The sequence below is a fragment of the Kosakonia sp. SOY2 genome, from assembly GCF_027109175.1.
GTDB lineage: Bacteria > Pseudomonadota > Gammaproteobacteria > Enterobacterales > Enterobacteriaceae > Kosakonia.
In genome coordinates this window covers 1-86159 of the sequence record NZ_JAPVXH010000008.1, presented here as the reverse complement: position 1 = coordinate 86159, position 86159 = coordinate 1, and the positions used below count along the sequence as shown (strand labels likewise).

80 protein-coding genes and 5 tRNA genes are annotated in these 86159 nt (G+C 54.6%); 21 read left to right on the top strand and 64 right to left on the bottom strand.

Going from position 1 to position 86159, the window contains the following annotated elements:
- Window positions 1-52: 52 nt before the first annotated feature.
- From hemG to pepQ, 4 genes are read right to left on the bottom strand one after another with little or no spacing between them, the layout of a single operon-like run.
- Window positions 53-595 (bottom strand): menaquinone-dependent protoporphyrinogen IX dehydrogenase, encoded by a 543-nt coding sequence (hemG, locus tag O3S68_RS23265; RefSeq protein ID WP_020456051.1) that lies wholly within the window; start codon window positions 593-595, stop codon window positions 53-55.
- An 11-nt stretch (window positions 596-606) separates the two neighbouring features.
- Entirely contained in the window at window positions 607-2058 is a 1452-nt protein-coding gene (gene trkH, locus O3S68_RS23260) for a Trk system potassium transporter TrkH (protein WP_020456050.1), read from the bottom strand.
- A 41-nt stretch (window positions 2059-2099) separates the two neighbouring features.
- A complete protein-coding gene (locus O3S68_RS23255; protein ID WP_020456049.1) occupies window positions 2100-2714 on the bottom strand; it encodes an IMPACT family protein in 615 nt (204 codons plus the stop codon).
- Window positions 2714-4045 (bottom strand): Xaa-Pro dipeptidase, encoded by a 1332-nt coding sequence (gene pepQ / locus O3S68_RS23250; RefSeq protein ID WP_160271381.1) that lies wholly within the window; start codon window positions 4043-4045, stop codon window positions 2714-2716. The genes O3S68_RS23255 and pepQ overlap by 1 nt, the downstream gene beginning before the upstream one ends.
- A 189-nt stretch (window positions 4046-4234) precedes the next feature.
- Here pepQ and fadB point away from each other — a divergent pair, with 189 nt between their 5' ends.
- Both fadB and fadA read left to right on the top strand, forming a co-directional pair.
- Window positions 4235-6424: a fatty acid oxidation complex subunit alpha FadB gene (gene fadB / locus O3S68_RS23245; protein ID WP_269232628.1), complete on the top strand. Its 2190-nt coding sequence runs from the start codon at window positions 4235-4237 to the stop codon at window positions 6422-6424.
- 9 nt (window positions 6425-6433) lie between these two features.
- Window positions 6434-7597, top strand: coding sequence for an acetyl-CoA C-acyltransferase FadA (fadA, locus tag O3S68_RS23240; RefSeq protein ID WP_020456046.1), 1164 nt, complete (start codon window positions 6434-6436; stop codon window positions 7595-7597).
- A 474-nt stretch (window positions 7598-8071) separates the two neighbouring features.
- On the opposite strand, the gene fre is transcribed toward fadA, so the two are convergent.
- Together fre and ubiD are read right to left on the bottom strand one after the other, a co-directional pair.
- Complete coding sequence (gene fre / locus O3S68_RS23235) at window positions 8072-8773, bottom strand: NAD(P)H-flavin reductase (protein ID WP_017459763.1); 702 nt, start codon at window positions 8771-8773, stop codon at window positions 8072-8074.
- Complete coding sequence (gene ubiD, locus O3S68_RS23230; RefSeq protein ID WP_170956385.1) at window positions 8770-10278, bottom strand: 4-hydroxy-3-polyprenylbenzoate decarboxylase; 1509 nt, start codon at window positions 10276-10278, stop codon at window positions 8770-8772. The genes fre and ubiD overlap by 4 nt, the downstream gene beginning before the upstream one ends.
- A 170-nt stretch (window positions 10279-10448) precedes the next feature.
- Between ubiD and rfaH the strand changes: the two genes are divergently transcribed.
- Window positions 10449-10937: a transcription/translation regulatory transformer protein RfaH gene (gene rfaH / locus O3S68_RS23225; RefSeq protein ID WP_017459761.1), complete on the top strand. Its 489-nt coding sequence runs from the start codon at window positions 10449-10451 to the stop codon at window positions 10935-10937.
- A gap of 8 nt (window positions 10938-10945) precedes the next feature.
- On the opposite strand, the gene tatD is transcribed toward rfaH, so the two are convergent.
- The 9 genes from tatD to udp form a co-directional block, all read right to left on the bottom strand.
- Complete coding sequence (gene tatD / locus O3S68_RS23220; RefSeq protein WP_269232627.1) at window positions 10946-11728, bottom strand: 3'-5' ssDNA/RNA exonuclease TatD; 783 nt, start codon at window positions 11726-11728, stop codon at window positions 10946-10948.
- Window positions 11729-11770: 42 nt separating this feature from the next.
- Window positions 11771-12535: a Sec-independent protein translocase subunit TatC gene (gene tatC / locus O3S68_RS23215; protein WP_020456043.1), complete on the bottom strand. Its 765-nt coding sequence runs from the start codon at window positions 12533-12535 to the stop codon at window positions 11771-11773.
- A 2-nt stretch (window positions 12536-12537) separates the two neighbouring features.
- Complete coding sequence (gene tatB, locus O3S68_RS23210) at window positions 12538-13062, bottom strand: Sec-independent protein translocase protein TatB (protein ID WP_045512964.1); 525 nt, start codon at window positions 13060-13062, stop codon at window positions 12538-12540.
- Between the two features lie 3 nt (window positions 13063-13065).
- Window positions 13066-13329 carry a Sec-independent protein translocase subunit TatA gene (tatA, locus tag O3S68_RS23205; RefSeq protein WP_020456041.1) on the bottom strand — a complete coding sequence of 88 codons (264 nt, stop codon included), beginning with the start codon at window positions 13327-13329 and terminating at the stop codon, window positions 13066-13068.
- 116 nt (window positions 13330-13445) lie between these two features.
- Complete coding sequence (ubiB, locus tag O3S68_RS23200) at window positions 13446-15086, bottom strand: ubiquinone biosynthesis regulatory protein kinase UbiB (protein ID WP_020456040.1); 1641 nt, start codon at window positions 15084-15086, stop codon at window positions 13446-13448.
- Window positions 15083-15688 (bottom strand): ubiquinone biosynthesis protein UbiJ, encoded by a 606-nt coding sequence (ubiJ, locus tag O3S68_RS23195; protein WP_020456039.1) that lies wholly within the window; start codon window positions 15686-15688, stop codon window positions 15083-15085. Before ubiJ ends, ubiB begins: the two co-directional genes overlap by 4 nt.
- Window positions 15689-15699: 11 nt before the next feature.
- Complete coding sequence (gene ubiE, locus O3S68_RS23190) at window positions 15700-16455, bottom strand: bifunctional demethylmenaquinone methyltransferase/2-methoxy-6-polyprenyl-1,4-benzoquinol methylase UbiE (RefSeq protein WP_020456038.1); 756 nt, start codon at window positions 16453-16455, stop codon at window positions 15700-15702.
- Window positions 16456-16521: 66 nt separating this feature from the next.
- Window positions 16522-17979, bottom strand: coding sequence for a DNA recombination protein RmuC (gene rmuC, locus O3S68_RS23185; RefSeq protein WP_044489543.1), 1458 nt, complete (start codon window positions 17977-17979; stop codon window positions 16522-16524).
- Between the two features lie 135 nt (window positions 17980-18114).
- The gene (gene udp, locus O3S68_RS23180; protein ID WP_020456036.1) at window positions 18115-18876 is read right to left on the bottom strand and encodes a uridine phosphorylase; all 762 of its coding nucleotides are present in this window, start codon (window positions 18874-18876) and stop codon (window positions 18115-18117) included.
- Window positions 18877-19135: 259 nt separating this feature from the next.
- Between udp and O3S68_RS23175 the strand changes: the two genes are divergently transcribed.
- Window positions 19136-19942 (top strand): dienelactone hydrolase family protein, encoded by an 807-nt coding sequence (locus tag O3S68_RS23175; RefSeq protein ID WP_020456035.1) that lies wholly within the window; start codon window positions 19136-19138, stop codon window positions 19940-19942.
- 32 nt (window positions 19943-19974) lie between these two features.
- Here the strand turns inward: O3S68_RS23175 and O3S68_RS23170 are convergent, their stop codons facing one another.
- The 4 genes from O3S68_RS23170 to metE all read right to left on the bottom strand — a co-directional run bounded on the left by O3S68_RS23170 (window position 19975) and on the right by metE (window position 26077).
- Window positions 19975-21003, bottom strand: coding sequence for an ABC transporter ATP-binding protein (locus tag O3S68_RS23170; RefSeq protein WP_269232626.1), 1029 nt, complete (start codon window positions 21001-21003; stop codon window positions 19975-19977).
- On the bottom strand, window positions 20991-22703 hold the full coding sequence (locus O3S68_RS23165; protein WP_269232625.1) for an ABC transporter permease: 1713 nt from the start codon (window positions 22701-22703) through the stop codon (window positions 20991-20993). The genes O3S68_RS23170 and O3S68_RS23165 overlap by 13 nt, the downstream gene beginning before the upstream one ends.
- A 3-nt stretch (window positions 22704-22706) precedes the next feature.
- A complete protein-coding gene (locus O3S68_RS23160; protein WP_269232624.1) occupies window positions 22707-23684 on the bottom strand; it encodes an ABC transporter substrate-binding protein in 978 nt (325 codons plus the stop codon).
- Window positions 23685-23815: 131 nt separating this feature from the next.
- Window positions 23816-26077 (bottom strand): 5-methyltetrahydropteroyltriglutamate--homocysteine S-methyltransferase, encoded by a 2262-nt coding sequence (metE, locus tag O3S68_RS23155; protein WP_269232623.1) that lies wholly within the window; start codon window positions 26075-26077, stop codon window positions 23816-23818.
- A 235-nt stretch (window positions 26078-26312) separates the two neighbouring features.
- Here metE and metR point away from each other — a divergent pair, with 235 nt between their 5' ends.
- Entirely contained in the window at window positions 26313-27266 is a 954-nt protein-coding gene (gene metR, locus O3S68_RS23150; RefSeq protein ID WP_020456030.1) for an HTH-type transcriptional regulator MetR, read from the top strand.
- On the opposite strand, the gene O3S68_RS23145 is transcribed toward metR, so the two are convergent.
- From O3S68_RS23145 to pldB, 3 genes are all read right to left on the bottom strand, one after another.
- A complete protein-coding gene (locus tag O3S68_RS23145; RefSeq protein WP_269232622.1) occupies window positions 27154-28053 on the bottom strand; it encodes a carboxylate/amino acid/amine transporter in 900 nt (299 codons plus the stop codon). The two genes, metR and O3S68_RS23145, sit on opposite strands and share 113 nt — an antisense overlap.
- 104 nt (window positions 28054-28157) lie before the next feature.
- Complete coding sequence (yigL, locus tag O3S68_RS23140) at window positions 28158-28958, bottom strand: sugar/pyridoxal phosphate phosphatase YigL (protein WP_269232621.1); 801 nt, start codon at window positions 28956-28958, stop codon at window positions 28158-28160.
- Between the two features lie 25 nt (window positions 28959-28983).
- Window positions 28984-29976 carry a lysophospholipase L2 gene (pldB, locus tag O3S68_RS23135; RefSeq protein ID WP_020456027.1) on the bottom strand — a complete coding sequence of 331 codons (993 nt, stop codon included), beginning with the start codon at window positions 29974-29976 and terminating at the stop codon, window positions 28984-28986.
- 109 nt (window positions 29977-30085) lie between these two features.
- On the opposite strand from pldB, the gene rhtB reads away from it, so the two are divergent.
- Complete coding sequence (gene rhtB, locus O3S68_RS23130) at window positions 30086-30706, top strand: homoserine/homoserine lactone efflux protein (RefSeq protein WP_020456026.1); 621 nt, start codon at window positions 30086-30088, stop codon at window positions 30704-30706.
- Between the two features lie 37 nt (window positions 30707-30743).
- On the opposite strand, the gene rhtC is transcribed toward rhtB, so the two are convergent.
- The 3 genes from rhtC to pldA form a co-directional block, all read right to left on the bottom strand.
- Window positions 30744-31364 carry a threonine export protein RhtC gene (gene rhtC, locus O3S68_RS23125; RefSeq protein ID WP_020456025.1) on the bottom strand — a complete coding sequence of 207 codons (621 nt, stop codon included), beginning with the start codon at window positions 31362-31364 and terminating at the stop codon, window positions 30744-30746.
- Between the two features lie 61 nt (window positions 31365-31425).
- Entirely contained in the window at window positions 31426-33252 is a 1827-nt protein-coding gene (gene recQ / locus O3S68_RS23120) for an ATP-dependent DNA helicase RecQ (RefSeq protein ID WP_045512953.1), read from the bottom strand.
- A 67-nt stretch (window positions 33253-33319) separates the two neighbouring features.
- A complete protein-coding gene (pldA, locus tag O3S68_RS23115; protein ID WP_269232620.1) occupies window positions 33320-34189 on the bottom strand; it encodes a phospholipase A in 870 nt (289 codons plus the stop codon).
- A gap of 159 nt (window positions 34190-34348) precedes the next feature.
- Here pldA and yigI point away from each other — a divergent pair, with 159 nt between their 5' ends.
- From yigI to O3S68_RS23095, 4 genes are read left to right on the top strand one after another with little or no spacing between them, the layout of a single operon-like run.
- Window positions 34349-34816, top strand: coding sequence for an acyl-CoA thioesterase YigI (yigI, locus tag O3S68_RS23110; RefSeq protein WP_020456022.1), 468 nt, complete (start codon window positions 34349-34351; stop codon window positions 34814-34816).
- A 55-nt stretch (window positions 34817-34871) separates the two neighbouring features.
- The gene (gene rarD / locus O3S68_RS23105; protein ID WP_020456021.1) at window positions 34872-35768 is read left to right on the top strand and encodes an EamA family transporter RarD; all 897 of its coding nucleotides are present in this window, start codon (window positions 34872-34874) and stop codon (window positions 35766-35768) included.
- 8 nt (window positions 35769-35776) lie between these two features.
- On the top strand, window positions 35777-36328 hold the full coding sequence (locus O3S68_RS23100) for a hypothetical protein (protein ID WP_233500434.1): 552 nt from the start codon (window positions 35777-35779) through the stop codon (window positions 36326-36328).
- Complete coding sequence (locus tag O3S68_RS23095; protein WP_020456020.1) at window positions 36321-36713, top strand: DUF2628 domain-containing protein; 393 nt, start codon at window positions 36321-36323, stop codon at window positions 36711-36713. The genes O3S68_RS23100 and O3S68_RS23095 overlap by 8 nt, the downstream gene beginning before the upstream one ends.
- Window positions 36714-36749: 36 nt before the next feature.
- On the opposite strand, the gene corA is transcribed toward O3S68_RS23095, so the two are convergent.
- The 8 genes from corA to lptM all read right to left on the bottom strand — a co-directional run bounded on the left by corA (window position 36750) and on the right by lptM (window position 43655).
- Entirely contained in the window at window positions 36750-37700 is a 951-nt protein-coding gene (gene corA, locus O3S68_RS23090) for a magnesium/cobalt transporter CorA (protein ID WP_017459737.1), read from the bottom strand.
- 154 nt (window positions 37701-37854) lie between these two features.
- A complete protein-coding gene (gene ysgD, locus O3S68_RS24365) occupies window positions 37855-37911 on the bottom strand; it encodes a YsgD/CorL family protein (protein WP_353609977.1) in 57 nt (18 codons plus the stop codon).
- 148 nt (window positions 37912-38059) lie between these two features.
- Window positions 38060-40222: a DNA helicase II gene (gene uvrD, locus O3S68_RS23085; protein ID WP_269232619.1), complete on the bottom strand. Its 2163-nt coding sequence runs from the start codon at window positions 40220-40222 to the stop codon at window positions 38060-38062.
- Between the two features lie 49 nt (window positions 40223-40271).
- Complete coding sequence (yigB, locus tag O3S68_RS23080) at window positions 40272-40988, bottom strand: 5-amino-6-(5-phospho-D-ribitylamino)uracil phosphatase YigB (RefSeq protein WP_097407602.1); 717 nt, start codon at window positions 40986-40988, stop codon at window positions 40272-40274.
- Window positions 40988-41890, bottom strand: a complete 903-nt coding sequence (gene xerC, locus O3S68_RS23075; RefSeq protein WP_020456017.1) for a tyrosine recombinase XerC — start codon at window positions 41888-41890, stop codon at window positions 40988-40990. The genes yigB and xerC overlap by 1 nt, the downstream gene beginning before the upstream one ends.
- Entirely contained in the window at window positions 41887-42594 is a 708-nt protein-coding gene (locus O3S68_RS23070) for a DUF484 domain-containing protein (RefSeq protein ID WP_020456016.1), read from the bottom strand. The genes xerC and O3S68_RS23070 overlap by 4 nt, the downstream gene beginning before the upstream one ends.
- Window positions 42591-43415: a diaminopimelate epimerase gene (gene dapF, locus O3S68_RS23065; protein WP_020456015.1), complete on the bottom strand. Its 825-nt coding sequence runs from the start codon at window positions 43413-43415 to the stop codon at window positions 42591-42593. The genes O3S68_RS23070 and dapF overlap by 4 nt, the downstream gene beginning before the upstream one ends.
- 36 nt (window positions 43416-43451) lie before the next feature.
- On the bottom strand, window positions 43452-43655 hold the full coding sequence (gene lptM, locus O3S68_RS23060) for an LPS translocon maturation chaperone LptM (RefSeq protein ID WP_020456014.1): 204 nt from the start codon (window positions 43653-43655) through the stop codon (window positions 43452-43454).
- A 137-nt stretch (window positions 43656-43792) separates the two neighbouring features.
- Here lptM and cyaY point away from each other — a divergent pair, with 137 nt between their 5' ends.
- Entirely contained in the window at window positions 43793-44113 is a 321-nt protein-coding gene (gene cyaY / locus O3S68_RS23055; RefSeq protein ID WP_017459730.1) for an iron donor protein CyaY, read from the top strand.
- Window positions 44114-44147: 34 nt separating this feature from the next.
- On the opposite strand, the gene cyaA is transcribed toward cyaY, so the two are convergent.
- Window positions 44148-46691 carry a class I adenylate cyclase gene (gene cyaA, locus O3S68_RS23050; protein ID WP_269232618.1) on the bottom strand — a complete coding sequence of 848 codons (2544 nt, stop codon included), beginning with the start codon at window positions 46689-46691 and terminating at the stop codon, window positions 44148-44150.
- Window positions 46692-47003: 312 nt separating this feature from the next.
- Between cyaA and hemC the strand changes: the two genes are divergently transcribed.
- From hemC to hemY, 4 genes are read left to right on the top strand one after another with little or no spacing between them, the layout of a single operon-like run.
- Window positions 47004-47945, top strand: a complete 942-nt coding sequence (gene hemC / locus O3S68_RS23045) for a hydroxymethylbilane synthase (protein ID WP_020456012.1) — start codon at window positions 47004-47006, stop codon at window positions 47943-47945.
- Window positions 47942-48682, top strand: coding sequence for a uroporphyrinogen-III synthase (gene hemD / locus O3S68_RS23040; protein WP_045512940.1), 741 nt, complete (start codon window positions 47942-47944; stop codon window positions 48680-48682). Before hemC ends, hemD begins: the two co-directional genes overlap by 4 nt.
- A gap of 21 nt (window positions 48683-48703) precedes the next feature.
- Window positions 48704-49882: a uroporphyrinogen-III C-methyltransferase gene (gene hemX, locus O3S68_RS23035; RefSeq protein WP_020456010.1), complete on the top strand. Its 1179-nt coding sequence runs from the start codon at window positions 48704-48706 to the stop codon at window positions 49880-49882.
- 2 nt (window positions 49883-49884) lie between these two features.
- Complete coding sequence (hemY, locus tag O3S68_RS23030) at window positions 49885-51081, top strand: protoheme IX biogenesis protein HemY (RefSeq protein WP_097407606.1); 1197 nt, start codon at window positions 49885-49887, stop codon at window positions 51079-51081.
- 599 nt (window positions 51082-51680) lie between these two features.
- On the opposite strand, the gene O3S68_RS23025 is transcribed toward hemY, so the two are convergent.
- The 17 genes from O3S68_RS23025 to trxA all read right to left on the bottom strand — a co-directional run bounded on the left by O3S68_RS23025 (window position 51681) and on the right by trxA (window position 66932).
- Window positions 51681-51757 (bottom strand) — tRNA-Pro (locus tag O3S68_RS23025).
- Window positions 51758-51795: 38 nt separating this feature from the next.
- Window positions 51796-51881: transfer RNA gene (locus O3S68_RS23020), tRNA-Leu, on the bottom strand.
- A 28-nt stretch (window positions 51882-51909) separates the two neighbouring features.
- Window positions 51910-51985, bottom strand: a tRNA-His gene (locus O3S68_RS23015).
- 69 nt (window positions 51986-52054) lie between these two features.
- Window positions 52055-52131: transfer RNA gene (locus O3S68_RS23010), tRNA-Arg, on the bottom strand.
- A 103-nt stretch (window positions 52132-52234) separates the two neighbouring features.
- On the bottom strand, window positions 52235-53620 hold the full coding sequence (gene thrP, locus O3S68_RS23005) for a bifunctional threonine/serine APC transporter ThrP (protein WP_269232617.1): 1386 nt from the start codon (window positions 53618-53620) through the stop codon (window positions 52235-52237).
- 258 nt (window positions 53621-53878) lie between these two features.
- Window positions 53879-54619 carry a lipopolysaccharide N-acetylmannosaminouronosyltransferase gene (wecG, locus tag O3S68_RS23000; RefSeq protein WP_269232616.1) on the bottom strand — a complete coding sequence of 247 codons (741 nt, stop codon included), beginning with the start codon at window positions 54617-54619 and terminating at the stop codon, window positions 53879-53881.
- 12 nt (window positions 54620-54631) lie between these two features.
- Complete coding sequence (gene wzyE, locus O3S68_RS22995) at window positions 54632-55984, bottom strand: ECA oligosaccharide polymerase (protein ID WP_020456006.1); 1353 nt, start codon at window positions 55982-55984, stop codon at window positions 54632-54634.
- Window positions 55981-57060, bottom strand: a complete 1080-nt coding sequence (locus O3S68_RS22990) for a TDP-N-acetylfucosamine:lipid II N-acetylfucosaminyltransferase (RefSeq protein ID WP_269232615.1) — start codon at window positions 57058-57060, stop codon at window positions 55981-55983. The genes wzyE and O3S68_RS22990 overlap by 4 nt, the downstream gene beginning before the upstream one ends.
- Window positions 57057-58307, bottom strand: a complete 1251-nt coding sequence (gene wzxE / locus O3S68_RS22985) for a lipid III flippase WzxE (protein WP_269232614.1) — start codon at window positions 58305-58307, stop codon at window positions 57057-57059. Before wzxE ends, O3S68_RS22990 begins: the two co-directional genes overlap by 4 nt.
- A gap of 1 nt (window position 58308) precedes the next feature.
- A complete protein-coding gene (gene rffA / locus O3S68_RS22980; RefSeq protein WP_044489541.1) occupies window positions 58309-59439 on the bottom strand; it encodes a dTDP-4-amino-4,6-dideoxygalactose transaminase in 1131 nt (376 codons plus the stop codon).
- Between the two features lie 4 nt (window positions 59440-59443).
- Window positions 59444-60121, bottom strand: a complete 678-nt coding sequence (gene rffC, locus O3S68_RS22975) for a dTDP-4-amino-4,6-dideoxy-D-galactose acyltransferase (RefSeq protein ID WP_269232613.1) — start codon at window positions 60119-60121, stop codon at window positions 59444-59446.
- 24 nt (window positions 60122-60145) lie between these two features.
- Complete coding sequence (gene wecC / locus O3S68_RS22970; protein WP_269232612.1) at window positions 60146-61408, bottom strand: UDP-N-acetyl-D-mannosamine dehydrogenase; 1263 nt, start codon at window positions 61406-61408, stop codon at window positions 60146-60148.
- On the bottom strand, window positions 61405-62535 hold the full coding sequence (gene wecB, locus O3S68_RS22965; protein ID WP_269232611.1) for a non-hydrolyzing UDP-N-acetylglucosamine 2-epimerase: 1131 nt from the start codon (window positions 62533-62535) through the stop codon (window positions 61405-61407). Before wecB ends, wecC begins: the two co-directional genes overlap by 4 nt.
- Before the next feature lie 55 nt (window positions 62536-62590).
- Complete coding sequence (gene wzzE, locus O3S68_RS22960; RefSeq protein ID WP_020455999.1) at window positions 62591-63637, bottom strand: ECA polysaccharide chain length modulation protein; 1047 nt, start codon at window positions 63635-63637, stop codon at window positions 62591-62593.
- Window positions 63638-63650: 13 nt separating this feature from the next.
- Window positions 63651-64754, bottom strand: a complete 1104-nt coding sequence (gene wecA / locus O3S68_RS22955) for a UDP-N-acetylglucosamine--undecaprenyl-phosphate N-acetylglucosaminephosphotransferase (RefSeq protein WP_020455998.1) — start codon at window positions 64752-64754, stop codon at window positions 63651-63653.
- Between the two features lie 244 nt (window positions 64755-64998).
- Window positions 64999-66258, bottom strand: a complete 1260-nt coding sequence (gene rho, locus O3S68_RS22950; RefSeq protein ID WP_004386383.1) for a transcription termination factor Rho — start codon at window positions 66256-66258, stop codon at window positions 64999-65001.
- Window positions 66259-66602: 344 nt separating this feature from the next.
- Window positions 66603-66932: a thioredoxin TrxA gene (gene trxA, locus O3S68_RS22945; protein ID WP_017459713.1), complete on the bottom strand. Its 330-nt coding sequence runs from the start codon at window positions 66930-66932 to the stop codon at window positions 66603-66605.
- Between the two features lie 144 nt (window positions 66933-67076).
- Here trxA and rhlB point away from each other — a divergent pair, with 144 nt between their 5' ends.
- Entirely contained in the window at window positions 67077-68345 is a 1269-nt protein-coding gene (rhlB, locus tag O3S68_RS22940; RefSeq protein ID WP_020455997.1) for an ATP-dependent RNA helicase RhlB, read from the top strand.
- Between the two features lie 4 nt (window positions 68346-68349).
- Window positions 68350-69834: a guanosine-5'-triphosphate,3'-diphosphate diphosphatase gene (gene gppA, locus O3S68_RS22935; RefSeq protein WP_269232610.1), complete on the top strand. Its 1485-nt coding sequence runs from the start codon at window positions 68350-68352 to the stop codon at window positions 69832-69834.
- A 173-nt stretch (window positions 69835-70007) separates the two neighbouring features.
- Here gppA and rep read toward each other — a convergent pair whose 3' ends face one another.
- Window positions 70008-72029 carry a DNA helicase Rep gene (gene rep, locus O3S68_RS22930; protein WP_269232609.1) on the bottom strand — a complete coding sequence of 674 codons (2022 nt, stop codon included), beginning with the start codon at window positions 72027-72029 and terminating at the stop codon, window positions 70008-70010.
- A 268-nt stretch (window positions 72030-72297) separates the two neighbouring features.
- Here rep and ppiC point away from each other — a divergent pair, with 268 nt between their 5' ends.
- Window positions 72298-72579, top strand: a complete 282-nt coding sequence (ppiC, locus tag O3S68_RS22925; RefSeq protein WP_269232608.1) for a peptidylprolyl isomerase PpiC — start codon at window positions 72298-72300, stop codon at window positions 72577-72579.
- A gap of 34 nt (window positions 72580-72613) precedes the next feature.
- Here the strand turns inward: ppiC and O3S68_RS22920 are convergent, their stop codons facing one another.
- The 3 genes from O3S68_RS22920 to ilvC all read right to left on the bottom strand — a co-directional run bounded on the left by O3S68_RS22920 (window position 72614) and on the right by ilvC (window position 75049).
- A complete protein-coding gene (locus O3S68_RS22920; protein ID WP_045512912.1) occupies window positions 72614-72979 on the bottom strand; it encodes a hypothetical protein in 366 nt (121 codons plus the stop codon).
- Window positions 72979-73416 (bottom strand): RrF2 family transcriptional regulator, encoded by a 438-nt coding sequence (locus tag O3S68_RS22915; RefSeq protein WP_020455993.1) that lies wholly within the window; start codon window positions 73414-73416, stop codon window positions 72979-72981. Before O3S68_RS22915 ends, O3S68_RS22920 begins: the two co-directional genes overlap by 1 nt.
- A 157-nt stretch (window positions 73417-73573) precedes the next feature.
- Complete coding sequence (gene ilvC / locus O3S68_RS22910; RefSeq protein WP_160271408.1) at window positions 73574-75049, bottom strand: ketol-acid reductoisomerase; 1476 nt, start codon at window positions 75047-75049, stop codon at window positions 73574-73576.
- A gap of 217 nt (window positions 75050-75266) precedes the next feature.
- Between ilvC and ilvY the strand changes: the two genes are divergently transcribed.
- Complete coding sequence (ilvY, locus tag O3S68_RS22905; RefSeq protein WP_020455991.1) at window positions 75267-76157, top strand: HTH-type transcriptional activator IlvY; 891 nt, start codon at window positions 75267-75269, stop codon at window positions 76155-76157.
- Here the strand turns inward: ilvY and ilvA are convergent.
- From ilvA to ilvL, 7 genes are all read right to left on the bottom strand, one after another.
- Window positions 76154-77698 carry a threonine ammonia-lyase, biosynthetic gene (ilvA, locus tag O3S68_RS22900; protein ID WP_097407625.1) on the bottom strand — a complete coding sequence of 515 codons (1545 nt, stop codon included), beginning with the start codon at window positions 77696-77698 and terminating at the stop codon, window positions 76154-76156. The two genes, ilvY and ilvA, sit on opposite strands and share 4 nt — an antisense overlap.
- A 2-nt stretch (window positions 77699-77700) precedes the next feature.
- On the bottom strand, window positions 77701-79551 hold the full coding sequence (ilvD, locus tag O3S68_RS22895) for a dihydroxy-acid dehydratase (protein ID WP_020455989.1): 1851 nt from the start codon (window positions 79549-79551) through the stop codon (window positions 77701-77703).
- Window positions 79552-79738: 187 nt separating this feature from the next.
- The gene (locus tag O3S68_RS22890) at window positions 79739-80668 is read right to left on the bottom strand and encodes a branched-chain amino acid transaminase (protein ID WP_020455988.1); all 930 of its coding nucleotides are present in this window, start codon (window positions 80666-80668) and stop codon (window positions 79739-79741) included.
- 17 nt (window positions 80669-80685) lie between these two features.
- Window positions 80686-80955, bottom strand: coding sequence for an acetolactate synthase 2 small subunit (gene ilvM, locus O3S68_RS22885; RefSeq protein ID WP_017459702.1), 270 nt, complete (start codon window positions 80953-80955; stop codon window positions 80686-80688).
- Window positions 80952-82598, bottom strand: a complete 1647-nt coding sequence (gene ilvG, locus O3S68_RS22880) for an acetolactate synthase 2 catalytic subunit (protein WP_020455987.1) — start codon at window positions 82596-82598, stop codon at window positions 80952-80954. The genes ilvM and ilvG overlap by 4 nt, the downstream gene beginning before the upstream one ends.
- A gap of 2 nt (window positions 82599-82600) precedes the next feature.
- A complete protein-coding gene (ilvX, locus tag O3S68_RS24360; RefSeq protein ID WP_202819293.1) occupies window positions 82601-82651 on the bottom strand; it encodes a peptide IlvX in 51 nt (16 codons plus the stop codon).
- A gap of 86 nt (window positions 82652-82737) precedes the next feature.
- The gene (ilvL, locus tag O3S68_RS22875) at window positions 82738-82836 is read right to left on the bottom strand and encodes an ilv operon leader peptide (RefSeq protein ID WP_015966468.1); all 99 of its coding nucleotides are present in this window, start codon (window positions 82834-82836) and stop codon (window positions 82738-82740) included.
- Between the two features lie 318 nt (window positions 82837-83154).
- Between ilvL and O3S68_RS22870 the strand changes: the two genes are divergently transcribed.
- Window positions 83155-84675, top strand: a complete 1521-nt coding sequence (locus O3S68_RS22870) for a YifB family Mg chelatase-like AAA ATPase (RefSeq protein WP_020455986.1) — start codon at window positions 83155-83157, stop codon at window positions 84673-84675.
- 25 nt (window positions 84676-84700) lie between these two features.
- Here O3S68_RS22870 and O3S68_RS22865 read toward each other — a convergent pair whose 3' ends face one another.
- A complete protein-coding gene (locus O3S68_RS22865; protein ID WP_017459699.1) occupies window positions 84701-85039 on the bottom strand; it encodes a DUF413 domain-containing protein in 339 nt (112 codons plus the stop codon).
- Between the two features lie 106 nt (window positions 85040-85145).
- On the opposite strand from O3S68_RS22865, the gene hdfR reads away from it, so the two are divergent.
- Window positions 85146-85979 carry an HTH-type transcriptional regulator HdfR gene (gene hdfR, locus O3S68_RS22860; protein ID WP_110093632.1) on the top strand — a complete coding sequence of 278 codons (834 nt, stop codon included), beginning with the start codon at window positions 85146-85148 and terminating at the stop codon, window positions 85977-85979.
- A 97-nt stretch (window positions 85980-86076) separates the two neighbouring features.
- Here hdfR and O3S68_RS22855 read toward each other — a convergent pair.
- Window positions 86077-86152, bottom strand: a tRNA-Trp gene (locus O3S68_RS22855).
- Window positions 86153-86159 lie beyond the last annotated feature (7 nt).

Sequence of the window (86159 nt, the reverse complement as noted above, 5' to 3'; positions counted from 1 at the left end):
GCATAAATTTAAAAAAAGTTTTCGTTCGCTTAATTTTCAGTCGTAACGGCCGCTAATCGGTCGATTTGCATTTTAATTGAGCGATTTCGCGGGCAAAACTCGCCACATGCTGCCAGTTGGTATAGACAACTTCCTTGGTGGGATCCGTTTCGCCACCGGTCATCTTCATAATCAGTTGAATCATCAAGCGGTCATACCAACGATAATGTGGATAACGCAACGCACCGGCAAATACCGCGCACTGATCTGGCTGCCACGGTGAAGAGAGCAAAAATTTACGGGTATAGTTATTGGTTTGCGGAGAGCTTTTCTCAGGCTTACGCGCAACAAGGTTAACGGAGTAGAACGCACTTGGTAGCGCATTCAGCTGCTGCAGGTGCTTTTTCACGAAGCTCGCCAGCGCCGGGTGGAAATGGCCGTAACGGATAGATGCACCAATCACCACGCGCTCGTAGTTATCCCATTCAATATCTGGCGTACGGTTCAGGTTCACCACATCAGCATAGACACCAAGCTCTTTCAGCTCGGACGCCAGATAAGAGGCGATTTCCCGCGTTTGCCCATCCCGGGTCGAAAATAGAATCAATGTTTTCACGTCACACTCCCTTATTCACGCCAGAAAGTTGGGGTAAACAGTACCAACAATGTGAAGACTTCAAGGCGACCAAACAGCATATTCGCGATGAGGATCCACTTCGCCACCGGGTTCATGCTCGCGAAATTATCAGCAACTACGCCCAGCCCTGGCCCCAGGTTATTCAGCGTGGCGACAACGGAAGCAAAAGCAGAAAAGTCATCCACGCCTGTGGCGATAATCGCCAGCATGCTGACAATAAACACCAGCGCATAAGCAGAGAAGAATCCCCACACTGCTTCAAGAATACGTTCCGGCAAAGCGCGATTCCCCAGCTTAATGCTGTAAACCGCATTCGGGTGGACCAGACGTTTCAGCTCGCGGTTACCCTGTTTGAACAGCAGCAATATACGGATCACTTTCAAACCACCACCGGTAGAACCCGCACAGCCACCAATAAACGCCGAACACAGTAGCAGCACCGGCAAGAACAGCGGCCAACGCGCAATACTGTCAGTAGTAAACCCGGCAGTGGTTGCCATCGACACCACCTGAAAGAAAGCCTGATTCACCGTCGTTACCGCAGAGCTGTAAACATCGTGGAACCACAGCACCACGGTGCAGATCACCACCAGCGTCAGTTGCACGCCGATAAACATTCTGAATTCAGGATCGCGCCAGTAAACTTTCAGGCTGCGCCCGCTCAGCAAAGAGAAGTGCAGGCCGTAATTACAGCCGGAGATCAATAAGAAGATAGCAATGATGGTGTTAATGGTGGGGCTATTGAAATAACCCACGCTGGCATCATGTGTCGAGAAGCCGCCAATGGCGATGGTCGCGAAGCTATGGCCGATGGCGTCAAAAGCGGGCATCCCGGCAAACCACAGCGCCAGCGCGCACGCTACGGTCAGCAACACATAAATAAGCCACAGCGTTTTTGCCGTTTCGGCAATACGCGGACGCATTTTGTTATCTTTCAGTGGCCCTGGCATCTCCGCGCGGTAAAGCTGCATCCCCCCCACGCCCAGAATCGGCAGTATCGCGACCGCCAGGACAATGATCCCCATACCACCAAACCATTGCAGCATCTGGCGGTAGAAGAGGATGGCATGCGGCAACGAATCCAGACCCACCAGCGTGGTGGCTCCGGTTGTCGTCAGACCAGAGAAGGATTCAAAAAAGGCGTCGGTCACCGTCAGGTTCGGGCTTTCCGAGAAAATAAACGGCAGCGCACCCACACTCCCCAGCACGGTCCAGAACAGCACGACGATCAAAAAGCCTTCGCGGGATTTCAGTTCCTTTTTCTCCCGACGGTTTGGCCACCACAGGATGGAGCCAATTACCAACGCAGCGAAAAAGGTCTGGGTAAATGCACGACCCGCACCATCGCGGTAAATAAGGGCTACCAGTCCGGGTAAGATCATCGTTCCGGAAAAGAGGATAACCAGCAGTCCAACGATTCGGGTTATGGCGCGAAATTGCATCTCTGCCGCTTCCTTAGGTGTTCAGAAAATCAGGTGGGGGATTATTCTTCAGTTTTTAACAATTGCAATGCGCCACGACTAAAATCCGCAAGCCTTGCTGAAAATGCGTCCAGTCTGCTGTGAGGAAGCGCCACTCGCAGATGCACGGAGGCCTGATACTCGCTTGCGACAATTTTCCCCTCAAATTGCCCAAGCAGCGTTTCAACTCCGGCGAGCTGTGCGTAATCGCACCACAAAGTATATTCGGTTAATGGCATTTTGCGGACGGTGGTTAACAGGCTTAACGCCTGCTGCACCCCGCCGCCATAAGCTTTCACCAGCCCACCGGTTCCCAGCAGCACGCCGCCATAATATCGCACAACTACGGCGGTAATTTCGCCGATACCGCTGCCCATTAACTGCGAGAGTATCGGTTTACCCGCCGTGCCTGCCGGTTCGCCATCGTCAGAAAAGCCTAACTGCTGCGAATCATCCGGCGCGCCAGCGACCCACGCTACACAGTGATGACGCGCGTCCGGATGTTCCGCCCGAACCGCGTCAACAAACGCTTTTGCTGCGTCAACACCGTCCGTATGCGCCAGCAGCGTAATAAAGCGGCTCTTTTTGATCTCCTCGCTAAAGGTGACCGGTGCCGCCGGGATCAGCCAGCTCTCCATTACGCCAGCTTCTGGTCCCGCGTCATGTTTTCAATACCGTTTTCGTGGATAACCACGTTATCTTCAATACGAATGCCGCCAAACGGTTTCAGCGCATCAATCTTCTGCCAGTTAAAGTGCTTGCTGAGCGGGCCATCGCGCCACGGCGCTAACAGCGACTCAATAAAGTAAATACCCGGCTCGATGGTCAGCACCATGCGCGGTTCCATCACACGCGTGCAGCGCAGATACGGGTATTTCGATGGCGCAGCCAGATGCGTACCGCTGTCGTCTTGCATAAAACCAGCGACATCATGCACTTGCAAGCCAAGCGGGTGACCAATACCGTGCGGCATAAACGGCCCGGTAATGTCCTCCTCAACCATGGCTTCTTCACTGATATCGGTGATGATTTGGTGGCGACGCAGCAACTTCGCGATGCGCTGATGGAACTGCACATGGTACTCCACGTAATTGACACCCGCTTTCATGGTGGCAATCAGCGCCAGTTGTTCATCATTAACGTCTTTCACCAGTTGCGCGTAATCGGTGTCGCTGTTCGCCGCCCAGGTACGGGTCAGGTCAGCGGCATAGCCGTTGTACTCCGCGCCAGCGTCCAGCAAGAAACTGCGCATTTCCGCCGGTGCGCGATGGTCGAGCCTGGTGTAATGCAGTACAGCAGCGTGTTCGTTCAGCGCCACAATGTTGCCATAAGGCACGTCAGTATCGCGATGGCCGGTGGCGGTCAGATAGGCGAGATTGATGTCGAACTCACTCATGCCAGACTGGAACGCTTCATGCGCGGCGCGATGACCAATCACCGCCGTCTTCTGCGCTTCACGCATGCACGCCAGTTCATAATCGGTTTTATAAGCGCGGTAATAGTGCAGATAATCGATCACCCCTTTCGGGTTGATATTGCTTGCCGCGATATCAAGGCTCAACGCGCGTTCCGCAACAGGTCCAATATAAGCGATGTTGCCACGTGCGGCTGGCAGTTGGTTGCCAATACCGTCCGCTTTTGGCAACGCAATAACGTCAATCTCTTCGGTCCAGAAACTGGTCGGCAGCGGCTCTACGTTGTGCCAGTAGTCCACCGGCAAGTAGAACCACAGCTTCGGTTTATTCACGCCATCAACCAGCAGCCAGCAGTTCGGCACCTGCGTTACCGGCACCCAGGCTTTAAATTGCGGGTTCACTTTAAACGGATAAGGGTGGTCATCAAGAAAGACGTTAAACAACTCGCCGGAGTGAATAAGTAATGCGTCGAGTTTAAACCGCGCCAGCACATCACGGGTGCGTTCCTGTAAAGTAACAATATGATTTTTATAAAGTTCAGCCAGTGAGTCCATCGTTTTTCCTTCTGTTTCTTGTGACCTCAAGTTTTCGCATCTTAGCACACCTGCCTGCAACTGAGTGATTTCCGCCGAGCGTGATCGGCGCTGCATTTTTTTAATGAGTTGTTTGCATTTTATTAACATAAAAACCACACTCCGCTTCATCTGGTACGACCAGATCACCGCTGGATTCAGGAGACTGACATGCTCTACAAAGGCAATAACCTGTACCTCGACTGGCTGGAAGACGGCATCGCCGAACTGGTGTTCGATGCGCCTGGCTCAGTTAACAAGCTTGATACCGCTACCGTCGCCAGCCTTGGCGAAGCGGTAGGCGTGCTGGAAAAGCAATCAGATTTAAAAGGGCTGCTGCTACGCTCGGAAAAAGCGGCCTTTATTGTCGGTGCCGATATCACCGAGTTCCTCTCCCTGTTCCTGGTTCCGGAAGAACAGTTGAGCCAATGGCTACACTTCGCCAACAGCGTCTTTAACCGTCTGGAAGATCTGCCCGTTCCGACGATCTCCGCCGTAAATGGCTATGCCCTCGGTGGCGGCTGCGAATGTGTGCTGGCGACAGACTACCGCTTAGCCACGCCGGATCTGCGCATTGGCCTGCCGGAAACCAAACTCGGCATTATGCCGGGCTTTGGCGGATCGGTGCGTATGCCACGTTTGCTGGGTGCCGATAGCGCACTGGAGATCATCGCCGCCGGGAAAGATGTCGGCGCGGAACAAGCGCTGAAAATCGGCCTGGTCGATGGCATCGTCAAACCGGAGAAATTGCGCGATGGCGCGGTGGCGATCCTGCGTCAGGCGATTAATGGCGATCTCGACTGGAAAGCCAAACGCCAGCCGAAACTGGAGCCGTTGAAGCTGAGTAAAATCGAAGCCGCCATGAGCTTTACCATCGCCAAAGGCATGGTGATGCAAACCGCCGGAAAACATTACCCGGCGCCGATCACTGCGGTTAAAACCATTGAAGCCGCCGCCAGATTTGGCCGCGAAGAAGCGCTGAAGCTGGAAAACCAGAGTTTTGTTCCGCTCGCACATACCAACGAAGCCCGCGCGCTGGTCGGCATTTTCCTCAATGACCAGTATGTAAAAGGCAAAGCGAAGAAACTCACCAAAGATACTGAAACGCCAAAACATGCTGCTGTGCTGGGTGCTGGCATTATGGGCGGCGGTATCGCTTACCAGTCGGCCTGGAAAGGCGTGCCGGTATTAATGAAAGATATCAATGAGAAATCCCTCGCGCTTGGCATTAATGAAGCGGGTAAGTTGCTGAATAAGGAGCTTGAACGCGGCAAGATCGATGGCCTGAAGCTGGCGAACGTGATTGCCACTATTCAGCCAACGCTGGAATACGCTGGTTTTGAGCGTGTCGATGTGGTGGTTGAAGCGGTGGTAGAAAACCCGAAAGTGAAAAAAGCGGTGCTGGCGGAAACAGAAGACAAGGTTCGCCCGGATACCGTTTTGGCCTCCAACACCTCCACCATTCCCATCAGCGAACTGGCAAGTGTGCTGAAGCGGCCGGAAAATTTCTGCGGCATGCACTTCTTCAACCCGGTGCACCGTATGCCGCTGGTTGAGGTCATTCGCGGCGAGAAAACCTCTGACAACACCATCGCGAAAGTGGTGGCCTGGGCGAGCAAAATGAGCAAAACGCCGATTGTGGTCAACGACTGCCCCGGCTTCTTTGTGAACCGCGTGCTGTTCCCCTACTTTGCCGGTTTCAGCCAGTTGCTGCGCGACGGCGCGGATTTCCGCAAAGTCGACAAAGTGATGGAAAAACAGTTCGGCTGGCCGATGGGCCCGGCTTATCTGCTGGATGTCGTCGGCATTGACACCGCACATCACGCACAGGCAGTGATGGCGGCTGGATTCCCGCAGCGAATGCAGAAAGATTATCGCGATGCGATTGACGCGCTATTCGACGCTAACCGCTTTGGACAGAAAAATGGCCTCGGTTTCTGGCGCTATAAAGAAGACAGCAAAGGCAAACCGAAGAAAGAAGAAGACAGCGCCGTGGACGGTATGCTGGCGGAAATCAGCAAAGGCAAACAGGATTTCAGCGAGGACGACATTATCGCGCGCATGATGATCCCGATGGTCAACGAAGTGGTGCGTTGCCTTGAAGAAGGCATTATCGCCAGCCCCGCAGAAGCAGATATGGCGCTGGTTTACGGCCTGGGCTTCCCTCCGTTCCACGGCGGTGCGTTCCGCTGGCTGGATACGCTCGGCAGCGCGAAATACCTCGATATGGCGCAGCATTATCAGCACCTTGGCCCGCTGTATGAAGTGCCGGCCGGGCTGCGTGAAAAAGCACGCCACAACGAACCTTACTATCCTGCGGTTGAACCTGCGCGCCCGGTGGGCGATTTGAAAACGGCTTAAGGAGTCACAATGGAACACGTTGTCATTGTCGATGCGATTCGCACCCCGATGGGCCGTTCAAAAGGCGGCGCATTTCGCAATGTGCGGGCGGAAGATCTTTCCGCTCACCTGATGCGTAGCCTGCTGGCGCGTAACCCGGCGCTGGACGCCACCGCCATCGACGACATTTACTGGGGTTGTGTGCAGCAGACGCTGGAACAGGGCTTCAACATTGCCCGTAACGCCGCGCTGCTGGCTGAGATCCCACATTCTGTACCCGCCGTAACGGTTAACCGTCTTTGCGGCTCCTCAATGCAGGCGTTGCACGATGCCGCGCGTATGATCATGACCGGCGATGCGCAGGTTTGTATGGTCGGCGGCGTGGAACATATGGGCCATGTACCGATGAGTCACGGCGTTGATTTTCATCCGGGCATGAGCCGTAACGTCGCGAAAGCGGCTGGAATGATGGGGCTTACCGCGGAAATGTTATCGCGCATGCACGGCATCAGCCGTGAAATGCAGGATGCCTTTGCCGCTCGCTCCCATGCCCGCGCCTGGGCCGCGACGCAATCCGGTGCGTTTAAAAATGAGTTAATCCCTACCGGCGGCCACGATGCGGACGGCGTACTGAAACAGTTTACCTATGACGAAGTGATCCGCCCGGAAACCACGGTCGAAGCACTGTCAACGCTGCGCCCGGCCTTTGATCCGGTAAGCGGCACCGTTACCGCTGGCACCTCTTCCGCGTTGTCAGACGGTGCATCAGCCATGCTGGTGATGAGCGAGAGCCGCGCCCGTGAGCTAGGTCTGAAGCCGCGCGCGCGCATTCGTTCGATGGCGGTGGTTGGCTGCGATCCGTCGATCATGGGCTATGGCCCGGTTCCGGCTTCTCAACTGGCGCTGAAAAAAGCCGGATTGACCGCCAGCGATATCGACCTGTTTGAGATGAATGAAGCGTTTGCCGCGCAGATCCTGCCGTGTATTAAAGATCTGGGCCTTATGGAGCAGATCGATGAGAAGATCAACCTCAACGGCGGCGCGATTGCGCTTGGTCACCCGCTGGGCTGCTCCGGAACACGTATCAGCACCACGCTGCTGAACCTGATGGAACGTAAAGACGCACAATTTGGTCTGGCGACCATGTGCATCGGGTTAGGTCAGGGGATCGCTACGGTGTTTGAACGCGTTTAGCGCTTCAGGCAGGAAAAGTGCTATCTCAATACCATGAACGCCAGAGCAAGGCAGCAACAGAGCGGATCCCCGGCACGCAGCCGGGGTGAGCAAAAGCAGCCAGCAGTGCGGATGGCGATTAGGGCAAAGAGAAAAGGTCTGTCAAGCCATTGGTGCCAGAGCAAGACGGCAACTGAGTGAATACCCGGCAGCATAGTGGTATGTAACCGGGGTGAGCGAAAGTAGCCAACACGCGATGGCGTCAAGGGTAAAGAGAAGGTTTAGTTGCCGTTCTTCCCGCCTGTCAGGGGCGGGTTTTTTATTTCTGTTATCCGGCAGGCAACCACCGCATAGAGTAAAGAGGAAAGGCGATATCAAAGCTGCTGGCGGCAGATCAGGGCAGGAATAAATCATTCCCCGGCAGCATAGTGAACTATGTGACCGGGGAAAGCGAAGGCAGCCAGCGCGGCCAGAGTGACAAAGGTGAAGACAGGCTTAGATAAACGCAAACGCATCGCCAAACAGGCGATCTTCACGCGCACCGCGCTCATTACAGAACAGATCGCGGGCAATTTTCGCCATCTCGAAACGGCCTGCAATATAGATATCGTGCTCGGCCAGCGAACCGAAATCCTGCAATACCGCAGCCAGCACGGTGCCAGAGCGGCCGCGCCAGCCCGCTTCCGGCTGCTCAACGACGGGCACAACACGCAGATTCGGATGATCTACCGACAACGCTTCCAGCTCGCTTAAATCGTAGAGATGTTTCTCTTCGCGACCACCCCAGTAAATGGTGATGTCACGATTCGGGTTTTGCGCCAGAGAAGTCAGCAAAATAGAGCGGACATAGGAGAAGCCGGTACCACCGGCAATCAGCACCATCGGACGCTCTTCATCGTCACGCAGCCAGGCCTCGCCGTGCGGAATATCGATAACGATTTCCCGATCTTTCAGAATGCGATCCATCACCGCCATCGCGTAGAGATTCAGCTCAGACGCGCCAATATGCAGTTCGATAAAATCATGCTGATCCGGCGTCGAGGCCATAGAGAACGGGCGCTTGTCTCGCTCATCCATCACCACCATCAGATACTGGCCCGCGCGGAACGAAAAAGCCGCCTCCGGCACTAAACGGACACGATATACGGTATCAGTGATGGCCTCTACCGAGGTCACTTTACAGCTTAAGGTTGTCATGCGCTCTCTCTGTCGGGTCTATTTTCGTCGTTCAGTATGGCCAGTTCATCCCAGATGGCGTCGATTCTTGCCGTAACTTCCGGGTCTTTCTTGATGGGGCGGCCCCATTCACGCTGGGTCTCGCCCGGCCATTTATTGGTGGCATCCAGTCCCATTTTGGAGCCCAGTCCGGAAACCGGCGAGGCAAAATCCAGATAATCAATCGGCGTGTTTTCCACCAGAACCGTATCCCTCGCAGGATCCATTCGGGTGGTAATCGCCCAAATAACGTCATTCCAGTCGCGGGCGTTCACATCGTCATCGCACACGATCACAAATTTGGTGTACATAAACTGACGCAGGAAAGACCAGACGCCCATCATCACGCGCTTGGCGTGACCGGGGTACTGTTTCTTCATGGTGACTACCGCCAGGCGATAGGAGCACCCTTCCGGCGGCAGGTAAAAATCAACGATTTCCGGGAACTGCTTTTGCAGGATCGGCACGAACACTTCGTTTAGTGCCACGCCCAGCACTGCCGGCTCATCTGGCGGACGGCCAGTATAAGTGGAGTGGTAAATCGCATCTTCGCGCTGCGTAATATGGGTAACCGTAAACACCGGGAAATTATCAACTTCGTTGTAATAACCGGTGTGATCGCCATACGGCCCTTCCGGCGCCATCTCACCCGGCTCAATATAGCCTTCCAGCACGATTTCTGCACTGGCGGGAACTTCAAGATCGCTGGATACGCACTTCACCACTTCGGTTTTTGTGCCGCGCAGAAGCCCGGCGAAAGCATATTCAGAAAGCGTATCCGGCACCGGCGTTACCGCACCAAGAATGGTTGCCGGATCGGCGCCCAGCGCCACAGCAACCGGGAAACGTTCGCCAGGATGCGCTGCCTGCCACTCCTGGAAATCGAGCGCACCGCCGCGATGGGAAAGCCAGCGCATGATTAATTTGTTTTTACCGATCAGCTGTTGGCGATAAATACCCAGGTTCTGCCGCTCTTTGTGCGGGCCACGCGTCACGGTCAACCCCCAGGTGATCAGCGGCGCGGCGTCTTCGGGCCAGCACTGCATAATCGGGATGTTGCGCAGATCCACGTCATCACCCTGCACTACTTTTTGCTGGCAAGGAGCACCGCGCAGACGCTTTGTCGGCATGTTCAGCACTTGCTTAAACTGCGGCAGTTTATCAAAGAGATCGCGAAAACCTTTTGGCGGCTCCGGTTCTTTGAGAAACGCCAGCAGTTTGCCCACGTCCCGCAACGCGCTGACATCCTCTTGCCCCATGCCCAGCGCTACGCGGCGCGGCGTGCCAAATAAATTGCACAGCACCGGCATGGTGTAACCTTTGGGATTTTCAAATAACAACGCCGGGCCACCCGCACGTAGCGTGCGATCGGCTATTTCCGTCATTTCCAGATAAGGGTCAACCGGAAGAGTGATGCGTTTCAGCTCGCCCTGCTGCTCAAGCAGGGTCAGGAAGTCGCGTAGGTCGTTGTATTTCATGCGGTCTATTATCGCCTCCAGGTAAGGGGCATATTATACGGTGTTCGCCCGGCGGTTGCTGTATTTTTGTTAAATCTGCGTGAATTACAACGACATCTTTTGGCGCAGGTTATAATCAACTTAGCCATCATGCTGCGGTTTTGATATTCTTGCGCCCGAACTTACGGAAAAGAGTCATTATGCGATCCTGGTATCTACTTTACTGCAAACGTGGCCAGCTCCAGCGCGCCCAGGAACACTTAGAACGCCAGGCGGTCAGCTGTCTGACGCCTATGATTGCACTGGAAAAAATGGTGCGCGGCAAACGCACAACAGTGAACGAACCTCTTTTCCCGAACTATTTGTTTGTGGAGTTTGATCCTGAGGTGATTCATACCACCACGATCAACGCCACGCGCGGCGTCAGCCATTTCGTCCGCTTTGGTATGCATCCGGCAACCGTTCCGCAATCCGTTATTCAGCAACTTTCGCTCTATCAGCCAGAAGGGATTACCGACCCTGACACGCCTTATCCAGGCGATGATGTGGTGATCACCGAGGGCGCACTCGAAGGTTTACAGGCAATCTTTAAAGAGCCGGACGGCGAGGCGCGCTCCATGCTCTTACTCCACCTGCTTAACAAGCAGGTACTGCAAAGCGTCAAGAACACCGATTTTCGCAAGGCGTGAGCGTCGCGTTAAAAATCCACGCCGAATAACCGCCGCACGTTCTGATCCGTTACTGAACCCAGCCACTGAGCCTCTTCCCCACGAAGCCCGGCAACTGTGGCAAGAATATGCCCTAACAGGGCCGGTTCATTACGCCGCGACGCAGGCTTTGGTTTGAGATCGCGCGGCAACAAGTAGGGCGCATCGGTTTCAATCAATAGCTGCCCGGCGGGGATCAGCGGAACCACTTCACGTAATTCCAACCCGCGACGTTCATCGCACACCCAGCCGGTAATGCCTAAGTAAATACCGCGATCGAGACACTCTCGTGCTTCCTGCGCCGAACCGGTGAAACAGTGCAGCACCGCACCGGGCAACTTATCCAGCCACGGATCCAGCAGCGCCAGGAACCGTTCATGCGCATCGCGGCAGTGCAGAAACACCGGCATGTTTAGCTCAGCGGCCAGCGACAGCTGCGCACCGAAAGCGTACTCCTGCTCCTGCGGCGTCGAAAAATTACGGTTGAAATCCAGCCCACATTCACCCACGGCAACGACTTCCTCGGTAGCTGCCAGCGTGCGGATCGTCTCTGCGGTTTCATCGGTCCAGCCACTACTATCATGCGGATGCACACCGGCAGTGGACCAGCAATGACGATAGCGTTGAGCAAGTTGCTGTGCCTGATGGCTTTCATGCAGGTTAGTTCCGGTAATGAGCATACCCGTCACACCCGCCGCTTGCGCCCGTGCCACGATCTCATCCCGGTCTTTTGCAAACTGGCTGCTGGTTAAATTCACACCGATATCAAACATGTTTTTTCCCATACAACAACCGCCCTGACGGGCGGCTGGTAATTACTCTTCGCTGGTTTCTGTTTCGTTCTCTTCATCCGGAATGCGGCGCTTGCCGACGTAGAAGCGAGCAAAAAAGACGCCGACTTCGAACAGGCAATACATCGGTATTGCCAGTAAGGTCTGCGAGAAGACATCCGGTGGCGTTAGCAACATACCAATAACGAACGCGCCAACCAAAACGTACGGACGTTTTTGCCGCAAGTCCGCAGGCGTGGTCACGCCCATCCAGCACAGCAGCACGATAGCAACCGGCACTTCAAACGAGACGCCGAAAGCCATAAACAGCGCCATCACGAAGCTAAGATAACTGGCGATATCGGTAGAAACCTGCACGCCTTCCGGCGCGGTGTGTGTCAGGAAACCGAAGGCCAGCGGGAACACTACGAAATAGGCGAATGCCATGCCGATGTAAAACAGCAACGAACTGGAAACCAGCAGTGGCACCACCAGACGACGTTCATGCTTGTATAACGCCGGAGCGACAAACGCCCAGACCTGATACAAAATGACCGGCGCGGAAAGGATCAGCGACACCATAAAGGTCAGTTTGATCGGCGTAAAAAACGGCGAGGCTACGTCGGTGGCGATCATCGTCGCGCCCAATGGCATCTGCTTGATGAGCGGTGCGGAAACCAGTTGATAGATATCATTCGCGAAGTAAACCAGCGCGAGGAAAATCACGATAACGGCGATAATGCAGTTCAGCAGACGCTTACGCAGCTCAATAAGGTGTGCGATCAGCGGTTGGGTATCGTCTACAGCCATGTTCAGGATTTATCACTTGAAGAAGGTGTGGAGTCGGAAACCGGCGAGGCCGTTTGCACCGTGGTAGTCACCTGCGGCGCTTTTTTCGTTTCTGCAGCATCGGGGACTTGCTGTGGCGAACTGGCCTGATTTTCAGCGGCGGCAGGCGTAACGCCTTCATGCTGCGCTTCGTTATCTTTCACCACCGGGTTATGGATGGTATGAGCTTCATCACTGGCTTTTTCGGCATCGTTAGCGCTATAGGAGCGCTTCATTGATTCCGCCGCCTGGCGCAGCTCATCCATCGACTGCTTTAACTCTGGCGTCAGGTTTTCCAGGCTCGCTTTTTCCACCTTTTTCAGGCTGTCCTGGAACTCCTGCAGCTTCAGTTCCTGCGTTAGTTCATTCTGCACCGTCGTTGCCAGCGAGCGCAGCGCGCGGACCCAGCCCGCTACAGTGCGCACAGCCACGGGTAGCCGTTGCGGCCCTAATACCACGAGGCCAATGATGAAAACGAGTAACAGTTCGCCAAAACCTATATCGAACACGAATTACACCTGCTCTTTGTCGTGACGTTTTTCGTCTTTTTTAGCGTCGTCGGATGTCTTGCTGTCGGAAAGAGATGTTGCCGTAAAATCCGCATCTTGTGCCGATTTATCCTGCTTTTCCTCTTTATCGTCATCACCCATAGCCTTTTTGAAGCCTTTGATGGATGCGCCAAGGTCTGAACCTATAGAACCGAGCTTTTTGGTGCCAAAGAGCAGCACCACGATGACCGCAATAATCAACAACTGCCAAATGCTGATACCACCCATACATAGTCCTCTGTAACAGATGATGTTAAAAACAGGCCCCAGTATACACTTTATCCATTAAGCTGCCTCTTTGTTGACAGCTTCTGTGCACCAGGCCCACCCGGGCGGCGTTTCGCTTAACGTGTTTTATACCAACCCACAAACCAGGCCAGAACGCCACCTACCATTAGCCATGCAGGCGTTAAACCCCACTCTGGTCGATTAATCAGTAACAGCGTACCGCTCAGTAAGAGCGTCGCGCCAATACCAAACAGATAGCGTGATTGCCCCTGGCGCACATGATTTGCCTGTAATTCACTGGCAATCTTATCCACGCTTTGCTGCAAATGCTTGCCTTGCTGCAACCCGTTGTAGATCAGTTCAGGAATTTCCGGCATTTTCTCGATCCAGAATGGGCCTTTCTCTTTCAACGCTCTGACCAGCGCCGGAATACCCACCTGATCTTTGATCCACGTTTCAAGGAAAGGTTTCGCGGTTTTCCATAAATCCAGTTGCGGATAGAGCTGACGGCCGACACCTTCGATATAGAGCAATGTTTTCTGCAACAGGACCAGTTGCGGCTGCACTTCCATATTAAAGCGACGTGCCGTATTGAAGAGGTTGAGCAGCACATGCCCAAAGGAGATTTCCGCCAGCGGCTTTTCAAAGATCGGCTCACACACGGTGCGAATGGCAAACTCGAACTCTTCTACATTGGTATCCGGCGGAACCCAGCCTGAATCCACATGCAGCTCCGCCACTTTGCGATAGTCGCGGTTAAAGAAGGCAATAAAGTTTTCCGCCAGGTAGCGCTTATCTTCTTTGTTCAGCGAACCGACAATACCGCAGTCAATACCGATATATTGCGGATCTTCCGGGTGATCGTAGCTGACGAAAATATTGCCAGGGTGCATGTCGGCATGGAAAAAGCTGTCGCGGAAAACCTGGGTGAAAAAGACCTGCACACCGCGTTCGGCCAGCAATTTTAAATTGGTGCCGTTTTTCTCCAGCGCCGCCACATCGGAAACCGGAATGCCATAAATACGCTCCATTACCAGCATATTTTGGCTGCAATAATCCGAGTAGATTTCCGGCACGTACAGCATTGGGCTGTTTTCAAAGTTGCGGCGCAACTGGATCGCGTTAGCGGCTTCGCGCAGCAGATCCAGCTCATCTATCAGCGTCTTCTCATACTCGCGCACCACTTCACGCGGGCGCAGGCGACGACCATCCGGTAACAGGCGTGGAACCCAGCCCGCCAGGCGGTAAATCAGTTTCAAATCCGCTTTGATCACCGGCAGAATGTCCGGGCGGATGACCTTAATCACCACCTCTTTTCCACTCTCTTTCAACCGCGCTGTATGCACCTGCGCAATGGACGCAGATGCCAACGGTTCGATGGCGAAGTCATCAAACCAGGTTTCCACCGGCAGATCACCCATCGCTTTTTCAATCTGCTTTTTAGCGAGATGACCATCGAAAGGCGCAACGCGGTCCTGCAACATTGCCAGTTGATCGGCAATCAGCGGCGGGAATAGATCACGGCGAGTAGACAACATTTGCCCGAACTTAATCCACACCGGCCCCAGTTCCTGCAAGGCAAGACGCAGGCGTTCCCCAAGCAATTTTTCTTTGTGCCGGTTTGGCATCCAGAACAGCGTCCGCCGCCATAACCGCAGCGGCAGAGTGATACGCATTTTGGGAATGAGCTCATCAAGCCCGTAACTTAAAAAGGTTTGGATGATGAAATAGAGGCGCCGTAATTCTCCAGGCGTCATTTGCCCTCCAGTTTATCCAGGCGTTTGGCTAAGGCATCCGCAGCCCTTTCCACAGCAGCCGTTTCTTCAGCAAACCAGGCAACTTCCAGTGCGCCCGGCGCAAGGCGCCACTCTTCCGTCAGCACTTCAGCGACATAGCGTTGCTGGCGTTGAAAACCGTGTTGCAGAAAGCGTGCCCCGCCGCGCAGGAATTTACTGATCCCCTCAGCGGCGATATCGCCTGTCCATGGTGCGAGGATCTCGGCAGGATCGAATTCCGCCAAATCCATCAGCGAAACCAGGTTTTGCACCACCTGGATATCGCCCTGCACTTCCAGCTCGCCGCTGCGAATAAGCGCAGTCAGCTGCTGGCGGTCACGCAGCTTCGGCAGTACCCGCAGTTGCGTAATCACGGAACAGTCAGCCTCACCTTCCCACTCGCCTAATACATCAATCTGGCGCTCACTGAACACCAGCACAAAGGGGGAAGAGAACTCTTGCAGCACTACGCGCAACACCTTGCCATGCAAACGCTGGCGCGCGGGTTTCAGCGCGCCTTCACGGTATAAAAACGTATTCAATACACGTTCAATTCCGGCGGCAACCATCGGCTTAAAAGGCATACGCACTCCTGTCAGAATTTGTAGCCACGGTGCAGAGCAACGATACCGGCCGTCATGTTGTAGTAATCGACGTTTTCGAAACCGGCGTCCTGCATCATCGCTTTCAGGGTGTCCTGATCGGGGTGCATACGGATGGATTCAGCAAGATAGCGATAGCTTTCCGCGTCGTTTGCTACCAGTTGACCAATACGCGGCAGGACGTGGAAAGAGTAAGCGTCATAGGCTTTGCTCAGCGGTTCAATAATTGGCTTGGAAAATTCGAGCACCAGCAGGCGACCGCCCGGTTTCAAAACGCGGAACATGGAGCGCAGCGCTTTCTCTTTTTCCGTCACGTTACGCAGACCAAACGAGATGGTGATGCAGTCGAAAGTATTGTCCGGGAACGGCAAGGCTTCAGCATTTGCCTGCACATACTCTACGTTACCAATCACGCCGAGGTTGCGCAGTTTCTCGCGCCCCATTTTCAGCATCGAGTCGTTGATATCTGCCAGCACAACCTGGCCGGTTTCACCCACCAGGCGGGAGAACTTCGCCGTCAGATCGCCCGTACCACCGGCCAGATCGAGAACTTTCTGCCCGCGACGCACGCCGCTGCAATCAATGGTAAAGCGCTTCCATAAACGGTGAATGCCCATCGACATCAGATCGTTCATGACGTCATATTTTGACGCGACCGAATGGAAGACATGCGCCACCATGTCGGCTTTGTTTTCTTTGGCGACGGTCTGAAAACCAAAGTGTGTTGTCTCTTTTGAATCTTCCGCCATCTTAGTGCCTGCTATTCAAGAAATTGTTTGTGAAGTGTATCAGATTGGAGGCGATTGCCCTACGATTCAACCACCCGAAGAAGCCTTCGATTCGGGCTCCTCGTCCGCGGCCATGCTCTCTAATGCATTGTCTTCAAAGCAATCGAGGGAATCGTTTTGCCCGGAACGCAAACGAAACTCTTCGTCCTGATCCTGTGCTTGCGCCGCCAATTCCGGATTAATCTCGCGTTTGATTTCGACACCGAGCCCGCGAAACGCCTCGGCCTGGGCCAGCAGATTGCCGCGCCCGGAACTCAGTTTTTTCATCGCCTGACGGTAATTGTCCTGCGCTTTATCCAGACTCTGGCCAATGGATGACATGTCGTCAACGAACAGGCGCATTTTGTCATACAGGCGGCTCGCCCGCTCCGCGATCTGCTGCGCATTGCGGCTTTGGTGTTCATACCGCCACAGGTTGGCGATGGTGCGTAGCGCCACCAGCAGTGTCGTTGGGCTGACCAGCATAATGTTATTTTTCAGCGCTTCGGTGATCAGTTCGGGCTGCCTGTCGAGCGCAATCAAAAAGGCCGGCTCCACCGGGATAAACATCAACACATAATCCAGGCTGCGCAGCCCCGGCAGTTGCTGATAATCCTTACGACCAAGCAGACGAATATGGTTGCGTACCGAGGCGATATGTTCCTGTAACGCGCCTTCGCGCGTAAAGTCGTCGTCGGCATTGAAGTAACGTTCGTAGGCGACCAGCGTCATTTTGGCGTCGATTACCACGTCTTTGCCCTGCGGCAGACGCACGATCACATCCGGCTGCATTCGCGCGCGATGGTCATTTTCAATACTGACCTGGGTTTCGTATTCATAACCTTCACGTAAACCAGAGGCTTCCAGTACGCGGGTCAGCACCACTTCCCCCCAGTTACCCTGGGTTTTGTTATCGCCTTTCAGCGCGCGCGTAAGGTTAATCGCTTCCTGCGCCATCTGGGCATTGAGCTGTTGCAGGTTGCGAATTTCATGCGCCAGCGTATGCCGTTCACGCGCTTCCTGACCAAAACTCTCCTGCACCTGGCGACGAAAGCCATCAAGCTGCTCGCGCAGCGGCGTTAGCAGACCGTTCAGACTTTGTCGGTTTTGTTCATCGACGCGGCGATTGCTCTGCTCAAAGATGCGGTTAGCGAGATTTTCGAACTGCTCGCTCAAGCGCTGCTCGCTGCTGTGCATCTGGCGCAGCTTCTCTTCGGCATGTAACTGGGTAGCTTCCAGTCGGGTAGTCACTTCGCGCAAATCAGCTTCCAGCGAGCTATTGATATGTTGCAGGCTGCGCAGCTCGTTATTGAGCAGCTCGCACTCTTCGCGCCAGTGTTCGTTTTGGGTTATCTGCTGCCGGGCGGCGCTCAGTTCGCTAAAGACATCTCGCTGCTCCGCGAGCAGATCCGCCTGCTGCTGCGCCCCGCGCCAGCTTGCTGCCAACCAGCCGACCAGTAAACCCGCCAGCGCAACGGCTGCCATGACGATGATTGAAGTGTCCACCACGTCCCCTTAGTGATAACGCATATAGCGGAGGATTGTGCTGTATAAACGTCCAGTTTGGAAGGGGTTTTCCTGCGAAGCAGTACGCAAAAAGAAAAGGCCGAACGTGTCGGCCTTAGCAAACGGGAAGGTGAATTACAGAAGACGACGCGCCGCTTCCACCACGATTTTCACCGCGTGGCTTTCGGTCTGCTTCATGGTTTCCGCATTCGGGATCTCTTGCTGGGTGCGGTTTACAATCACACCGGCAACCATACCGGCACGCAGCCCCTGGCTTGCGCACATGGTCAGCAGCGTGGCGGATTCCATTTCATAGTTCATCACGCCCATGGATTGCCACTCTTCCATGGAACCTTTAAAGCGGCTCACCACGCGGCCAGAGAAGGTGTCGTAACGCTCCTGGCCTGGGTAGAAGGTGTCAGAAGAGGCAGTCACGCCGATATGTTTCGTTGCGCCAATCGCATCCGCTGCCGCAACCAGCGCGGTAGTGCACTCAAAATCCGCCACCGCCGGGTACTCCATCGGCGCAAAGTGCAGGCTCGCGCCGTCAAGGCGCACGGACGCGGTGGTGATCAGCACGTCGCCAACATTGATGTGCGGCTGAATCGCACCGGTGGTGCCCACACGCAGGAAAGTGCGGATGCCAAGCTGCGCCAGTTCTTCTACGGCGATAGAGGTTGACGGGCCGCCGATGCCGGTGGAACAAACGATAACCGGTTTGCCATCCAGCTCTGCGCGCCAGCTGGTGAATTCGCGGTGGGATGCCAGTTTGACCGGCTTATCCATCAGCGCGGCGATCTTTTCCACACGCTCCGGATCGCCAGGGACGATGGCCAGCGTAGCCCCTTGTAAATCGTTTTTGGTGAGGCCGAGATGAAAAACATCAGACTTGGACATAACAGACTCCTCTGTGGTCGGTTTTATCAGTAGAGGCAAAAAGATACTTTACAGAAGGCACGGACATAATTTCGTGACTGATATCACCATGAATGAAACTGATTGCAGTTCATTTCCATAAATTAGTGATTTACATCACATTAACACGACACATCCCACAACTCAGCAGCAAAGATAGTCTACGGCACGGTGATTTGCGCGCGCGGCAGGCCTTCCCGTCTATAGTTATTGAAGCGCTAAAAAAGGTATGGAGAATGCCATGACAACCAACAACACACCAGGCTTTGCACCTGCGGCTTCACCCCTTGCTTCAACCGTTGTTCATACGTCGGAAGACGCCTTAATCGCAGGCGAAACGTCTATTCCGACACAGGGCGAAAATATGCCCGCTTTTCACGCCCGGCCGAAAAATGCCGAAGGTCCCTTGCCGATTGTCATTGTGGTACAGGAAATTTTCGGCGTGCATGAGCATATTCGCGATCTGTGCCGCCGTCTGGCGCTGGAGGGCTATCTCGCCATCGCGCCGGAGCTCTACTTCCGTCAGGGCGATCCGAATGATTTTGCCGATATTCAAACCCTGCTGAGCGGCCTGGTAAGCAAAGTACCGGACGCGCAAGTGCTTGCCGATTTGGATCACGTCGCCAGCTGGGCGGCGCGTAACGGCGGGAACGCTCACCAACTCTTAGTGACCGGTTTTTGCTGGGGCGGGCGTATCGCCTGGCTGTATGCCGCGCACAATCCGCAGTTGAAAGCCGCCGTCGCCTGGTATGGCAAGCTGGTGGGGGAAAAATCACTTAATTCTCCGCGCCATCCGGTGGATATTGCCACTGAACTTACCGCGCCAGTGCTCGGTTTATATGGCGCGCAGGATACCGGCATTCCGCTGGAGAGCGTGGAAACCATGCGCCAGGCGCTGAGAGCCGCGAACGCCAAAGCGGAAATCATCGTCTACCCCGAAGCGGGCCACGCGTTTAATGCGGACTATCGTCCGAGCTATCACGCAGAATCCGCCGCTGATGGCTGGCAGCGGATGCTGGCATGGTTTGCGCAGTACAGTAAAAAGTGACGGTTTGCGCCGGAGTAGATGCCCGGCGCACCTCATGCTGTTTCGAGACGCCAGCCCTGGGTCAAACGTACCGCCACGACCTGTTTGCATTGCAGCGGTGCATGATGAAAGGCACTCAGCGTTTGCCCATCGCGCAGGCGTAAATCAAGCAAATAGCGCTCGCCCTGATAAATGCAGCTTTGTACCTCAGCGCTCAGTCCCTCACTCGTTACCTGCACATGCTCGGGGCGAACCAGCACCGGCTGGTGAAGATTCGCGCCAGTATGCGCCAACCCAGCATGCATCTGCGCGCCATCCAGTTGCTGTACCCCGGCGGGCGTCGCCAGCATCAGCACACTCCCCTTACCAATAAAACGCGCCACCCAACCATTCTGCGGCTGCTGATACAGCGCCTGCGGTGCGCCCCATTGCATCAGTTCTCCCTGGTGCATCACCGCGATATGGCTGGCGAGCGCCATCGCTTCCGCCTGATCATGGGTGACATAGACAAACGTTGCGCCAGTACGGCGATGAAAATCACGGAAAGTCTGTTCCATGGTGGCACGCAGATGGCGATCGAGGTTTGCCAGCGGTTCATCAAGCAACACCACTTGTGGCTCCGCGACCAGGCAGCGCGCCAGCGCCACGCGTTGACGCTGACCACCGCTTAACTCTTGCGGCGAACGTGCGGCGTAAGCACCCAGTTCAACCACCTCCAGCGCGTCCATCACCTGCTTGTGACGCGCAGCGCCGTTCACATTGCGCAGCTTTAGCGGGTAGCCCACGTTCCCGGCAACCGTCATATGCGGCCACAGCGCATAAGACTGAAAGACCATCCCCATATCGCGCTGCTCCGGCGGAGTGTGCAGCGTTTTATCTGCCAGCAGACGATCGCCCAGCCATAAGCGCCCTTCGCTCAAGGTCTCAAGCCCCGCAAGAATACGCAGCGTAGTGGTTTTGCCGCAGCCACTTGGCCCCAACAGGGCGGTAAACGCCCCCTGCGGAATGGTCAGATTGATATCCCGCACCACGGTCTGGCCGGCAAATGCTTTGCTGAGATGTTCCAGTCTCAGCTCTGCCAAGGGATCACTCCTTTTGGTAAATAGCGGCCAAGCGCGCTGAGCAACAGCATCACCAGCGCCACCAGAATGACAACCAGCACGGAAAGCGCCGATGCCAGCACCTTATCGCCGCTCTCATCAAGGTTAAAAATCACCACGCCCAGCGTCTCTTTCCCGGCGCTCCACAGCAGCGCCGAGACGGTGAGTTCATTCACCGCTGTGAGGAATACCAGCAACGCCCCGGCAAACGCCGCCGGTGCCAGCAACGGCAGGACGATATGGCGCAGTCGCCGGGAGAAGTTCGCCCCAGCCAGGCTGGCCGCTTCTTCCATTGCGGGATCCAGTTGCAGCATGCTGCTGTGCACTGGCTTCAGGCAAACCGTGAGGAAACGTGCGAGGTAGGCGAAAAAGATAATACCCAGCGTGCCGCTAAGGCTGATATCGATCAGCGGCAATGGGCCAGCAAACAGCAGAATACAGGCAATCGCCAGCACCACGCCGGGCAAGGTATAGGGGATGTCGATAATTAAATACAACCAGCGCAACGGCCGGTTCGGGTAGCGCACCAACAGCCACGCCAGCGGCAGGCTGAGCAACATCAACACCACAGCCGCCGAGATCGATAAAAACAGGCTGTTGCTGAGCGCGCGTAACGTGGCGCTTTGCGCATCAAAGATCCCTCGCCAGGCGGCAAAGGTAAGCGTTTCACTATTCAGCGCGACGCCAAGCGTCGGCACCAGCGAGGTGGTAATCAGCGCCACTAGCGGCGCGAGCAGGATGGCACACAGCACTGCCGCCAATAATAACTCGACCGCCAGCCGCCATTTGCCGAGGGTGAAACCCAGCGCGCGCCCCGCCATGCCAATCAGCGGCAGCGCATAACGCCGCTGCATGTGGCCTTGCAGCGTGACAATGCCAATTGCCAGCATCCCCATCAGCACCGACAGCGCCGCCACGTCGTTCAGCATCGCCGGGCCAAAGCTGGAAAGCGTCTGATAGATATACACAGGCAGTACAAAGTAGGAAATCGGGATGCCCAGCATCGCCGGAATACCAAAATTACCGAGCGCCGAAACAAACGCGATCGCCGCCCCGGCCCACAATGCAGTACGGCACAGCGGCAACACAATGTCGAAGAACACCCGCCACAACGATGCGCCATGAAGGCGCGCGGCTTCAATATGCTCTTTTGGCAAACACTGTAGCTGGGTGCGCAGCGCCAGAAACACCAGCGGCGCATGCTGAATACCGAGCAGCAATGCGATGCCTTCTGCCGAATAGAGTGGGTTGCTGCTGCCAAACCCCGGCGCAAGACCAATGCTATTGAGCAAGATGCTGCCCGGCCCCAAAAGTTGCAGCCAGCTTAACGCGGTGACCTGCGGCGGGATCATCATCGGCAGCATAAACAGAAATACCCACACCTGTTTGAGGCGGATATTGGTCAGCGCCAGGCAAAAAGCGAACAGGCTACCCAGCAGCAGTGACAGCAGCATGCCCAGCCCACTGGTATACAGGCTGTGCCACAGCGCAAGCCAGGTGGAAGGGTTGCTCATCACACGCCACAAACTGCTGTCGCTGCCGTGGCGCCCGTCAACCAGCGCAGAGACCAGCAACCGCAGGCTGGGCAGCAGGCTCAGTAGCGCAACAAGAAACAATAACAGCCAGAGCAGCCCTTTTGCCGGGCCGCCGCTGGCGTGCTGGCGCAGCGTCATACTGGTCATCAATTAGCGGTTTCCGAACAGGTCGGCAAAGCGTTTTTTATTGGCTTCCGTCTCGGCCAACGCTTTTGCTGCATCAAACGGCATCAGCTTGATGCTGTCGCGCGGCGGGAACCCGGCCGGAACCGGCAAGGTGGCGTCGGCGGGCAGATAGCCCTGCTGGAGCACCAGTTTTTGCCCCTCATCCGAGAGCACAAAGTCGATAAACGCTTTCGCCGCCTGCGGGTTTTTCGCGTTTTTCATCATCGCTACCGGCTCGGTAACAATGCTGACGCCCTCTTTCGGGAAGACGAACTCAATCGGTGCGCCTTTGGCTTTTTCGCGGATCGCCATGTAATCCACCAGCACGCCATAGGCTTTGCTGCCGGACGCAATCGCGCTCATCACCGCGCCGTTACCGCTTTGCGGCATCGCACCGTTCTCTTTTAGTTTCTCGTAGTATTGCCAGCCGAGCGCCGGATCGTTCATCAGCGTCGCCTGGTGGATTTGCGCCGCGCCGGAATAGAGCGGGCTTGGCAGGGTGGTCATGTTTTTCAGCTCCGGTTTGAGCAGATCCTGCCAGGAGCTTGGCTTAACCGGGGCTTTGCTGTGATAAGCAATACCGGTGGTGATCAGTTTGGTGCCGTAGTAGTAGCCCTCTTTGTCATACAACTGCGCATCAAAACGCGTCGCTTGCGGTGATTTATACGCCGCCAGCAGGTTTTGCTGTTTCAGGGATTCCATGGTCACGCTGTCTGCAATCAGCAGTACGTCCGGGGCGGCGCCACCGGCGGCTAACTCTGCCTGCAAACGCGCGGTCAGCTTGGTAGTTCCGTCGCGGATCCATTTCACTTCAATGTCCGGGTGCGCTTTTTCAAAGGCGCTGACGGTCATTTGCGCATCTTCATTGGGCTGGCTGGTATAGAGCGTCAGAGTGGATTTGGCGAAAGCTGACGTACTGATGATGGCCAGCAGTACCGCTGCCAGCACTCTTTTTTTATTCATGGTTCAGTCCCCTGTGTTTTCGTTGCGACGATTTAAACAAGGGAGTTTGACAAAAATGTTACCGAAGCGATGTTGGTTTGTTACAGAGGAATGACGCGCCGCCGGTTTCACACCGGGCGGCGCGGTAAGACTTACTGCTGACGCAGGTTCTGCGCGGCTTTCACCATGTTCGCCAGCGCGCTACGGGTTTCCGGCCAGCCGCGGGTTTTCAGGCCGCAGTCCGGGTTCACCCACAAACGTTGTGCCGGGATACGCTGCGCGGCTTTTTGCAGCAGTGCTTCGATCCACTCGACACTCGGTACGTTCGGCGAGTGAATATCGTACACACCCGGGCCGATTTCGTTCGGGTACTCAAACTCTTCGAACGACTCCAGCAATTCCATATCCGAGCGCGAGGTTTCAATGGTGATCACATCGGCATCCAGCGCGGCGATGGAATCCATGATGTCGTTAAACTCGCAGTAACACATATGGGTATGGATCTGCGTGTCATCTTTCGCCACCGCCGCGTTGATGCGAAAAGCCTCCACGCCCCAGGCCAGATAGGCATCCCAGTCGCTGCGACGCAGCGGCAAACCTTCGCGCAGTGCCGGTTCATCAATCTGGATAATGCCAATCCCTGCCGCTTCCAGATCCGCCACTTCATCACGCAGTGCCAGCGCAATCTGTTTGGCGATGGTTTCGCGGCTCACGTCTTCACGTGGGAACGACCAGCAAAGAATGGTCACCGGGCCGGTCAGCATCCCTTTCACCGGTTTATCGGTCAGCGACTGCGCATACTTCGCCCACTCGACGGTAATCGCTTCCGGGCGGCTGACGTCGCCGATAACCACTGGTGGTTTTACGCAGCGGGAGCCGTAGCTCTGCACCCAGCCGTTTTGTGTAAAGACGAAGCCATCCAGGTTTTCACCGAAGTACTCCACCATGTCATTACGCTCGGCTTCGCCATGCACCAGCACGTCTAAGCCCAGACGCTCCTGCTCGACAATCGCCTGTTTGATATGTTCGGCGATACCAGTGCGGTAATTACCCGCGTCGAGATTGCCTTTTTTGAAATCCAGCCGCAGGCCGCGAATCTCGGTAGTCTGCGGGAAAGAGCCGATAGTGGTGGTCGGCCAGGCAGGCAGCTTAAAGCGCTCGCGCTGGGCTTTCGCGCGCTCGGCGTACGGGCTGTTACGCTGGCTGTCCTGCGCGGTGATCGCCGCCAGACGCTGCGCTACTGCCGTGTTGTGAACGCGCGTAGAGTGGCGACGCGCCTGAATCGGGGCGCTCCATTCCACCAGTTTTTCCGTATTACCGCTGTTCAGCGCATCGCGCAGCAGCGCCAGTTCCTGGCATTTTTGCAGGGCGAAGGCGAACCAGCTTTTCACTTCCGCATCCAGACGCGTTTCAACACTCAGATCGATCGGGCTGTGTAGCAAAGAACACGAAGAGGCAACCCACAGCGGACGTTTACCGGCCACTTCGTTGATTTGCGCATATTTCTCGGTGAGATCGGCGCGCCAGACGTTACGACCATTCACCAGACCGGCAGAGAGCAGCCAGTCAGCAGGCAGACGCGAGTGCAGCTCGGCCACGTTGTCCTTGCCGTGTACTAAATCAACGTGCAGCCCTTGCACCGGCAGCGCGGTGATCACATCAAGGTTCGGCGTGACGCCTTCAAAATAGGTGGTCAGCAGCAGCTTCAGCTGGCCGGAAAGCGCGTCGTAAGCTGGTTTAAACGCATCCAGCCAGGCTTGTGGCAACTCCAGCACCAGCGCCGGTTCGTCGATTTGTACCCACTCAATACCGCGTTTTGCCAGCTCGCCGAGCACCTGTTTGTAGACCGGCAGAATGTCGTTCAGCAGGCTTAAACGATCAAACTGTTCGCCTTTCACTTTGCCCAGCCACAGGTAAGTGACCGGGCCCAGCAGCACAGGTTTCACCTTGTGGCCGAGCGCCAGCGCTTCGTCTACTTCGTCCAGCAGTTGCGTCCAGGTCAGTTTGAACTGCTGGCCTTTGCTGAACTCCGGCACCATGTAGTGGTAGTTGGTGTTGAACCATTTGGTCATTTCCGCCGCTGCCGCCGGTTCGCCGGTTGGCGCGCGGCCACGACCAATGCGGAACAGGGTGTCGATATCGACGGAACCGTCGTTGTTCTGATGACGAGCCGGCACATTGCCCAGCAGCAAGCTGGTGGTCAGAACATGGTCGTACCAGGCGAAATCGCCCACCGGCAGCATATCGATACCGGCCTCTTTTTGCTGCTCCCAGTGGCGGGCTCGCAACTCGCGCCCTACCGCCAGCAGCTCTTCACGGGTGGAGTTACCCGCCCAGTAGCTCTCTTGCGCTTTTTTCAGCTCGCGGCGCAGGCCAACGCGAGGGAAACCGAGGGTGTGATTAAGAATTGTCATTTTTAGCCTCTTCAATTGGGTTAATCCAAAGGATTTCGGATTAAGGGAAGGCGGCAAGTTCATGAATCCCCAGGAGCTTACTGAAGTAAGTGACTGGGGTGAAAGAGCGCAGCCAACGCACCATTAATTCGAAAGACACAGGATTTTTAGACGTCCAGATGTTTACACATCCATATTGTGTAGGTACTGTATATTCCTCAAGCGCAAAATGTTCATGCCGGAGTGAAGGACTTTCATGATCGAAATTAAACACCTGAAAACGCTACAGGCGTTACGAAACAGCGGGTCGCTGGCGGCAGCGGCGGCAACGCTGCATCAAACGCAGTCCGCGCTTTCCCACCAGTTCAGCGATCTGGAACAGCGCCTTGGCTTTCGTCTGTTTGTGCGGAAAAGCCAGCCGCTGCGCTTTACGCCGCAGGGTGAAATTCTGCTGCAACTGGCGAATCAGGTGCTGCCGCAGATTAGCCGCGCGCTGCAGGCCTGCAATGAGCCGCAGCAAGCCACGCTGCGCATCGCTATTGAGTGCCATAGCTGTATTCAGTGGCTGACACCTGCGCTTGAGAACTTTCGCCAGAACTGGCCGCAAGTGGAGATGGATTTCAAATCCGGCGTCACGTTTGATCCGCAACCTGCGCTGCAACAGGGCGAGCTGGATCTGGTCATGACCTCCGACATTCTGCCGCGCAGCGGTCTGCACTATTCGCCGATGTTTGATTTTGAAGTGCGTCTGGTGCTCGCCCCCGATCATCCGCTGGCGGCGAAAGCGCGCATCACGCCGGACGATATCGCCAGCGAAACGCTGCTGATCTACCCGGTACAGCGCAGCCGCCTGGATATCTGGCGTCACTTCCTGCAACCGGCGGGTGTGAGCCCGTCGCTGAAAAGTGTTGATAATACGCTGCTGCTGATTCAGATGGTTGCCGCGCGGATGGGCATTGCGGCGCTGCCGCACTGGGTGGTGGAGAGTTTTGAGCGCCAGGGTCTGATAGTGACCAAAACCCTGGGCGAAGGATTGTGGAGCCGGCTGTACGCCGCCGTGCGCGACGGCGAGCAGCGTCAGCCGGTAACGGAAGCGTTTATTCGTTCAGCGCGGAACCACGCTTGCGACCATCTGCCGTTTGTGCGGAGCGCGGAGCGACCCAACGGCGATGCACCCACAGCGAGGCCATTATCACCGCACCACCAATAATAAAGCTCGGCCAGTGCGGTTGTTCCTGCCAGATCGCGAGGTTAACCAGTAACCCGGCGGGAACATGCACATTGTTCATGATGCCGAGCGTCCCGGCATCCACCTGCGTGGCGCCGTAGTTCCACATAAAATAACCCAACCCGGATGCCACCACGCCAAGCCACACCAGCACGCTCCATTGCAGCGTCGTGGTCGGCAATTTCTGCGGATTACCCATCACAAACCACGCCACAACGGCGACCACGAATGCGCCAAGATAAAACCAGGCGAACGCGTTGTGTTGCGGCATCGGGCGCGTCTCCATCAGGCGTTTGTAGCCGACCATACCAATGGCAAAGCTGATATTCGCCAATTGCACCAGAATCAGACCAATCCAGAAGTGATCGCTCACTTTGTCGTAGCGAATAATCGCCGCGCCAATTACCGCCAGCCCGGCGCTCAGCGCGTAGCTCCAGCGCAGCCCGCGCTTACTGAGCAGATCGTAAATCAGGGTGACATACAGCGGTGTGAAAACGGTAAACAACAGGAATTCAGACACCGTCAGGTAGAGATACGCCTGGAAGCTGAACAGGTACATAATGCCCAGCTGCAACGCGCCCACCAGCATGTACAGGCCAATGGTCTTGAGGTTATGCCCACGCGCACGCAGAAACGGTAAAAAGACCAGCGCCGCCAGCCCCACACGCATCAGCACGGAGAAGTAGCTGTCGACATGGCCCGCAAGGTATTCGCCAATCAGGCTAAAAGAGAAAGCCCACAAAATAGTGGTGATGATGAGTAACGCCACAATGAATGTCTCTTCGATGAGTGGACAGGCATTGTAGCGAACTCAGTTGCGCAAAGTTTGAGTATTTAGTTGACGAGTGGTTAATTTAAAACCACTCGTCAATCTTATTCGAGGAACAGCTTACGCAGGTAATGCGGTACGGCGTTATCGGCGTTGGTGCCAATCACTTCCAGCTCCGGGTGCAGTTCTTTCAGGCGCTGGTGAGCGTTACCCATAATGCAACCTTTGCCCGCCATCGACAGCATTTCCGCGTCGTTCATGCCGTCACCAAAGGCGATACACTCTTTCAGGCTATAACCCAGCGCGCTTGCGACCGCTTCCAGCGCATGGCCTTTCGACACGCCGCCCGCCATCACTTCCAGGCAGGTTAAGGTAGAGAAACTGACGTTCACGCGATCGCCCCAGCGGGCGTTGATGGCCTGCTCCAGCGGCAGCAGTTTTTCATGGCTTTCACATGTGAAGAAGACTTTGCTGATCCCTTCCGGCTCCAGCAAACCCGGCTCATACAGCGAATACTGGAACACCGCTTCTTTAAAGAAACGCATCTCATCCGGGCGGTGGCGGTTCATGAACCACTCATCGTTGCGGTAGACATTGGTAATGATATCCGGCTCGTTATGCACCACGCCGAACAGATCGGTGGCGATGTCGCGATCCAGGTTATGGGTGAACACCAGATTGCCATCGGTGTCGTGTACCCGCGCACCGTTGGAGGTGATCATATAGGCTTTAATGCCCAGATTGTCGCGGATTTGCCCGACATCCACATGGTGGCGGCCGGTGGCGAAGACGAAGTTGACGCCGCGCGCGGTAAGCAGTTTTAACGTTTCTTTGGCAAAGGGCGACAGTGTGTGGTCGGGGGAGAGCAATGTGCCATCTAAATCAGATGCAACAACCTGGTACATAAGAAAATTTAACCTCAATAATTCATCAGTTATGCCGGTCGAAGAATTCGACGATGGCGTTGAGCGCGACCGAGCGCATGGCGTCCTTTTCAAAAAGGATCTCATGGTACGCGCCTTGTATGACCAGCGGTTTCCCCCCTTCACAAGGGTGACCCGCTGCGGCGCGTCGTTCACAGAAGCGTTGATGCATGCGGTTATCCACCACGTGCTCCTCTTCTGCCTGAATAATCAATGTCGGCGTGGCGTCTTTTTCCGCCCCCGCCAGCGCGTGTTCACCGGCGAGGATCCCTTCGCGTACCCAGTGCCAGGTGGGCCCACCAACGCGAAGCTGCGGTTCATCGGCATAAAAACGCAAATTACGGCGATAGCGCTCGCGGCTGTGGGTTAACACGTTTATCGCGAACGGCAACGGGCGCCAGCTCCCGGTGCCAATGGCGTAACCCTCACGAAGACTCGGGTAGCTTTCAGCCCAGTCCAGCAACGGGCGCACCATCCATTCAGGCAGGCGAATGATAATGCCGAACATGGGCGCGCACAGGGCAATCGCATCGCAGGCTTGCGGATAGCGCTGCAAAAACAGGGTGGAAATGGCACCACCCATCGAATGGGCAAGAATATAGCGTTTGCGCCACGGCCCGCTGGCCACTTCCTGATCCCAGAACGCCGCCAGATCGTCGACATAATCGCTGAATTTCACCACATGGCCACGATGCGTGTCCGGCAACATTCGCCCGGAACGCCCCTGGCCGCGATGATCGATAATCAACACGTCATAACCGAGGTGGAACAGGTCATACGCCAGCTCTGCGTATTTTACGTAGCTTTCGATGCGGCCGGGACAAATCACAATAACGCGGTCGTTACTTTGCGCGCGAAAACGGACAAAACTGACCGGCACATCGTCCACGCCGGTAAAGACCGCTTCTTCCCGCGAACGCCAGAAATCCATCAGCGGTCCCATGGTAAAAGCCGCGAACGCTTTTTCTCTGGTTTCCCATGTCGATTTGTGCCGAAACATTGGGATTTCGCCCCTTTTAGCCATGTAAAATCGTTTTTTTGTGACCAATAGCAAATTCCGCTGCCAATAGCGTATTGTGGCATAAAAACCGATATCCAGGGAGTTTCTCATGACCTTCGAATGGTGGTTCGCCTACCTGCTGACATCCTTAATCCTGAGCCTGTCCCCCGGCTCCGGCGCGATTAACACCATGTCCACGTCCATCAGCCACGGTTATCGCGGCGCGGCGGCCTCGATTGCCGGGCTACAAACCGGTTTAGCCATTCACATCGTGCTTGTCGGTGTCGGTTTAGGCACATTATTTTCACGCTCGGTGCTGGCCTTTGAAGTGCTGAAATGGGCGGGCGCGGCTTATCTGATTTGGCTTGGCATCCAGCAGTGGCGCGCTGCGGGCGCTATCGATCTCAATACGCTGGCAAAAACCCAAACGCGCGGGCGTTTGTTTAAACGCGCCGTATTCGTCAATCTGACCAATCCGAAGAGCATTGTTTTTCTCGCCGCACTGTTCCCGCAGTTTATCGTCCCGCATCAACCGCAAGTGATGCAGTACGTGGTGCTCGGCGTCACCACCATCGTGGTGGATATCATTGTGATGATTGGCTACGCCACGCTGGCGCAGCGCATTGCGGCATGGATCAAAGGCCCGCATCAGATGAAAGCGTTGAACAAAGTGTTTGGTTCGTTGTTTATGCTGGTCGGCGCGCTGCTGGCATCGGCAAGACACGCCTGAAAAGAGAGCCGGATAGCGGCTATCCGGCGTTTATCGCTTAGCGGGAAATAATCAGGTGGATACCAAAACCGGCGAACAGTGCGCCAGCAAAACCATCAATCCACTTCGCCAGACGCTGATAACCCCGACGAATTTGCGGTAAGGCGAACAGGCTGGCGACCACGGTAAACCAGGCAAAAGTTTCCACCGCAATCAGCATAAAAATACCCCAGCGCGCGCCAGCGCCCACGCTATCGCCAACAAACAGTGAAAACACTGAGCCAAAGTAAATGATCGCTTTCGGGTTAGCGAGATTGGTCAGTAACCCTTTGATAAAGCTGCGTCCGCTGGCGGCCAGCTCAACCTGCGGCGCATCGCTGCTTTGCGGCCCTTTCTTCAGCGCGCCGCGCAACATCTGGTAGCCCATCCAGCATAAATACAGGCCGCCGCCGACCATAATGATGTTATGCAGCCACGCCATTTTTGCGAGGATCAGGTTCAGGCCGAGCAGTGCCACGCCGGCCCAAATCATGACGCCGGTGGTGATACCGAGCACGCCCATCATCGCTTCTTTGCGCGAGCGGCTGACGGCGGTTTGTGAAACGAAGAAGAAATCGGGGCCGGGGCTCATCAGTGCGACGATATGCACCAGCGCCACGGTGAGAAATAACATCAACATAGATAACTCGCGGGAAAATAGTTCAGGGGGAAACCATCCTCCCATTTTTTTCGCAGGCTGACTACTCTTCTTCGCCGTCGACATGCGCGCGGATCAACGCCATGAACTCCTGGCCGAAGCGTTCAAGTTTGCGCGTCCCCACCCCGTTGACACTGAGCATCTCACCGGGAGAGAGCGGCATCTGTTCGGCCATTTCAATCAGCGTGGCGTCGTTAAAGACCACGTACGGCGGAATATTCTCTTCATCGGCGATCGCTTTACGCAACTTGCGCAGCTTGGCGAACAGCTTGCGGTCGTAATTGCCGACCGCCGCTTTCTGCATCACTTTCGGTTTCAGCGCCACCATACGCGGCACCGCCAGCATCAACGGGACTTCACCGCGCAGCAGCGGACGCGCCGCTTCGGTGAGTTGCAATGCCGAGTGCTGAGCAATGTTTTGTGTGGCGAAGCCTAAGTGAATCAGTTGGCGGATCACGCTCACCCAATGTTCGTGGCTCTGCTCGCGACCAATTCCATACACCGGTAATTTGTCGTGACCAAACTCGCGGATGCGCTGATTGTTCGCCCCGCGCAGTACTTCCACTACATAGCCCATACCGAAACGCTGATTCACGCGGTAAATAGCCGACAGCGCTTTTTGCGCGTCCTGCAACCCGTCGTACTGGCGCGGCGGATCGAGGCAAATATCGCAGTTACCGCAGGGCTCCTGGCGACCTTCGCCAAAGTAGTTCAGCAGCACCAGACGGCGGCAGGTTTGCGCTTCGGCAAAGGCGCCCATCGCATTGAGCTTGTGTCGTTCGATATCCTGCAGCGGCCCGGCGGGCTTCTCTTCCAGGCAGCGGCGCAGCCACGCCATATCCGCCGGATCGTAAAACAGCATCGCTTCCGCAGGCAGGCCATCACGCCCGGCGCGACCGGTTTCCTGATAATAGGATTCGATATTGCGCGGAATGTCGAAATGCACCACGAAGCGCACGTTGGGCTTATTGATGCCCATACCAAACGCCACCGTCGCCACGACAATTTGCAGGTCGTCGCGCTGGAACTGTTCCTGTACGCGCGCCCGCACCTCGTTTTCCAGCCCGGCATGGTAAGCCGCCGCGCTAAAACCACGGCTTTGCAAACGGGCGGCGGTGTCTTCCACTTTCGCCCGGCTGTTGCAATACACGATGCCGCACTTGCCGCGCTGCTCCTGCACATAACGCAGTAGCTGATCGAGCGGCTTAAATTTTTCCATCAGCATGTAACGAATGTTCGGGCGGTCGAAGCTGCTGACCTGAATCAGCGGATCGTGAAGCCCCAACAAACGTTCAATGTCGCGACGGGTTGTGTCATCGGCGGTGGCGGTAAGCGCCATAAACGGCACGGAAGGCAGCATCTGGCGTAACTGGCCCAGCGCGGCGTATTCCGGGCGGAAATCATGGCCCCACTGGGAAATACAGTGCGCTTCGTCCACGGCCAACAGCACCGGATTCCACTGGCGCAGCTGATCGAGGAAGTTGTCGAGCATCAGGCGCTCGGGAGCGATATAAAGCAGGCGAATCTGGCCGTTGCGACAGCCGTTGATCACCTCAAACTGCTGTTCGCGGCTCTGGGTAGAGTTCAGGCATGCTGCTGCAACACCATTTGCCAGTAGCTGATCGACCTGATCTTTCATCAGCGAGATGAGCGGTGAAACCACCACCGTCAGGCCATCTAATACCAGCGCCGGAATTTGGTAACACAGGGATTTCCCGCCGCCGGTCGGCATCACCACCAGGCAGTCGCGGCCGCTGAGTACGGTGTCGATAATATCCTGCTGGCCCGGGCGGAATTGCTGGTAGCCGAAGGTCTCTTGCAGAACCTGTTTCGCCAGCGATTCCTGATTCAATACTTCCGCCTGTGCCACTCTGACCCCATTTGCCTGAAATAAAAACAGGCGCTATTTTCAGCGCCTGAGAGAGAAACTGCAACGCTTAAAACAGATCGTTAAGCATCACGCCCACGCCGACACGTGTCTGATTGAAATTGTAGTCAATCAACGATTCGCCGTACCCGCTGTAGACCTGCGTATAAAGACGTACGTGTTTAGTCACTGGGTAGCTTAGACCGAGTTCCGCGCCGCCGTAACCGGTATTCCAGTTATATTGTCCTTTTGCGCTGAGGATCGCATCGCCCATCTGGTAGCCAATTTTCAGCTGGTAATAACCCATATATTTGGTGATATCCGGGTTGTCATCAACCGATCCCACCACATACCAGGGTTTGACTTCCACCAGCCAGTTGCCGCTTTGCGCCATCAAGCGCGTATAGGCGCGGTTCCAGCTGCGTGAAGTCGGGTCGGAACGTCCGTTCGAATCGTGGTTAAAGCCAAATTCCACGTCGCGCAGCGTCCAGCCAGCAAATTCGTAATCGGTGGCGAAACCAAGGAACAGTTGCGGTTCGTAGTTGGTTTCACGGAATGGAGAAGACTCTCCGCTGTTTGACAACTGCCACCAGGATTTTTGCGTGTAGGAACCACCGAACACCGAGTTTGGCCCCAGAATCCCGCGCCAGAGAGGGAACGCCAGGCTGAGCTGGAACTTCACTTCATCTTTGCGCGCATTATCCGCCCAGTTATAGGAGCGAATCGCTTCTTTGTTCAGATCGCTGGTATCGGTGTAGATAACGTAGTTGGATTCATAAGGGTAGAGCGTGAACGGATTGTCGTGCTCCTGCAATAAATTGGCGATGATGCTGCCGCGCACGGCAGGTGCATCATGAACTTCTTTTACCGTCGCTTCTTGTGCGTAAGCCATAAACGGCAGTGCAAGCACTGCGAAAAACCAACCCAGAGAGGTCCGCATCGGTTTGCTGCTCCAAATCATATTGTTGAATTGACGAATTTCCCCGCAAGTATTCTACATATTTATTGAGTCACTGCTCATGTATCGGTTCCGAAAGTGGAAATCAACAATCGATAAGCATAAAATCAACATTTCATTAACTCATCGGATCAGATAGCCATGTCAGTTGTTCTCACAGCGGAAGAAGTCCTGAAAACGGTCGGCGAGATATTCGTGTACCACATGCCGTTTAATCGTGCGTTAGGGCTGGAGCTGGAGCGCTATGAAAAAGAGTACGCGCAGCTGAGTTTCACTAACCAGCCTATGATGGTCGGCAACTGGGCGCAAAGCATTTTACACGGCGGCGTGATTGCCTCCGCGCTGGATGTCGCCGCGGGTCTGGTTTGCGTGGGCAGCACGTTAACCCGCCATGAAACCATTAGCGAAGAGGAGCTGCGCCAGCGTTTAGCACGGATGGGCACGATCGATTTACGCGTCGATTACCTACGACCGGGCCGCGGTACGCGCTTTACCGCCAGTAGCAGCTTGCTGCGCGCGGGTAATAAAGTTGCCGTCGCGCGCGTAGAGCTGCACAACGAAGAACAGCTCTACATCGCCAGCGCGACCGCCACCTATATGGTGGGGTGAGCCGGTCAGAAAAATCGGGTACCATGAGGATTCATTTCAGCTACGAGCTTTCCCGATGGATGCAAAACAGACGCGGCTGGGCGTGCTTCTTGCCCTGGCCGCATATTTTATTTGGGGCGTTGCCCCGGCTTACTTCAAAACGATCTGGTTCGTTCCGGCCGACGAAATTCTTACACATCGCGTGATCTGGTCCTTCTTCTTTATGCTGGCGTTGATTAGCGTTAGCCGCCAGTGGAGCAGCGTGAAAGCCCTGCTGCAAACGCCGAAGAAGATCCTGCTGCTGGCGCTCTCTGCGGTACTGGTAGGGGGAAACTGGTTGTTGTTTATCTGGGCGGTAAACCATAACCATATGCTGGAAGCGAGCCTGGGCTACTTTATTAACCCGCTGGTGAATATTCTGCTGGGGATGCTGTTTTTGGGCGAACGTTTTCGCCGCATGCAGTGGCTGGCGGTGCTGCTGGCGGCGATCGGTGTGCTGGTACAACTGTGGACATTTGGTTCGCTGCCGATAATCGCGCTTGGCCTGGCCTTCAGCTTTGCTTTTTACGGCCTGCTGCGCAAAAAGATTGCGGTGGAGGCACAAACCGGCATGTTGATAGAAACGCTGTGGCTGCTGCCGGTAGCGGCGATTTGGTTGTTCGGCATTACCGACAGCCCGACCAGCCATATGGGGCAAAACAGTCTGTCGCTTAATCTGCTTTTAATGGCCGCAGGTGTCGTAACCACGGTGCCGCTGCTCTGTTTTACCGGTGCGGCAACGCGTCTGCGCCTGTCGACGCTCGGCTTCTTCCAGTACATTGGACCGACATTGATGTTCGTGCTGGCGGTGCTTTTTTACGGCGAACATCCCGGCGCGGATAAAATGGTGACCTTCGGCTTTATCTGGGTTGCGCTGGCTATCTTTGTCCTCGACGCGGTTTATACGCAGCGCGGGTTACGCAAAAAAGCCTGATTAAATACATGGGCGGAATAGCCGCCCAATACCTACAAAAATTTAGAGGTAAGGATTTACCCAATCGCGTAATGCGTAATGGAATGCTATGTTTGCCCCTTCGTCATTACGTTATTCAGGATGAATCAGCGATGATCCGCAGGATTTTTTTGCCATCGGGCAAAACGTGCCTCGCGCGTGGGCCGTATATCCTTATATTTTTACTTCTGCATATTCTCTTTTTAGTTGTCGCCTTTAATGTGGCCGAACTGCCTGTTCTGCCACTGGTGTGCTTTCTGCTTTACACCTATTTAAAGCTAAATATTAACGCGCAACGCTGCAGAGATAGCGGTGCCAAAGGCCGCTATGTGGTCATTTTTTCATTGCTGGTCTACCTGGCCTCGCTGGCGGTTGCCGCCACTGGTGTTGTCAGCGATGTAGAGTGCGTGAGCTTAGGTATCAGAATCTATTTCGGTTACGACGTGCTGGTATTTTTCGTCTTTATGCTCGCACCGACGCAGTTAAAGCAACAAATTAATTCGACGGACCACGTGTCTATTTCAGGAGGGGAAAATGAGTAACATCAACACTTATGATTATAAAAGCGACCATTCATTAAGCGACAAATGGAAGTATCGTTTCGCATTCTATGAGAAGAATGGCTACCCCTCTTTTTGGGGGATGAGCCCGGCATGGAAAAACGCCTATAAAGAAATGACTTTCGGGCAGAAGATAAAAGTCTCTTTCAATTTCTTCGCCTGGTTTTTTTCTATTATCTATTTGCTGATCCTTGGTTTGTGGAAGAAAGCCCTGTTAGTTTTAGTTATCAACATAGTCGTTATCGTGGTTGCGGTTATTTTTAACATTGGCTTCCTGGGTTATATGGTCAACGCCATTATCGCCTGTCGGGCCAACATCTGGTATTACGATTTAAAAGTGAAGGGCAAACAGGACTGGAGCCTGTAATAAAAAAGGTTCAGCGTGATGCTGAACCTTTTTGTTTTATAGCCAGTTACGGCGCTTGAAGTAGAGATAAGGCGCGAGCCCCGCGAGGATCATAAAGATGATTGCGCCAGGGTAGCCAAAGCTCCAGTGCAGTTCGGGCATAAATTCAAAGTTCATGCCGTAACTGGAAGCCACCAGCGTCGGCGGCAGGAACACGACCGATACCACCGAGAAGATCTTGATGATGCGGTTCTGCTCGATATTGATAAAGCCCATCGCCGCCTGCATCAGGAAGTTCACTTTCTGGAACAACGATTCGTTGTGCGGCAGCAGGGATTCGATATCGCGCAGGATCTCGCGCGCCTGCTCAAGCTGACCGGCCGGTAAACGCGCCTTACGCACCAGGAAGTTCAACGCGCGCTGGGTATCCATCAGACACAGGCGCACCTTCCAGCCGATATCTTCCTGTTCCGCCAGCGTCGAGAGCGCGTCGTCATACTCGTCGCCCTGCTGGCCTTCCATAATGACGCGGCTCAGCTTTTCCAGATCGCTGTAAATGTTTTCGATTTCATCCGCCAGTTGCTCAATTTTGGTTTCGAACAGATCCAGCAGCAGTTCATAAGCGTTACCATCGACCATCTCCTGGCTGCGAGCGCGCATACGGTACAGGCGAAACGCAGGCAGCTCGCGCTCACGCAGGGTGAACAGGCGACCTTCGCGGATGGTAAATGCTACGGTTGAGTTGCCTGCGTGATCTTCAGCATCTTCAAAAAAGAAGAAGGAGTGGATGTGCAGGCCGTCTTCGTCTTCAAAAAAACGCGCCGACGCCTCAATGTCTTCCAGTTCAGGCCGGGTGGCCAGGTTCTGGCCCAATTCCGTTTGCACGCGGGTACGTTCTTCATCGTCCGGCTCGACCAAATCAACCCAAACAGAGCTGGCGAGATGTTTGATTTCGTCAGCCTCAAGGCGGGTTAAACGATTGTTTTCCAGTTGAAATGCGCTCAGCATAGCCGGGACTCCCAATGCAAAAAATATCGGACAGTTCGGTGGGCACACAGAGAAACAAATTGGGTTTCAGACCATTAAACAGCCTGACTCAGCGCGACGGGGAATACAGCGGGTCGCTGACAACCTCTAAGGCCATCAGCATGAGGAGATAGCCTTAGGAGTTGTTCCTGAAAACCAGGAAATTGAGCCAGTATCTACTGGGTGTGTCCAAGGCGAATGTCCTCTTAGCGTGATCGTGCGCGCATGTTACGCCAGCACTCAGAAGGCGTCAACACGCAACGAAACGCTAAAGAGCAATATTTGCCCTTCAGCGTATAAGGCTAGCAGAATATTACAAAATAATGATATTTTTCTGAAAGTTACACGGTTTCGAGCTTGGCGTAAGCCGCCACCAACCATTTGATACCCTGCCCCTGGAAAGCCACCTGCAAACGGCTGTGCTCACCGCTGCCTTCCATGTTCACCACCGTGCCTTCGCCAAATTTGGCATGGCGCACGCGCTGGCCAAGTTTATAGCCGGTATCGCTTTGCGCCACCGGCGTACCCATGCGTTGATGGCTAACCGGGCGGCTGATGCTGGCGCGCAAACGCACCTCTTCAACACACTCTTCAGGCAACTCGCCAATAAAGCGCGACGGGCGGTGATACACCTCTTTACCGTACAACCGACGTGTTTCCGCATAGGTTAAGGTCAGTTTTTGCATCGCGCGCGTCACGCCGACATACGCCAGACGGCGCTCCTCTTCCAGGCGGCCGCCTTCATCCAGCGACATCTGGCTGGGGAACATGCCCTCTTCCATGCCAACGATAAACACCTGCGGGAACTCCAGCCCTTTCGCCGAGTGCAGCGTCATTAACTGCACCGCATCCTGCCAGGTATCCGCCTGCCCTTCGCCCGCTTCCAGTGCGGCGTGGGAGAGAAATGCCTGCAGCGGCATTAAATCTTCGTCTTCTTCGTTGTAGCTGAACTGGCGCGTCGCGGTGACCAGTTCCTCTAAGTTCTCGATACGCGTCTGGCCTTTTTCGCCTTTTTCCTGCTCGTACATCATGCGCAGGCCGGAATCGCTGATCACCCGGTCGGTTTGCACATGCAACGGCATATCCGCCGTTTCCTGTGCCAGCGCGTCAATCAGTTCCAGGAAACGTTGCAGCGCGCTCGCCGCGCGGCCCGCCAGCGCTTTTTCCTGTAACAACTCGCGCGTCGCCTGCCATAACGTCAACTGGCGATCGCGCGAGGTTTGGCGCACCACGTCCAGCGTACGGTCACCGATGCCGCGCGTTGGCGTATTCACCACGCGCTCAAAAGCGGCATCATCGTTGCGGTTGGCGATCAGGCGCAGGTAGGAGAGCGCATCTTTAATTTCCTGACGTTCGAAGAATCGCATACCGCCATAAATCCGGTACGGCATGCTGGCTTGCAGCAGCGCCTCTTCCAGCACGCGCGACTGGGCGTTGCTGCGATAGAGAATGGCGCACTGCGAAAGCTGGCCGCCGTTATCCTGCCAGGCTTTGATACGGTTGACGACATAACGCGCTTCATCCAGTTCGTTAAAGGCGCAGTAGAGTGAAATCAGCTCGCCATCGACGCCATCGGTCCACAGCTTTTTACCCAGGCGCCCGTTGTTGTTCTCAATCAGGGCGTTCGCCGCGCTGAGAATATTGCTGGTCGAACGGTAGTTTTGCTCCAGGCGGATCGTCTGCGCGCCGGGGAAATCTTTCAGGAAGCGCTGGATGTTTTCCACCTGCGCACCGCGCCAGCCGTAAATGGACTGATCATCGTCGCCGACGATCATCACTTTGCCGGTATCGCCCGCCAGCAGGCGGATCCACGCGTATTGAATGTTGTTGGTATCCTGGAATTCGTCCACCAGGATATTGGTAAAGCGTTCGCGGTAGTGCTGCAAAATATGCGGCTTGTTGAGCCACAACTCATGGGCGCGCAGCAGCAGCTCGGCGAAATCGACCAGCCCGGCGCGATCGCAGGCTTCCTGGTAGGCCTGGTAAACTTTCTGCCAGGTCTGTTCCACCGGGTTACCAAAACTTTGAATATGGTGCGGACGAATGCCTTCGTCTTTCTGGCCGTTGATGTACCACATCGCCTGGCGCGGCGGCCATTGCTTCTCGTCGAGGTTCATCGCTTTGATCAGACGCTTGAGCAAACGCAGCTGATCTTCGCTGTCGAGGATCTGGAAATCCTGCGGCAGGTTGGCGTCCATATGGTGCGCGCGCAGCAAACGGTGCGCGAGGCCGTGGAATGTGCCAACCCACATACCGCCCTGCGAAGTGCCCATCAACTGGCCGATACGGTGGCGCATTTCCGCCGCCGCTTTGTTGGTGAAAGTCACCGCCATAATGGAGTATGGCGAGCAGTTTTCCACGATCATCAGCCAGGCGATACGGTGTACCAGTACGCGCGTCTTACCGCTCCCCGCCCCTGCCAGCACCAGCATATTGCTGCGCTCGGCAGCTACGGCGTCGCGCTGTTTGTCATTGAGGCTGTCGAGCAGATAAGAAACGTCCATTGGCACCGCCGCGAAATATTACTGGGAATTTATACAGAACAGCTGGTGATTATATCAGCGTAGTGAGGGATGCCAACCGCGAAATTTCCACATGCGGCAGTAACCGGCTGTCGCTGGCTTGCAGCAGATCTGCGCCTTCAGGCTTGATCCAACAAGCCTGCATGCCGCAGCGCACCGCACCGGCAACGTCGGTGGTCAGATCATCACCCACATGCAGGATATCGCCAATCGCCACACCGAGACGCTCAGCCGCCAGATGATACATATCGCTAAAGGGTTTTGCGCGACCGTCCGGTCCGGCGCGCAACACGAATTCAAAGTAGTCGCCCAGGCCGAACAACTCCGGTTGCGCGTTACCGTTGGTGATCGCCACCAGCGGCCACTTTTTGCCGAGCTTCGTCAATGTGTCGTGGGTTGCCTCTGGCACATCAATGCGGCTGCGCCATTTGGCAAAATTGACCATCGAGGCATTTGCACCGGCGGCGGCTTCTTCCGCGGTCAGACCGGCATCCAGCATCGCGCGTTCAACGGCACGCCGGCGCCACTCGGTGACATCGTGGTAAATATCCGGTTCAGTTTCCCGCAGCGACTGGCGCAGACGATGGAATTCACTGTTTTCCAGATTGCTTAACGCCGGATGATAACGCTGCACAAACGCCAGCGCTTCCTGTTCTGTGCGCTGGATAACCAACCGGTTGTCGTAAAGGGTGTCGTCCAGGTCGAAGGTGATCGCAGAGATCTGACCTAATGGGCGGTAAAAACGCATTATTTCCCCCGTTTGGCGCGCGGGTGCGCCGCATCGTATACCGAAGCAAGGTGTTGAAAATCAAGATGAGTATATATCTGAGTGGTGGACAGATTAGCGTGACCGAGCAGCTCCTGCACACCGCGCAGATCGCCGCTCGATTCGAGCATATGGGTGGCGAAAGAGTGGCGCAGCTTATGAGGATGCACGTGGCTGTTCAACCCTTGCTTAATGCCCCACTCAGCGAAGCGCTTTTGCACATTACGCGCGGAAATACGTTTGCCAAGCTTCGACAGAAACAGCGCATCGTCTTGTGCGCCGAACAGACCGCGTAAATCAAGCCAGTGCTCAATCCAGACGACCGCGTTGCGGCCAATCGGCAAACGACGTTCTTTACTGCCTTTGCCCAGCACCCACACTTCGCCGCTTTCCAGATCCAGATGTTTAATATCCAGATTCACCAGTTCAGACAAACGCAGACCCGCGCCATACATTACTTCAAGCATCGCGCGATCGCGCACGGCGAGCGGATCATTCAGATCGATATCCAGCAGCCGGTTAACATCATCAACGTCGATGTTTTTCGGCAAATGGCGCGGCGCTTTTGGCGCGGAAATGCCTTTTGCCGGGTTTGCGGGTAACTCGCCCTGGCTGACCATCCAGTCAAAGAAACTGCGCAGTGCCGAAAGTCGCAGCGCCAGGCTCGCGGCCCCCAGCCCTTTGCGTCGGCTGCGCACGGCAATGGCGCGCACCATCGCAGCATCACATTGTTGCCAGCTTTTCAGACCCGTTTCTTCGGTCAAAGCAATAATGGCATCAAGCTGACGCTGATAATTTAAAAGCGTGACAGGACTGAGCTGGCGTTCAACGCCCAGGTAGCGCAGAAAACGGGTGACGAATGAAAACAGCGGAGAATCGGTCATACGCGCTCAATCCAGCGCTCCAGCAGATCCGGCAGCATCTGCGCGATCTCTTCCAGCAACTGCGTGCCTTGTCCCTGTTGATAATGGTGAACGTCGCGACTGCTGAACAACACAACGCCCAGCGCGCCATCCTGCCCCATCAGCGACATCGCGACGGAGCCAATCGCTTTCGCTTCCGGCAACAGCAGCAGTAACTCCGGCCCGTTTAGCGGCCCAAGATAGTGATGCTGCTGGCCAAGGCGCTGGATACGCAGCGGTTCAAAAGCCTGTCGGGAGAGCGCAAGATGGGTAAATTTCGACGGCGCGCCAAGACGCCAGCGATCGGGAAACAGGCGGATAGTGGCGCCAGCCAGCCCTAAATCACGCGCCCAGCGATGGAAACGGTTGAGCATTTCGTCAAGGCTCGGCGCAGATGCCAGCCGTCCCTGTAAACGCAGCAGGCGATAGAACAGACCTTCGTTAGCGCTGGCCTGCTCCATCAACAGCGTCATGTTCTCTTCCAGCGCATTGATGTGATTGCGCGAACGCGCCATGTGCCACTCCACCAGTGAAACGGTGTCGCGCACCGCATGCGGTACGCGCATCTGTTCCACCAGCCGTGCATTGCGGATAAAGAAATCAGGGTTACGCAGCAGATAATCAACGACATCGCTGTCATCCAGCTGTGTAAAGGTGTCCTGTAGTTCTTCCCCTGGCTGCTTCATAACTGAATAAACCCGTCGTAGACATGTGCCGCCGGGCCAGTCATATACAGTGGTTGGCCCGGGCCTTTCCATGCGATATCAAGTCGACCGCCTGGTAATTCCACGCGAACATTTTCCGCCAGCAACCCCTGCGAGATACCGACAGCAACCGCTGCGCAAGCACCGCTGCCGCAGGCCTGGGTTTCCCCGGCGCCGCGCTCATAAACACGCAGGCGAATGGTGTCCGGTTTAACGACTTGCATAAAGCCGATGTTCGCACGCTCAGGAAAACGTTCGTGGCTTTCCAGAACCGGCCCCAGCGTTTCAACGGGGGCAGTGTTGACGTCGTCCACCTGAATCACGCAGTGCGGGTTGCCCATTGAGACAACGCCGCACAATACTGTTTGCTCTGCCGCGCGCATAATATAGGTCTTTTCCGCTTTGTTGGCGCGAAATGGCACCTGCGACGGTTCAAAGTTCGGCTCACCCATATTCACGCGAACCAGCTCATCTTCCGTTACGCTCAATACCATACGACCGTTTGCCGTACTGACGCGGATATCACGTTTATTGGTCAACCCTTTCAGGCGAACAAAACGGGCGAAGCAGCGCGCGCCGTTGCCGCACTGCGACACTTCGCTGCCATCGGCATTAAAGATCCGATAGTGAAAATCAAGTTCAGGATCGTAGGGAGGCTCAACCACCAGCAACTGGTCGAACCCTACGCCAAGATGGCGATCCGCCAGACGACGGATCAGCTCCGGGGAAAAAAAGACATTCTGCGTTACCGCGTCGACGACCATAAAATCGTTGCCAAGGCCATGCATTTTTGAGAACTGCATCATCTACTCCATTTGCGCGGATACAGAACGGTAACGTCAGTAATTCACCTGCGTCGGCGAGCCGTCATCACCACGATCGTTTTTATCCGGCGTGGCCGGCTGAATCGTGCTGGTTTGCGTTTTGGTTGGCGGCGGCGCGTTTTTATCTGCGGGCGGGAAGTAGAGTGGGCCTTTCAGACCACAGCCCGTGAGGCTAAACAGAGTCAGCAGTACGGCCAGCGTGCGAAACACATCTTTCATTATAAGTTGCCTGTAAGTTCGTTCTTTCTGCTTTCTATCATCGCAGGAGAAGACACAAAAGCAAGAGTTTGCGCGTTTAGGGCATCGGGAAATGTTTCGCGTTATACTGCTGCCATCATAAAAAACGGGATAAGAGAATGAACGACAGTGAATTTCATCGCCTCGCAGACGGCCTGTGGCTGACCATCGAAGAACGCCTGGATGACTGGGACGGCGACAGTGATATCGACTGCGAGATCAACGGCGGCGTGCTGACCATCAGCTTTGAAAACGGCAGCAAAATCATTATTAACCGCCAGGAACCACTACACCAGGTCTGGCTGGCAACCAAACAGGGCGGCTACCATTTTGACCTGAAAGGCGACGAATGGGTGTGCGACCGCAGCGGTGAGACGTTCTGGGATCTGCTGGAACAAGCGGCGAGCCAACAGGCGGGAGAAACCGTCAGCTTCCGCTGACATTCATTGCCCGGTAACATGCCGGGCAAATCGCTTAAGAGAAATACTGCTGCAACAACGGCGCATCGTTATCCTGGTTTGCCGGCGTCGCGGTGCTAATCGCCTGATTACGGAACGGAATCACCTGCGCGCGACCTTCAACATTCACAATCTGATAGAACTGCGGCAAGTTGAAGTTGATAAAGCTCGAACCGTAAGTAAAGCGATCGTGAGATGAAGAATAGAAACGGCTGACATCGCGTACCAGCTCTTCTTTGCTGCCTTCGCAGTGGTGATAGACTTCCGCGCGGTTGCTCTCATCCAGAATATAGATGTTAAAGCCCTCTTCGCCGGTCTCTTCAAAGAAGAATTGAATAATCCCTTCGCTGGCAAAACCATCCACTACTGCAGGTAGCTCAACGTGATTAGTTTCCACCTGCACCGAAAGGCCATGCAACTTGTTGTGAGAAATCGCGCCATAAAACTCAATCGCGTTTTCCAGTTTCTGCACCGAGACATTGAGACGTTCAAAGAACAGCCCCCAGGTTTGCCCGGCAACACGCAACGCTTTGAAACGCCCGGTTTCCTGGCGCGTGCTGGAGAGGCGCAGCTCAACGCATTCTGACACCAGTTGCTGTACACGGGTGCGAATAAGACCACGTAAATGCTGGCTGTAGCAGAACACTTCAACGCTATCCGGCGGCGCAGCGTCCTGATGCATTTTACCCAGAATGGTTTTCAGCGCTTCGATCATCGCCTGCTCGCCGTTGAAATGCAGGGTTCGCACTTCATTCCACGAGTTGCGATAGAGCAAATCTACGCTGCCAACGAGGCAATTTTGCTGCTCGCCGAAGCTGAACACATCAAGTTTGCGAAAATCAAAATGCACCACCTGGTTACGGAACGCCGCGGTTGGGTCGTACTCCAGGTTAACAATGATCGCCAGGTGACGGATTTCACAAGGGCTGTAGAGCGCTTTTGGCGTCGGGGCAGGCAGCCGCAACGGGAAGTGGTGGGAAACATCCGCCACCATCTCCTGCAACTTCGGCAGATCAACAATGCCGTTGCCTTTAATAAACAGGTGCGTACGTGAAGTCAGCAGACCGTTAAACCACGCCCAGGCGACCAGCTTATTAAGATAGCGGTTATATTCCAGCGGCTGATGGCTGACGATCGAATCCATATTTGGCGCGCGGTTGTAAAGATACCAACCCGTACGGTTGGCACGGCCCGGCGGCACATGAATAAAGGTTAAATTCGGTTCGGAGAGATCCGGTGAAATTTGCGGGTTCACTAGCGTTACTTTACCCGGCAGCGCTTCAAATGCCGCGTACAGTTTACGGGTTAATACGCCGATATCCTGCGGGCTGGCGGAAACGCTCAGATTGTTGCGACGCGCAAAGCGAATCAGGTTGCGGTAACTCTGCATCATCGCGTCGAGCAGTTCGTTGTGCGCTTCGCGTACCTGATCGATTTTCCAGTTTGCGCGGTTATCCAGCATCGCTACACGCGCGTCATCCCAGCCCCACTCTTTTACCAGCTGCGAAATCACTTCGCGACGCCAGCCAACGCAGGCGCGCTCGCGGCTCAGTTTCTCGCAGACTTTTAAATAGAAACATCGGCGAGCAAGATCGAGGCGTGCGGTGTCTTCAATCGCGATCAGGTATTCCGTCACGCGCTCCAGCATCATGCAGTAGTGATCGAGACCAAACGAGACAATCTCGCCATCATGCAAACGCTGTTTGATATCTTTCGCCAACAGACGCGTGTTGGGGTATTCCCAGGAATAAGCTTCCAGCAGCAGCGTTTTCAACACCGCTTTGTACGGTGAATCAATACTTTTATAGAGCTGCCACAAGCTTGCACCGAAGTACTCTTCCGCCGAAAGCGAGCTCAGCCCCCCCAGATCCAGCCATTCGTTCGGCGTTAAAACGCCCTGCGCATAGAGCGTCATAACGTAATCGTCGTAATGCTCTTCTTCGTCTCCCGGCACCATATTCCACAGAATACGTTTACCGGCCAGGCGCACGGCGGTGCGGTAAAATTCGTCAAGCAACAGGATATGCTGCGTTGAACCGCAGTCCTCACCACCGAGACTGCCGCTTTCATTGTGGCGGAAACGGTTTTCATCAATCAGGAAGAAGCTCACTTCCACGCCGAGCGAGGCCGCCCAGCTCTCCAGCAGGCTGCACTTACGTTGCAACAGCTGGCGCTCTTCATTATCGAGCCAGGATTGATGGCAGACCCAGATATCCAGGTCCGAGGAACAGCTTTGCCCAACCGATGAGGTACTGCCCATAGAATAGACGCCGGTGATCGGCAGTTCGCCTTTTGGCGACGCCTGCGGCGGCATACCACGGTGCATCTCAAGTTCGTTCAGGTAGTGAAGTTGGTTTTCATCAGGCGTGTAAAAGCAAATGCCCTGGGGAACGTTACCTTCAAGGTAACCCGGCATCAGCGGATGGTGGTAATGCAACAATGTAGGCAGCAGACTGTAAACCTGCTGGAAAGCAGGCCCCATGGCAGCAAGCGCGCGATCCACACGCAATTGATTGATGGCATCCAGTCTCTGTTTCAGAGTCTCAATATAGAGGTACAAGACATATCGCCTGATGTTTACAGAAAATCCAAAATAACCGTCACCTTTTTTCGCCCTTTATCTTTATAGGGGGAGTGACGAAAAAATGGTCTAAAACGTGATCAATTTAACACCTTGCTGATTGACCGTAAAGAAAGATGCGCTACAAACCAGTGTAGCAGCAAACGCTCTCTGTAAAGTCCCAATTACAGCCCGGTTGCGCCTGCATTGCAGAGGTGTCGCCTTCTCGCACCCATGCAATCTACCGCGAGCACTGACACCCTAATGCAACAATGTTAGGATGGTCAACGGACGATAACGACGGTAACAAGCATGTTAGACAATGTTTTAAGAATTGCCACACGGCAAAGCCCTCTTGCGCTCTGGCAGGCACATTACGTTAAGGAACGCCTTGAGGCGAACCACCCTGGGCTAACAGTTGAACTGGTGCCGATGGTCACTCGCGGAGACGTGATCCTCGATACACCGCTGGCAAAAGTGGGCGGTAAAGGCCTGTTTGTCAAAGAACTCGAACTGGCACTGCTTGAAAACCGTGCCGATATCGCCGTGCATTCAATGAAAGATGTACCGGTCGATTTCCCGCAAGGGCTTGGCCTGGTGACCATCTGTGAGCGCGACGATCCACGCGACGCTTTTGTATCAAATCGCTATAACTCGCTGGATGAATTACCCGCTGGCAGCATTGTCGGCACCTCCAGCTTACGCCGCCAGTGTCAGTTAGCGGAGCATCGCCCGGACCTGGTGATCCGCTCCCTGCGCGGAAATGTCGGCACGCGTCTTAGCAAGCTCGACAACGGTGACTATGACGCGATTATTCTCGCGGTTGCCGGTCTTAATCGCCTTGGACTGGGTTCCCGCGTTCGCGCTGCGCTGCCGCCGGAAACCTCACTACCAGCTGTCGGCCAGGGCGCGGTAGGTGTTGAGTGTCGCCTGGACGATACGCGTACGCGCGCCCTGCTCGCGCCGCTCAACCACGACGACACCGCCGTTCGCGTGAAAGCCGAACGCGCCATGAATACGCGTCTTGAAGGCGGCTGCCAGGTGCCAATTGGCAGCTATGCTGAATTGATTGATGGCGGGATCTGGCTGCGCGGTCTGGTCGGCGCGCCAGACGGTTCCATCATGGTACGCGGCGAACGTCGCGGCCGTCTGGAGGATGCCGAGCAGCTTGGTATCTCACTGGCGGAAGAGTTACTCGATAATGGCGCACGCGCCATTCTGGCCGAAATTTATAACGGAGACGCCCCCGCATGAGCATTCTGGTCACCCGCCCGTCCCCCGCAGGGGAAGAATTAGTGAGCCGACTGCGCACACTGGGGCTGGTGGCCTGGAGCTTTCCGCTGATCGAATTCACGCCGGGTCGCGAGTTGAGTTCGCTGCCCGCCCGGCTTGCCGCGTTAACCGCAGACGACATGGTGTTCGCGCTGTCGCAACATGCCGTTTCTTTCGCTCACGCGCACCTGCAACAACAAGGTCTGCGCTTTCCGCGCGAACCGCACTATTTCGCGATTGGTCGCACCACCGCACTGGCACTGCACACCGTTAGCGGGATTGACGTGCGCTATCCCCTCGATCGGGAAATCAGCGAAGTGTTGCTACAATTACCTGAATTACAAAGTGTTCAGGGCAAGCATGCGCTAATCTTACGAGGTAACGGCGGGCGCGAAGTGCTGGCGGAAACGCTGGCGGCGCGCGGCGCCGACGTTGAGTTTTGCGAGTGCTATCAACGCAGCGCGAAATGTTATGACGGCGCGGAAGAAGCGATGCGCTGGCACACACGCGGCGTGACCACGCTTGTGGTCACCAGCGGCGAAATGATGCAACAACTGTATTCACTTATTCCTCCCTGGTATCGGGAGAACTGGTTACTTCGCTGCCGCCTGGTGGTGGTAAGTGAACGTCTGGCGCACCTCGCCCGGGATCTGGGCTGGCAGGATATTCAGGTCGCTGACAATGCCGACAACGATGCGCTGCTTCGCGCATTACAATAACTCTCATAATGGGAAGCCATAATGACGGAACAACAACACTCCTCCGCTGAGGTTGAAGAGACCAAAGCGGCTGACGGCGCAACGCCGCCGCCGGAGAAAGCAGAGAAAAATGCACGCGCTAACAGGACCAGCCTTGCACTCAGCGCGATCGCCATCGCGATTGCACTGGCATCTGGCGCAGGGCTTTATGGCTGGGTGAAACAGCAGACCGCAACCCTGAACAACAACAATGGCGAACTCGCCGACCAGGTGATTGCACTACAGCAATCGCAGGATAAGCAGCGTGCGGAGCTGGAAGGCGTAATCAAGCAGCAATCCAGTGAGCTTGCAGCGGCCAAACACCAGAATGACGTGCTGGCAAAAGAGCTGAATGAAGTGCAGCAGAAAGTGGCGACCATTTCCGGTTCCGACGCCAAAACCTGGCAGTTGGCTCAGGCTGATTTTCTGGTGAAACTGGCCGGTCGCAAACTGTGGAGCGATCAGGATGTCACCACCGCGGCGGCACTGCTGAAAAGCGCCGATGCCAGCCTCGCGGATATGAACGATCCGAGCCTTATCACTGCCCGCCGCGCAATTACGGACGATATCGCCAGCCTTTCCGCCATCACCCAGGTGGATTACGACGGCGCCATTCTGAAGTTAAATCAGCTTTCCAACCAGATTGATAACCTGCGTCTGGCGGACAATAACGATGATGACTCCCCGATGGACGCCGACAGCAGTGAACTGTCTGGCTCGATCAGCGAATGGCGGGTAAACCTGCAAAAAAGCTGGCAGAACTTTATGGACAGCTTTATTACCATTCGCCGTCGTGATGAAACAGCCGTACCGCTGCTCGCGCCGAATCAGGATATCTATCTGCGTGAGAACATCCGTTCGCGCCTGCTGGTTGCCGCGCAGGCCGTTCCGCGCCACCAGGAAGAGACTTACAAGCAAGCGCTGGATAATGTCTCCACCTGGGTGCGAGCCTACTACGATACCGATGACGCCGCGACCAAAGCGTTTCTTGAGGAAGTGGACAAGCTGAGCCAGCAAACCATCGCCATGGATTTGCCGGAATCACTGCAAAGCCAGCCGATTCTGGAAAAACTGATGCAGACGCGCGTACGCAATCTGATGGCTCAGCCAGCGCCAGCCGCTCCTGCTGAACAGCCACCTGCACCTGCCGCGCCTGCAGCCCCTACAGCGCAAGGAGAGTAACCATGTTAAAAGTGTTATTGCTCTTTGCACTGTTGATCGCCGGGATCGTGCTTGGCCCTATGCTTGCCGGGCACCAGGGGTACGTGCTGATCCAGACCGATAACTACAACATTGAAACCAGCGTTACCGGGCTGGTCATTATTCTGGTGCTGGCGTTGGTGGTTATCTTCGCTCTCGAGTGGGTGCTGCGCCGCATTTTCCGTACCGGCTCGCATACGCGTGGCTGGTTCGTCGGCCGTAAGCGCCGTCGCGCCCGTAAACAGACTGAGCAGGCGCTGCTGAAACTGGCGGAAGGCGATTATCAGCAGGTTGAAAAGCTGATGTCGAAGAATGCCGATCACGCTGAGCAACCGGTGGTTAACTACCTGCTGGCAGCAGAAGCGGCGCAGCAGCGCGGCGATGAAGTACGTGCGAACCAGCATCTGGAACGCGCCGCAGAGCTGGCGGAAAACGATCCGATCCCGGTAGAAATCACCCGTGTGCGCCTGCAACTGGCGCGTAACGAAAACCATGCCGCGCGTCATGGCGTGGATAAGCTACTGGAAATCACTCCCCGCCACCCCGAAGTACTGCGTCTGGCGGAGCAGGCTTACATTCGTACCGGCGCATGGACGTCGCTGGTGGATATCATCCCGTCGATGGCAAAAGCCAACGTTGGCGACGATGAACACCGCGATCTTCTGCAGCAGCAGGCGTGGATCGGCATGATGGATCAAGCGCGTGCCGATCAGGGCAGCGAGGGGCTGAAAACCTGGTGGAAAAACCAGAGCCGCAAAACCCGCCAGCAGGTGGTATTGCAGGTAGCCATGGCTGACCATTTAATTGAGTGTGACGATCACGATACTGCGCAAGAAATCGTGCTTGATGGTCTGAAGCGCCAATATGACGATCGCCTGGTACTGGTCATCCCTCGTCTGAAAACTAATAACCCGGAGCAGATCGAAAAAGTCCTGCGCCAGCAAATCAAAACGCAGGGCGATCGCCCGCTGCTGTGGAGTACGCTGGGGCAATCGTTGATGAAGCACGGTGAATGGCAGGAAGCTTGTCTTGCGTTTCGCGCCGCGCTGAAACAGCGTGCGGACGCGTTTGATTATGCCTGGCTCGCCGACTGTCTCGATCGCCTGCATCAACCGGAAGAAGCCGCCACCATGCGCCGTGACGGTTTGTTACTGACGCTGCAAAATAACCCGCCTCACTAACACTCTGATTCGAGTTGCAGGAAAGCCAACGCGCCTGCAACCCGAAACATGGAGTGTTACGCCATAAAAAAACGCCTGCCGGAATACTCAGGCAGGCGTTAAAACAGGTCTTTGACAACTAAATGGGTGCTTCACTCAACGTTATGTCCATGGTGTTTGATGAGGCCGAAGCGACATCTGTCTGTGGACGATAAGCACCGTAAACGGCTCTGCATCATTCCTGAGTTTATGAAGCCTGAAGGCGAACATAAGAGATGGAATGAGCATCTACCCGTATATTATTGCACATACCGTGCCATAACTGCATTAACTAATGTTACAGCGCGCAAACTTTTAAAATATCAGTAAATTCAGCGTTTCTTGCCCCGCCACCACGGTTTAACCGTCTTTCCTTAAAGCTAAAGTGTCGCTGCATAGCGACAAATAGCAGACTAATTACTATAGCTATTTAAAATCATAGGATTACATGTCACCGTTAAGCGACACGCCAGATGCAGATTGTCGCCCAGGAGCAACACAGGCGGATGGAAAGACGAGCAATGCAGAAGAAGTGGCAGAAAGTCAAAAACAAAAAACCCCGCTTACGCGGGGTTCAAAATTGGTCGGCGAGAGAGGATTCGAACCTCCGACCCACTGGTCCCAAACCAGTTGCGCTACCAAGCTGCGCTACTCGCCGTTTTACTGCTTTTTGAATTTTTTGTTCAATCTAAGTTGTGGTGCGAGGGGGGGGACTCGAACCCCCACATCCTAAGGACACTAACACCTGAAGCTAGCGCGTCTACCAATTCCGCCACCTTCGCATTCCACGAAACTTGTACTGCAAAATAATGGGGTGGCTAATGGGACTCGAACCCACGACAACTGGAATCACAATCCAGGGCTCTACCAACTGAGCTATAGCCACCACTGTAAATCTGTTCACGCGGTATCGTGATATTTCACGAACCACCGCAGCTCAAGCGCCGGGTTTAAATGGCGCGCCCGACAGGATTCGAACCTGAGACCTCTGCCTCCGGAGGGCAGCGCTCTATCCAGCTGAGCTACGGGCGCGTAGCGCCGTTGCGGGGGTGGATAGTACGGACTTCGGGCGCGGCTGTCTAGTGCTTTTTTTAAAGAAAATGCGCGTTTGGTTATGCTTTGCGCATTTTGCCTCTTATTCACCCACCCGTTGCGTAACAGCATGCCGATGGAAGCCAAATACCTTATACGCCACCGTTACCGCAGCGAGGAAGATAATGCCGACAAACAGCGACATACGCGTGTCATCGTTGAAGCCCATCCCCACCAGCACGCAAATCAGAAATGCCATGGTTAACCAGTTTGCCCACGGGAACAGCATCGAGCGGAACGGATGGCTGGCAATCGCTTCTTTATGGGCTTTACGGAAACGCAACTGACTAATCAAAATCACGAACCACGGCACCATGCCTGGCAACACGCTGGCGCTGTATACGTAAACAAACACCCGCTGTGGGTTCGGAATCACGTAATTCAGGCAGGAGCCGACCAGCAGAATAATAATGGAAATGGTCACACCCATCGCCGGAACGCCGCTTTTGGACACTTTCGCCACCACCGCCGGCAACTGGCGGTTCTTCGCCAGCGCATAAAGCATACGACCACAGCTATACATACCGCTGTTACAACCGGACAGCGCCGCCGTCAGCACAACAAAGTTAATGATACCTGCCGCCGCAGTGATACCGATTTTGGCAAAGGTCAGCACAAACGGGCTGCCATTGGTGCCAATTTCATTCCACGGGAAGATGGTAACAATGACAAAAATGGCACCCACATAGAAAATCAGAATGCGCCACAGCACCTTGCTGACCGCGCTACGCAGCGTTACTTGCGGGTTTTTCGCTTCACCTGCGGTGATACCAATCAACTCGACACCCTGGTATGAGGCCACAACGATACAGAGCGCGGTTAAAAAGCCCTTCCAGCCGCCGGCAAAGAAACCGCCATGTGCGGTCAGGTTGCCAAAACCGATAGAGTGACCACCATTACCAAAGCCGAAGAAAATCACGCCCAGGCCCACGACAATCATCACGATAATGGTGGTGACTTTGATCATCGCAAACCAGAATTCAATTTCACCATACAAACGCACTGCAGCCAGGTTGGCCAGGGCGACCAGCCCCACCGCAATCAGCGCGGGTATCCACTGCGCAAGATCCGGGAACCAGAACTGGACATACACGCCAATCGCGGTGATTTCCGAGATGCCAACCGCCATCCACATAAACCAATAGGACCAGGCGGTGAGATAGCCAAAAAACGGGCTCATATAGCGATGCGCATAAACCGCGAAAGACCCGGCGACCGGCTCCAGAAACAGCATCTCGCCCATCGAGCGCATAATAAAGAAGACGAAAATCCCGGCGATAATATACGCCAGCAATACCGACGGGCCTGCCCATTTCAGCGTACTGGCAGCCCCCATAAACAGGCCTACGCCTATGGTGCCCCCGAGGGCAATTAATTCGATGTGACGAGACTCCAGACCACGCTGAAGCTCTGGTTTGTTTTCGGCCATAAATCCTCTGTTGTGTTTGCTTCTTTCTTTGCCCGCTCTGCGGGTTATTGTTATGAGTTTTTCCTCAGCTCATAACAGGCCATGCTGCACCGACCCGGAAATGGTTGGCGCAAAAAACACCACGGCACTGCAATGAGTGAGCGAATGGTTTCTTAAAATGAGGAAAATGGCAAACGATGTATAAAAAAAACAGGTGTAATGCACAATAAAACAGCAACAGGAAGGAAAAAGGCAGCGCATTACGCCGCCGGGGGAGAGTCAGAGTTTTCCGCTGTAGTGCCAGCGCAGATAACGCAGCAAGCGTAACTGGCGTTTCAGCCGCGTCGGTTGCGACAATAAGCGATACAGCCACTCCAGCCCTGATTTCTGCCAGAGTTTCGGCGCGCGCTTCACATGGCCGGTAAAGACATCGTAAGTGCCACCCACGCCCATATACAGCGCATCCGGCCAGACAGCACGGCAGTCGCGCATAAAAATCTCCTGTTTTGGCGAGCCCATTGCGACGGTGACGATTTTCGCCCCGCTATCGCGGATCCGCTCAAACAGCGCTTGTCGCTGCGCCGGACCAAAGTAGCCGTCCTGGCTTCCCACAATATTCACCTGCCATTGCGCACGCAGTTTCTGCTCTGTTTGTGCCAGCACTTCAGGTTTGCCACCGACCAGAAACACCGGTGTGCCCGTTTTTCCTGCCCGTGCCATCAGTTGTTCCCAGAGATCGGCCCCCGCAACGCGAGAAACCTGCGCCTGCGGGAATTTCTTGCGCAGCGATCGTACGACGCTGATGCCATCGGCGTATTTATATTCCGCCGCCTCAATCAACGCGCGAACTTGCGCGTCATCCTCCAGCGTCAACATTTTCTCGGCGTTGATCGCCACCAGCATGCCCTGCCTGATTTGCCCGTCAGCACAGAGAAAATCCAGCGCGTGTTGCATATCACGCCAGCCAACCAGTTTCAGACCGCGCAGGTCATACAGCGGCGCTGCCGTCTTATCCGTCATGTTAAATCCTTTTCACACCTGGGAGATGGGTTTTACTACGCGCGTATCGCGACGATGTATAAGTCCTGCACTGTCAAACAGCCAGTACAGCAGTTTCGCCATCAGCAGGCAGAAGCCGAAAATAGCAAGGAAGAACACCACCCGCGAGGCAAACGCATCCAGCCCTTCGCGCGCCAGCACAATCATGTTGAAAATAGCGCCAAAGCAGAAACTATGAAGAATCGCGGCCTTATAACGGTTGGTTTCCCGGTTTCCTAAAGTATATAACCAGTCGAACCATTTAATGATCAGGCCTACCACCACCGCACCCAGCGGGATAAACCACGCGCCGCCCATCACCACTAACGAACCAATCAGCGTGGGCGAAATTGCCAGCCCGGAGTGATTGTTTAGCACTTCCCAGGTGAAGTAGTTCGCCGTGTTGAGCACAATACCAGGCCGCGAAGGCCATAACCAGGAAGGGATAAACACGTAGAAGTCGCGCACAATCGGCGCCAGCCCCTGAAAATCAATCTTGTCGTAGTTTTGCAACAGCAGCGACAAGTTTTCCCACGGCGAGAAGGTGTCGCGCGTCAGGTATAAAAAGGTGTAAAACGCCTCGTCGCCGCTGACATTTAAGCCATAGCGTTTCAGCGCCAGCCAGAACATACCGACAATCCCCAGCACGCCCGCTGCCGCCAGCATCCAGAGCGAAATCCAGCCGCGAATAATGCCGATAAACAGGAAAATCGCGAACGCGATAATGATATTGGCGCGCGTCCCGCCAACAATCATGTAGGTCAGCAGGCCAAACGCTACGGTGCTGACCAGAAAGAACAGCCACGCCTGCACACTCTGACGCAGGAAGTAGACCACCAGCATCGCCGGAATAAAGAAGTAGAAGAAACGTTTTAACGCGACGCCGGACACTTCGCTGGAGAAGATCTGACTATAGGAGTGCAAGCGGAATAACAGGAAGCCGTTGTGCATAAAGAAGATCCCCACGCTCACCAGCGCGATGATCATCAGCACCACCCATGTCAGATGCGCTTCCACCCGGTTAATAGTGAACAGAGGGCGACGTGTCACCTGTTCGGCTTTCGCCCGCAACCGCGTTTTGTACGTCACGTAATAGATGCCATAGAAACATGCAGCCGCCAGCAATGACTGCATCATAATTCCCGGCGGTGCCACGGCGACGTTAAAACGGAACACCAGCACGCAGGTCAGCGGAAAACCAAAGAAAAAGGTCAGCAGAAACAGCAGCGAAAAGAAAACGTTAAAATTAAACCGCACACGGCGGAATTCAAACCAGGTCAGCGTGGCGATAAACAGCGTCGCCAGCAGCCAGATGATAAACAGTCCGCAAAACTCAAGTGGGCTCATCCGACGATCCCCGCAGCCATACGCAGCGTTTTATGCCAAAGCGTAATGTAATTCGGGCTAAAGAACGTAATGGCATGCTTATCCACTGCCACCAGCTGCCGCCGTGCTTCGCGGATCACCGCTTCGCTTAGCGCATCGCTGGTAAACAACACCGGAATATCTTCTGCCACCATATCGCGCCAGAACGGATTCTCCCGGTTCAGTACGCAGGGAACACCAGCCTGAATCAGTAAGCAGAGCGTGCCAATCCCCTGCTGACGGGCGAAAATAAAGTAACCTAAATCGCATTGCGCCAGCAGTGCCAGATAGGCGTCAAAGTCCATTTTTTCGCTCAGAATACGCAAGTTATCTGCGCTAAATAGCGCCAGACCGGCGTTGCGGACCGCGGTGATATAGCTGTCGTTATTCGCCGGATACCCCATCGGGACAATGATATTAACCGTGTCGCCAAACTGGCGGTGAATCGCTCGCAATGCAGCAATGTGCTCGTTGCTCGGGTCGCCGGAGTTACCCACCAGAATCGTCAGTTTGCCTTCCCGTTGCAGTTCGTGCGCCATGGTATTCAGCGCCGGATCCATACGCGTTGGGAAATAGAGCAGCTCGCCGCGCACGCCAGGGTTACGTTGCCCGAACCAGGCCAGATCGCCACGGGTAGCAAAAATGCAGCCCACCCGGCGTTGCGCTAAACGGCGCAGCGGATAAAAAAGACGGAATTTGAGGCTACGCGACACTTCATACAGATCGGCACCCCAGGCATGCCAGTAGAACTGTTCGCGCTTGATAGCACCGCGCAATAACGCCAGCCACAGGCCGAAGTTGAACTGACCGTGAAAGAAAAAGCGTTGCTGGCGATCGGCTTTTGCGCGCGCGACAACGGCCTTTGCCAGCGCGTTTTTATCGGCATAGAAGTGCAGCGTTAATTCCGGATACGCCGCGCGTTGCCCTTCGTCGCAGCCAACAACCATAAATTCACGGGCATACGCGCCCGAAGCCGCAAGGTTTTCGTTAAAAAACCGCAGAACAGTCTGGTTATGGTGTGGGATATCCGATCCCAGTACGTGAATCAATGCAGTCATGCCTTTTTACGCCAAATCAAAAAAGCGCCGCAACAAGCGGCAAAATAACAAATGTAGGTCGCCATATAGGCCTGCGCCGCGCCGATAGCGCCATGCGCCGGGATAAGCACGCGCGAAAAGAGTGTTAACAGCGCGAACTGGCTCACTTCCGCCAGAATATAAAAGCGCAGCGACGCTTTGGCGATCACCAAATAACCAAATACGTAAGCGCCCACTTTCAATACATCCCCGACCAGCTGCCAGGCGAACAGATCGCGCATCGCCGTGAATTTGTCAGAAAACAGCAGCCAAATCGCCACATCGCGTAGCAACCAGACGCAAAGGCTTACTGCCGCTACCGCCGGTAACACAAAACGCAGCGATTTAACGATTTCACGCGAGATCTCTGCTTTTGTGGTCAATCTGGACAATGTTGGCAACAGATAAACGCTGAACGAGGCGGTGATAAATTGCAGATAAGCATCGGAGATACTGCAGACCCCTTGCCAGATCCCCACGTCATCCCAGCTGTAATGTTCTGCCAGTTGGTTTCGCATCATCACGTAAGCGAGCGGCATGGTCGCCGAGGTGATCAGCGCCATTAGCGTAAATTTGCTTAACTGCCCCGCTAATCCGTTGTCCCATTTCGGCGCAAAGTACGCCAGCGGAACACTGCCACGCCGCATCAGCATGAACATTGCCGGGATAACCACCAGCGCCGGAACCAGCGCCATTCCCAGCAACGCGCCCTGATAGCCGCCCATTTTGAAGCAGAGAAACCACGCCAGTACGCCGATCACGCTACCGATAATCAGAGAGAGTGCGTTACTTGCTGCGTCGCGAAACCCTTTCATTACCGCCAGCAGCAGGTTGGCCCATGCAATGCCCATCTGCACCAGCGCCACCAGACGCACCAGCCCCTGATAATCTTTATGCCCGAATAACCCCTGGCTGATGGGTGCTGCCGCCAGCAGGAAAATCAGCGCCAGCAGCGTCGAAAAGCCCAGCACCATCGCGGACGACGTGCCCACAGCAACGCGCAAACGGGCAGGATCGTCATGGTATTGCGCGACAAATTTCGTTACGCCGTTAAAAATCCCGGCGCCTGCCAGTACACCCAGCACGGTGATAAGCTGGCGGAAATTCCCCGCCTGCCCGACACCTGACGGGCCAAACGCCACCGCAAGCAATTTGACCACCAGCAAGCCCGCGCCAATCTTGACCAGCGTGCTGGCGGCCGTCCATATCGATGCTTTTGCCAGCGACATGTCAGTTGAAGTAGCTCAGAAGCGTGTTGATAACGGTGCGCTGATTAACCGGTGCCAGGTTGTAGAACAGCGGCAGACGAAGCAAACGCTCACTTTCTTGTGTGGTGTAACGATCTTCCCCGTGGAATTCGCCGAATTTTTCACCGGCTGGTGAAGCATGCAGCGGGATATAGTGGAACACCGCGAGGATTTCCGCTTCTTTCAGGAAGGCAATCAGCGCACTGCGGTCGGCTTCATCGCGCAGCTTGATATAAAACATATGCGCATTATGGCTGCACTCCGCAGGGATCGAGGGCAGCTCAATGCGACCCGCGCGCGCCAGCGGTTTTAACGCGTCGTAATAGGTTTGCCACAGCGCCAGGCGCTGCTGGTTGATGCGTTCTGCCGCTTCCAGTTGCGCCCATAAATAGGCCGCCTGGAGATCCGCCATCAGATAGCTGGAACCGATATCCCGCCAGGTGTATTTATCCACCTGCCCACGGAAAAACTGGCTGCGGTTAGTGCCTTTCTCACGAATAACCTCTGCCCGCTCTACCAGCGCGCGATCGTTAATCAGCGTCGCACCGCCTTCGCCGCCGGCGGTGTAGTTTTTGGTTTCATGGAAACTAAAGCAACCAATATGGCCGATGGTACCCAGCGCCCGCCCTTTATAGGTCGACATCACGCCCTGTGCGGCATCTTCCACCACATACAAATTATGGTGTTTAGCAATCGCCATAATGGTATCCATTTCGCAGGCGACACCCGCATAATGCACCGGCACAATGGCGCGAGTATTTTCGGTGATGGCGGCTTCGATCAGCGTTTCATCAATGTTCATGGTATCCGGGCGGATATCAACAAAGACGATTTTCGCACCGCGTAGTACAAACGCATTGGCGGTCGAAACGAAGGTGTAGCTCGGCATGATCACTTCATCGCCAGGCTGGATATCCAGCAGCAGCGCGGCCATCTCCAGCGAGGCAGTGCAGGAAGGCGTCAGCAAGACTTTCGCGCTGTGAAAACGCTGCTCCATCCACTGCTGACAGCGGCGGGTAAAACCGCCATCGCCGCACAACTTACCGCTACCCATCGCCGACTGCATGTAGTCGAGTTCCGTTCCCACCACTGGTGGAGCGTTAAAGGGGATCATAGAGTCACCTGTATAGCCACAAGGCGGTGCTTTCAATATTCGCCCCGCTCTGAATATAGCGTTTAAGTGCGGCAGTGTTCCCAAGCTGAGTCGCTACCCGCACACGTTTTAGCTCGCGCTGGCGCGCCCAGTGGCACGCCGCCTGCATTAATTTTTCGCCCATACCGCGCCCGGCCAGCAGACCAATACGGGCTTCCTGTTCGTTGAGCTGGCGCAGCGAGACAAAGCCCGCGATAGCGCCATGCACATTACGGAAAACCAGGCATTGATGGTCAAACTCGCCTTTTACCGCGTTTTCAATCCATTGCGCATAAAAACGCCCGCTCGCCTCTGCTGGATACCAGGGTGCGCGGAACCGGCTCTGCACAAAGATTTCGGCTGCCATCTGGCGTAGCACAGGGATATCCGCAAGTGTTGCCACTTCAGCCGCCGGATCGACGCCCTGTTCCTCTACCACCAGCGAGAGGTCGATCTCGCCTTCAACCAGTTGAAAACCGAGCTGCTGCAACGCATCCAGCATCCCGGGCTGCGATGCCGGCAGTTTCACCTGCACACGCTCCCAGTTAGCGAAATCCGCGCGGGTCAGCGCAGGAGCAGAGGGTTGCAGGCGAACAATCGCGCTACGCAAACTAAAAAAGCGACTTTCCCAGGTCAGCTCTTCTACCGTACCGTGAATATTCATGCTGTTTCCTTTATGCACGCTCGCTTAGCGCCAGACACCTTTGGTATCAACAACGAACTGCTGGCCAATGCTGGTGCTCTCCACCGCTTTAAACTCGTTATGATCAACCAGCATCACCAGCACATCAGCCTGCGCCAGCGCATCATGGGTATTTACCAGCGTGGCGTGTCCGGCGAATTTAGCCGGCAGTTGATGAATATTCGGTTCCACCACCAGCGTTTCACCGCTGTGCCACTGTGCGATATCGAGGGCAATTTCCATTGCCGGGCTTTCACGCAAATCATCAATATTGGGCTTAAAGGCCAGCCCGAAACAGGCGATTTTGATTTCACTGGCGCGCTTACCGCTGGTCGTCAGACAATCAGCAACCATCGCTTTAACCTGATTCAACACCCAGTGCGGCTTAAAGTCGTTAACTTCACGCGCGGTGCGGATAAGCCGAGACTGCTGCGGATTTTGCGCGACAATAAACCACGGATCAACGGCGATACAGTGTCCGCCAACGCCCGGACCCGGCTGGAGAATATTGACGCGCGGATGGCGGTTCGCCAGGCGAATCAACTCCCAAACGTTGATCCCCTGATCGGCGCAAATCAGCGACAGTTCGTTGGCAAACGCAATGTTGACATCGCGGAAACTGTTTTCGGTAAGTTTGCACATTTCAGCGGTGCGCGAGTTGGTCACCACGCATTCGCCTTCAAGGAAAATTTTGTACAGCTCGCTGGCACGCGCCGAACAAACCGGCGTCATCCCGCCAATCACGCGGTCATTTTTAATCAGCTCAACCATCACTTGCCCCGGCAGCACGCGCTCCGGGCAGTAGGCGATATTAATGTCGGCGTTTTCACCCGCCTGCTGCGGGAAAGTGAGATCCGGGCGCGCTTCGGCAAGCCACTGCGCCATCTGTTCTGTTGCCCCTACCGGTGAGGTCGACTCAAGGATCACTAACGCGCCTTTGCCGAGCACTGGCGCGATGGATTTAGCCGCCGCCTCAACATAGGCCATATCCGGCTCGTGCTCGCCTTTAAACGGCGTTGGCACGGCGATCAAGTAAGCATCTGCGACGACAGGTGTGGTGCTCGCGCGAAGATAACCGCCGTTTACCGCCGATTTCACTACATTTCCCAGTTCCGGCTCGACGATATGGATTTCGCCACGGTTAATGGTTTCCACCGCATGGGCGTTGATATCGACACCAACAACCTGCTTCTGCCGTGACGCAAACGCTGCTGCGGTAGGCAGACCAATATAGCCCAGGCCAATAACGGAAATGGTTTTAAAGCTCATAGTGTTACCTGATTATTTTTAAGTGCGTGCAAAATGCGGCCACAGGCCAGCCCGTCACCATAAGGGTTGTGCGCGCGGCTCATCGCCTGCCAGGCATCGTTGTCATGAAGCAGGCGCGAGACCTCTTCCACAATGCGCTGGCGATCCGTGCCAACCAGTTTAACCGTGCCCGCATCGACGGCTTCCGGGCGTTCGGTGGTATCACGCATCACCAGCACCGGCTTGCCGAGCGAAGGCGCTTCTTCCTGTATGCCACCCGAATCCGTCAGGATCAGCCAGGCATGATTCATCAACCACAAAAACGGCAGGTAATCCTGGGGTTCTATCAGGGTAACGTTCTCGACGTGACCAAGAATTCGGTTTACTGGCTCGCTGACATTGGGGTTCAGATGGACCGGATAGACAATTTGCACATCATCATGTTGCGCGGCAATATCCGCCAGCGCATGGCAAATTTGTTCAAAACCACGACCAAAACTCTCGCGGCGATGTCCGGTGACAAGAATGAGTTTTTTATCTCTATTAAGGAACGGATAACGCGCCGCCAGCGCCTCGTAGCGCGAAGGGTTGTTCATCACGCTGTCGCGCACCCAGAAAAGCGCATCAATAACGGTGTTGCCGGTAACAAAAATGCGGTTATCCGCAACATTCTCACGGCGTAAATTGCGGCGGGAGTTTTCCGTCGGCGCAAAATGATACATCGCCAGGTGGCCGGTCAATGTACGGTTTGCCTCTTCTGGCCATGGCGAAGAGAGATCGCCAGTACGCAGGCCCGCTTCAACATGCCCGACAGGAATACGCTGATAAAATGCGGCAAGGCTCGCCGCAATCGTCGTTGTCGTGTCGCCATGCACCAGCACCACATCGGGGCGGAAGGACTCAAGGATTGGCTTTAATCCTTCAAGAATGCCGCAGGTAATCTCCGTAAGCCCTTGCCCTGGCCGCATAATGTTTAGATCGTAATCCGGAACAATCGAGAAGAGCGTTAACACCTGATCAAGCATCTCCCGATGCTGCGCAGTGACGCAAACTCTTGCTTCAAAGTCTGGATCCTTTGCCAGCGCATGTACCAGCGGAGCCATTTTGATGGCTTCTGGCCTCGTGCCAAATACGGTAAGTACTTTCACAACGATTCTCTTCGATTAGAGGATGAAGGCATCATGCCTTCATCTCGGACGGCGTTTAGTTCGAACGGCGGCGCGTTAATGCAATACCCGACCCGATTAGCGCACCGACAATTCCCCACATGATCATCAGGAAAGCACGACGCGGGCTGTCGCGTTTTACCGGTTCTTCTGGCGTACGCAAATAACGATATGTCTGAAAACGGGGATCAAGTGTCGGACCGACGTTAAGCGTATTCAGCATTGCCCGGTTTTGATCATAGTCCAGATCGAACTGCGGCCCTACCGCTTGCAGGTTTTCCAGCCGCGCTTGCAGCATTGGGCGACCCAGCATAAACAGTTCTGAATCCGGCAATTCGTCCGGTGGAACCTCTGTTTCGTTACGAGAGATATTGTGCTGTTCGGCGATTTTTAGCGCTTGCTGGACATTATGCAGACGGCGGTTATAAATAGCCTTTGCCACTTCTTCCTGACGTTTCACCTGCGCTTTCATCTGAATGGTACGCGCGGCCCAGGCACCTTTCAGCTCATCATTAAGATGGCTGGCGGCACGCTGGCTGGCAAACGCGACATACTGACGCAGCAAGTTGTTGGCATCCGGCGCGGTTTCAGCAATTAACTTAACGTTGTCGTTAAGGTTGCGGACAACATCTCCTGGCGTGTACTGGATGTTATTGATGAGTTCGTCGAGCGTCGCCGCATCCGCTTTGCTGTTACCCACCAGGCGCTGTTTGTAGTAATCCGTTTGTGACCAGAAATCGCGGCGCGTATCCCACGAGGCGAGTTGCATAATAAACTCTTTGTACGCCTCATCCATTACCGATACCTGATCGGTTGGTGTCTGGTTAGCTTTGTCGTCCAGGTTACGCAGGAACTGTTGTTGGGAGTAATAACCTCCCAGCATATTGACGGTGGGGCGGTCGGTAACTGCGGTGGCTCCCCATTCCTGGGTCGCAAAGAAAGTCCAGACTAAGGCGAGCAAAGCAAACAGCAGTGCTATTCCCGCGATCCATAATTTTCCTGCCCACAAAGTACGGAATAAACCCCGGATATCCAGTTCGTTTTCCGTACCCGTTGAAGGTGTTCCTGACGCTGGTTGAATCATCGCTTTCCCGGATTTACTTGGTTAGTGTTGATTTAGAAACGCTATTACGGCGTATTCTGCGTTTAACTCGCTTGATAAAGCGCGCCACTTTCCATGCGCGCTTAATACAGTAGCCATACAAAAAGAAGCATAGCAAAAATAATGCCAACATCACCCATTCAGGAATAAAACGAAGATACTCCGTGACGACACCAATACTGGCCAAAAGGGAAGCCGCGAGAGTTATCAGCACGAAGGCCTGACGGGAAGTAAACCCTGCGCGCATGATCAGATGATGAATATGCTGGCGATCTGGTGAAAATGGGCTCATTCCTTTACGTAGTCGACGGAACATTATCGCTACCATATCCATCAGCGGAATGGCAATGATCCATAACGCGGTTACCGGGCTAATTGAGTGGATAGGGCCTTGCGTCGTTTGCAGTAAAATCCAGATGATCGTAAAACCAATCAACGTACTGCCCGCATCTCCCATAAAGACTTTGTAACGTCGCCCCAACACGCCCAGATTCAACAGGATATAAGGCAAAATAGCCGCAATCATGGCAAAGCACCACATTGCGAGGCTAAACTGCCCATCTAACAATAAAATCGCGCCGATAGCAGCAAAAGAGACGCAGGAAAGCCCGCCTAACAGACCATCAATGCCGTCAACCATATTGAACGCGTTAATTGCCGCCCAGACAGCAAACAGAGTAAGTAAGTAGCCAAAAGGCCCCAGCACCATCTCCCATGAACCAAAAATATAGCCGAGGCTGCTGAGATAAAGCTTACCGACTGCCATCATCACTACAGCAATAGTCGCCTGGACAGCAGCACGAATTTTTACACTAATATCGAATCGATCGTCCAGCGCGCCTATAAAAACCAAAACACCGGCACAACAGAGGTAGAGGGCTGCATGGGGGATGTAATAATCCGTGATACCAAACGTAAAGCAGACCCCTGCGAATACTGAGATTCCCCCAACAAGAGGGATCAATCCCTGATGCCGTTTACGATAGTTGGGTTTGTCCACCAGTCCGACATGTCTTGCCATTTTACGAGCAACAAACAAAAAGACGGTTGTGAACAAGAAAATACTGAATAATTCAGTAAACGCAGTGAGTAAATTCACAGTGGATGCTCTCAGCGAATGTTAATCCTGGCAGTATAACGACGTTGCCATGCCCCATAAAATGAGAAAGCAGGTCGTTTACAAGCTTTATTGTCTGTTTTTCAACCGAACGAGATATTCAACAGATTTATCTATCACTCTTGAGCGGCCAGCGTTGGACAGAGCCTGTCCCGGTGCATATAGCGTATAGCTCGCAAATAAAAAACGCCACGTAAAAACGTGGCGTTTCCGAGGTTTATTTATATTAAGAGCGCTTCATCATGTCGAAGAACTCATCATTCGTCTTCGTCATTGCCAGCTTGTTAATGAGGAACTCCATCGCGTCGATCTCACCCATCGGGTGAATGATTTTGCGCAGGATCCACATTTTCTGCAGCTCTTCCTGCGTAGTGAGCAGCTCTTCTTTACGCGTACCGGAACGGTTGTAATCAATCGCCGGGAAGACACGTTTTTCAGCAATTTTACGCGAGAGGTGCAGTTCCATGTTACCGGTGCCTTTAAACTCTTCGTAAATCACTTCGTCCATTTTCGAACCGGTATCAATCAGCGCGGTCGCAATAATGGTCAGGCTGCCGCCCTCTTCCACGTTACGCGCGGCACCGAAGAAGCGTTTCGGGCGATGCAGGGCGTTCGCGTCGACACCACCGGTCAACACCTTGCCGGAAGCCGGAACAACGGTGTTGTAAGCGCGTGCCAGGCGAGTGATGGAGTCCAGCAGAATGATAACGTCTTTCTTGTGCTCGACCAGGCGCTTGGCCTTCTCGATAACCATTTCTGCAACCTGCACGTGGCGGGAAGCCGGTTCGTCAAAGGTAGAAGCAACCACTTCACCTTTAACCAGACGTTGCATTTCGGTCACTTCTTCCGGGCGTTCGTCAATCAACAGCACCATCAGCACACAGTCTGGATGATTGTAAGCAATGCTCTGCGCGATGTTCTGCAGCAGCATGGTTTTACCGGCTTTTGGCGGTGCAACAATCAGACCACGCTGACCACGACCGATCGGCGACGCCAGATCCAGTACGCGTGCGGTTAAGTCTTCCGTCGAGCCATTACCACGTTCCATACGCAGACGAGAGTTCGCGTGCAGCGGCGTTAAGTTTTCGAACAGAATCTTATTGCGCGCGTTTTCCGGCTTATCGAAGTTCACCTCGTTAACTTTCAGCAATGCAAAGTAACGTTCACCTTCTTTAGGCGGGCGAATCTTACCTGAAATGGTGTCACCAGTGCGGAGGTTGAAACGGCGGATTTGGCTGGGGGATACGTAGATGTCGTCAGGGCCGGCGAGGTAGGAGCTGTCTGCGGAGCGGAGGAAACCAAATCCATCCTGCAGAATCTCCAGCACGCCATCGCCAAAGATATCTTCGCCACTCTTCGCGTGCTGCTTCAGGATGGCGAAAATGATGTCCTGTTTGCGCATACGGGCCAGGTTTTCCAGCCCCATATTTTCGCCGAGAGTGATCAGCTCAGAAACCGGCGTATTCTTTAATTCGGTAAGATTCATAATGGTGTGGGTTCTTAAACTCGGGGTAGATCTCGAACTTAATGTTGTGAATGGTATGGCAGGGTCATCCATGCCTGTTAACGGCCATCAACTTATGTCTGATCGGTGCCTGGTCACAGGAAAGTACGCAGAACTGAAACGATAAGACGGAATAAGTGATAAGCCCGGAATCTGTCGACTTCTCACGCGATGGTGTTGCTCTGCGGGAAGTATCGGGGTAATGCTAGATTCAAACAACTAAAGGTATGTTCAAAACGAAGTCAAAACTAAATTAGCACGGCTGAAGCCGGGCGTCCAGCGATCCAAAAAAATTAGGACTGCTGGCACGCCGGCAGAGTCTGGGGTTACGCCAGGTTGGCGTCCAGGAACTCTTTCAGTTGGCCTTTAGACAAGGCACCAACTTTGGTTGCTGCCACTTCGCCGTTTTTAAACAACAGCAGGGTCGGGATACCACGGATGCCGTATTTCGGCGCAGTACCTGGATTCTGGTCAATGTTCAGCTTCGCAATGGTCAGCTTGCCTTCGTACTCATCAGCGACTTCATCCAGAATCGGGGCGATCATTTTACACGGTCCACACCACTCTGCCCAGAAATCAACGAGCACAAGCCCGTCCGCTTTGAGTACATCCGTGTCAAAACTATCGTCAGTCAGGTGAATAATTTTATCGCTCATATATAACTCCACAGGAATAAGCCTGGCATGTTGGTGTAGCATAAAACAGCAACGTGTTGATGCCACAATAACCAACTAAAGGTTGACTTTATTTCACCGGATACGCTTTCGTAAAGCAATAGTAAGCTGATATTCTACCACACTATGAGCAAAACACATTTAACAGAACAGAAGTTTTCCGACTTCGCCCTGCACCCAAAAGTGATCGAAGCCCTTGAAAAAAAAGGGTTTCATAATTGCACGCCTATTCAGGCCCTGGCTCTTCCGCTGACGCTGGCGGGCCGTGATGTTGCAGGTCAGGCGCAAACCGGTACCGGCAAAACGATGGCGTTTTTAACGTCAACGTTTCATTATCTTCTCTCTCACCCGGCAATCGAAGACCGTAAAGTGAACCAGCCGCGCGCAATTATTATGGCGCCGACACGTGAACTGGCGGTACAAATTCACGCCGATGCAGAACCGCTGGCGCAGGCGACTGGCCTGAAGCTGGGTCTGGCTTACGGCGGTGACGGCTACGACAAACAGCTGAAAGTGCTGGAAAGCGGCGTCGATATTTTAATCGGCACCACGGGCCGAATGATCGATTACACCAAACAGAACCATATTAACCTGGGCGCGATCCAGGTCGTGGTGCTGGACGAAGCAGATCGTATGTACGATCTGGGCTTTATCAAAGATATCCGCTGGTTGTTCCGCCGCATGCCACCCGTGACTTCACGTTTGAACATGCTCTTCTCCGCCACGCTGTCCTACCGGGTGCGCGAGCTGGCATTTGAGCAGATGAATAACGCTGAATACGTCGAAGTGGAGCCGGAACAAAAAACGGGCCACCGCATTAAAGAAGAGCTTTTCTACCCGTCTAACGACGAGAAAATGCGTCTGCTGCAAACGTTGATCGAAGAAGAGTGGCCGGATCGCGCCATTATCTTCGCTAATACTAAACACCGCTGTGAAGATATCTGGGGCAGCCTGGCCGCAGATGGTCATCGTGTTGGTTTGCTCACCGGCGATGTGGCGCAGAAAAAACGCCTGCGTATTCTCGATGAATTCACGCGTGGCGATCTCGACATTCTTGTGGCGACTGACGTTGCCGCACGTGGTCTGCATATTCCTGCGGTCACGCACGTTTTTAACTATGACCTGCCGGATGATTGTGAAGATTACGTTCACCGTATCGGTCGTACCGGTCGCGCTGGCGCCAGCGGTCACTCAATCAGCCTCGCCTGTGAAGAGTACGCATTGAACCTGCCGGCGATTGAGACCTATATCGGGCACTCGATTCCGGTCAGCAAATACGATCCGGATGCCCTGCTCACCGAGCTGCCGCCGCCAAAACGCCTGACGCGTTCACGCTCTGGCAACGGCCCGCGCCGCAGCGGTGGCGCTCCACGTAATCGTCGTCGTTCAGGTTAAAAATATGCTTGGTTCCGCCTCGCTCTATGCCGCTATTGATCTTGGATCTAACAGTTTTCATATGCTGGTTGTGCGCGAGGTGGCGGGAAGCATTCAGACGCTTTCTCGCATCAAACGTAAAGTTCGTCTGGCTGCAGGATTAAGCCCCGATAATCGTCTTTCTCAGGAAGCGATGGAGCGAGGCTGGCAGTGCCTGCGGCTGTTTTCCGAACGTCTACAGGATATTCCCCAGGAGCAAATCCGCGTCGTAGCAACGGCCACGTTGCGCCTGGCGGTTAACGCGCAGGAATTTATCGACAAAGCGCAAGAAATCCTCGGCTGCCCGGTGCAGGTCATTAGCGGCGAGGAAGAAGCGCGGCTGATTTATCAGGGCGTTGCACACACGACAGGTGGCGCGGATCAGCGTCTGGTGGTTGATATTGGCGGCGCCAGCACGGAGCTGGTTACCGGCACCGGTGCACAAACGACCTCCCTTTTCAGCCTGTCGATGGGCTGTGTCACCTGGCTTGAGCGCTTTTTCACCGACCGAAATCTTGGGCAGGAAAACTTCACTGCCGCCGAACAGGCCGCGCGTGAGGTGCTACGCCCGGTTGCCGATGAGCTTCGCCGCCATGGCTGGAAAGTTTGCGTCGGGGCATCGGGTACGGTTCAGGCGCTGCAAGAAATCATGATGGCGCAGGGCATGGATGAGCGCATCACCCTCGCTAAATTGCAGCAGCTTAAACAGCGCGCCATACAATGCGGGCGGCTTGAAGAGCTGGAAATCGAAGGCCTGACGCTTGAACGAGCGTTGGTATTCCCGAGCGGTCTGGCAATCCTTATCGCCATCTTCACCGAAATGAATATTGAAAGCATGACGCTGGCCGGTGGCGCATTACGCGAAGGTCTGGTCTACGGCATGCTGCACCTGGCGGTAGATGAAGACATTCGTAGCCGCACGCTGCGCAATATTCAACGCCGTTTTATTATCGATACCGATCAATCCCGTCGCGTGACAACGCTGGCTGGACGCTTTGCGCAGGGTGTCGCCAAAGTGTGGGAATTAGATGCCTACAGCATCGAAATGCTGAAAGTTGCCAGCGAACTGCATGAAATTGGTTTGAGCATTGAGTTTAAGCAAGCACCGCTACACGCGGCATGGCTGGTACGTAATCTCGATTTGCCTGGGTTTACCCCCGCGCAAAAGAAACTGCTCGCGACGCTGCTGCTTAATCAGACGAACGCGGTCGATCTCTCATCGTTGCATCAGCAAAACGCCGTACCACCGCGTGTTGCAGAACATCTTTGTCGTCTGCTTCGTCTTGCCATTATTTTCGCCAGCCGTCGTCGTGATGATCTGCTGCCGGAAATCGCGGTCACCGCGCAGGGAGAGAAGCTGGTGCTGACGCTACCGCAAGGGTGGCTGGCAAGTCACCCACTCGGCGCAGAACTGATTGATCAGGAAAGCCAGTGGCAGAGTTATGTGCACTGGTCGCTGGAAATCCAGTAATTCTCATACGGAATATAGCCCGCTCGCTGCGGGCTTTTTTATTACTTGCTGAAAACCAACGTTCAGCAGCGCTGCCGGATCCAACCTTACAGAGCGGGCAGACACCTCTTTTTACGTTTTCAACCCGCACTTCAGGAGCAGTAATCCACGCCGCCTTCGCTGAAGGTGGATTTTTATTTGTCCTTCGCTTTTGCCAGCATCGCGCGAATATTCGCCACGTTGGCCTGACCTTTATGCATGCGCTCTTCGGCACTGACCACTTTGCGTTCCTGCTCCCAAATCAGATCGTCCTGCGGTAATTCCAGCAGGAAGCGGCTCGGTTCCGGTCGGACTAATTCACCATACTGACGACGTTCTTTGCAGAGGGTGAAAATCAGCTCTTTCTGCGCACGGGTGATGCCAACATAAGCCAGACGCCGCTCTTCATCGACGTTATCTTCATCGATACTGCTCTGGTGCGGCAATAACCCCTCTTCCATACCAACAAGGAAAACATACGGAAATTCAAGGCCTTTAGACGCGTGCAACGTCATCAACTGCACCTGATCGGATTCGTCGTCACTCTCGCCACGCTCCATCATGTCGCGCAGGGTAAAGCGCGTTACGACTTCCGCCAGCGTCATCGGCTCGTCCAGTTCGCTGCCTTCCAGCATCTCCGTCATCCAGCCGAACAGCGTGTTGACGTTTTTCATGCGCATCTCTGCCGCTTTCGGGCTGGCGGAGGTTTCGAACAGCCAGGATTCATAATCGATGCCGTGAATTAAATCGCGCACTGCCGCGATAGGCTCGCGCTCCGACAAACGCTGAACTTCACCGAGCCAGTGGGTAAAACGCGTCAGCGCGTCATAACCGCGCCCGGTCAGCGTCTGGTTCAGGCCAACATCAAAGCTGGCAGCAAACAGGCTCTTATTACGTAACATCGCCCATTCGCCCAACTTCTGCAGCGTTGCTGAGCCAATTTCACGCTTTGGCGTATTCACGATGCGCAGAAATGCACTATCATCATCCGTATTGGTCAGCACCCGCAAATAGGCCAGCAGATCTTTGATTTCCGGGCGCGAAAAGAACGAGGTGCCGCCTGAAATCTTGTACGGGATGCGGTTCTGCATCAGGAATTTTTCGAATACGCGCGACTGGTGGTTGCCGCGATAGAGGATCGCATAATCCTTGTATGCGGTTTTGTTCACGAAGTGGTGAGCAATCAGTTCACCTGTCACGCGCTCGGCTTCATGTTCTTCGTGGTTGGCGCTGAGCACTTTCAGCTCGGCACCATAACCCAGCTCGGAAAAGAGCCGCTTTTCAAACACGTGTGGGTTGTTGGCGATGAGGATATTCGCTGCTTTCAGGATGCGCCCGGAAGAGCGATAGTTTTGTTCCAGCTTAATCACCTGCAATGCCGGGAAATCCTGGCTCAGCAGCACCAGGTTTTGCGGCCGCGCCCCGCGCCACGAATAAATCGACTGGTCATCGTCACCCACGACGGTGAAGCGCGCGCGCTGGCCCACTAACAGCTTAACCAGCTCATACTGACTGGTGTTGGTGTCCTGATATTCATCCACCAGCAGATAACGGATCTTGTTCTGCCAGCGTTCGCGCACCTCTTCGTTGCGCTGCAATAACAGCGTCGGCAGCAGGATCAGGTCGTCAAAATCGAGTACGTTACACGCCTTCATATGGGCGTCGTACAGACCGTAGCAATGAGCAAAAATACGATCGCGCTCGCCGTTTGCGCGCGCAGCAGCCTGCGACGGCGTCAGCAGATCGTTTTTCCAGTTTGAGATCGTGGAGATCAGTTGTTGCAACACCACTTTGTCATCGTCGATCAGCCCTTCGGTCAGATCTTTCAGCAACGCGACCTGATCGGTGTCGTCAAACAAGGAAAAGTTAGATTTCATCCCCAACGCGGCGAACTCACGTTTGATGATATTCAGCCCCAGCGTGTGGAACGTAGAGATCATCAGCCCGCGCGTCTCCTTACGCCCCAGCGTCTGCGCAACACGTTCTTTCATCTCGCGCGCCGCTTTGTTGGTAAAGGTTACCGCCGCGATATGTTTCGCCTGATAGCCACAGCCACGGATCAAATGGGCGATTTTATTGGTGATCACGCGTGTTTTACCGGATCCCGCTCCCGCCAGCACCAGGCATGGTCCGGTGACGAATTCGACGGCTTGTTGTTGTCCGGGGTTTAAACGCATAAAAAAATCACTCAATGAAAAGTCTGGAGGGGAAATATATACACAAAATCATTCAGGCCGTGAATCTTCAGCCGCTAACACACGTAAGTGGCGGGATAACGAATCTGCCGGGAACAGATTTAACGCAGCTTACTGCGGCACCCACGGTGCGAGACCCTCGCTTAAGTTGAGCCGCAGGCGCAACTTGAAGCCGAGGCAGAATGAAGACCGAAGTGTATAAACGCGTGGTAGTATAGCCAGCCTCAACAACCTCACTCAAGGCACGATCATGGCAAAAACCGCAGCAGCACAGCATATCCTTGTTAAAGAAGAGAAACTGGCACTGGATCTTCTGGAACAGATCAAAAACGGCGGCGATTTCGAAAAGCTGGCGAAGAAACACTCTATCTGCCCGTCAGGTAAAAAAGGCGGACATTTGGGCGAATTCCGTCAGGGCCAGATGGTTCCCGCGTTCGATAAAGTGGTGTTCTCCTGCCCGGTGCTGGAGCCAACCGGCCCGTTGCACACCCAGTTCGGTTACCACATCATCAAAGTGCTGTACCGCAACTAATGATTGAGCCTCTCATCACAGAGAGGCTGTTTTTTTATTTGTGCGATTGCAGCTTCTGCTGCGCGTCATGCTTCATCACATGCATGCTGATTGCCGCCTGGAACACTTTAAACATCAGGCCATTAATCAGGGTCGCCAGCGTAATGGTAATAAACGCCGTCATCACCCAGTCAATCAATGCAAAGCCGCTGTGCAGCAACGCAGGCCGGTACACCAGCATGCCGCCAAACACCGCCCAGTGGCTCAGACAATAAAAACACTGAAACAAGTGCCCTATCATCGCGTTCTTTTTCACCGTCCATTCACGAAAAGCCGCAAATAACTCCGTTTGCGTCACCGTTATTGAAATGCTGCTGGCAGCCAGCGCAATCATCAGGCAGGTGGTTAAATCTGCAATCATCAGTGGTGCCCCTTTTCGTTGAAGTAACTGATAAATTCCGCACCGACATCCTGTAGCGTCAGGTTTTTAAAACGTTCAAGGATCAGCGATTGTGCGTCGGCAAGCGTCGACGACATAACCCGGTTCACCCCTTGCTCAACCAGGCACTCAGGGTTCTCATTACGATTACCCAATGCGAACAACGCAGGCGATCCCAGTGCAATGTAGATGTCGTAGAGAGTGACATGGCTGGCGGGACGACAAAGCCGCCAGCCGCCGTGGTGCCCTTTGGTCGCGCAGACAATCTGTTTTTCCCGTAACCCGGCGAGCAGTTTGCGAATAAACGCCGGGTTACCGTCGATGTATTCAGCCATCTGTTCCGATGTCATCGGTTTATCGGCCTGTTCCATGTGGAGCAGGATGTGCAGCGTCGCGGAGAATGAGTTATTTATTTTCATGTAACTTACAATATTACATAAAGACAAATTCAACAAGACGAATGGGCAAAAAAGATCGCGTCCAGTGCAGCACATAAAAAAGCCCGGAAGCGCTAACGCCTCCGGGCTTGAATTTTGCGATGAATGTCGGCTTATTGTTGCCGAAAAACGACAGGATTTAGCTCGCGACGGCGATACGTTTCATGTCCGTCATATAACCACGCAGTTTCTGACCCACTTTCTCAATAGCGTGGCTGCGAATCGCATCATTCACATCGCGCAGCTGCGCGTTATCTACCGCGCCTTCGGCAATCGCTTGACCCAAATCGCCCGTTTGCAGCGTAGTCATAAACTCTTTCAGCAGCGGTACGCAAGCATAAGAGAACAGGTAGTTGCCGTACTCTGCGGTATCGGAAATAACCACGTTCATCTCATACAGACGTTTACGCGCGATGGTGTTGGCAATCAGCGGCAGTTCGTGCAGCGATTCATAGTAAGCAGACTCTTCGATAATGCCGGACGCCACCATGGTTTCGAACGCCAGTTCAACACCCGCTTTCACCATCGCAATCATCAGCACGCCTTTATCAAAATACTCCTGCTCGCTGATTTTGCCTTCAAACTGCGGTGCGGTTTCGAACGCGGTTTTACCGGTTTCTTCACGCCAGGTCAGCAGTTTCTTATCGTCGTTGGCCCAGTCAGCCATCATGCCGGAAGAGAACTCGCCGGAGATGATGTCGTCCATATGTTTCTGGAACAGTGGCGCCATGATGCCTTTCAGCTGTTCAGACAGCGCGTAAGCACGCAGTTTCGCCGGATTGGACAAGCGATCCATCATCAGCGTAATACCGCCCTGTTTCAGCGCTTCGGTGATGGTTTCCCAGCCGAACTGAATCAGTTTTTCTGCGTAAGCCGGGTCGGTACCGTCAGCCACCAGCTTGTCAAAGCACAGCAGAGAACCCGCCTGCAACATGCCGCAGAGGATAGTCTGCTCGCCCATCAGGTCAGATTTCACTTCCGCAACGAAAGAGGACTCCAGAACACCCGCACGGTGACCACCGGTTGCCGCAGCCCAGGCTTTAGCAATCGCCATCCCTTCGCCTTTCGGGTCGTTTTCCGGGTGGACGGCAATCAGCGTCGGAACGCCGAAACCGCGTTTGTACTCTTCACGCACTTCAGTGCCAGGGCACTTCGGCGCCACCATCACGACGGTGATGTCTTTACGGATCTGCTCACCCACTTCCACGATATTGAAACCGTGAGAGTAGCCCAGTGCCGCGCCGTCTTTCATCAGCGGCTGCACGGAACGCACGACGTCAGAGTGCTGTTTGTCCGGCGTCAGGTTCACGACCAGATCCGCCTGCGGGATCAGCTCTTCATACGTGCCGACTTTGAAACCGTTTTCGGTCGCTTTGCGCCAGGACGCGCGTTTTTCCGCAATGGCTTCTTTACGCAGCGCGTAAGAGATATCCAGACCGGAGTCACGCATGTTCAGGCCCTGGTTCAGGCCCTGGGCACCGCAGCCGACGATGACCACTTTTTTACCCTGAAGGTAGCTTGCGCCATCGGCAAATTCGTCACGCGCCATAAAGCGGCATTTGCCCAGCTGCGCCAGCTGCTGGCGCAGGTTCAGTGTATTAAAGTAGTTAGCCATTTGAGACCTCGTCGTGTGATGTTGTGTTGTGCCGTTCTTCTTTTGCGCTAACGCTTTAGATTTTCTGTTGCGCAAATTATTCAGGGCAATATTTATTGTTCAGTTCGCTGATAAGCGAGATTGAACCCACTATATGACAGGAAATGCGTTGCTTAAATTGATATATTAACAATGTCACATTGCAATTTTTGCAATGTAAATTTGTGGAGTCTGTCTCATGGATTTACGCGATCTGAAAACGTTCCTGCATCTGGCCGAAAGCCGCCATTTTGGCCGCAGCGCGCGCGCCATGCATGTCAGCCCTTCCACGCTTTCGCGACAAATCCAGCGGCTGGAAGAAGATCTCGGGCAGCCGCTGTTTGTGCGCGATAACCGTACCGTCACGCTGACTGAAGCGGGTGAAGAGTTGCGCGTTTTCGCGCAGCAAACGTTGTTGCAGTATCAGCAATTGCGCCACACCATCGACCAGCAAGGGCCGTCGCTCTCCGGCGAGCTGCATCTTTTCTGTTCCGTCACCGCGGCTTACAGCCATTTGCCGCCGATTCTTGATCGCTTTCGCGCGGAACACCCGTCGGTAGAGATCAAGCTCACCACCGGCGATGCCGCTGATGCGATGGAAAAAGTGGTCACTGGCGAAGCGGATCTGGCCATTGCCGGGAAACCGGAAACGCTGCCCGGCGCGGTCGCCTTTTCGATGCTGGAAAACCTGGCCGTGGTGCTCATAGCGCCTGCGCTTCCCTGCCCGGTGCGTAACCAGGTTTCGCAGCCCGAACCAGACTGGTCCACCGTGCCGTTTATCATGGCCGATCAGGGCCCGGTGCGCCGCCGTATCGAACTATGGTTCCGCCGCCACAAAATCAGCAACCCGTCGATTTACGCTACCGTCGGCGGTCACGAAGCGATGGTGTCGATGGTCGCGCTCGGCTGCGGCGTGGCCCTAATCCCGGAAGTGGTGCTGGAAAACAGCCCGGAGCCGGTACGCAACCGCGTGATGATCCTTGAGCGCAGCGATGAGAAAACGCCGTTTGAGCTTGGCGTGTGTGTACAAAAAAAGCGGCTCTATGAGCCGCTTATTGATGCGTTCTGGAAAATCCTGCCAAACAACTAACCGGCAAGGAAAAAACGGAACGCCGGGTTATGCGTTTCATCGTGGCATTCGTAGCCCAGCTCGTTGAGCCGGGTTTCGAAATCTGGCTCATGCTCGCCTAATTCGAATGCTGCCAGAACGCGCCCATAATCGGTGCCGTGGCTGCGGTAATGGAACAATGAAATATTCCAGTGCGTACCAAGCGTATGCAGGAACTTCAGCAGCGCGCCGGGCGATTCCGGGAACTCAAAACTGTACAGGCGTTCGCGCAGCGGTTTCGACGGTCGCCCGCCCACCATGTAACGCACGTGCAGTTTCGCCATCTCATCGTCGGAAAGATCCACGACGCTATAACCGCCTTGATGCAGCAGATCGAGGATCTCTTTGCGCTCCTCCAGCCCGCGGCTTAGACGTACACCGACAAAAATGCAGGCGTCTTTCGCATCGGCAAAGCGATAGTTAAATTCGGTTACGGAACGCCCACCTAACAACTGGCAGAACTTCAGGAAGCTACCTTTCTCTTCCGGAATGGTCACCGCCAGTAGCGCTTCCCGCTGCTCGCCCAGCTCGCAACGCTCAGAAACATAACGTAAGCCGTGGAAATTCACATTCGCGCCGGAAAGCACATGCGCCAGCCGTTCGCCGCGAATATTGTGTTTCGCGATGTACTTTTTCATCCCCGCCAGCGCCAGCGCACCGGACGGTTCCGCCACCGCACGGACATCTTCGAACAGATCTTTCATCGCCGCACAAATCGCATCGCTATCGACAGTGATGATGTCATCGAGATACGCCTGGCACAGACGGAAAGTTTCGTTACCAATGCGTTTTACCGCCACGCCTTCGGCAAACAAGCCCACGCGCGGTAACTCGACCGGATGGCCCGCATCCAGCGCCGCTTTTAGGCAGGCGGAGTCTTCCGCTTCAACGGCGATCACTTTGATTTGCGGCATCAGCTGTTTAATCAACACCGCCACGCCTGCCGCTAAACCGCCGCCGCCGACCGGCACAAAAACCCGATCGATATGCGCATCCTGTTGCAGCAACTCCAGCGCCAGCGTGCCCTGTCCGGCAATCACCATCGGGTGATCAAACGGCGGCACAAAGGTGAAACCTTGTTGCTCAGCCAGCTCAATGGCTTTCGCTTTCGCTTCGTCGAAATTGGCACCGTGCAACAGCACTTCACCACCAAAGCCGCGCACCGCATCCACTTTGATATCCGCCGTCGCCACTGGCATCACAATCAGCGATTTGATCCCCAGACGCGTCGATGACATTGCCACGCCCTGCGCGTGGTTGCCCGCAGAAGCAGTAATCACGCCGTGCGCTTTTTGCTCTGGCGTCAGCCCGGCAATCATTGCGTACGCGCCACGCAGCTTAAAGCTGTGCACCGGCTGGCGGTCTTCGCGTTTGACCAGAATTACGTTGTCGAGACGCGAAGAGAGTTTCTCCATTTTTTGCAGCGGCGTTACCTGCGCCGCTTCGTAAACCGGCGCACGCAGCACCGCTCTCAGATATTCCGCCCCTTCGGGAGCGGCTGAGAGGGGTTGGGATTCGGCCATCATTAACCCCCAAGTTTGGATTTATCGCGTACCGCGCCTTTATCCGCACTGGTCGCGAGACTGGCATAAGCGCGCAGCGCGAAGGAGACCTGACGCTCACGGTCAACCGGCGTCCAGGCCTTATCGCCTCGGGCTTCCTGCGCTTCACGGCGCGCTGCCAGTTCACGATCGCTCAGTTGCAGTTGAATGCTGCGGCTCGGAATATCGATAGCGATAATGTCACCATCTTCAATCAGGCCGATATTGCCGCCGCTTGCCGCTTCCGGAGAAACATGGCCAATGGAAAGGCCGGAAGTCCCGCCGGAGAAACGCCCATCGGTGATCAGCGCACAAGCTTTGCCGAGGCCCATCGATTTCAGGAAGCTGGTTGGGTAGAGCATTTCCTGCATCCCCGGCCCGCCTTTCGGCCCTTCATAGCGAATCACCACCACATCACCGGCGACAACTTTACCGCCGAGAATGGCTTCCACCGCCGCGTCCTGGCTTTCATACACTTTTGCCGGACCGGTAAAGGTCAGGTTGCTGTCATCAACGCCTGCGGTTTTAACGATACAGCCGTTTTCCGCAAAATTGCCGTACAGCACGGCCAGGCCACCATCTTTACTGTAAGCATGCTCCAGCGAACGGATACAGCCTTCAGCGCGATCGTCATCCAGCGTGTCCCAGCGGCAGTTCTGCGAGAACGCCTGCGTGGTGCGAATACCGGCTGGCCCCGCGCGGAACATGGTTTTCACCGCGTCGTCTTTGGTCAGCATCACGTCGTACTGCTCAAGGGTTTGCGGCAGCGTCAGACCGAGCACGTTTTTCACGTCACGGTTTAACAAGTTAGCGCGATCCAGCTCACCCAGGATGCCCAGCACGCCACCGGCGCGGTGCACATCTTCCATATGGTATTTCTGCGTACTCGGCGCGACTTTACACAGCTGCGGAACTTTGCGGGACAGCTTATCGATATCACTCATGGTGAAATCAATTTCTGCTTCCTGCGCGGCGGCCAGCAGATGCAGAACGGTATTAGTAGAGCCGCCCATGGCGATATCCAGCGTCATGGCGTTTTCAAACGCCGCTTTACTGGCGATGGAACGCGGCAGTGCGCTGGTGTCATCCTGTTCGTAATAGCGTTTGGTCAGCTCAACAATGCGTTTGCCCGCGTTGATGAACAGTTCTTTGCGGTCAGCGTGGGTCGCCAGCAGCGAGCCGTTACCCGGCTGTGACAGCCCCAGCGCTTCGGTCAGACAGTTCATTGAGTTGGCGGTAAACATGCCGGAGCAGGATCCGCAAGTGGGGCAGGCGGAACGTTCTACCTGCTCGCTCTGATCGTCAGAAACTTTCGGATCCGCGCCCTGAATCATGGCATCCACCAGATCGAGTTTAATTATCTGGTTGGAGAGTTTTGTTTTCCCGGCTTCCATCGGGCCGCCGGAGACGAAAATCACCGGAATATTCAACCGCAGAGAAGCCATCAGCATCCCGGGGGTGATTTTGTCGCAGTTGGAAATACACACCATTGCGTCAGCGCAGTGGGCATTGACCATATATTCAACGGAATCGGCAATCAGCTCGCGGGAAGGCAGTGAATAAAGCATGCCGCCGTGGCCCATGGCGATACCGTCATCAACGGCAATCGTGTTGAACTCTTTCGCCACGCCGCCTGCGGCTTCGATTTGCTCCGCAACCAGCTTACCGAGATCGCGCAGGTGAACGTGGCCCGGCACGAACTGGGTAAACGAGTTCACGACGGCGATAATCGGCTTGCCGAAATCGGCGTCGGTCATCCCGGTTGCGCGCCACAGCGCGCGGGCACCCGCCATATTGCGCCCGTGGGTGGTGGTGGCGGAACGGTACTTAGGCATGCTCTTTTACTCCCGTCTATCTTGTCGATGGGGTGGTGCGTGCCATCCCATATTTATTTGCTATACCCTGAATGATTCGGGTTGTAGGAAGGCGGCAAGCGAGCGAATCCCCGGGAGCTTACATAAGTAAGTGACTGGGGTGAACGAGTGCGGCCAACACACCTACAACCTGAAGTATGACGGGTATTTATGGATTAACTTGATCCAACCAGCCCCACTTATCTTCCGTTTCACCGGTGAAGAGGCCAAAGAATGCTTGCTGAATACGTTTGGTGACCGGGCCACAACGACCTTCACCAACCTGAATACCATCAACGCTGCGCACCGGCGTGATTTCCGCTGCCGTACCGGACATAAACACTTCATCCGCCAGATACAGCGACTCGCGGGACAGCACCTGCTCACGAACTTCGATATTCAGCTCTTTCGCCAGCTTAATGATCGCATCGCGAGTGATACCCGGCAGGGCGGAAGAGGTAAACGGCGGCGTGAACAGGATGCCATCTTTTACTTCAAACAAGTTTTCGCCCGCACCTTCAGAGATGTAGCCGTTAACGTCCAGCGCAATGCCTTCCTGGTAACCGTGGCGGCGCGCTTCGCTGCCAACCAGCAGGGAAGAGAGGTAGTTTCCGCCCGCTTTCGCGGCTGTCGGGATGGTGTTCGGCGCAACACGGTTCCAGGAAGACACCATCGCGTCAATCCCCTGATCCAGTGCTTCCGCACCGAGGTAAGCCCCCCACGGGAAGGCAGCGATAATCACATCAGTGGTGTAGCCCGCCGGCGGGTTAACACCCATGCCAACATCGCCCACAAATACCAGCGGACGAATATAGGCGCTGGTCAGATTGTTTTTGCGGATCACTGCGCGGCAGGCTTCCATCAGCTCGTCGACGCTCTGAGATACCGGGAAACGATAGATTTTGGCGGAATCGCGCAGACGCTGCATATGTTCACGATGGCGGAACACTACCGGACCTTTGTGCGAGTCATAGCAACGGATGCCTTCAAATACGGAAGTACCGTAATGCAGCGCGTGGGACATCACGTGGACTTTTGCATCTTCCCAACGAACCATCTCGCCATTAGACCAAATGTAGTCTGCTTTTTTCGTCGTCATTATTCTTCCTTTTGCGCTTACGCGCGGATTTGTTGTGATTGTGATGATGTGGCACGCTGGCGGATATCAACCCGGGCAACGTCAACAAGTTTGCTTAACTGGCTAAACAGTAATTCGACAGGCCGCGGGCTGGCAACGGTCAATTCGATATTTATGTTCCGCGCATCACTGGCGGTTTCCATATTCATGGCACACACCTGAAAGCCACGGTGACGCACCACACGCAGCACGCGTTCTAATGTTTCCGGATTGAAGCGGGCCTCAACGGCGACCTGATGTTGCATCATGATAATTTCTCCAGCATTTGTGAGTTACTGGCGCCGGGCGGCACCAACGGCCAGACATTCTCAAGTTCATCGATTGAGACATGAAGCAGGTATGGCCCTGGGCTCGTGAGCATCGTGTCGAGTGCCGCTTCAACCTGGTCTTTTCGGGTGATGTGCTGGCCGGGAATGCCGAAAGCGCTGGCCAGCGTGAGGAAATCGGGGTTATCAGTCAGGGTGGTTTCACTATAACGCTCGTTGAAGAATAACTGCTGCCACTGACGAACCATCCCTAAACGCTGGTTGTCCAGTAAGACAATCTTCAGCGGTAATTGCTTACGTTTAACGGTGCCGAGCTCCTGAACATTCATCATGAAGGAGCCGTCACCGGAGATACAGATTACCGTATCGTCCGGGCGGGCAACCTGCGCGCCAACAGCGGCCGGCAAACCGAAGCCCATCGTACCTAATCCACTGGACGTGATGAAATCTTCCGGGCGGCTGAAACACAAATGTTGCGCCGCCCACATCTGATGCTGGCCAACGTCGGTAGTGACCACGCTGTTTTCCGGTTTGCGATCGGAGAGCTGTTTTAACAACAGCGGCGCGTAAATAGCGTCGCCTGGATGATCGTAACGCCAGGCATGTTCGCGACGCAGATCCGCGCTGTATTGACGCCACGCATCAATTGCCAGCGGCTGTTGCAGCGCAGGCAGCAACGCGTTTAAATCGCCCTGCAACGCAACGTGCGCCTGGCGCAGTTTGCTCATTTCCGCCGGGTCGATATCCATATGGATCACTTTGGCGTTCGGCGCGAAGGTATTCAATTTGCCGGTCACGCGATCGTCAAAGCGGGCGCCAACAGCAATTAGCAAGTCACACTCCTGCACGGCAAAATTCGCGGCTTTCGTACCGTGCATCCCCAGCATGCCGAGATAGTAAGCATAATCAGTTTCCACCGCGCCCAGCCCTTTCAGCGTGCAAGTGACCGGCATTTGCGTCACGCTCAGAAACTCACGCAGCGCCGGAACCGCCTGCGCCATGCCCACACCGCCGCCAACATACAGCATCGGTTTTGTTGCCTGCGAGAGCATCTGCACGGCCTGCTCCACTTCCGCCTGCGGGAAATAATGTTCATCGTCGACGGTCGCGAACCAGGGATCCAGATCGCCTACAGCCAACTGGATGTCTTTTGGAATATCCACCAGAACCGGGCCCGGGCGGCCGGAATTGGCCACGTAGAAAGCCTCAGCCATGACACGCGGTAACTCTTCCAGCGATTCAACCAGAAAGCTGTGCTTCGTGCAGGCGAGGGATAAACCCAGTACGTCCACTTCCTGAAACGCGTCGGTACCGATGAGCGGAGCAGCAACCTGGCCGGTGATGGCAACAACCGGAACGGAATCTAATAACGCATCAGCAAGACCGGTGATCAGGTTCGTCGCACCTGGGCCGGAGGTAGCGATGCAAACGCCGGTTTTACCAGTGGCCCGAGCATAGCCGATAGCGGCCATCGCCGCGCCCTGCTCGTGCCGGCAAAGTAGGTGTTCCACGCCGCCGTCATACAATGCATCGTAAACCGGCATAATTGCACCGCCCGGATAGCCGAAGACGATATCGACTTTCTGCGCTCGCAACGCATGTACCACCCACTGTGCTCCATTCATAGTCAGTTCCCCGCCGGATATCGGGAGAAACAGAATTTTGTGCTACTACTCATCCTCTGCTCCTCGTTTATGTTTTTAGGTCATAAAAAAACCCCCGGACCTTTCGGTGCGGGGGTCTTAGTTCGTTAAGGCTTGTTTTTTAAGCCTTTCCTCGTCCAAGTGCAGCCCCGCACGGTGGGATAATAATCACCACCACGCTAATCACGACCAGGCTAATCACTCGTAGAAGGGCTTTCATTTGTGTTCGTTCTTGCTTCATGTTCGAAGGAATGCCTAAAGAGGTAACACAGATTTAAGACAAGAAACAAGAAAAATTTATGACGCAGTTTGCGACCGCACCGACAAATTGACGAAAAATGGTTGTTTTATATAGAGAAAAGTCTTGGTGAAAATTTCTCACCTCTTGCAGTAGCAATACAACGCTGCGATCAACATTCCAATACGATGAAAAAAGGGGCTAATTGCAGTGAAATGCAGGAAACGCGCACGCAAAAGCAGCGTTTCGATAATGAAAAGCGATAATCAAAACAGATAATGTCTGTGAAAAGGAGAGCCTATGGCATTGTCTGTAATTTATACGCGAGCGGCGTTAGGTGTGACGGCCCCCCTGGTCACCGTTGAAGTGCATATCAGTAACGGGCTGCCGGGGCTGACTATTGTTGGGCTTCCGGAAACCACGGTTAAGGAAGCACGCGATCGTGTTCGTAGCGCCATTATCAACAGCGGATATGAATTTCCGGCGAAACGGATCACCATCAACCTGGCACCCGCGGACCTGCCCAAAGAAGGTGGACGATACGATTTACCCATCGCTATCGCGCTTCTGTCCGCTTCTGAGCAGCTAACGGCATCAGAGCTGAGTCGTTATGAATTTGTTGGCGAACTTGCCCTTACAGGCGCATTACGTGGGGTTCCTGGCGCCATCTCTTCTGTCATTGAAGCGGTAAAAGCCAACAGACGCATCGTTATTGCCAGAGAAAACGAAGCTGAAGCCAGCCTCACAGAAACACAGGAGTGTCTGGTCGCCGACCATTTACAGGAAGTGTGTGCGTTTCTGGAAGGAAAACAGGCATTACCTTCACCTGCCCCCTTTTATAGCAGCCAGGAGGCCGCCAGTGAGGATTTAAGCGATGTTATTGGACAAGAACAAGGGAAGCGCGCACTGGAAATCACTGCGGCAGGTGGACACAACCTGTTGCTAATCGGACCTCCGGGCACGGGCAAGACTATGTTGGCCAGTCGGTTGGCGGGATTGTTGCCGCCATTGAGCAACCAGGAAGCGCTGGAAAGCGCGGCCATTATGAGCGTGGTAAATTCAGCGGCACTCTCTCGCCACTGGCGAAGACGCCCATTCAGAGCGCCACATCACAGCGCTTCACTGGTAGCGCTTGTCGGCGGTGGATCCATACCAGGCCCGGGCGAGATTTCGCTGGCGCATAATGGCGTTTTGTTTCTGGATGAATTACCGGAATTTGAACGCCGCGTGCTGGATGCACTCCGCGAACCTATTGAATCCGGACAAATCCATCTTTCGAGGGCAAGGGCGAAAGTTACCTATCCCGCTCGTTTCCAGTTAATCGCCGCCATGAACCCGAGCCCGACCGGCCATTACCGGGGAAACCATAACCGCTCGACACCGGAGCAAACGCTGCGCTATTTGGGAAAGCTATCAGGCCCTTTTCTCGATCGCTTCGATCTCTCGCTTGAGGTCCCCTTGCTTGCTCCGGGGTCAATGAGCCAGCCACAGCAAAAAGGCGAAAGCAGTGAAACGGTACGCTTACGGGTTATTCAGGCCCGGGCACGGCAATATCAGCGGCAGAATAAACTCAACGCGCATCTGGATAGCAGCGAAACAAAACAGCTTTGTAAACTTAACAGAGAAGACGGGAATTGGCTGGAAGAGACGTTAACACGTCTGGGATTGTCTGTACGCGCCTGGCAACGCCTGCTGAGAGTTGCACGAACGATAGCAGATCTTGAAGAAGAGCCAGCGATCCAGCGCGCGCATCTGCAGGAAGCGTTAAGTTATCGCGCAATCGACAGACTACTGATTCATTTGCAAAAGATGCTGATGTAAAAAAGGGGCCGTAGCCCCTTTTCTCTTAATCTTCGGAATCCGTATAGTCTTCCGCACCTTCCATCTGTGGTTTCCCACCAGAAAGAGTGTGAAAGCGCTTCGGACGCTTAATGCGCGCCATATACTTGATCCAGACGCGTTCTGCTTCGGTGTCTGGCTCACGCTCTCCACGGCACACTGCAACAAATTGCGTTTCTTCTGCAGTCACTGGTTCACGCTTACCGAGTTCCAGTTCGTTAAAAGCATAACCATGGCGCTCAAGCAGTTGCGCCTCTTTGATGGTGAAGTCACCGTGGCGAGAGAACCCGCGCGGATAATTCTTATTGTCGAAAAAACGATTTGTCGTCGTAAAGCTTTCCGCCATCCTGCACGCTCCTAATTCTTTGGCCGAGCTATTTATGGCGCGGAGTATTAGTTACGCTTGACAGAGTGTAAAACAAAACATTTAAATCATTACGACAAATATTTTTGTGGAGAAAACTGTGGATACGGAATTACTAAAAACTTTTCTCGAAGTTAGCAGGACTCGTCACTTCGGCCGTGCAGCCGAAGCACTCTATCTGACCCAGTCCGCGGTGAGTTTTCGTATTCGCCAGTTAGAGAACCAGCTTGGGGTTAATCTCTTTACACGCCATCGCAACAATATCCGCCTGACGGCAGCTGGCGAGAAGCTGCTGCCGTATGCGGAAACATTAATGAGTACCTGGCAAGCCGCAAGAAAGGAAGTGGCGCACACATCGCGACACCACCAATTTTCTATTGGGGCCAGCGCATCCCTATGGGAATGCATGCTTAGCGATTGGTTAACCAGGCTGTATAACCTGCAAGGAAACCTTCAGTTCGAAGCACGAATTGCACAACGGCAATCATTGGTTAAACAGTTACACGAGCGGCAACTGGATCTGTTGATCACGACTGAAACGCCAAAGATGGATGAGTTTAGCAGCCAGTTGCTCGGCCATTTCACACTTGCGCTTTATTGCGCAGCCCCGGAAAAGAGCAAATCAGAATTGAACTACCTGCGCCTCGAATGGGGACCGGATTTTCAACAGCATGAGTCAGAGTTAATCGCCAGTGATGACGTGCCAACATTGACGACCAGTTCAGCAGAAGTGGCCCATCAGCAATTACCGCAGCTTAATGGCTGCACCTGGCTACCTGTTTCATGGGCAGAACAAAAGGATAAGTTATATCCAGTTACTGATACAACGATGCTTTCTCGTCCACTTTATGCAATTTGGCTGCAAAACAGCGATAAACAGAATCAGATCCGCGATCTTTTGAAAATCAAAGTGATTGATTGAATATTTGTGGCAAGGATGCCTGCGAGAGATTTTCTGTAGAGTAGATGCTGAAAAAGAAGCAAAAAAAAAATCCTTAGCAGATGCTAAGGATTATTTCTGGCAGGGGCGGAGGGACTCGAACCCCCAACACCCGGTTTTGGAGACCGGTGCTCTACCAATTGAACTACGCCCCTAATTAGG

Excerpts from the sequence above, each read along its gene's own strand:
- tatC (WP_020456043.1), bottom strand. The coding sequence starts at position 12,535 with ATGGCTGTAGACGATACCCAACCGCTGATCGCACACCTTATTGAGCTG.
- ubiE (WP_020456038.1), bottom strand. The coding sequence starts at position 16,455 with ATGGCGGAAGATTCAAAAGAGACAACACACTTTGGTTTTCAGACCGTC.
- pepQ (WP_160271381.1), bottom strand. The coding sequence starts at position 4,045 with ATGGACTCACTGGCTGAACTTTATAAAAATCATATTGTTACTTTACAG.
- ilvL (WP_015966468.1), bottom strand. The coding sequence starts at position 82,836 with ATGAAAGCCCTTCTACGAGTGATTAGCCTGGTCGTGATTAGCGTGGTG.
- rffA (WP_044489541.1), bottom strand. The coding sequence starts at position 59,439 with ATGATCCCCTTTAACGCTCCACCAGTGGTGGGAACGGAACTCGACTAC.
- metR (WP_020456030.1), top strand. The coding sequence starts at position 26,313 with ATGATCGAAATTAAACACCTGAAAACGCTACAGGCGTTACGAAACAGC.
- O3S68_RS22865 (WP_017459699.1), bottom strand. The coding sequence starts at position 85,039 with ATGGCGGAAAGCTTTACGACGACAAATCGTTTTTTCGACAATAAGAAT.
- rfaH (WP_017459761.1), top strand. The coding sequence starts at position 10,449 with ATGCGATCCTGGTATCTACTTTACTGCAAACGTGGCCAGCTCCAGCGC.
- O3S68_RS22920 (WP_045512912.1), bottom strand. The coding sequence starts at position 72,979 with ATGATTGCAGATTTAACCACCTGCCTGATGATTGCGCTGGCTGCCAGC.
- rhtC (WP_020456025.1), bottom strand. The coding sequence starts at position 31,364 with ATGTTGATGTTATTTCTCACCGTGGCGCTGGTGCATATCGTCGCACTG.
- hemY (WP_097407606.1), top strand. The coding sequence starts at position 49,885 with ATGTTAAAAGTGTTATTGCTCTTTGCACTGTTGATCGCCGGGATCGTG.
- dapF (WP_020456015.1), bottom strand. The coding sequence starts at position 43,415 with ATGCAGTTCTCAAAAATGCATGGCCTTGGCAACGATTTTATGGTCGTC.
- rhlB (WP_020455997.1), top strand. The coding sequence starts at position 67,077 with ATGAGCAAAACACATTTAACAGAACAGAAGTTTTCCGACTTCGCCCTG.
- rho (WP_004386383.1), bottom strand. The coding sequence starts at position 66,258 with ATGAATCTTACCGAATTAAAGAATACGCCGGTTTCTGAGCTGATCACT.
- fadA (WP_020456046.1), top strand. The coding sequence starts at position 6,434 with ATGGAACACGTTGTCATTGTCGATGCGATTCGCACCCCGATGGGCCGT.
- O3S68_RS23070 (WP_020456016.1), bottom strand. The coding sequence starts at position 42,594 with ATGAAGCAGCCAGGGGAAGAACTACAGGACACCTTTACACAGCTGGAT.
- corA (WP_017459737.1), bottom strand. The coding sequence starts at position 37,700 with ATGCTGAGCGCATTTCAACTGGAAAACAATCGTTTAACCCGCCTTGAG.
- wecG (WP_269232616.1), bottom strand. The coding sequence starts at position 54,619 with ATGACGGATAAGACGGCAGCGCCGCTGTATGACCTGCGCGGTCTGAAA.
- O3S68_RS22915 (WP_020455993.1), bottom strand. The coding sequence starts at position 73,416 with ATGAAAATAAATAACTCATTCTCCGCGACGCTGCACATCCTGCTCCAC.
- ppiC (WP_269232608.1), top strand. The coding sequence starts at position 72,298 with ATGGCAAAAACCGCAGCAGCACAGCATATCCTTGTTAAAGAAGAGAAA.
- O3S68_RS23160 (WP_269232624.1), bottom strand. The coding sequence starts at position 23,684 with ATGAATAAAAAAAGAGTGCTGGCAGCGGTACTGCTGGCCATCATCAGT.
- xerC (WP_020456017.1), bottom strand. The coding sequence starts at position 41,890 with ATGACCGATTCTCCGCTGTTTTCATTCGTCACCCGTTTTCTGCGCTAC.
- O3S68_RS22870 (WP_020455986.1), top strand. The coding sequence starts at position 83,155 with ATGGCATTGTCTGTAATTTATACGCGAGCGGCGTTAGGTGTGACGGCC.
- yigI (WP_020456022.1), top strand. The coding sequence starts at position 34,349 with ATGTCAGTTGTTCTCACAGCGGAAGAAGTCCTGAAAACGGTCGGCGAG.
- rffC (WP_269232613.1), bottom strand. The coding sequence starts at position 60,121 with ATGAATATTCACGGTACGGTAGAAGAGCTGACCTGGGAAAGTCGCTTT.
- tatA (WP_020456041.1), bottom strand. The coding sequence starts at position 13,329 with ATGGGTGGTATCAGCATTTGGCAGTTGTTGATTATTGCGGTCATCGTG.
- trkH (WP_020456050.1), bottom strand. The coding sequence starts at position 2,058 with ATGCAATTTCGCGCCATAACCCGAATCGTTGGACTGCTGGTTATCCTC.
- ubiJ (WP_020456039.1), bottom strand. The coding sequence starts at position 15,688 with ATGCCTTTTAAGCCGATGGTTGCCGCCGGAATTGAACGTGTATTGAAT.
- fadB (WP_269232628.1), top strand. The coding sequence starts at position 4,235 with ATGCTCTACAAAGGCAATAACCTGTACCTCGACTGGCTGGAAGACGGC.
- rhtB (WP_020456026.1), top strand. The coding sequence starts at position 30,086 with ATGACCTTCGAATGGTGGTTCGCCTACCTGCTGACATCCTTAATCCTG.
- O3S68_RS22990 (WP_269232615.1), bottom strand. The coding sequence starts at position 57,060 with ATGACTGCATTGATTCACGTACTGGGATCGGATATCCCACACCATAAC.
- pldB (WP_020456027.1), bottom strand. The coding sequence starts at position 29,976 with ATGTTTCGGCACAAATCGACATGGGAAACCAGAGAAAAAGCGTTCGCG.
- ilvA (WP_097407625.1), bottom strand. The coding sequence starts at position 77,698 with ATGGCCGAATCCCAACCCCTCTCAGCCGCTCCCGAAGGGGCGGAATAT.
- thrP (WP_269232617.1), bottom strand. The coding sequence starts at position 53,620 with ATGGCCGAAAACAAACCAGAGCTTCAGCGTGGTCTGGAGTCTCGTCAC.
- rarD (WP_020456021.1), top strand. The coding sequence starts at position 34,872 with ATGGATGCAAAACAGACGCGGCTGGGCGTGCTTCTTGCCCTGGCCGCA.
- pldA (WP_269232620.1), bottom strand. The coding sequence starts at position 34,189 with ATGCGGACCTCTCTGGGTTGGTTTTTCGCAGTGCTTGCACTGCCGTTT.
- gppA (WP_269232610.1), top strand. The coding sequence starts at position 68,350 with ATGCTTGGTTCCGCCTCGCTCTATGCCGCTATTGATCTTGGATCTAAC.
- wzxE (WP_269232614.1), bottom strand. The coding sequence starts at position 58,307 with ATGTCGCTGGCAAAAGCATCGATATGGACGGCCGCCAGCACGCTGGTC.
- ilvG (WP_020455987.1), bottom strand. The coding sequence starts at position 82,598 with ATGAATGGAGCACAGTGGGTGGTACATGCGTTGCGAGCGCAGAAAGTC.
- uvrD (WP_269232619.1), bottom strand. The coding sequence starts at position 40,222 with ATGGACGTTTCTTATCTGCTCGACAGCCTCAATGACAAACAGCGCGAC.
- cyaY (WP_017459730.1), top strand. The coding sequence starts at position 43,793 with ATGAACGACAGTGAATTTCATCGCCTCGCAGACGGCCTGTGGCTGACC.
- wzzE (WP_020455999.1), bottom strand. The coding sequence starts at position 63,637 with ATGATTCAACCAGCGTCAGGAACACCTTCAACGGGTACGGAAAACGAA.
- O3S68_RS23165 (WP_269232625.1), bottom strand. The coding sequence starts at position 22,703 with ATGACCAGTATGACGCTGCGCCAGCACGCCAGCGGCGGCCCGGCAAAA.
- ilvD (WP_020455989.1), bottom strand. The coding sequence starts at position 79,551 with ATGCCTAAGTACCGTTCCGCCACCACCACCCACGGGCGCAATATGGCG.
- wzyE (WP_020456006.1), bottom strand. The coding sequence starts at position 55,984 with ATGAGCCCACTTGAGTTTTGCGGACTGTTTATCATCTGGCTGCTGGCG.
- ilvC (WP_160271408.1), bottom strand. The coding sequence starts at position 75,049 with ATGGCTAACTACTTTAATACACTGAACCTGCGCCAGCAGCTGGCGCAG.
- hemX (WP_020456010.1), top strand. The coding sequence starts at position 48,704 with ATGACGGAACAACAACACTCCTCCGCTGAGGTTGAAGAGACCAAAGCG.
- O3S68_RS23255 (WP_020456049.1), bottom strand. The coding sequence starts at position 2,714 with ATGGAGAGCTGGCTGATCCCGGCGGCACCGGTCACCTTTAGCGAGGAG.
- O3S68_RS23175 (WP_020456035.1), top strand. The coding sequence starts at position 19,136 with ATGACAACCAACAACACACCAGGCTTTGCACCTGCGGCTTCACCCCTT.
- O3S68_RS23100 (WP_233500434.1), top strand. The coding sequence starts at position 35,777 with ATGGGCGGAATAGCCGCCCAATACCTACAAAAATTTAGAGGTAAGGAT.
- hemD (WP_045512940.1), top strand. The coding sequence starts at position 47,942 with ATGAGCATTCTGGTCACCCGCCCGTCCCCCGCAGGGGAAGAATTAGTG.
- ubiB (WP_020456040.1), bottom strand. The coding sequence starts at position 15,086 with ATGACGCCTGGAGAATTACGGCGCCTCTATTTCATCATCCAAACCTTT.
- udp (WP_020456036.1), bottom strand. The coding sequence starts at position 18,876 with ATGTCCAAGTCTGATGTTTTTCATCTCGGCCTCACCAAAAACGATTTA.
- yigB (WP_097407602.1), bottom strand. The coding sequence starts at position 40,988 with ATGCGTTTTTACCGCCCATTAGGTCAGATCTCTGCGATCACCTTCGAC.
- hemC (WP_020456012.1), top strand. The coding sequence starts at position 47,004 with ATGTTAGACAATGTTTTAAGAATTGCCACACGGCAAAGCCCTCTTGCG.
- tatD (WP_269232627.1), bottom strand. The coding sequence starts at position 11,728 with ATGTTTGATATCGGTGTGAATTTAACCAGCAGCCAGTTTGCAAAAGAC.
- wecC (WP_269232612.1), bottom strand. The coding sequence starts at position 61,408 with ATGAGCTTTAAAACCATTTCCGTTATTGGCCTGGGCTATATTGGTCTG.
- rep (WP_269232609.1), bottom strand. The coding sequence starts at position 72,029 with ATGCGTTTAAACCCCGGACAACAACAAGCCGTCGAATTCGTCACCGGA.
- metE (WP_269232623.1), bottom strand. The coding sequence starts at position 26,077 with ATGACAATTCTTAATCACACCCTCGGTTTCCCTCGCGTTGGCCTGCGC.
- O3S68_RS23095 (WP_020456020.1), top strand. The coding sequence starts at position 36,321 with ATGAGTAACATCAACACTTATGATTATAAAAGCGACCATTCATTAAGC.
- ilvY (WP_020455991.1), top strand. The coding sequence starts at position 75,267 with ATGGATTTACGCGATCTGAAAACGTTCCTGCATCTGGCCGAAAGCCGC.
- fre (WP_017459763.1), bottom strand. The coding sequence starts at position 8,773 with ATGACAACCTTAAGCTGTAAAGTGACCTCGGTAGAGGCCATCACTGAT.
- trxA (WP_017459713.1), bottom strand. The coding sequence starts at position 66,932 with ATGAGCGATAAAATTATTCACCTGACTGACGATAGTTTTGACACGGAT.
- ilvM (WP_017459702.1), bottom strand. The coding sequence starts at position 80,955 with ATGATGCAACATCAGGTCGCCGTTGAGGCCCGCTTCAATCCGGAAACA.
- O3S68_RS22890 (WP_020455988.1), bottom strand. The coding sequence starts at position 80,668 with ATGACGACGAAAAAAGCAGACTACATTTGGTCTAATGGCGAGATGGTT.
- lptM (WP_020456014.1), bottom strand. The coding sequence starts at position 43,655 with ATGAAAGATGTGTTTCGCACGCTGGCCGTACTGCTGACTCTGTTTAGC.
- yigL (WP_269232621.1), bottom strand. The coding sequence starts at position 28,958 with ATGTACCAGGTTGTTGCATCTGATTTAGATGGCACATTGCTCTCCCCC.